This is a genomic window from Streptomyces sp. NBC_01288 (genome assembly GCF_035982055.1).
Lineage (GTDB): Bacteria > Actinomycetota > Actinomycetes > Streptomycetales > Streptomycetaceae > Streptomyces.
This window is the reverse complement of record NZ_CP108427.1, coordinates 3,617,448-3,732,790: the sequence shown is the minus strand read 5'-3', so window position 1 is coordinate 3,732,790 and position 115,343 is coordinate 3,617,448. Positions and strand designations below refer to the sequence as shown.

Sequence of the window (115,343 nt, the reverse complement as noted above, 5' to 3'; positions counted from 1 at the left end):
CGACCGCAGCCGTACCGTCGTCGTCTCCGGACCGATGGCGATGTCGTATGTACGACCGCGCCAGCGCAGCCCCGACAGGCGTACGCCGTCGCCGAGTTGGGGCGGCAGGGTCGGGTCGAGGTGGAGGGCGTCGGGGCGCAGCCGCAGGCCGGTGAGGCCGTGGGTGAGGACCTGGAGGAAGCCGCCCTTGCCGGTGAGGAAGTCCTGGGCGGGGGAGCCCGCGAGGGGGTCGGACGCGCCGGCCTTGTCGCCGCGCGACTCGGAGAAGAGGGCGAACGGGCCGCGCGCGAAGGGCTGGTAGGCCCGCCGCAGGAAGGTGTACGCGACACAGCCCGGTTCGCCGATCGCCGCCGCGTCGATCGCGTGGACGGCGTCGGTCATGGCGGGGCCGTCCGGGTCGGTGCGCTGGGCGTAGTAGTCGAGGGTGGCGGCCGCGGCACCGGCCGGCATGGGCCACTCCAGCGGGTAGATCAGCAGCACGGTGTCGGCCTGCTTGATCTGGGAGCCGCCGTAGCCGTCGTACTGGAGGAAGATCTTGCGCTTCGGGTCGTAGGGGATGCGCAGGCGGTTCGCGACGGTGAGCCAGTCGGCGGGGGCGGTCGTGCCGAGGACGTGGGCCACGTCGGTGGCGGCGCGGAGGGCGGTGGCGGCGACGGCGTTGGTGTAGACGCCGTCGTTGACGCCGTTGCTGTACTCGTCGGGTCCGGCGACCTCCTTGACGGAGTACGAGCCGTCGGAGTTCTTGGTCGCCCGCGAAGTCCAGTACTGGGCAAGGCCGTTGAGGAGGGGCCGGCCTCGGGTGCGGAGCCAGGTGCGGTCGCCGGTGGCGAGGTAGTACTGCCAGGCGGCGAGGGCGATGTCGCCCTGGAGGTGGTTCTGGGTGACGCAGTGGGGCGGCTGCCAGCTCTGGCACTCGTTCCACAGCCGGCCGTGACTCGCGCTCGTCCAGGGGAAGAACAGGCCCTTCACCGCGGTCTTCGCGGCGTTCTCGGCGGCGGCCGTGCGCGTGCGGTACCGGTATTCGAGGACCGGGCGGGCGAGGTCGGGGTGGGTCGCGAGCAGTGAGGGGAACATCCAGGTCTCGGCGTCCCAGAAGACCATGCCGGCGTAGTTGTCGCTGGTCAGCCCGGCGGGCGCGATGCTGTTCCGGGCACCGGGCCGCAGCGCGGACAGCAGCCCGTACTGGGCGGAACGGGCCCAGAGTTGGAGGTCCGAGTGGCCGGGAATCTCGATGTCGGACGCCCACAACGCCCGCCAGGCGGCACTGTGCGAGGCGAGCAGCGCGTCCCATCCCCGCCGCGCGGCCCGCCCTGCGGCGTCCTGGGCGGCGGAACGGGGGTCGTGGGAGGTGAGGGCGGTGTCGACGCCGACGTACTTGGTGGCGGTGTAGGTACGCCCGGAGCGGACGGGGAGAACGGTGCCCTGACTGGCACTCAACTCACCCTGCTTGCGGGGCTGTTGGGCACGCCGCCCGGACGCATCCAGCACAGACGCGACGGCCCCGTCGACACCGGTCCCCTCCGTGCGGAACGCCACACCGATGGTGTGTTCGCCGACGTGCCCGCCGTCGGTCTGCGTGACACGGCGGGCGCCACGGCCGTCGAGGCGGTCGGTGAGGGTGAGTCGGCCGTCCCAGTGCGGGGTCACGCGCAGGTGTACGGCGCCGGTGTGCGGGTCGTCGCGGGCGGCGAGGACGTCGTAGACGAGGTCGGTGCGGCGACCGTCCGTGGTGGTCCAGGTGAGGGATGTACGGACGTACCCACAACGGAGGTTGAGGATCTGACGGTAGCGGCTGACCCGGCCGCCGGCGCCCCCACCGCCGTACGTCTCGGCGCCCGCCGTGACATCGAGCCCGGTCCAGTTCGGGAGCGCGGCGAGAGCCTCACGGCCGGCCGTGTTCGCGGGCCCCCGTCCATAGAGACCGGAGACGAACGCGCCGTCGTAACGCGGCGTGTAGAGCGGCCAGCCGGTCTTCTCCCCGGACGCGGCGTACCCCGCACCGGCGGGCGGGACCCGGGTACCGAGGTAACCGTTGCCGACGTAGGGGTGGTACGTGTCGGCCGGGTCGATCCGGGTTGCCGAGGGCGCCCAGCCGCGCGCGTCGCAGTCGTCGCGGGGGTGAGCGTGGGGGAGGGGTTCGGCTGACGCCGAGGGAAGGGGGAGAGGGAGCAGCAGGGCGGCGGCGAGGAGCGGGAGCAGCAGACGGGTAGGTTTGGGCACCGTTCGACGATGGGGTGCGCTGCGGGGTGGGGGCGGGTGGCGCGCGGGGGGTTCCCACGGACGGGGGGTGGTTGAAGGGCGGGTGTTGTCCGCTGGTTGATGAGGGTGCGTCTTTGGGGCGGCGCGTGGGGTGCGGGGGTTCTCGCGGATGGGGTGGGCCGCGGGGCGGGTGCTTGTCACCGGGCACCGGCTGGTGGGGTGCGCGCTGTCGGGGCGGCGCGTGGGGTGCGGGGGTTCTCGCGGATGGGGTGGGCCGCGGGGCGGGTGCCTGCCACCGGGCACCGGCTGATGGGGCGCGCTGTCGGATCGGCGCGTGGGGTGCCGGGGCCTCGGACGGGGTGGTCGAAGGGCGAATGCCGCCCACCGGCCGATGGAGGTGCCGTCGGATCGGGACGTGGGGTACGAGGGGTTCCCACGGACGGGATCGGTCGCGAGGCGGGTGTCCGCCCCGGCCGACGGCCCCCGGTCGATGGGGACACCCGTCGCGTCAGTGCACGGGATTCGGCCCGTTCCCGTACGGCGTCGGGTCGGTGACCCAGCCCGCTGTCAGGATCAGGCGGGACTCCCGGTGTACGGCCAGGAAGCCGAACGGGCGGTCGAAGCGGGCGGTGACGACGGTGGTCGTGTGGCGGAGGTCGGGCCGGGCACCGCCGGGGGCTGGAGCGATCGCGGTCACCGCGGCGGCGCGGAAGCCGAGGGCGCCGAACTGGGCCACCGTGGACTGTTCGGCCTGGCCGATGGCCAGCGGGGTCGGGGTGATGCCGGGGAAGTGGCCGTCGCCGGTGTCCATCGCCGTCGTGAGCCCGAACAGGCCGTGCAGGTCCAGGAGATCGTGCCGGGCCCGCATGTCGTACGCCACGGTCGTGACGGACAGCTCCGGCGGTTGCGGTGTGGCACAGCGTTGTTGCTCGACGCGCAGGCCCGGTCCCACGTCGCCGTACGGGAGTTGGCCGCTCGGGACCACGGGAAGCCGGCGGGCCAGGACGTCAACTCCCGTGCCCAGCACCTGGCCTGGGGTCATGCGCTGTTCGCCGAGCAACAGGTGGACGTCGATCCCGTTGTCGCCGGGGACCTTCAGCTCGGTGACGTAGCCGTACGGGCCGCTCGCCACGCCGACCCGATCGAGACGGACGCCGGTGCGGTGCAGGCCGGCCAACTGCCGCCCCTGCCAAGGCCCGGAGTCGGGGCGGAGCATCAACTCGTCGAAGGGGCGCGGCCATTCGGTCCGGAGCGCGAGCGCACTCGCCAGGACCATCAGCACGTCCTCGTCCAAGGTGACCGGCATCCGCTCGACGAGCCCGCCCGTCCGCTCGGCCGCCCACACGTCCAACGCCCGCTGCGAGGCCGGGAGATCCTCGGTGAGCACACCGTGCGTGCCCGCCGACAGCCCGGCCCGCCACTCCTCCCGTACGGCCAGTTCGCGCCGGGTCCACAGCCCGAGCGCGGAGTTCAGCCCGGGCATCGACCCCATCCCGGCCAGCAACTCCCGCGCGGCGGCGGCCGCTTGGTCGGCGGGTACCCCCACCGCGTCCGCGAGCTCCGCCCGCGCGGCCCCCCACGCCCCGTCGGCGAGGAACGCCAGCAACGGCCACACCCCGGCCGCCGAGAACACCGAGCACCCGGTCACCGAGCCGGCCCAACGCGCCGTCAGCCGATTGACCGCGTCGACGGTCCCACCGACCGCCGAGCCCTCGATCTCCGCACGCCCAACCACCGCGCCCTGAACCGCTCCCAATTCCGCCCCCGTGAGTCCCGTAGCGCAAGATCGCCCGATCACAAGATCGCGCACGGGAAGGCTATCGTCGGCCGCTCCGCCCCCGATGATCAGCCCCGATGATCAGCTCCGGTCCTGCTCGGGGAACAGCTCCGGTTCCGTGACCCAGCCCGCCGCCAGTACCAGCCGTGAGTGGCGATGCAGGGCGAGGAACGCGAAGGGGCGGTCGAAGCGGGCGGTGATGGTGGTGGTCACGTAGCGGAGATCCGGTACTCCGGAGGCGCCGATGGCGTCGAAGGCCGTCACCGCCGCCGCGCGGAAGCCGCGTGCGCCGAACCTCGCCATCGTGGACTGTTCCGCCGACCCGATGGCCAGCGGGAACTGGCTGATCCCGGGGAAGTGACCCACCGTGGCGTCCCGCGCCGTCGTGAGGCCGAACAGGCGGTGCAGGCGCAGGAGATCATGGTGCGCACTCATGTCGTACGCCACCGTCGTCACGTCGAGCGAGGGTGGTTGTGGGCTCGTGCAGCGTTCCTTTGCCACGTTCAGGCCCGGGCCCGGGTCCCCGTAGGGGAGTCGGTCTCCGGGTACTACGGGATGACGGCCGTCCAGGATGCCCACGCCCGCCCTGAGCACCTGCCCGGACGTCATCCCCTCCTCCCCGAGCAGGAGATGGACGTCGATCGCCGTACTGCCCAGCACCTTCAGCCGGGTGACATGGCCGTCCGATGTGTCCGCGACGCCGATCCGGTCCAGGACGGCCGTGCTGCGGAACAGGCCGAGCGGGACCCGGTCGCTCCAGTACAGGCTCTCCATCGGCACCTCGTCGAACGGCCGCAGCCACTCCGTGCGCAGGGCCAGCGCGCTCGCCAGCACCAGTTCGGTGGCGTCGGTCAGTGCCACCGGCATCCGCTCGATCAATCCGCCGGTCCGTTTCGCCGCCCATGTGTCCAGGGCCGCGCGGTCGGCGCCGAGGTCACCCGTGAGTACCCCGTGTGCCTCGGCCGGCAGCCCCGCCGCCCACGCCTCCCGCAGCTCCAGCGTCCGCTTCGTCCACAACCCGAGCGCCGAGTCCACACCTCGCATCGCGGCCAGCCCGCCCAGCAACTCCCGCGCCGCGGCGGCGGATTGCCCCGCCGACACCCCCACCGCGTCCGCCAGCTCCGCCCGCGCCGCACCCCCGGCACCGTCCGCCAACAGCGCCAGCAACGGCCACACCCCCGCCGCCGAGAACACCGTGCCCCCGTCGACCGCCCCCGCCCACCGCGCCGTAAGCGCGTTCACCGCCCGTACGGTCTCCCGCCCAACCCGCATTCCGCCCCCGCTCACCTCACGCTTACCATGCGCCAAGTCGTACGTCAGTTCCGCATCTGAAGATCTCCAGCTCTCCCTCCGGAGATCCCCGCCCGAACCAGGAGCACGGTAACCGGTGTCCATACCCCCGCCCCCGGAGCCCCAAGGGCCGCCCACCCAGGGTCCCGAGAGCCCCCAGGACCAGCCCCCGGCCCAGGCTCCATCCCCGCAGGCATCCACCCCGTACAACCCGTACGCCCCGCCGTCAGCGGACCCGTACGCCCCGCCCGCGCAGGACCCGCACATCCCCTACGGCGCGCAGCCCCAACCCCCGTACGGGACACCGCCGCAGAACCCCTACGCCCCGTACCCCCAAGGCCCGCAGACCCCTCCGGGTCCCTACGGTCCGCAGCCTTACCAGACCTGGGCCCAGGGCTACACCCCGTACAACAACCCCGCGCCCCTCAACGGCATGTCCGTCGCCGCTCTCGTGCTCGGCATCCTGTGCTGCGTACCGGGGGTCGGAGTCCTCCTCGGGCTGATCTCGCTGAACCAGATCAAGAAGCGGGGCGAGCGCGGGCGGAGCATGGCGGCGGCCGGGATGGTGCTGTCGGCGTTCGGGCTGGTGGTGTGGGTGCTCGGGGCGACCGGCGCGGCGACCGGGTTCTGGGACGACGTCGAGGACAGCGCGCGGAACAACTCCAGCGCCTCCCCGGTGAAGGGCGAGTGCTTCGACGCGCCCAGCGGTTCGCTGGAGGGGATGACGTACGACTTCGACGTGGTGTCCTGCGACGGCGAGCACGACGGGGAGGTGTTCGCCGTCGTGCGGATGGGGAGCGGCTCGTACCCGGGGGACAAGAAGGTCACCGCCACCGCCGACGACAAGTGCTACGCCCTCCAGGACGCCTACGCCATGGACGGCTGGGCCGTGCCCGACGACGTGGACATCTACTACGTCACCCCGACCTCGCAGAGCTGGAGTCTGGGCGACCGCGAGATCACCTGCGTGTTCGGCAACACGGACGAGGAGGCGAGCCTGCCCGGCGGTTCGCTGCGCAACGACGCCACGACCCTCGACTCCGACCAGGTCGCGTATCTGAAGGCGGCCCACGTCCTCAACTCGGCGCTGGACTCGGCCCCCGACGCGCGGTACGTCGAGGACGACCTGCCGGGGCACAGGGCCTGGGCGGGCCGGGTCTCCACCGCGCTGACCCGGCAGGCCGATCTGCTGGAGAGTCATGAGTGGGCCGGTGGTTCCGACAAGCCGGTCGCGGCCCTGGTCAAGGATCTGCGGGCGGCGCAGAAGGAGTGGGCGAAGGCGGCCGAGGCCTCCGACGCCGACGAGTTCTACGGGTACTACGACAAGGGCGCCGACCTGATCGACCCTCAGAAGTCGGTCACCGCCCGCAAGGCTCTGGGGCTCGCCACGACCCCTCCGTCGTACGACCGGAACGACGGTGGCGGGGACGGCGGGGGAGGTGCCGGCGGCATGGAGGTGTGAGGGCTCCTATAGCGGGGAGAAAGTGCCTGGGTAAAGCCCACGCCGGGTATAAGTCATCACATCGAGTGATTCTCTGGCCTTTGCTTGCATGGCACAACCCACGGTTGCCAGGCTGTTGCTGTCTGTACAACCTGATGGGAGTGGCCAGTGACATTCGGTGAGCAGCCGGCGTATCTGCGCGTCGCGGGTGATCTCCGCAAGAAGATCGTCGACGGCCAGCTGCCCCCGCACACCCGGCTGCCCTCGCAGGCCAGGATCCGCGAGGAGTACGGGGTCTCCGACACGGTCGCGCTGGAGGCGCGCAAGGTGCTGATGGCCGAGGGGCTGGTCGAGGGCCGCTCCGGGTCGGGGACGTACGTGCGCGAGCGTCCCGTGCCGCGGCGCGTCTCCCGCTCCGGGTTCCGGCCGCCGGCCGGCGCGACCCCGTTCCGGCAGGAGCAGTCCGAGGGGGAGGCGCGCGGCACCTGGGAGTCCAGCAGTGAGCAGGCCGAGGCGAGCGCCACGATCGCCGAGCGGCTCGCCCTCCAGTCCGGTGACCGCGTGATGTGCACGAAGTACGTGTTCCGGGACGCCGGCGAGACGATGATGCTCTCCACGTCCTGGGAACCCCTCGCGGTGACCGGCCGTACGCCCGTGATGCTGCCCGAGGAGGGCCCCCTCGGCGGCATGGGGGTCGTCGAGCGGATGCGCGCGATCGACGTCGTCGTCGACAACGTCACCGAGGAGGTCGGCGCCCGGCCGGGCCTCGCCGAGGAGCTGCTCGCCCTGGGGGGAGTCCCCGGGCATGTGGTCCTCGTCATCCAGCGCACGTACTACGCCTCGGGTCGCCCGGTGGAGACGGCCGACGTCGTGGTCCCGGCCGACCGCTACCGGATCGCCTACCACCTGCCGGTCAAGTAGCGCACCGAGCGGAGCATCGAGCGGCGCACCGAGGAGTGCGCTCAGAGTGAAGTAGTCCACCCCTTACGGCATTTGTCGCCGGAACCAGTCAATCCGCCCTGTCTCGGGCGCCGTTGGATTCCGGTCTTTCTCGCAGGTGGTTCACGGCGCCTGTAGCGTGCCTCTCACCGGATGCATCGAGGTGCGCCAACGGCGCGTTCGTCATCGTGCGCCCCCTCCGTCCTGGCTGGTTGCGTACCTCTTTGTGAAAACCCGTATTCGCTGCGTGAAGGTTAGGCGTAGGCTCCGGCATATGCGTATTGCGGTTTCCTTATGGGGTGGGGCACGGCACGAACCGCGAGCGGGAGGCGGAGGGGCGCGATGGCGATGAACGACGGCACGATCACTCTTCCCTGGCTCGTGATACGGCAGGACGACAACGGCAATCGCTACCGCGTGGGGCGGTACGCGACCCGCGCCGAGGCCCAGAAGACCGCGGACAGCCTTGACGACCGCGGACACAAGCAGCTGTACTGGGTCGAGCGGATCGGGCAGAGCGAGGACGCCACCCGCAACTGACCGCGCCCCGGCACCCCGTAGGCTCCGGCGCATGACGACACGGATCGTGGTGGTCGGCGCCGCCCTGTTCGACGACGGCGGCCGACTGCTCGCCGCCCGCCGCAGCGCACCTCCCGAACTGGCCGGACGCTGGGAACTCCCCGGCGGCAAGGTCGAACCCGGAGAGCGCCCCGATGCCGCGCTGGTGCGCGAGTTGCGCGAGGAACTCGGCGTCGACGCCGAGACCGTGGAGCGCGTCCCGGGGGAGTGGCCGCTGAAGCCGCCGTACGTCCTCCAGGTCTGGACGGCCCGGTTGCTCCCGGGCTCCGCGGAGCCCGCGCCCCTCGAAGACCACGACGAACTGCGCTGGCTCACCCCCGCCGACATCTGGACCGTCGACTGGCTCGACCAGGACGTGCCCGCCGTACGGGAGACACTCGCGCTCCTCGACGCGGGGGCGCGCTGAAGTCGTCGTAGGCCGAGATGGCGGAGCGCGCCGAACCCGGCGTACGCCGTTCGTGCCACAGTGCGCCCTCGGGGACGGTACCGGGCCCTGAATATCGGGTATGTGCCCATTAACCCCATGAAATCGGACATGGGTGAGCTGGCTGGCCCGGGATGTGATCGGCTTGATCGACACCGAAGGCGACTGCGCCGAGTGGACCTTTCCCGCGGACCCCGGAGCCGTCCGCACCGCGCGCGTCGCCGTCCGCGGCCAGTTGCGGGACTGGGACCTCGACGCCCTCGCCGACATCGCGGCGCTGCTCGTCAGTGAGCTGGTGACCAACGCGCTGCGGCACGCCACCGGCCCCATCGGCGTCCGGCTGGTCCGGCCCGTCGGCCCGGCCGGTGTGCTGCTGGTCGAGGTCTCCGACCCGCTGCCCGATCCGCCCCGCGAACGCGTCGCCCGCCCCGAGGACGAGAGCGGCCGGGGTCTCCAACTGGTCGCCGGCGCCTGCGTCCGCTGGGGCACCCGGCCCGGCGGGACGGGCAAGACCGTGTGGTTCGAGCTGGCCGTACCCGGGTGAACCGGGGCCGAACACAGCTGTACGAACCGGACAGTCGTGTCCATCGAGTGGTCCAGGCCTGTGACGGTTGTCGATCGGCGTGGTTCGACTGCGTGTCCGCTGGTTAGAAGACTGGGAGTGTTGTCGCAGGCAGGTCCGAAATGCATCGGGATTGTCCTGTGATCGTGAACACCGTGTTGTGCGGCGCCGTAGTGCTGGATACTGCGGGCAGCCGCCCCCGGTGACCGGTACCGGACGCGGTGAGCTGGAGGGGACGGTTCGCGTGAGCGAGATACCAGCGAAGGCCACGGAGTCCGAGGACCCGTCGGACCGCGCGAGGGCTGAGGCCGCGAGTCGCATCGACGTGCCCGGAGACGACGGCGTGACCGTCGCCGACGTCATGGCGGGTGTGTCCGGCGGCGAGGCGATGACCGTCGGCGACGCCATGTGGCAGAGCAGCCCACCCGGTTCGATCTACGACTACATCAAGGTCGCCTCCTTCTCCATAGGCCCCGACGGGCTCGTCGACCAGTGGAGCCTGCGGGCCGAGCAGTTGTTCGGCATCCCCACGGAGCGCGCGGTGGGCATGGATCCCATCGAGGCGTTCGTCGACCCCGAACTGCACGAGCGCGGCCAGCGGAAGATGGCCGAGATCCTGGACGGCCGGGAGTGGACCGGAGTGGTCCCCTTCAAGGCGCCGGGGACCGCCGGGGGCGAGCCGGGCAAGGAGGGTCTCGCCGAGGTCTATGTGATGCCGACCCGGACCGAGGAGGGCGAGCGGGCCGCCGTCTGCATCGTCGTCGACGTCCGCATCCTGCGTCGTATCGAGACCGATCTCGCCGCCTCGCAGTCGATATTCGGTCAATCTCCGTTCGGGTTCCTGCTGATCGACCCCGACCTGCGGGTCCGGCGGGCCAACCAGCAGATCGCCAACACCTTCGGCGGCAGCCCCGACGACCACCGGGGCCGGGGCGTGCAGGACTATCTGCAGAGCCCCGAGGCCGAGCGGGTCACCGCCACCCTGCGCCGCGTCCTGGAGACCGGCAACTCCATCACGGACATGCATGTCACCGGCCTGGTACCCGGTTCCGAAGAGCGCCGGCACTGGTCCATCAACCTCTACCGCGTGCACAGCGGCAGCGGCCGCCCCATCGGCATCGCCTGGCTCGGCACCGACGTCACCGCCCGCCGCGCAGCCGCCCGCGAGGCCGCCTCCGCGCGGCGCAATCTCGCCCTTCTGAACGAGGCCGGCGCCCGGATCGGGAACTCCCTCGACCTGGAGACCACGGCCCGCGAACTCCTCGACGTCGTCGTCCCCGGCTTCTGCGACCTCGCGACCGTCGACCTCTACCAGGGCCTCCTGGCCGGCGACGAGACCCCGCCAGGGCGTGCCGACGGCAGCGCGGAACTCCGCCGGGTGGCCTTCGCCAGCGCGGTCTCCGACGCCCCCTTCGTGGGCGGCGGCGCACCTGTCGCGGTCGGCGCGGTCCACCACTACCCCTTCAACTCGCCCTGCGCGGACGCCCTGCGCACCGCCCGCCCGCAGTACGTCCCCGCCGAGGAGGGCGGCCCGGTCCAGTCCACGCTGGCCGTGCCGATGGTCGCCCACGACACCGTCGTAGGACTCGCGCAGTTCGCCCGGACGAAGGGCAGCGAGCCGTTCGGGGACCGGGACCGGGATCTCGCGGTGGAGCTGGCGGCGCGGGCCGCCGTCTGTATCGACAACGCGCGGCTGTACCGGCGTGAGCACGAACGGGCGTTGATACTGCAACGGTCCCTGCTCCCGCCCGGCGACCCGGAGGCCTCCGGCCTCGACATCGCCTGCCGCTACCTGCCCGGGAACGCGGCGACCGAGGTCGGCGGCGACTGGTTCGACGTCATCGAACTCCCCGGCCACCGCACCGCGTTGGTGGTCGGAGACGTGATGGGACGCGGTCTACGCGCGGCGGTGGCGATGGGCGAACTCCGCACGGCCGTCCGCACGTTGGCCCTCCTGGACCTCGAACCAGCCGAAGTCCTCTCGGCGTTGGACGAGATCGCCCGCGGCCTCGGCACACCCGGCGGAGTCCAGCAGGCCACCCGGGCGGCCCGCCGCCCCCGCGAGGCGGACTTGGCCGAGGTGTATCTGGCCACCTGCATCTACGCGGTCTACGACTCGGTGACCAGGCGCTGCACCTTCGCCAACGCGGGCCACCTCCCGCCGGTCCTGGTGGAACCGGGCGAGGCCGCGCTGATGCTCGACGTCCCACCGGGTATGCCCCTAGGGGTCGGCGGCGAGCCCTTCGAGGAGGTGGAGGTCGAACTCCCCGAAGGCGCACTGCTGGCGCTCTACACGGATGGACTGGTCGAGTCCCGCGACCACCCGCTGGACGAGGGCCTCCAGGCGTTCGTAGGCGCGTTGACGGACCCGGCGACCCGTGGTTCGTCCGACGGCAACCCGCCCACCGCGGCGGCACTGAACGCCGAGACCCACCGCGACCTGGAGGACGTCTGCGACCACGTCCTCAGCACCCTCGACACCCACCACGGCGAGGACGACATCGCGCTCCTCATGGCCCGCGTCCAGGGCCTGCCGGCCGACTCGGTCGGCGACTGGACCCTGCCGCGCGAACCACGCAGCGTGGGCCGCGCCCGCGAGTACGCCCGCGCCCGCCTCCAGTCCTGGGACCTCGAACCCCTCATCGACACCGCCGAGTTGCTGGTCAGCGAACTGGTGACGAACGCGCTGCGGTACGGCGAGGGCGAGATCCGGCTCCGTCTGCTGCTGGACCGCACCCTGGTGTGCGAGGTCTGGGACGCGGGCCTGGTCCAGCCGCGCCGCCGCCGCGCCCGCGACACGGACGAGGGCGGCCGGGGCCTGCAACTGGTCGGCCTCCTGTCGGCGGCGTGGGGCTCCCGCCGGACGCCACGCGGAAAGACGGTGTGGTTCGAACTGCCGTTGCCGGACGGGGAGAACGGGTTGGTGGACCCGGCGGAGGCGTTGCTGAGCCTGTTCTGAGGGCTAGGGCTAGGGCTAGGGGGCTCGGGCTACGGCTACGGCTACAGCTACGGCTCCGGTGATTCCGGCTGCTTTCGTTGTTCTGGGGGCGGCCGGCTGGTGGTCCGGCTTGCGGTCCGGCTTGTGTATGCGTCGGGTGCCTGTCGATGCCGACTGCGGTGTTCTACGTCGGCGGGAGCGCGCGGCGCTTTCGTGTGGCCGGTCCGCCGAAGGTGAGGGGTGGGCCGCCGTCCGGGTCCTCGCCGAGGAGGATTCCACCGAGTACCGCCCCGCCGACCCCGCTCGTGTGCTCGTCGGCGGCACCGGCGTACGGGTTCCCGTGCACACGGACGTCCTGCTCGGCCGACTCGCGGGCCTCCAGCGCGGGTACGTCGGCCGCGGCGGGGTCGGTGGTGAGCAGCAGCTCCGCCTCGGCCAGCCGGGTGCGGGCTTCTACGCCCACGGCACCCCGGTGCGTCGCGATGAAACCGTCCGCCGAGCCGACGTCGTTCCGCGCGACGAGCCACGCGGCGACGCTGAGGACTCCGTCCCGTGTCCCGCCCAGCGGCTGCATGGCCTGGACGATGCGGCGCAGGGCGTCGAGGGGGTCGTGGACGTGGGGGCGGTCGCGGGTGAGTTCTTCTCGGATGGCGGCGAGGGTGGTGTGGGCGTGGGCGAGGTGGGTGTGGAGGGGCCCCGCGGTTGTCCCGGTTGTTGCCCGTGCCCGTGCCCGTGCCGTTGCCGTTGCCCTTGCGATGTCGGCTTCGGCGCCGGTGAGCGTGGCGGGCACCAACTTCGCCGCGGCGGCGAGTGAGTTGGCGAGCCGGTCGACATCGCTCAGGAAGGTGTCGGCCTGACTGATGGCGCCCTCGGCGGCGCGGAGGGAGCGTATGGACTCGCCGGAGTGTCCCAAGTCGGCTGCCTGCCGGGCCTGGTTGAGGTGGGTGGTGGCGAACACGAGCCGGTCCTTGGCCTGTTCGACGTATCCGGTGACGGTGGTGATCGAGGCCGAGGGTGAGGGTGAGGGGTGGCGGGCGTGGAGGTCGGCGAGGGTGGCGTCGACGCCCCCTGTACGGCCGGCGAGTTCCCGGAACCGGACCTCCGCGACGCCGAGGGCGTCGTCCAACTCCTCCTCCAACGCCCGGAGTTGATCGAAGGCGGGCGCTTCGCTGTCCAACCGCCGCCCGGCCTCGGCACACCGTCCGACGATGCCGGCGAGGGCCTGCCGCCGGGCGGCTTCCTCTTTCGGTTCCGGGACGCCTCGGTCGTAGCGTTGGCGTATCGCGAAGGCGGCGGAGAGCTCGCGCTCGGCGTCCCGCAGGGCCCGTACGAACGGTTCGACGGCCGTGTCCCCGAACCGGTCCTGGACGAAGGCGAGTTCCTCACGGCTGGTGCGCAGGCAGTCGTCGGCCTGGACGAGGGCGGCACCGGCTTGGCGTTCGAGTACGGGGAGAGGGGTGACGGGGGGTTGGGGGGACACGACCCCGACACCGACACCGGGAGTAGTACGGGTACGGGCCCTACGGGTACGCCGTACATACCCGTACCCCGCGAGTACGCCTACGCCGCCGACGGCGACGAGGGGGAGAACCAGGTCGGCACCGGAGCCCCCTTCAGCCTCTTGCTGCCCCTGTCGGCCCGCACCGGCGACCGCCCCACCCCGGCTCACCGCAACCGGAACCTCCGCATTGATCGTCATCACCGGCAACACCAGCCACACGACCCCGACCGCCCCACCCAACACGGCATGCCCCACCCGCACGGATATGTGGGAGGTCCCGCGCCGCGGCCGGCCCCGTATCAAGGATGACGTCACATTTCGGAGCGTATGAGCAGGATTGCGGACGCGCGACCGGGAGGGGGCTGGGGTGGGACGGGGGAGTGGGAGGGGTTGGGTGAGGTGCGATGGGTGCGGCTATGGGGAGGGGTGGCTCGGGGATGGGGCGTGTAGGGGGTTCGGGTTCAGGGTCGTGGATGGGCTTGGGGCGAGTGGGTGTGGGGGTCGGGGACGGAGCCGAGCCAGAGGAACTGGAAACGAGGAAGCGCGGAGGGAGCGAAGCGACCGACGCGCCTGCGGCGACCGATCCACCCGAGGTCGCCGATGGTGCCGTACCCCCACAAGGGCCACCCGCAGCCGACGACGAAAGTAGTACGGGTGGGCGGGGTGGGAAATCGAAGTGGGTTCGGCGGAGCCTCGTCGCGATTGTGGTTGCCCTGTTGGTGCCTGCCCTCGGTGCCGAGATCGCCCTGCGCCTGAATTACACCGGTGAGGTCTCCGACGGTACGTACACCCGGGGCCAGGACGCGATCTGGCTGGGGCATGCCTGGGTGGACGGGCGTAAGACCGACGCCGACATCGCAGCGCTGGCCGGTCGGCTGAAAAGTACCGGTATCCGTGACCTGTACGTCCATTCAGGCCCCCTGGAACACGACGGCACCCTCCCGGAGTCGGACTATCCCAAGGCCGCGTGGTTGATCGAGTCGGTGCACAGGGAGCTGCCCGGGGTCCGCGTACAGGCCTGGCTGGGGGACAAGCTCGCCACCGAGAGCCCGGACGGCCTGCGCCTGCAGAACCCCGCGACCCGTACCGCCATCGTCGCCTCGACCCGCCAGATCCTCGCCGCCGGCTTCGAGGGCGCCCACTTCGACCTGGAACCCCTCCACTCCGGCGACGCGAACTACCTCGACCTCCTCGACAGACTCCACGAGGTCACCCGAGCCGACCACGCCCAACTCTCCGTCGCCGCCCACCAGATAGACCCGCTCCCCGCCTTCCACTCCTTCTGGGGCACCGTCACCAACCACCCCAAGTGGTGGTCCCAGGCGTACTTCGGACAGGTCGCCCGCCGAGTCGACCAGATCGCCGTCATGTCGTACGACACGATGCAACCCCTCCAGAGCCTCTACGGCGGCTACGTCGCCCAACAGACCTCCCTCGCCCTGGAGGTCACCCCGGCCGACACCGACCTCCTCATGGGCCTGCCCTTCTTTCACGAGAACCGGTTCGGCCACCACGGCGCCGCCGAGACCGTCCCCGCCGCCGTACGAGGCGTACGCCTCGGCCTGTCCCGCACGGACGCGGACCGTACGAACTTCGGTGTCGCCCTGTACGTCGACTTCGCGGCGACGGAGGCGGACTGGACGGCGTACCGGGAGGGCTGGGTGCGCTGAACGCGGCGCGCTCAAGTCCCGTGAAAACAGGGTGCCGTTCACAGCCCGGGGTGCGATGATCCGTCGAGCCTGAAGGGGGTGGGCGATGGTGTGGACGGCACTCGGTGCGCTGGCCTGTGTGCTGATGGCGGTACCCGGAGCGATCGCGCTGACGACCGGCTGGCTGCCGCCGAAGCTGCGGCGCGCTGTCGTACGGCCGCAGTTGTGGGGCTACGGCGGACTGATGTCGGCCGTGGGTCTGACGACGGAGATGTCTCTGAGCGAGCTGGCACCCGCACAGCAACTCCTCGACTTCTTCGGCCCGTTGGGCCTCGCCCTGCTGCTCCTCGGCTTCGTGCTCCAGTCCCGGGCCCGACGCCCCGCAGCCCTGTGAAGGCCACCCGCAAGACCCTCACCCCCACCGACCTGGCCCCCTTCGCCCGGGCCCTCGGCCACACCCTGAACGACGTGACCCGCCTCCGTGGCGGTTCGAAGAAGGGCGTCTACCATCTCGTCTTCCAGGACGGTTCGACCGCCGTGGCCTACGTCTGGTCCCCGGACGAGGACCTCTGGGACGCCGGCCCCGGCGACCCCCGCGACCCCTTCTCCCACGCCTCCGGCCTCACCCTCTTCACCGCCGCCGCGAACCGCCTCGCCGCAGCCGGCGTCCGCGCCCCGCGCCTCCTCCACGCCGACCCCACCCACACCCACCTCCCGGCGGACGTGGCGATCGTCGAGGACCTCCCGGGCGGCACCCTGGAGGACCTGCTGGACGACGACAAGGCCGCCGTACCGAAGGCGGAGGCGCTGGAGCGGATGGCGGCCCTCCTCGACACCCTGCACGCCTGCACGGGCCCGCGCTTCGGGAAGGTCGCGGTCGTGGACAACGACGGTTCCTCCTACGGCGGTTCGTGCGAGGCGGTCGTAGCCGAACGAGCCCTGGGCGACCTCGACGAACTACCGGCACGCGACCCAAGAGCGGCAGCCGCCCACCCCCAACTGACCGACGCCATAAGGACGTTGGCCACCCGGGTCCAGCCCCGCACCGAGCCCCTCACCCTCATCCACGGCGAACTAGGCCCCGACCACGTCCGCGTGACCCCCGACGGCGAACTCGCCCTCATCGACATCGAAGGCCTGATGTACTTCGACGCCGAGTGGGAACACGTCTTCCTCCGCCTGCGCTTCGGCCCCCACTACGACCCGCTGCGCACCGAGGGCCTGGACGAGGACCGGCTACGCCTCTACGGCCTGGCGATGCACCTCTCCCTCGTCGCCGGCCCCCTCCGCCTCCTGGACGTCGGGGACTTCCACGACCCGGAGTTCATACGCGGCATCGCGGAACACAACCTCCAGCAGGCGCTGTCCCTCGTGGAGCGGACATGAGCGACATCGAACTGACCCTTGCAGCGCTGCTGATCGCTGTCCTCGCCGGTGTCGGCCTCGGCGCGATCACGCGCGGCTGGACCCCGCTCGTCCGCCGGAACCGCATCGCGCGCCCCCGGTTGTGGGGCTACGGCATCCTGGTCAGTGGCGCCGGGCTGGCCGGGTTCATCTTCTTCGGCCCCTGTCTGAGCCCGCACGCGCACGGGGGCCTCGCGGTGGCCGGCACGTTCGTGACGATCGCCGGGATCGTCGTCCAGCAGGTCGCCGCGAGGCCGGCGAAGCCTACGAAGAACGCCTCCCGATCTTCGACCCCAGCCACACCAGCGGGTCGTACTTGCGGTCAACTGCCCGTTCCTTCAAGGGGATCAGCGCGTTGTCCGTGATGTGGATGCCCTCGGGGCAGACCTCGGTGCAGCACTTGGTGATGTTGCAGTAGCCGAGGCCGTGTTCGTCCTGGGCGGTCTTCTTGCGGTCGAGGCCGGTCTCGGCCGCCGCGTCCAGCGGGTGCATGTCCAACTCCGCTACCCGCATGAGGAATCGGGGACCGGCGAACGCCGTCTTGTTCTCCTCGTGGTCGCGGACGACATGGCAGGTGTCCTGGCACAGGAAGCACTCGATGCACTTGCGGAACTCCTGCGAGCGGTCGACGTCCTCCTGCATCATCCGGTACTCGCCGGCCGAGACCCCCTCCGGCGGCACGAACGACGGAATCTCCCTGGCCTTCTGGTAGTTGAAGCCGACGTCCGTCACCAGATCCCGTACGACGGGGAAGGCGCGGAGCGGGGTGACCGTGATCGTCTCCTCGCGGGTGAACACCGACATGCGGGTCATGCACATCAGCCGGGGGCGGCCGTTGACCTCCGCCGAGCACGAACCGCACTTGCCCGCCTTGCAGTTCCAGCGCACGGCGAGGTCGGAGGCCTGGGTGGCCTGGATGCGGTGGATGATGTCGAGGATCACCTCGCCGTCGTTGACCTCGACCTTGAAGTCCTCCAGGTCGCCGCCCTTGACGTCCCCCCGCCACACCTTGAAGCGGGCCTCGTAGCTGCTCACTCGTAGAGCTCCTCTTCGGCGAGGTACTTGACCAGCTCTTCCTTCTCGAAGAGGGCGAGCAGGTCGGCGCGGATGGGGTCGGTCGTCTCGCGGGTCAGGCTGATCTGGCCGGACACCGGGTCCGCGGCCGCCAACCCGCCGTTGGGGTGCGTCAGTTGGCAGATCAGGTTGATGCGGCGCCAGTCGCGGTTCATGCCGGGGTGGTCCTCACGGGTGTGTCCGCCGCGCGACTCGGTGCGCTCCAGCGCGGCCCGCGCCACGCACTCGCTGACCAGCAGCATGTTCCGCAGGTCCAGAGCGAGATGCCAGCCGGGGTTGAACTGCCGGTGGCCCTCGACTCCCGCCCGGCGGGCCCGTACCCGAAGATCGGCCAGCTTCTCCAGCGCCTGTTCCATCTCGCCCTCGCGGCGGATGATGCCGACGAGGTCGTTCATGGTCTGCTGGAGTTCCTGGTGGAGGGTGTACGGGTTCTCCGGCGGGCGGCCGTTCTCCTGCCCCGGTTCCGGGCCCTCCGCCGAGAAGGGGCGCAGCGCCTCCGCCGCCGCCAGGTCGACCTCCGTGTCGTCCACCAGCGGGCGGCTGTCCGCCAGGTCGGCCGCGTGGTCGGCCGCGTGCCAGCCCGCCCGGCGGCCGAACACCAGCAGGTCGGACAGGGAGTTGCCGCCGAGCCGGTTGGAGCCGTGCATGCCGCCGGCCACCTCACCGGCCGCGAACAGCCCCGGTACCCCGCGCGCCGCCGCCGTGTCCGACTCGACCGCGACGCCGCCCATCACGTAGTGACAGGTCGGCCCGACCTCCATCGCCTCGGCGGTGATGTCGACGTCGGCCAGTTCCTTGAACTGGTGGTACATGGACGGGAGTCGGCGCCGGATCACCTCCGCCGGCATCCGCGTCGACACGTCCAGGAAGACCCCGCCGTGCGGTGAGCCGCGGCCCGCCTTCACCTCGGAGTTGATGGCGCGGGCGACCTCGTCGCGGGGGAGCAGTTCGGGGGGACGCCGGTTGTTGTCGGGGTCCTCGTACCAGCGGTCGCCCTCGGCCTCCGACTCGGCGTACTTCTCCTTGAAGACGTCGGGGATGTAGTCGAACATGAACCGCTTGTCCTCGGAGTTGCGCAGCACCCCGCCGTCACCGCGCACCGACTCCGTGACCAGGATGCCCTTCACCGACGGCGGCCAGACCATGCCCGTCGGGTGGAACTGCACGAACTCCATGTTGAGGAGAGGCGCCCCGGCGAGCAGTGCCAGCGCGTGGCCGTCGCCCGTGTACTCCCACGAATTCGACGTCACCTTGAAGGACTTGCCGATCCCACCGGTCGCGATCACCACGGAGGGGGCTTCGAGAACCATGAAGCGGCCCGTCTCGCGCTCGTAGGCGAAGACGCCTGAAACCCGGCTTCCGTCTTTCAACACCCGTGTGACCGTGCACTCCTGATAGACCTTCAGACGGGACTCGTAGTCGCCGGTCTCCTTGTGGTCCTCCTGCTGGAGCGACACGATCTTCTGCTGGAGCGTGCGGATCAGTTCAAGTCCCGTACGGTCGCCGACGTGCGCGAGGCGCGGGTACTCGTGGCCGCCGAAGTTGCGCTGGGAGATCCGGCCGTCCTTCGTACGGTCGAAGAGGGCGCCCCAGGTCTCCAACTCCCAGACCCGGTCCGGGGCTTCCTTCGCGTGCAGCTCCGACATGCGCCACTGGTTGAGGAACTTGCCGCCGCGCAGGGTGTCGCGGAAGTGGACCTGCCAGCTGTCGTGGGAGTTGACGTTGCCCATCGCCGCCGCGATGCCGCCCTCGGCCATCACCGTATGGGCCTTGCCGAACAGCGACTTGCAGATCACCGCCGTACGGGCACCGCGCTCGCGCGCCTCGATGGCGGCCCGCAGACCGGCGCCACCGGCCCCGACCACGACGACGTCCCACTCCTGTCGCTCGACCACGGACATCAGAAAAACCTCGGATCGTTGAAAGCGCCGGAGGCGACCAGGTACACGTAGAAGTCGGCGGCCGCCACGCTGATCAACGACGCCCAGGCGAGCTGCATATGACGGTTGTTCAGCTTCCCGACGAGCTTCCACGCCTTGTAGCGCACGGGATGCTTGGAGAAGTGCTTGAGCTTGCCGCCGACGATGTGCCGGCAGGAGTGGCAGGACAGGGTGTACGCCCAGATCAGCACGATGTTGGCCACGAAGACGAGGGTGCCGAGGCCCATGTGGCCCCAGTGGTAGTGCTCGTCGCGGAAGGTCAGCACGGTGTCGTACGTGAGCGTGCCCGCCACCAGGAGCGCCGCGTAGAAGAAGTACCGGTGGACGTTCTGGAGGATCAGCGGGAAGCGGGTCTCACCGCTGTACTTCTTGTGCGGCTCGGCCACCGCGCAGGCCGGCGGGGACGCCCAGAAGCCGCGGTAGTAGGCCTTGCGGTAGTAGTAGCAGGTCAGGCGGAAGCCGAGCGGGAAGATCAGGATGATGATGGCGGGGGAGATGCCCCACCAGCTCCCGAAGAGGTCGGCGTTCGGGCCCGCGTGCATGGTTCTGCACCGGTCGGCCAGACAGGGTGAGTAGAACGGCGAGACGTAGGGCGCCGCGTAGTAGTTCGAGTCCGCGAAGGCCCGCCACGTCGAGTAGACGATGAAGGCCAGCAGCCCGGCGGCGGTGCCGGCCGGGGCCAGCCACCAGCGGTCGGTCCGCAGATGCGGGGCGTCGATCGCGGCGCGCGTACCGGTGTGTACGCCGCCGCTCTTCGGTTGGGGTTCCGTACCAGTGGCCAAGTCAGGACTCCGGTCGGTTCAGGGTGCGTGGCGGTCGTGGGCGCCGAGTCCTTCGTCGTCCGAGTCCGTCCACAGGGTGTTGTCGTAGGGGGTGTCGGGGATGGAGACGAGATCGGGGCGCCGGGGGCGCTCGATCCCTGGTGCGGCGTCGCGCAGCAGTGCGACGCTCTCGCGCAGCCGGTCGGCGTCGGCCTTGACCCTGCGCATTTCCAGGCCGCCGCTGCCGAATTGGTTCTCCAGCCGTCCCACCGACCTGAACAGGTCGTCGAGACAGCGCTGGACTGATGTCAGTTCGTCGTGCACGGACATGACGTGACCTCACTTCCGTGGGCGTCGACCATGGACGGCAACGTTCATGCGCCTGCGAGTGTTGCGCGCCACACCTGCCGGTGGGAAGCGGTGTGCACGGATTGGCCGGGGTGCGTTGGTGTGTACGGGGGCAGATTCGAACATTGCGCCGCACGGGTGGGCTTCCCGGCGCCCCTCGCCGTGTCGCCCTTCATGGCCGAACCGTTTCCTCTTCAGTGGCCGCAAAGATCTGATCAGCTCCATATACGCCCATAAGTGATCAGAAGCCCGCGGCTTACCGGAGGTAGCAGTGATGTCCCACGACGGCGTCAGACTGCGCGCGGTCATGCGCTCGGTCGCCTTCCTCACCGCGGGCGCGCTCGCGGTGCCCACCCTCGCGGCGTGCAGTTCGGACAACGAGTCCGGCAAGCCGCTCGCCGGACAGGACATCGCGCCGGTCGGCCGTGACCTGGTCGCCGACGGCGGCACCCTGAACTGGGCCGTCGACGACGTTCCGGAGACCCTCAACACGTTCCAGTCGGACGCCGACGACGCCACCACCCGCGTCGCCCAGGCCGTCCTGCCCGCCATGTTCCGGCTCGACGCGCAGGGCCGCCCGCAGCGCGACGCCGACTACCTGGAGTCCGCGAAGGTCGTCGACACCGAGCCCAAGCAGGTCGTCCTCTACAAGCTGGACCAGCAGGCGGTGTGGAGCGACGGCCGCGAGATCGGCGCCGCCGACTTCGCCGCCCAGTGGCGCGCCCTGTCCGGCAAGGACTCCGCGTACTGGACCGCGCGCAACGCCGGTTACGACCGCATCGAGAAGATCGAGCGCGGCGCCAACAACCTTGAGGTCAAGGTCACCTTCAGCAGGCCGTACGCCGACTGGAAGGCGCTGTTCTCGCCGCTGTACCCCAAGGACGTCATGGGCACCCCGGACGCCTTCAACGACGGCGCGCGCCGCAAGCTGAAGGTCACCGCCGGGGCCTTCGGGGTGCAGAAGATCGACCGCAAGGACAAGGAGATCGTCCTCGCCCGCAACCCGCACTGGTGGGGCCGGCCCGCGAAGCTCTCCGAGATCGTGCTGCACGCCGTACCGCTCGACAAGCGGGCCGCCGCGCTCGCCGACGGCACGGTCGACCTGGCCGGGATCGACCCCGCCGACGCGAGCCGTATCGCGCTCGCGGGCCGCGCCAAGGGGACGAGCACCCCGCTCCAGGGCGCGAGCCCCACGGGCAGGGACGAGAACAAGAACGAGAGCCGGCAGAAGAAGAAGCTCGGCAAGAAGGAGCGCAAGGCGCTCGCCAAGTACCTGCGCCAGCAGGACGAGTTGCGCGCCTTCACCGTCCGCCGTTCCTTCGAGCCCGCCTACACGCAGCTCGCCCTCAACGGCTCCGAGGGCCCCCTCGCCGACGAGCGCGTCCGGCGTGCGGTGGCCCACGCGCTCGACCGTACGGCACTGGCGAAGGTCGTCCTCACCCCGCTCGGCCTGCCCGCCGTGCCGGTCGGCAGCCACCTCGCGCTCTCCGGTCAGGCCGCGTACGCCGACAACAGCGGCGCGCTCGGCGGCCAGGACACCACGGAGGCGCAGGCGCTGCTCGCCGACGCCGGCTGGGTGCCCGGCGGACCGCTCAAGGACAAGGGCGAGAAGGCCGCCGGAGCCGAGAGCAAGAAGAGCAAGAAGTCCGACGACGAGGCCGACTCCGAGGGTGGCTCCGACGGGCAGTACATCGTCGGCGAGGACAACAAGGACCCGCAGGACCACACCAAGAAGCACGGGCACGGGGATGAGGGCTCCAAGCACCTCGCCGACGGCAAGCAGTACGACGGCCGCAAGGTGAAGCAGGGCGGCGCACCCGGCGCGTACGCCCCCAAGGGCACGGCCGCCCCGGCGGGCGCCAAGACCGGGCCGCTCGCCAAGGACGGCAAGCCGCTCACCCTCCGCTTCGTGCTCCCGTCCGGCATCGGGTCGGAGTCGCTGAGCGCGGTCGCCGACAGCATCTCCCGGATGCTGGAGAAGGTCGGCATCCGCACGGAGATCACCAAGGTCTCCGACGACAGCTACTTCAAGGACCACATCGCGTCCGGCCAGTACGACCTCGCCCTCTACTCCTGGCCCGCGTCCGCCTTCCCCGCCACCGACGCCCGCCCGATCTTCGCCAAGCCGGTCCCGGCCGCGGACGGCTCCCTGAACGTCGAGCAGAACTACACCCGCGTCGGCACCGACCAGGTCGACCAGCTCTTCGACCAGGCCGCCTCGACCCTCGACGAGGACGAGTCCGCCGCCCTGGTCCGCAAGGCCGACGCCCGCATCTGGGCGGCGGCCGGCTCGATCCCCCTCTACCAGCGCCCCCAGCTCACGGCCGCCCGCAGGACCGTCGTCAACGCCGGCTCCTTCGGCTTCCAGACCCCGGTCTACGAGGACATGGGCTTCCTGAAGAAGGGCGCGCACCCCTCGGCGAGCCCGACCAAGGACTGAGGGATTAGCATCACCCGCACATGACGAGCACGGCCGCCGTCCCGCAGCTACTTGCGGGGCGGCGGTCGTCGTACGGGGGTGGGGCATGCGGGGCTGGGGAGCGGCGGTGGCCGTGGTGGTGCTGGGTGCGGGAGCGGCGGGTTGTGGTGTCACGGCGGGAGACAGCCGGCTGTCCGCCGACGCGGCCACGATCTGCGCGCACGGGACGTACCGCTGGTCCGGTGTCCGGCAGTGGCAGGAGCTGACCGCGCTCGCGGACCCGGTCACCTTCCCCAAGGGGACCGAGCACACCGAGCATTACGAGTCGGCCCTCAAGCCCGTCGACGACGACACCGTCTACCGGGTCGTCGTCTCGCGTACGCCCAAGGGGGTCGGCGCCGCTCGCGTGATCAAGGCGCTGGGCGACCGGCTGAAGGAGGACAACCCCCTGGCCGGTCCGTCGGAGGTGATGCGGCCCGAGGAGGCGCAGTACTTCACCGACACCGGGGACCTGGAGGGCGCGTACTACGCCTGGGGATCGATAAGCCTGGTTGAGGCCGATTTCACTTACACCTGCGGGTCCACCGCACCGGTGCGGGGCCAGGTGCGGACCTGGGAGACGGTCGGCGTGGGGTTCCTGCCCTGCTCCGAGCCCTTGTACGACGTCGCCGCGGACGCCGCGCACGCCGCGGCCCTGCGCCTGTGCCCCGCCGGTTCCCCGGCGGCCGAGCCCGTCTGACCCGGTTCCGGCGTCGCCCGTAAGGCCCTGCGGAGGCTCCTTCCCCGTACGCCACGTACGATGGGGTAAGGCCGTGGCGTGTCCAGCCCGGCAGGGTCCGCGTAACACAGACGTACGCGCAGGCCTTCCTCACTCTCCGGGAGTTCGCCGCAATATGGCCACGCGCCACGACATCCGCAACGTCGCCATCGTCGCCCACGTCGACCACGGGAAGACGACCCTCGTCGACGCCATGCTGAAGCAGGCCGGTGCCTTCGCCGCGCACGCCGCCGAGTCGCTCGACGACCGAATGATGGACTCGAACGATCTGGAGCGTGAGAAGGGCATCACGATCCTGGCCAAGAACACGGCCGTGAAGTACCACCCGAAGGATGGCGGCGACGTCATCACCATCAACATCATCGACACCCCGGGCCACGCCGACTTCGGTGGCGAGGTCGAGCGCGGTCTGTCGATGGTGGACGCGGTGGTACTGCTCGTCGACGCGTCCGAGGGCCCGCTGCCCCAGACCCGCTTCGTGCTGCGCAAGGCGCTCCAGCAGCGCCTGCCCGTCATCCTGTGCATCAACAAGACGGACCGCCCCGACTCCCGGATCGACGAGGTCGTCAACGAGACGTACGACCTGTTCCTGGACCTGGACGCGGACGAGGAGCAGATCGAGTTCCCGATCGTCTACGCGTGTGCGCGTGACGGTGTGGCCTCGCTGACCAAGCCGGAGAACGGCACGGTCCCGCAGGACAGCGACAGCCTGGAGCCCTTCTTCACCACGATCCTGTCGCACGTCCCGGCCCCCGAGTTCGACGAGGCCGCCCCCCTCCAGGCGCACGTCACCAACCTGGACGCGGACAACTTCCTCGGCCGTATCGCGCTGCTCCGCGTCGAGCAGGGCGAGCTGCGCAAGGGCCAGACCGTCACGTGGATCAAGCGCGACGGCACGATGTCCAACGTGCGCATCACCGAGCTGCTGATGACCGAGGCGCTCACCCGCAAGCCGGCCGAGATGGCGGGCCCCGGTGACATCTGCGCCGTGGCCGGTATCCCGGACATCATGATCGGCGAGACCCTCGCCGACCTGGAGAACCCGATCGCGCTGCCGCTCATCACGGTCGACGAGCCGGCGATCTCCATGACCATCGGTACGAACACCTCGCCGCTGGTCGGCCGCGGCGGCACCGGCAAGGGCGCCTCCGCGAAGGCGGCCGTCAAGGACCGCAAGGTGACCGCCCGTCAGGTCAAGGACCGCCTGGACCGCGAGCTGATCGGTAACGTCTCGCTGCGCGTGCTCGACACCGAGCGTCCCGACGCCTGGGAGGTGCAGGGCCGCGGTGAGCTGGCGCTGGCCATCCTGGTCGAGCAGATGCGCCGCGAGGGCTTCGAGCTGACCATCGGCAAGCCGCAGGTCGTCACCCAGCAGGTCGAGGGCAAGACGTACGAGCCGGTCGAGCGCATGACGATCGACGTGCCCGAGGAGCACATGGGCGCGGTCACGCAGCTCATGGGTGTCCGCAAGGGCCGGATGGACAACATGTCCAACCACGGCTCCGGTTGGGTCCGCCTGGAGTTCGTCGTGCCGTCCCGCGGTCTCATCGGCTTCCGTACCGAGTTCCTGACCGGGACGCGCGGTACGGGCATCGCCCACTCCATCCACGAGGGCCACGAGCCGTGGTTCGGCGTGCTGACGACCCGTAACAACGGTTCGCTGGTCGCCGACCGCGCGGGCGCCGTCACCGCGTTTGCGATGACGAACCTCCAGGAGCGCGGTGTGCTGTTCACCGACCCCGGCACCGAGGTGTACGAGGGCATGATCGTCGGCGAGAACTCGCGCGCCGACGACATGGACGTGAACATCACCAAGGAGAAGAAGCTCACCAACATGCGCTCGGCCGCCGCCGACTCGTTCGAGGCGATCGTCCCGCCGCGCAAGCTCTCCCTGGAGCAGTCCCTGGAGTTCTGCCGCGACGACGAGTGCGTGGAGGTGACCCCGGAGTCCGTTCGCATCCGCAAGGTCGTCCTCGACCAGAAGGAGCGCGGCCGCTCCGCGAGCCGCGCCAAGCACGGCTGACGCATACGATCGCAGGCCGTTCGAGGAGCTGTTACCGGCCAACTGAGCCCGGGTGCCCCCATCTTGGGGGTGCCCGGGCTTTTTGCAACCGAATTTAGCCCCGCTTCCCGAGACGGTCTGTCCGTAATGCGGAGATCCTCGCCCGATAGCCATGTAACAAGTCCGTTTCGTGGCCTTCTCGCATCGAACAGTTTGTCCATGTTTTGGAAGATGTACGGGCGAGCTGTGACTGAATTGAGATTTAAAGACAGTGGTCGGCACCTGGCACATGGCAGATAGTTAGCCGCGTAACGCTCGGGTCAATGGGTCACCGCGCCGTGGGGACGGCGCCGACTCGCGAGCACCAGGGGGTGTCTGACCCTCCGCCAGGGGTGGCGGAGGAAAGACGAGAACCCCCTCCTGTTGGTGAACACGTGGAGTCATGAGGAGGAGCCCCATGCGTGGTGTCACGAACGCCAGGTGGGACACGCCGTCCGTCAGTAGCAACCTCGCCCGCCCCTACGGAGATTGGCTCTGAGGAGTCGGCCGGCGGTCTAGTGCCGCCGTTCAACTACGCGCGTCCGGCTGCGGGATCTCCCGCCGCACCGGGACGCACCGGACCTCTTTCCTAGCTCCGAACGGTGATCGCGCACACCCTGCGCCGGTCGCCCACTCGGCACACCCACACCTGTGAAATGGGCGAACAGTGACAAGTCCTATCGACATTGAGGGCGGCGGAACCTCGGTCGTCGTCGACGGCGAACCAGGGCCGCAGGCGGAACCCGAGGCCAAGAAGATGGAGGGCCGGTCGCCCGGCCAGCTGATGTGGATCCGCTTCAAGCGCGACCGCACCGGCGTGATCTCGGCCTACGTCGTGGCCTTCTTCTTCCTCGTCGGGCTCCTCGCACCACTGATCTCCAAGCTGTACGGCAAGGACCCGTACACCGTGTACGCGGACGAACGCCCCGAGCTCTTCGACAGCGCGGGCGTCCCGCTACAGCCCAACGGCGGGATCAGCAGCCAGTTCTGGTTCGGCCTCGAACCGGGCAACGGCTACGACGTGTTCACCAAGCTCCTCTATGGCATCCGCACCTCGCTGATGATCTCCGTCTGCGTGACGCTCGCGACCGTCCTCACCGGCATCCTGCTCGGCGTCGCGGCCGGCTTCCTCGGCGGCAAGTCCGACTACTTCATCAGCCGGGTCATCGACTTCCTGCTGGCCTTCCCCGCCCAGCTGTTCTTCATCGCCAGCATGCCGGTCGTCGTGTCGCTCTTCGTGAGCCCGACCGACGAGACGCCGACGTACGTCCGTGTCGTGGCGCTCATCGCGGTGCAGTGGTTCCTGGGCTGGATGAGCCTGGCCCGTATCCTGCGCGGCACCAGTCTGGCGCTGCGCGAACGGGAGTTCATCGAGGCGGCCCGGGTCAGCGGAGCCTCGTCCTGGCGGATCATCAGCCGGGAGATCCTGCCGAACGTGGTCACGCCGATCCTCGTGCAGTCCACGTACATGCTTCCCGGCTTCGTGACCGCCGAGGCCGGACTGTCCTACCTGGGTGTGGGCATCGTCGAACCGACGCCGGACTGGGGACAGATGTTCTCCAAGGCGTCCACCGAACTCGTGATGTCGAACGACATCACCTACATGTTCTTCCCGGGTGTCTCGATGATCATCTTCATCGTGGCCTTCAACCTGCTCGGGGACTCGGTCAGGGACGCCTTCGATCCCAAGACGGCACGCTGACCGTCCGTTGGTGGGCCTCCGCGCCCGGACACCGCACGGCAACACAGCACAGCAATCCAGCACGGCGATCCAGCACGGGAATTCCTTTGTGCACTGGTGACACACAGATGGGTGGAAACTGAGTGATGAGTAGGGGCGGACGCCACGTATACGCCGCGCTCTCCGTGCTCGCGGCCGGGGCTCTTGTGCTCACCGGTTGCAGCAAGGGCGGCAGCGACGCGAGCGACAACAACAAGCAGGACAAGGAGAACGCGTCCAGACAGCAGAAGTCGATCAAGTTCGGCGACACCGCGGACTCCACCGGACCGGCCGCGGCCGTACCGGGCGCCAAGCCGGGCGGTTCGATAGAGGTGCTCCAGCGTGACAGCTACGCCCACCTCGACCCGGCTCAGATCTACGTCTCGGACGAGGGCTCGCTCTCGACCCTGATCCACCGAGGTCTCACCGGCTACAAGACGACCACCAGCGACGGCAAGGGACACGAGGTCGTCGGCGACCTCGCCACCGACTCCGGTACCACCACGGACGGCGGCAAGACCTGGAAGTACACCCTCAAGGACGGCATCAAGTTCGCCGACGGGACGCCGATCACGTCCGCGGACTTCCGCCAGACCTTCGAGCGGCTCTTCGCGCCCTTCATCAACCAGGGCCCGTCCTACCTCCAGCAGTGGCTGGCCGACACCTCCGGCGCCGACTACCGCAAGCTGCTGCCGAACGGCCCGTACAAGGGCAAGCACCTGCCGAGCACCGTCCTGGAGACCCCGGACGCCAAGACCGTCATCTTCCACTTCAAGACGGCGCACTCCGACCTGCCGTACGCCCTGGCCATGGCGGGCTACGCGGTCGTCTCCGCCAAGGGTGACACCCAGGCGAAGTACGACAAGTCGCCGGTGACGAGCGGCCCGTACAAGATCCAGTCGTTCAAGTCCGGCAAGTCGATGGTGCTCGTGAAGAACACCAACTGGGACCCGAAGACGGACCCGATCCGCCACCAGTACGTGGACCAGTTCAACTTCACGTTCAACCAGCAGTTCGAGACGTCGACGAAGGCGCTCCTCGCGGACAGTGGCGCGGACCAGGCCGGCATCAGCTTCAACAACCAGGTCGACGCGGGCAACCTGTCCAGCGTCCTCAAGGACCCGAAGCTGAAGTCCCGCACGGTCTCCGGCTACCAGCCGTACGTGGGCCAGATGAACATCAACAACAGCCACCCGGCCATGAAGGACAAGACGGTGCGTGAGGCCATCGCCTACGCGCTGCCCATCACGCCGTTCCTCCGTGCCTTCGGCGGCACCGACGCGATGGAGGTCGCCGGCGGCACCATCAGCCCGACCGTCTCCGGCTACAACGCCGCGTTCGACCCGTTCGGCAAGAAGAAGAAGCCGGCCGGTGACCCCGAGAAGGCCAAGGCACTGCTGAAGAAGGCCGGCAAGCTCGGCATGAAGCTGACCTTCGGCTACACCAACACCCCCGAGGGCCAGCAGTACTCCACCGCCATGGCGGCGGGCCTGAAGAAGGCCGGCTTCAACGTCCAGCGCCAGGAGATCCCGGCCGAGACCTACTACGACCAGGTCAGCAAGCTGGACAACAACTACGACATCTTCCACACCGCGTGGGGCGCCGACTGGCCGTCCGCCTCGACCGTCGTCCCGCCGCTCTACGACGGACGCGGCATCGCCGACGGTGCGCAGAACTACTCGCAGGTCAACGACCCCAAGGTGAACGCCGACATCGACGCGGCGAACAAGATCACCGACCCGGTCAAGGCCGCGGCCGCCTGGGAGAAGATCGACGAGTACCTCGTGAAGGACCTCGTCTCCTTCGTCCCGACCGCGTACTACAAGCAGACCCAGATCGCCGGTTCCAAGGTCGGCGGCCTCGTCTACGACGACGTCATCGGCGGCGTCGACCCGCGTCGCCTGTTCGTCAAGTAACCGCCGTCCGTCCGGCACCCGTTGCGTCCGTCCCCCTCCGGGGCGACGCACCGGGTGCCGGGCGGCCCGCCGACGTCAGAGAGCTGCCCCTGTCATGCTGCGCTTCCTCGTCCGCCGGACCCTCGGCGCCGTCGTCATCCTGTTCCTGCTGAGCATCGTCACGTTCCTGCTGTTCTTCGGGATGCCACGCGACCCGGGGCTGCTGATGTGCGGCAAGACCTGCAACCCGACCAGCCTCGCGAACATCCACCACGTGCTCGGCCTCGACAAGCCGATCAGCACGCAGTACGGGATCTTCCTCAAGAACCTCGTCATGGGCAGCAACGGCTTCGCCCAAGGGCCCTGCCCCGCCCCGTGCTTCGGGTACTCGTACCACACCAACGACCAGGTCTGGGCCACGCTGATCGACCGGCTGCCCACCACCATCTCGCTCACCCTCGGCGGCGCCTTCTTCTTCCTGCTCATCGGCCTCGGCACCGGCCTGCTCGCCGCCTGGAAGCGCGGCACGATCATCGACAAGACGGCCACGGCCGGGGCGATGGTGCTCAGTTCGATGCAGATCTACTTCCTGGGACCACTGGCCCTGGCCCTGCTCGTCTACCAGACCCACATCTTCGAGAAGCCGGCCTACAACAACTTCACCGCGAACCCGGTCAGCTGGTTCTCGGGGCTGATCATCCCCTGGGTGGTGCTGTCCACGATCTTCGCCGCGCAGTACACCCGTATGGCGCGCTCGGCGATGATCGAACAGCTCCAGGAGGAACACGTCCGTACGGCCAAGGCGAAGGGCATGTCCCGCAGATACGTCTTCTTCCGCTACGCCTGGCGCGGTTCGCTGATCCCCATCGTCACCATCTTCGGCATCGACCTGGGCGCACTGCTCGGCGGCGCCATCATCACCGAGTACACCTTCAGCCTGCCGGGCCTCGGCAACCTCGCGGTCCAGGCGGTGTTCTTCAGCGACCTGCCGCTGCTGCTGGGCGTGATGATCTTCTCCGCCACCATGATCCTCCTCTTCAACATCATCGTCGACGCCTGCTACGCCTTCATCGACCCGCGCGTGCGGCTGGCCTAGGAGCACTCGTGACCACATTGACCAAGGAAGCCGGAGCTCCCTCGCCGGCCGACGCGGGTGCCTTTCTCTCGGTGCGGGACCTGCATGTCAGCTTCAAGACCGAGGACGGCGTCATCCGTGCCGTCGACGGTCTCTCCTTCGACGTCGAACGCGGCAAGACGCTGGGCATCGTGGGGGAGTCGGGCTCCGGCAAGTCGGTCACCAACCTGACGATCCTCGGCCTGCACAACCCGATGTTCACCACCGTCGAGGGCGAAATCCTCCTGGACGGCCAGGAGTTGACCACGGCCCGCGAGTCCGAGATGGAGAAGCTGCGCGGCAACAAGGTCGCCATGATCTTCCAGGACCCGCTGACCGCGCTCTCCCCGTACTACACGGTGGGCCGCCAGATCGCCGAGCCGTACATGAAGCACCTGGGCGCCTCGAAGAAGGTCGCCTGGGCACGCGCGGTGGAGATGCTCGGCAAGGTCGGCATCCCCAACCCGAAGGAACGGGCGAAGGACTACCCGCACCAGTTCTCCGGCGGTATGCGCCAGCGCGCGATGATCGCCATGGCCCTGGTCTGCGACCCGGACCTGCTGATCGCCGACGAGCCGACGACGGCCCTCGACGTGACAGTCCAGGCCCAGATCCTCGACCTCCTGAAGGACCTCCAGCAGGAGTTCGGCTCCGGGATCGTCTTCATCACGCACGACCTCGGCGTGATCGCCGACATGGCCGACGACATCATGGTGATGTACGCGGGCAACGCGGTGGAGCGCGGCTCGACGAACGAGGTCCTGCGCTCACCCCAACACCCCTACACCTGGGGCCTGTTGAACTCCATGCCCCGCCTGGACTCGGACCTCAGCGCGCCGCTGGACCCGATCCCCGGCGCCCCGCCGTCCCTCCTGAACCCGCCCTCGGGCTGCCGCTTCCACCCCCGCTGCACCTTCCAGGACCGGGTCGGCGGCACCCGCTGTGTCACCGAACGCCCGCTGCTCGCCCCCGACCGCGCCTCGGCCTGCCACCTCACGGCGGACCAGAAGCGCAGCATCTTCATCGAAGAGATCAAGCCCCGACTGGGCTAGGAGGAGACGTCATGACAGAGGACCTCGTCCTGCCCGCCCCGCGCGACGCGGTACCGGAAGCCTCCGGCGACCCGTTGCTGGTGGTGAAGGGCCTGACCAAACACTTCCCGGTGAAGGGCGGTTTCCCGATCCGCCGTACGGTCGGCGCCGTCCAGGCCGTCGACGGCATCGATCTGAGCGTGCACGTGGGGGAGAGCTTCGGCCTGGTGGGGGAGTCGGGCTGCGGCAAGTCCACGACGGGCCGGCTGATCACGCGCCTGCTGGAGCCGAGCGCGGGCAGCATCACCTACCGCGGCCAGGACATCACCCACGCCTCCCGCAGGCAACTGGCCCCGATCCGCTCCGAGATCCAGATGATCTTCCAGGACCCGTACTCGTCGCTGAACCCGCGGCAGACGGTCGGAAAGATCATCTCGGGGCCGATGGAGATCAACGACATCCAGCCGGAGGGCGGCCGCGAGAAACGGGTCCGCGAACTCCTGGAGATCGTCGGCCTCAACCCCGAGCACTACAACCGCTTCCCGCACGAGTTCTCCGGCGGCCAGCGCCAACGCATCGGTGTGGCAAGGGCGTTGGCCCTCGAACCCAAACTGATCATCGCGGACGAACCGGTGTCGGCCCTGGACGTCTCGATCCAGGCCCAGGTGGTGAACCTCCTCCAAGAGGTCCAGAAGGAACTCGGCATCGCGTTCCTGTTCATCGCCCACGACCTCGCGGTCGTACGACACTTCTCGCACCGCGTGGCGGTCATGTACCTCGGCAAGATCATCGAGGTGGGCGACCGCGACTCCATCTACACCCGCCCCCGGCACCCGTACACCCACGCCCTGCTGTCCGCGGTGCCCGAGGTGAACCTCGGCGACAACGAAACGGCCGGCCGTGAACGCATCCGCCTCGCGGGCGACGTACCCTCCCCGATCAACCCTCCCACCGGCTGCCGCTTCCGCACCCGCTGCTGGAAGGCCCAGGACAAGTGCGCGACCGAGGAACCACCCCTCATCCAGATCGAGGGCAACCGCCCCGCCCACCTGACGGCCTGCCACTTCCCGGAAGAACCGACGATCGAGAACCGGGGCGAGGACATCGTGCTGGACCCGGCGTTGGCCGCGCTGGAGGAGTCGCTGGAGGAGTAGGAAGTCGCTCTGGCCCCGAGCTACGAAGTGACCGTTGGGCCGCCCGCTTCTTGGTCAGTGTCGGGATTGCGGGAGCCGAGTAAAGGGCGCTCCCTGCGGTCGCGTCGGCTGCGCCGATTCCGCTCCGCTCCACCCTTGACTCGTCTCCCTCAATCCCGTTTGAGAAGCGAGCGGGCGGCCCCGAGGGATGGGTGGCCAGGCAAGAATCCCCGTGCCTGTACCGCGTTCCGGCCCGGCGTGTGGGGACGCGCTCGCGTCTCGCCAGCACGCCGGGCCGGCTCAGCGGCCAACGGTGGGTGGGCGGATGAGTGGATGGGCGGACGAGTGGATGGGTGGTTGCGGGAAGCCGGGGGTAAATCTAACCACCGTGGCGGGCTGTGACCGGTTAGAGATAGACACAGCTTCCAGAGAGACCAGGGCGGGGCGGAGCCGGGGCGAGTGCGACGCGTTGACGTCTCGCCCGCACGCCGGGTCGGCTCAGCGGCCAACGGTGAGTGGTGAGTGGTGGGTGGTGAGTGGGGAGTGTGGTTGGGGACTGGTACCCGTCCCGCCCGTCCTTCCCTGCTGGGCTTCCCTCTCCACTCTCCGCAGCCTCTGTCCCTTTCTAACCGGTAAAGGGTGGTGACGGTGGTTAGATTTACCCCCGGCTTCCAGCACCTACCCACCCGGGGTGGGCCGCTCAAGCCGAGGCCGCGTGCGGGCCGGACCGCAGCACGCCCCCCTGCACTCCCCACCACCACGCTTCCCATCCCACCGGCGGGTAGCCGCTGAGCCAGCCCGGCGTGCAGGCGAGACGCGAGCGCGTCCCTTCGCACCGGCCGGCAACACGGTTCAGGCAAGGGGGTCCCTACCTGGCCACCCGTTCCTCCGGGCCGCTCGCTCGCTTCTGAAACGGGCTGGAGCGGACCGAGTCAAGGGTGGAGCGGAGCGGAATCGGCGTAGCCGACGCGACCGCAGGGAGCGCCCTTTACTCGGGCCGTGGAAGCACGACACTGGCCAAGAAGCGAGTGGCCCAACGTCCACTGGGAAACGCCCTAGGTGTAGCTGCCCTGATTGCCCACAGCTTCAGCCACGGTGATGATTTCAGGGCTGGCAGGGGTCAACACCCCTCGTCCCCAGTCGCCATACCGCTCGACCACGACGAACCCGGCCTCGCCGAGGAAGTCGTCCAGCGCCCCGGTGTCGAGGAATCGCAGGGTGGTCCGGTCGACCTGCGGCCGTTCCCACAGGGTCCCGTCAAAGGTCTCGGTGAACGTGACCCGATCGCCGGCAGGTGACACGGACTCGACCTCGTGCCATACGCGTACGACCCCGCCACGCCCGTCGGGAATCTCCCGTACTCGGTCCGGCGTCCACGTCTCCCACGCCCGGGCCCCCGGATTCCGCGTCTCGAACACGAACCGCCCGCCGGACACGAGAGCGGCACGTACGGCACGTAGAGCGAGGCGCAACTCCTCGTCGCCGAGCAGCACTTGGAAGGCGTGGCCGGTCATGACGGCGAGGTCGAACTCGCCGTGCCACTCGCGTGCCTGTAGATCTCCGAGCACCCACTCGACGCCGGGTTCATGAGCCCGCGCCTGCACCAGCATCGCGGCGGCGGGATCGAGCCCCATGAGCCGCCCCCGGTGCCCCTCCCTCCGGGCCCGTCCGAGCAACCGCCCGGTACCGCACCCGACATCGAGCACGGAGCCGGCGGACCTGACCAGCCCGAGGCAGAAGTCGTCGCCGGGTCCCCACGGGTTGAGGGTGTCGTACAGCGCTGCGAGCGAGGGATCCGCGAACGAACGATCAACCATCGCGGCAGTGTGTCACGGGAGGAGGGTCCACCCGCCCGCTCGTGGCGAAGGCCCGCGCCTGGGTGGGCGCGGGCCTTCGTCCCCTGGATCGGACATTCATGGGCTCGGGTCAATGGGCCGGTGAAAGTCCGTTCCTGAAGGGGGCGGCTGACTAAAGGGGTGTGTCAGGCCGCCGCCTCGGGGTCCTTGGAGAGACGGGGTGCCGGAACGGTGTCCGCCGTCTCGGGGTAGTGGCATGCGGTCAGGTGGCCGGGCTTGTTGCCCTCGACCTGTACCAGCGGCGGAGCCTCCGTCGCGCACTTCTCCGTCGCCTTCCAGCAACGGGTACGGAAACGGCAGCCCGTGGGCGGGTTGATCGGCGACGGCACGTCACCGACCAGCCGGATACGCTCCCGGGCGGGCGTCTCGTCCACCGTGGCCTCGGGCACGGCGGACAACAGGGCCCGCGTATAGGGGTGACGCGGGTTGCCGTACAGGTCGTCGCGGTCGGCGATCTCCACGATCTTGCCGAGGTACATTACCGCGACTCGCTGTGAGAAGTGCCGGACGATCGCCAGGTCGTGGGCGATGAACACGAACGCGATGCCGAGTTCCTTCTGGACCTTCTGGAGCAGGTTCACGACCTGCGCCTGGATCGAGACGTCCAGGGCCGACACCGGTTCGTCCGCGACGATCAGCTTCGGTTCGAGGGCCAACGCGCGGGCGACACCGATGCGTTGGCGCTGGCCGCCGGAGAACTCGTGCGGGAATCGGTTGTAGTGCTCGGGGTTGAGACCGACGATCTCCAGCAGCTCACGGACGCGGGCCTCGCGGCCGCCGGCCGGGTTGATGTTGTTGATCTCCATCGGGCCGGCCACGATCTTGCCGACCGTCTGCCGCGGGTTCAGCGAGGCGTACGGGTCCTGGAAGATCATCTGGATCTCGGACCGGATGGGCGCCAGCTGCTTGCGGCCCGCGTGGGTGATGTCCTGGCCGCGGTAGGAGACCTTGCCGCCGGTCGGCTCCAGCAGGCGCGTGATCAGCCGGCCCGTCGTGGACTTGCCGCAGCCCGACTCGCCGACCAGGCCCAGGCTCTCGCCCTCACCGACCTGGAAGTCCAGCCCGTCGACCGCCTGCACGGCACCGACCGTACGCCGGATCGGGAAACCGCCCTTGATCGGGAAGTGTTTGGTCAGCCCGCTGACGTCCAGGAGGGGGTTCGCGTTGCTCATGATGGGAAGTCCCGTTTCTAGTACGTCAGTTGTGCTGGGCTACGGCGAGAAGGTCGGCGAAGAGTTCCTGGCGCTGTGCGGTGGTGAGGTGGCAGGCGGAGCCCCGGCCGTCGACCACCTCCAGCACGGGCCGCTCGCTGGAGCACAGTCCGCCCTCGACCTTCTCGGCGAAGGTGCAGCGCGGGTGGAAGCGGCAGCCGGACGGCGGATTGAGCAGCGAGGGCGGCGAGCCCGGGATCGGCATCAGCGGTACGTCGACCGGTCCTTCGAGGCTCGGCATGGAGCTGAGCAGACCGAGCGTGTAGGGGTGCTGCGGGTCCGTCAGCACCTCCTTCTTGGTGCCGCGCTCCACGCACCGGCCGCCGTACATCACGAGGACGTCGTCGGCGATGTCGGCGATCACGCCGAGGTCGTGCGTGATGAACACGATGGCCGTGCCGAACTCCTGCTGGAGGTCCTTCAGCAGGTCCATGATCTGGGCCTGGACCGTCACGTCGAGGGCGGTGGTCGGCTCGTCGGCGATCAGCAGTTCCGGGTCGCAGACCAGGGCCATGGCGATCATCGCGCGCTGGCGCATACCGCCCGAGAACAGGTGCGGGTAGTCGTCCACCCGGACCTCGGGCTGGGGGATCCCGACCCGCTTCAGCATCTCGATCGCCCGCTCGCGGGACTCCTTCTTGGAGGCGCCGGTGTGCTTGCGGTACACCTCGCTGATCTGCTTGCCGACCGTGTGGTACGGCGACAGCGAGGCCAGCGCGTCCTGGAAGATCATGGACATCTTGTTGCCGCGCAGCCGCTCCAGTTCCCGCTCGGTCGCGGTGAGCAACTCCTTGTCGTCGAGCAGGATCTCGCCCTCGATCGCCGTAAGGTCGCGGTCGTGCAGACCCAGGATCGTCAGGTTGGTGACGGACTTGCCGGAGCCCGACTCACCGACGATGCCGAGCGTCTTGCCCTTGGCGAGGTCGAAGGAGAGCCCGTCGACGGCCTTGACGATGCCGTCCTCGGTGGAGAAGTGGACTTTGAGATCCCTGACGGAGAGGAAGGGCTGCTGATCGGTGCTCGTCACGGAGACGCTCCTGGGGGCGATGCGGGGGGTAGGGGGTACGGGCGGAGGGTCAGGCGAGCCGGATCCGCGGGTCGATGAAGGCGTAGGCGGCGTCGACGATGATGTTGAAGAACACGATCGCGGCGGCCGCCAGCACGGTGACGCCGAGCAGCATCGGGAGGTCGCTCTGGATGACGGAGATCACCGCGAGCCGGCCGATGCCCTGGAGGCTGAAGACCTGCTCGGTGATGATCGCGCCGCCGATCAGCGTGCCCAGGTCGATGCCGAACACCGTGACGATCGGGCCCATGGCACCGCGCCAGGCGAAGCGCAGGAAGACGTTCGCACGCGAGAGGCCCTTGGCGCGGGCGGTCCGGACGTAGTCCTCGCTGAGCTGCTCGACCAGTTGGGAGCGGGCCATGCGGGTGTAGTTGGCGGTGAAGATGATCGACAGCACCAGCCACGGCAGCAGCAGGCCGGAGAACCACGAGACGGGGTTCTCGGTCAGCGGCGTGTACGAGGGCTGGTCGAGGATGCCCGTCTTGAAGACCAGGAAGTACAGCGCGATGTAGCCGACGAAGTAGATCTGGAGCGAGGAGCCCAGCAGCGACGCCGAGGTCGCGAACTTGTCCAGGAACTTGCCCTGCTTCAACGCCGCGATCATGCCCGTGCCGACACCGAAGATCAGGAAGATGACGGCCGAACCGAAGGCGAGCGAGAGGGTCAGCGGCAGGCGGTCCATGATCGTGCCGAAGACGGGCTCGTTGTTGGCGAAGGAGTAGCCGAGGCACGGAGCGTTGCACATTCCGAAGCCGCTGTAGTCCCGCCCGACGAAGATCCCCTTCAGCCAGTACCAGTACTGCACCGGGATCGGATGGTCGATGCCCAGGTTGTGCCGGATCTGCGCGAGCGAGGCCGGCGTGCAGTTCTTGCCGCAGGACATCATGGCCGGGTCACGCGGGACGGCGTAGAAGAGCCAGAAGGTGATGGCGCTGATGATCAGCAGAATGACCAGCGCGCCGATCGTACGGCGGACAAGGAAGCGGAACATGGGGTCAGGACTCTCCGGGCGAGGCGCCGTTGCCGGGGCGTGAGGGGTGAGGGGCCGGTGGGGGGCGGCCCGGTGAGGCCGCCCCCTGGTGGCGTGTGGCGCCTACGCCTTGGCGTAGAGCCTCGTGAGCGCGAGGCCGGTGTTTCCGGCGTCGTAGACGAAGCCGCCGAGCTTCGAGCCGTGCATCCAGTTGCGGATGGCGTGGTAGTCCGGGACGCAGGCCGCGAGCTCCATGACCTGCTTGTCGATGGCGCCCCAGGCCTTGTTGGCCGCGTCCGCGTCGGTGATCAGGGACGCGGCCGCGATCGCCTTGTCGACGCCGGTGTCCTTCAGCTGGGCGTAGTTGCTGCGGCCGTCGCCGATGTTGGCGCCGTCCCAGCAGGGGTAGAAGACCGAGTAGCCGCCCGGCCAGTCGGGGCTCCAGCCGGCCGCGAACAGGTCGTACGTGTTGTCGATCTTGCCGATCTGGGTGTAGAAGGTCGACTTGTCGATCTGCTTGTTGACGACCGTGAAGCCGGCCGCCTCCAGCGCGTTCTTGATCGCCACGGCCTGCTTCACCGCGTTGTCCGACGTCTGGTAGGCGATGACCAGCTTCTGACCGACCTTGCCGGCCTCCTTGAGGAGGGCCTTGGCCTTGACCGGGTCGCCGCCGGGCTTCGTGGTCTTGCCGTAGAGGTCGAACTCCACGTAACCGGGCGTCACCGGGGAGAAGATGGTGGTCGCGATCTCGCTGGTGGACGCGCCACCGCGGATGGTCTGCAACTGCTGGTTCGGCCAGGCGTAGTTGATGGCCTGGCGGACCTTGACGTCCGTGATCCGGGTGGTGTTGATCGGCCAGTAGTAGGTGACCGTGTCGACCGCGGTGAGCACCCGCTGCTTGAGCTTCGCGTTGGTGAGGACCGTGGCGATCCGCTCGGGGGCGATCTCGTTGAAGATCGACATCGTGTACTGGTCGTTGCCCTTGTCCGCTATGTAGCGGTCGGTCGAGGCCAGCAGTTCGAAGCCGAACTGGAAGAGGTACTTGTCCGGGTAGGCGTTGCGGATCGGGTCCGTCGCCGCGTCCCAGTGCTCGTTGCGGGTGTACGTCAGCGACTTGCCGACGTCACGGGCGGAGATCTTGTACGGGCCGCAGGAGAACGGCTGCTTGTCGTACTTCTCCTTGGTGTCCTTCGACTTCTTCACGAAGGAGTACGCCCGCTCGGCCAGCGTGAAGTTGAAGTCACCACGGGCCTCGCTGAGGCGGAAGGTGATGGTCTTGCCGTCGACCTCGATGGAGTCGAGGCTCTTGCCGTCGTAGGGGCCCTTGTACTTGTCGCCGCCCACCAGGAACTGCTGGACGTAGCGCGGACCCTCGGTGACGAAGGAGGCGAAGAGGCGCTCGAAGGTGTGCCGGACGTCGTCCATGGAGAGGTCGGAGCCGTCCTCCCACTTGATGCCGTCCTTGATGGTGAACGACCAGGTCTTGCCGCCGTCCTTGGCCGTGCCCGCGTCCGTGGCGACGTCGCCGACCAGGGTGGCGCCGCCCTTGGAGTCGAGCTTGTAGCCGGTCAGGCCGCGCATGATCGGCGTGGTGATGAGGATCTCGGTGGAGACGTAGATCTGCGCCGGGTCGAGGTGGTCCATGTCGAACTGGTCGAGCCCGTAGATCGTCCCGCCCTTGACCGCGCCGGCGACCTCGGGCGCGGGGCCCGTCGAGTCGGCCTTGGTGCCGACCTCGATCTTGCTCTGCTTGGCCTTGCTGACCGAGGGGACCTTGCTGTTCGAGGTCGAGTTGCCGCCGCCACAGGCGGTCAGCACCGAGCTCGACGCGGCCACCACGCCGGTGGCGATCATGAAGTTTCTACGGGAAAAAGACACAGTAACCCTGCCTTACGGGTGGGACGGGACCAGCCGGACGACATTGACCGGGCCGGAGATGAGAGATGGTCAGCGCTTGGACTTCGGGTCGAGCGCGTCGCGCGCCGAGTCGCCGAGCAGGTTGAACGCCAGGACGAAGATCACCATGGCCAGGCCCGGGAAGAGCATGAAGGTGAAGTCCTGGGTGTAGAACTGGGCGCCCCGCTGGATCATGACGCCCCAGTCGGGGGTCGGGTCGATCATGCCGACACCGAGAAAGGCGAAGCCCGCCTCAGCGGTCACGTAGGCCGGGAGCATGAGCGTGGACTGGATCAGGATCGGGGTCCACAGGTTGGGCAGCAGTTCCTTGAACACGATGCGCGCCGGCGACGCCCCGGTCACCTTGGCGGCCTCGACGAACTCGCGCTCGCGCAGACCGAGTACCTGGCCGCGCAGCAGGCGGGCGATCGACGCCCAGCCGAAGAAGGACATCATGATGATGAGCGCGGTGGCCCGCAGCCAGGTCGGGATGTTGTCGTCGGCGGCGACGAAGAGCCCGAACACCACCGGCATGAAGGCGATGATGAACAGCGTCGAGGGGATCGACAGCACGATGTCGATGATCCGGCCGACGAAGTAGTCCGTCTTGCCGCCCAGGTAGCCCGCGGTCACGCCGACCACGACGCCGACGACGGTGGTGATCAGGGTGGCGGCCAGGGCGATGCCCAGCGAGGTCCGGATGCCGTAGATCAGGAAGGTGAAGACGTCGCGGCCCAGCTGCGGCTCGATGCCGAACCAGAACTGCGAGCTCATGCCGCCGTTGGGACCCGCCGGGTACGAGAAGGCGTCGAGCAGACCCGGGTCCTGGCTCGCGTACGTCGTGTACGGATCTTTGCCGTAGAGCTTGGATATCAGCGGTGCGGCGAGCGCGATCGCGAAGAAGAAGATCACGATGATCGCCGATATGACGCCCGTACGGTCCCGTTTGAAACGGCGCCACGCGAGCTGACCCGGGGACCGGCTCTCGTTGGCCTTCGAGGCGGGAGAAGTGATCGACTTCTCAAGGCTCTCGTCGGTTACTTCGAGCGGGACCGCGGATGAGGTTGGGGGGATCATGCTGCTCCTGGCCCAAGGGGGTCTGATGAGACTCCGCAGGGCACTCCCCTACGGGCTACGCCGGACTTTTTCAACGCAATTCATGCAAGGTCAATAAAATCTGGACCGACTTGGGTTTCTCTTTACCTTCTTTACTCCCTCTTGGTCAGTCCGTAGCTACGCGGGTAGCATGCCGTGATCGATCCGTGCTTTATATCGGGCCAACTGCGCTAAACGGGCAATGAGTTCGTTATGCGGACGCCTCTGTATCGGAATGCGTACACCGGGGCGTCACAATCCAACGGTTCCGCATCGCTTCGCGGTGATCCATTGTGCGCTACACCGAAGATCCTCTGAACGGACGTCAGGGTCCCTCGAAAGGGTGGGCCCGCAGGCGATGTGCACCTTTTCAGTCGATATTGACCGGTAACGGATCGGCATGGATCGGCTTTCCTGAGGAGGCACTCGATGCGTGGAGCCACGCACGCCAAATGGGCCGCTTGCGCGGCGGCGGTAGCCCTCGCGGCGACCGCCTGTGGGGGCGGCGACAGCAGTAGCGGCGGCGGCGGTGGTGACGGCAGCGCGGTGCTCAGCGCCTCCTGGGGTGACCCGCAGAACCCGTTGGAGCCGGCCAACACCAACGAGGTGCAGGGCGGCAAGGTCCTCGACATGGTCTTCCGCGGGCTGAAGCGGTACGACCCGAAGTCCGGCAAGGCCGAGGACATGCTCGCCGACAAGATCGAGACCACGGACTCGCAGAACTTCACGGTCACCGTCAAGAGCGGCTGGAAGTTCAGCAACGGCGAGGCCGTCACCGCGAAGTCGTTCGTGGACGCGTGGAACTACGGGGCGAGCCTGAAGAACAACCAGAAGAACGCGTACTTCTTCGGGTACATCGACGGCTACGACAAGGTCCACCCCGACAGCGGCTCGCAGAGCGCCACCACCCTCACCGGGCTCAAGGTGACCGGCACGGACACCTTCACCATCAAGCTCACCCAGAAGTTCTCGACCTTCCCGGACACCCTCGGCTACGCGGCCTACTCGCCGCTGCCGTCGACGTTCTTCTCGGACCACGCGGCCTGGCTGAAGAAGCCGGTCGGGAACGGGCCGTACACCATCTCGTCGTACACCAAGGGCTCGCAGATGCAGCTCAAGAAGTGGGACGGGTACACCGGGACGGACAAGGCGCAGAACGGTGGCGTGACCCTCAAGGTCTACACCGACAACAACACCGCCTACACCGACCTGATGGCCGGCAACCTCGACCTCGTCGACGACATCCCCGCCTCGCAGCTCAAGAACGTCAAGAGCGACCTCGGCGGCCGGTACATCAACACGCCCGCAGGCATCATCCAGACCCTCGCGTTCCCGTACTACGACAAGAACTGGAACAAGAGCGGCTCCGAGAAGGTCCGCACGGGCCTGTCCATGGCGATCAACCGGGACCAGATCACCAACACGATCTTCCAGAAGACCCGCACCCCGGCCACCGACTGGACCTCACCGGTGCTCGGCACCGAGGGCGGCTTCCAGGACGGGCTGTGCGGGGACGCCTGCAAGTACAACCCCACCGAGGCGAAGAAGCTCGTCCAGGAGGGCGGCGGCATCCCCGGCGGCCAGGTCAAGATCACGTACAACGCGGACACGGGCTCGCACAAGGAGTGGGTGGACGCGGTGTGCAACTCCATCAACAACGCGCTCGGCAACGACAAGGCGTGCGTCGGCAACCCGGTCGGCACCTTCGCCGACTTCAGGAACCAGATCGGCCAGCACAAGATGACCGGGCCGTTCCGCGCCGGGTGGCAGATGGACTACCCGCTCATCCAGAACTTCCTTCAGCCGCTGTACTACACCAAGGCCTCCTCCAACGACGGCCTGTGGTCCAACAAGGACTTCGACAAGCTCGTGAACCAGGCCAACGCGGAGACGGACACGAGCAAGGCGATCAAGCTCTTCCAGCAGGCCGAGGGCGTCGTCCGGGACAACATGGCCGCCATCCCGCTCTGGTACCAGAACGGCAGCGCGGGCTACTCCGACCGGCTCTCCAACGTGGCTCTGAACCCGTTCAGCGTCCCCGTCTACAACGAGATCAAGGTCAGCTGAGCCGCACCGGGGGCGGGTTCACGAGCGCCCGCCCCCACGATCCCCGGAGCCCCCATGGGACGGTACGTAATCCGGCGTCTGCTACAGATGATCCCGGTCTTCATCGGCGCCACACTGTTGATCTTCCTGATGGTGAACGTGATGGGCGACCCCATCGCGGGCCTGTGCGGCGACCGGCAGTGCGACCCGGCGACGGCCGCCCAGCTGAAGCGGGAGTTCGGCCTCGACAAGCCCGTGTGGCAGCAGTACCTGACCTACATGGGGAACGTCTTCACCGGTGACTTCGGGACGGCGTTCAACGGCCAGAAGGTCACCGAGCTGATGGCGACCGCGTTCCCGGTCACCATCCGGCTGACCCTGGTGGCGATCGTCATCGAGGTCGTCGTCGGCATCGCGCTCGGCGTGATCACCGGCCTCAAGCGCGGCCGGCCGATCGACACCGGCGTGCTGCTGCTCACCCTCGTCGTCATCTCCATCCCGACCTTCGTCACCGGCTTGCTGCTGCAACTGCTCCTCGGCGTCGAATGGGGCTGGATCAAACCGTCCGTCTCACCGGAGGCGACCTTCAGCGAACTGATCGTCCCCGGGCTGGTGTTGGCCTCGGTCTCCCTCGCGTACGTGACCCGGCTGACCCGGACGTCCATCGCGGAGAACCGGCGCTCCGACTACGTCCGTACGGCCGTCGCGAAGGGCCTGCCGAGACGCCGGGTGATCGTCCGCCACCTTCTCCGCAACTCCCTCATCCCCGTGGTCACCTTCATCGGCACCGACATCGGGGCCCTGATGGGCGGTGCGATCGTCACCGAGCGGATCTTCAACATCCACGGCGTCGGCTTCCAGCTCTACCAGGGGATCGTGCGCCAGAACACGCAGACCGTGGTCGGCTTCGTGACCGTCCTCGTCCTGGTCTTCCTGGTCGCGAATCTTCTCGTCGACCTCCTCTACGCCGTACTCGACCCGAGGATCCGCTATGCCTGAGCAGCCGTTCGAACCGGAGCGCGCCATCGCCGGCACCGGCATGGGCGGCCCGATGGACCTCGCGACGAGCGAGGCGGAAACCCTGGAGAAGACACCCGGAGGGCCAGAAGGAACAGGCCCCGCCGGCAAACCCCGTTCCCTCTGGTCCGACGCCTGGCGCGACCTGCGCCGCAACCCCGTCTTCATCATCTCCGCGCTCGTCATCCTCTTCCTGGTGGTCATCTCCCTCTGGCCCTCCCTGATCGCCTCGGGCAACCCCCTCAAGTGCGACCTCGCCAAGGCCCAGGAGGGCTCCCAGCCGGGCCACCCCTTCGGCTACGACGGCCAGGGCTGCGACGTCTACACGCGCACGGTCTACGGGACCCGTACGTCGGTGACGGTGGGCGTGCTCGCCACGCTGGGGGTGGCGTTCTTCGGATCGGTGTTGGGCGGCCTGGCCGGCTTCTTCGGCGGGGTCTGGGACTCGATCCTGTCCCGGGTCACGGACATCTTCTTCGCGATCCCGGTGGTCCTGGGCGGCCTTGTGCTCCTGTCCGTGGTGACGAGCAACACGGTCTGGCCGGTCATCGGCTTCATGGTCCTGCTCGGCTGGCCGCAGATCTCCCGCATCGCCCGGGGCTCGGTCATCACCGCCAAACAGAACGACTACGTCCAGGCCGCGCGGGCCCTCGGCGCCTCCAACTCCCGCCTCCTGCTACGCCACATCACCCCGAACGCGGTCGCCCCGGTGATCGTCGTCGCCACGATCGCCCTGGGCACCTACATCTCGCTGGAGGCGACCCTGTCGTACCTCGGGGTGGGCCTGAAGCCCCCCACGGTCAGCTGGGGCATCGACATCTCGGCCGCGTCCCAGTACATCCGCAACGCCCCCCACATGCTCCTCTGGCCCGCCGGCGCCCTGGCGATCACCGTCCTCGCGTTCATCATGCTCGGCGACGCGGTACGCGACGCCCTCGACCCGAAGCTGAGGTGACGGCACGGTGGCGCTTCAAGTGCGGTGTGCGCGACGGGAGTTGCGGGGTGGGACGGCCGCCCTGCGCGTCCGACACCGGCCGCGCGGCGGGCGGGCGGTCACGGCACCGCCGTCCCTCGTACGCGGCGGGCTCGGGGTCGCGGAGAGGCCGCTGCGCAGCCCCGGCGACCTGGCCGACGGGCGAGCGACCGGCGACCGGGACACCCTTCCTGCTCGGCGGCGCGGAGCCGGGGTGAGGGCGTGACGGTGCTGGAGCTGAGCGGTCCGGTTCGGGGGCCCCGGGCCCCTGCCGGGGTGCGGGCGGTGGAAGCGGGTGCGCCGTCTGCCTGGTACGCCTCGGCTGCGTCGACGGGCCGTCGTGTCCGCGTTCTTCCTGCTCGGCGATCCGGTGTACGGCGCCCTCGATCCGGAGTCGAAGGTGACGGCGTGATGGTGTCGAAGCCGTGTGGGCCAGGGTGCTGGGCCCTTGCCGGGAGGCGGGTACGAGCCGTCGACGCGGGCGCGCCGTCCGTCCCGTCCGCCCGGTGTCTCGCGGGAGCGCCCGTGACCCCTACGCCCGTGTCCAGCACGCTCGGCGACGCGACCCGCGGCGCCCTCGATCCGAAGGTGAGGTGACCGGCGTCATGCTGCTCGAAGTGCGGGATCTGCATGTGGAGTTCAGGACCAGGGACGGGGTCGCCAAGGCCGTCAACGGGGTCAACTACAGCGTGGACGAGGGGGAGACCCTGGCCGTGCTGGGGGAGTCGGGGTCCGGGAAGTCCGTGACCGCGCAGGCCGTGATGGGGATCCTCGATGCGCCGCCGGGGAAGATCACCGGCGGGGAGATTCTCTTCCGCGGAAAGGATCTGCTGAAGTTCAAGGAAGAAGAGCGGCGCAAGGTCCGCGGTGCCGAGATGGCGATGATCTTCCAGGACGCGCTCTCCTCGCTCAACCCCGTGCTCTCCGTGGGCGATCAGCTCGGCGAGATGTTCATCGTGCACCGGGGAATGTCCCGAAAGGACGCGCGGACCAAGGCCGTTGAGCTGATGGACCGGGTGCGGATCCCGGGTGCGGCTCAGCGCGTGCGCGACTACCCGCACCAGTTCTCCGGCGGTATGCGCCAGCGCATCATGATCGCCATGGCGCTAGCTCTGGAGCCCGCGCTCATCATCGCCGACGAACCCACCACCGCCCTCGACGTCACCGTCCAGGCCCAAGTCATGGACCTGCTCGCCGAGTTGCAGCGCGAACTGCACATGGGGCTCATCCTCATCACCCACGACCTCGGAGTCGTCGCCGACGTCGCCGACAAGATCGCCGTGATGTACGCGGGCCGGATCGTCGAGTCGGCCCCCGTTCACGACATCTACAAGTCCCCGGCCCACCCGTACACGCGCGGCCTGTTGGACTCCATCCCGCGCCTGGACCAGAAGGGCCAGGAGCTCTACGCCATCAAGGGCCTGCCGCCGAACCTCATGCACATCCCGCCCGGCTGCGCCTTCAACCCCCGTTGTCCGATGGCCCAGGACGTGTGCCGGACCGACGAACCCGAGCTGTACGAGGTGGATCAACACCGGGGCAGCGCCTGCCACTTCTGGAGGGAGTGCCTCAATGGTTGAGTCGACAGCCGTAACAGGATCAACAGTTGAGCCGATCCTTGAAGTGACCGGACTCGTCAAGCACTACCCCCTGACCCAGGGCATCCTCTTCAAGAAGCAGGTCGGTGCCGTCAAGGCCGTCGACGGTGTGGACTTCACGCTCAACAGGGGAGAGACCCTCGGCATCGTCGGGGAGTCCGGCTGCGGCAAGTCGACCGTCGCCAAGATGCTGGTCAACCTTGAGCGGCCGACCGAAGGGTCGATCAAGTTCAAGGGCGAGGACATCAGCAAGATGTCCGGCCGCGCCCTGAAGGCCGCCCGGCGCAACATCCAGATGGTGTTCCAGGACCCGTACACCTCCCTCAACCCCCGTATGACGGTGGGCGACATCATCGGGGAGCCGTACGAGATCCACCCCGAGGTGGCACCGAAGGGCGACCGGCGCAAGCGGGTTCAGGATCTGCTGGACGTGGTCGGGCTCAACCCCGAGTACATCAACCGGTATCCGCACCAGTTCTCCGGCGGCCAGCGCCAACGCATCGGCATCGCAAGGGGGTTGGCGCTGCGCCCCGAGGTGATCGTCGCCGACGAACCCGTCTCCGCGCTCGACGTCTCCGTACAGGCCCAGGTCATCAACCTCCTCGACCGGCTCCAGGACGAGTTCGACCTGTCGTACATCTTCATCGCGCACGACCTGTCGATCGTCCGGCACATCTCGGACCGGGTCGGGGTCATGTACCTCGGCCGGATCGTGGAGATCGGCAAGGACGAGGAGATCTACGACCACCCGACGCACCCGTACACCCAGGCGCTGCTCTCCGCCGTACCCGTGCCCGACCCGGACGCGCGGGACCACCGGGAGCGGATCATCCTCGCGGGTGACGTGCCGTCGCCGACGAACATCCCCTCCGGGTGCCGCTTCCGCACCCGCTGCTGGAAGGCACAGGAGCGCTGCTCACTGGAGGTGCCGCTGCTCGCCGTACCCGCGGAGTTCCGGCTCGCGAGCGGGCCCGCCGCACACGACTCGGCCTGTCACTTCGCCGAGGAGAAGACGGTCGTACCGCAGGACGCGACCCCCGCGGAACCGGCGGACGATCTTGATCAGGGGGCGGAATAACCGGACAAACAGGCACCAACCGCGTTAACACACAGGCAACTCCGCCGACCCGATCTCGATATACGGACACGTCAACCTGAGTGACGTACGGCCGTGCGGGTGCCGTAAACGGACCGGGGCGCGCCATGTCGCCCCGGTCCGTTGCCGTACCTAGGCCAGCCCCAACGCCCGCTTCAGGAAGTCCACTTGGAGCAGCAGGAGATTCTCCGCGACCTGCTCCTGCGGCGTCATGTGCGTGACGCCCGACAGTGGCAGTACCTCGTGCGGGTGGCCGGCGGCCAGCAGCGCGGAGGACAGCCGCAGGGTGTGCGCGACCACCACGTTGTCGTCGGCGAGGCCGTGCACGACCATCAGTGGGCGGTGCGGGTCGGCGGGGGAGGACAGTCCGTCGTCCGTCACCAGACTTGTCTTCGCGTACGACTCCGGGTCCTTCGCCGGGTCGCCGAGGTACCGCTCCGTGTAGTGCGTGTCGTAGAGCCGCCAGTCGGTGACCGGGGCGCCCGCGATGCCCGCGTGGAAGACGTCCGGGCGGCGGAGTACAGCGAGTCCCGCGAGCCAACCCCCGTACGACCAGCCGCGAATGGCCACTCGGGAGAGGTCCAGGGGATGGCTCTTCGCGAGGTCCTGGAGGGCGTCGATCTGGTCGTCGAGGGAGAGGGTGAAGTCGCGGTGGACCGCCTTCTCCCAGGCCGGTGAACGGCCCGGGGTGCCGCGGCCGTCGGCGACGAGCACCGCGAAACCCTGGTCGGCGAACCACTGTGACGTGAGGTGCGCGTTGTGCGCTGCGACCACGCGCGGGCCGTGCGGACCGCCGTAGGGGTCCATCAGAACCGGAAGGGGACTGGTCCCGTTGTAGTCCCGTGGCATAAGCAGGGCGCACGGGACGCGCCGTGCGCCCCCCTCGGTGAACGTGATGCGCGGGGACAGACCGGGATCTTCGGCGTGCGATGCGATCGGCACCGTCTTCTTGTTCCCGCGCAGCACCCGGACCTGGGTGCCCGGCCGGTCCGGTACCGCCGAGATCAGCACGGTCACGCCCCCGGCGCGTACCGCCGAGTGCACGCCGGGTTCCAGTGAGAGGCGCTCCAGGCCGAGTTCGTTGACGCGATAGACGTGCACCTCGCCGGTCTCCGGGGTCGGCGCGTCCTCGCCCGCCGACGCGGAGATCAGCACGTTGTCGTCGGAGACGTCCAGCACCGCGCGAACGTGCAACTGCGGCCCTGTGAGCAGGCGTTCACCCACCGCGAGCACTCGCGCTCCGCCCTCGTCGGCGATCCGCACGAGCCGTCCCGAAGGGCTCCAGCACGGCACGCCAGGGAAAAGATCAAGCCAAATTGGATCTTCGTCGGCATGCACCATCCGGGTCGCCCCCGAGTCGGGCTCCACGGCGAGGAACAGCTGGCTGCGCTGGTCCCGGGCCTGCACGAGCAGCAGCGGCGCACCCGCCGCTGACCAGTGCACTCGCGCCAGATACGGGTACCGCGCCCGGTCCCAGACGACCTCCGTGCGCGTCCCGTCGAGCCCGATCACGTACAGCCGTACGTCCGCGTTGGCCGTGCCCGCCGCCGGGTACGCGACCCGCTGCGGCTCGCGCTCCGGGTGGGCCGGGTCGGCGATCCACCAGCGCTGCACGGGCGTGTCGTCCGCGCGCGCGACCAGCAGCCGGTCCGAGTCCGGCGACCACCAGAAGCCGCGCGTACGACTCATCTCCTCGGCCGCGATGAACTCGGCGAGTCCGTAGGTGACTTGCTCCGACTCCGGCTCGGCGAGCGCCCGGTCACCGTCGCCGTCGGCTCCCACGACGCGCAGGGCGCCGCCGGTGACGTAGGCGATGTGCCGTCCGTCGGGGGCCGGGCGGGGGTCGATCACCGGTCCCGGTACCGGGAGTTCGCGCGCGGTGCCGTCCCGCAGCCCGGCCGTGAAAAGCCGCCCTGACAAGGCGAAAGACGCCAACTCGGCCTCGCTGTCGGTGGCGTAGCCGACGATCCCCGCACCGCCCTCGCGGGTGCGCTCGCGGCGGGCCCGCTCGGCGGGCGAGAGGTGCTCCGAGGCGCCGCCGAGGAGGGCGCGCGGGTCGGCCGCGACGCGCTCGGTGCCGGCCGCCGGATCGAGGACCCACAGCGCGTTCGCCCGGTCCGTGCCGGACGGGGAGCGCAGGAACACGACCCGCGAACCGTCAGGTGACACGGTGAACGCGCGCGGCGCGCCGAGCGTGAACCGCTGGGTACGGGCGTGCCGTCGGGGGAAGGAGTCAGCCTCGGTCGTCATGCCCCGACCATATTGGCCATGCGCCCCCTTGTGCGGCTGTGCGCCGAGCGATGCGCGAGCGCGGATAGTTATGATCACTAGCGCTGCGTGGGTATGAACCCGCTGGCTCCTGTATGGATTTGCTCTACCGATGTGCGCTGCGGATCCACCCCATGGATCCATTGCCCCCATAGTCCGACCCCCCCCTAGTCCCTGGGATCATTGGAGGTGAGCCGCCGTGGCACTCTCGATTTCGGCGGTGGTGCTGCTGGCGATCGTCGTCTTCCTTCTGGTCAGGAAATCAGGGCTGAAGGGCGGACACGCGGTCGTCTGTGTCCTCCTCGGGTTCTATCTGGCCTCCTCGACCATCGCGCCCACGATCAGCGATCTCACGACGAACATCGCGAGCATGATCGGCAGCATCAAGTTCTGACGGCTCGCCTTTAGGGTGGGTCCATGACGGAACTGCCCTCCCCCACCCTGCGGGCGGGGGGACCCCCATCTCGCTGCGCTCGTCGTCTGCTGCTGGTGCACGCGCACCCGGACGACGAGTCGATCAACAACGGCGCGACGATGGCCAAGTACGCGGCCGAGGGTGCCCACGTGACGCTGATCACGTGCACCCTCGGAGAGCGCGGCGAGGTCATCCCGCCCGCGCTGCGGCATCTGTCGGGCGCCGGACTGGCCGAGGAGCGGGAGCGCGAGCTCACCGCCGCCATGAAGGCGCTCGGGGTCACGGACCACGGCTTCCTGGGCGGCCCCGGCAGATACCGGGACTCCGGGATGATGGGCACCTCGGACAACGACGATCCCTCCTGCTTCTGGCGGGCCGACGTCGACGAGGCCGCCGGACATCTCGTCGAGATCATTAGTGAGGTGCGTCCGCAGGTTCTCGTCACCTACGACCCCGACGGCGGCTACGGCCACCCGGACCACATCCAGGCCCACCGCGTGGCCATGCGCGCGGCCGAACTCGCCGCGGACGCAGGGCAGTCGATCGCCAAGGTCTACTGGAACCGCGTCCCCCGGACCGTCGTGGAGGAAGGCTTCGCGCGGCTGGGTGACGCGCTGCCGGAGCTGCCCTTCGCCGCATCGGCCGCCGTGGACGACGTGCCGGGAGTCGTGGACGACGGGCGGATCACCGCCGCGGTCGACGGCACCGCGTACGCCGCCGCCAAGACCGCCGCGCTGCGCGCGCACGCCACGCAGATCGAAGTGGCCCCGGAACAGCCGTATTTCGTGCTCTCCAACCATCTCGCGCAGCCTGTATTCACCACCGAGTACTACGAGTTGGTGCACGGGGTACCCGGTGGGGCGCCCGAGACCGACCTCTTCGAAGGGCTGGGCCTGTGATGAGCGCCACCAACGGCGGGAGTCTGCTCGCGCAGCCGCTGCAACGGCCGTCCGCGTTGCGGGTGTCGGCCTACCTCGGACTCTTCGTGCTCGGCGCTGTCGTCGGGGCGGCGGGGGCGCTGGTGCAGGCCGCGTGGTTCCCGGGCGGCCTGCTGCTCGCGCTCGCGGGAGCGGCCGGGGCGTTCGTCGGCGGGGCGAGAGCGACCCAGGGCCGGGGCGGTGCCGTGGCGCCCGCCGCCGGCTGGATGGTCGCCGTCATCCTGCTCACCGCCAGCCGCCCGGAAGGAGACTTCCTCTTCGGCGCGGGAGTCGGTTCCTATCTGTTCCTGCTCGGCGGGATGGCCGTAGCTGTGATCTGTGCCACGTTGGGTTTGGGGCGGCAACCAACCAGCCCTGACGTCCGACTTGGCAAGTGACGTACCACTTCGCGGTGACGCGCGCGTGCGAGTCCGGTGTGGGTTTCCCCAGCGGCCGTGGGATACCGCCAAGAAGTGGCCAGTATGGTGGTGCGCGCCGCCGAGTCGCCCGTGGGTGTCGGGCGGCGGAGCCAACCGGGAGAACCTGCCTTGAGTCGTGAAACTGACACTCCGTCCTCCGGGCCCGACGGGCGCGGCGGAGCCGCTTACCCCTCGGGGACCCCGCCGTACGGGACGCCGGCGGCTTCCGACGACCGTACGGATACGGGGCGTTCGGCCGCGCAGCCGGAGGAACGCAAGACCGAGACGACGCTGACGACCCGGATCCGGATCAACATCCCCGGTTCGCGGCCCATTCCGCCTGTCGTCGTGCGCACGCCCGTCGCGGACACCGGGTCCGGCGACGGATCCACCACCGCCGAGGTACAGCTGCCGAGTTCCGCGCTGCCCACGGGCGGCGTCGCCGAGCCGTCCACCGAACTCGCGCTGCCCGGCGCCGAGGAGAAGACGAGCGACTGGTTCGCACCCCGCAAGTCCGGCCCCGCGAAGGGCGGTCAGGGCGGTGGCGGCACCAACGGCGCCGGGATTCCCGGTGGTTCGGCCGCTGGCACCCCGAGTGCGCCCGCTGCCGGAGCGCCCGGTGCCCCCGGTGCGGGCCGGCCGGGTGCCGGTCGTCCCGGCGGTGTGGTCGGCGGCATGAACGTGACGAGCGCCGCCCGTCAGGCCGGCGCGAACGGCGGCGGTACGAACGGCGCCGGAATCGGCGGCGCCACCGGCGCCGGACCCGTCGCCCCCGGGCACGGTGGCGGCACGGGTTCCTTCGACGTGACGGAAGCACTGGCGGCCGGCAACGGGCCGCGCCCGAACGGCGGCGGCCCCAACGGCGGCCCCGGCGAACCCCGCCGCGACGACCTGCCGTACTTCTCGGACAACGGACAGCAGGGCGGTTACCCCGGGCCCAACGCCCAGGGCGGCCAGGGTGGTTACCCCGAGCCCAACGGCCAGGGCGAGCTGGGCGGCTTCCCCGGGGGCAACGGCCCCGGCGGGCGAGCCGAACAGTTCCCCGGGCCGAACGGCCAGGGCATGGGCCCCGGAGGCCCGGGCGGTCCCGGTGGTCCGGGCGGCCCCAACGGTTTCAACGGCCCGAACGGGCGCGGCGGTCCGGGTGGTCCCGAGGGCCCCGCGGGCCCGACCGGTGGTCCGGTCACCGGCAACGGCCTGATGCTCCCGCCCGGCTCCATGGGCGGCGGAGCACCGGGCGCGCCCAGCGCGCTGAGCGGTTACGCCGACGGACCTGGACCGGGCGGCACGAACGGCGCCGGTGGGCCTGGCGGTCCCGGTGGATTCGCCGGACCGGGTGGTCCTGGTGGTCCCGGCGCCCCGGGTGCGTCCTCCGGCCGGCACGGCGGCGGTCGCGGCAGGGGCCCTGCCGGTCCTGGCGCAGGCCCCGGCGGTCCCGGCGCGGGTCCTGGCGGACCGGGCACTGTCCCTGGCGGTCCCGGCATGGGACCCGGTGGCCAGGGCATGGGCCCCGGCGGCGCGAGCCTCCCTGGCATGATCCCCGGCGGCGGTCTCAGCGACGACACCGCGATCCTCACCCCGCAGAAGCCGGCCCCCGAACCCGGTGGCCCCGGCTACGGTGCCCCCGCCGACCAGGTCTCCGGACACACCGTCACCAGCGGTATGCCGGTCATCCCGGGTGCGGGGAACTCGCCGTTCGGCCCGGGCACCCACCCGGACGGACCGCTCCCGCACACGCCCCCGAAGCAGCCCGAGCCCGGTGCGGCGCAGAGCGCGCCCGCCGCGGCCAAGAACACCGGCAAGAGCGCGAAGAAAAAGAAGAAGGGCCGCAGCAAACTGGTCCTGCTCTGCGTCGGTGTGATCGTCATCGGCGGCGGCGCCTACTGCGCGGGCCTGTTGATGAACCACACCGACGTGCCCAAGGGCACCACCGTGCTCGGCCTCGACATCGGCGGCGGCACCCGTGACGACGCCGTCAAGAAGCTCGACGACGCGTTCGGCGACCGCGTGAACAAGCCGCTGAAGCTGTCGGTCGGCGGCAAGACGGTCTCGCTCAAGCCGGACCAGGCGGGGCTCCAGTTCGACACCACGGCCACCGTCAGCTCGGCCGCCACCAGCGACTACAACCCGGTCTCCGTGATCGGCTCGCTCTTCGGCCAGCACCGGGTCGTCGCCCCGGTCATGCCGGTCGACGAGGAGAAGCTGCACGCGGCCCTCTCCGACCTCGGCGGCGGCTCCGGCTCCGGCGCGGTCACCGAGGGCACGATCCAGTTCACCTCCGGCAAGGCGGTCGCCGTCTACGGCAAGGCGGGCAAGGCGATCGACGCGGCCGCGTCCACCGACGCCGTCGAGGAGGCGTACCGGACCGAGGTGGAGACCGGGACGGCCACCGCGGTGACGGTCCCGACGACCACCAAGCAGCCGACGGTCTCGAACGCCGAGGTCGACCGCGAGATGAAGGCCTTCGCGAAGCCCGCGATGTCCGCCCTCGTCACGGTCAAGACGGACACCGGCGTCACCCTGCCGCTGAGCCCGAACAAATCCCTGTGGAAGTTCCTCAGGGTGAAGGCCGTCAACGGCAAGCTCACCGACAGCCCCGACCTGGCCGCCCTCAAGACGCTCTACGGCAGCACCTTCGACGGCGTGACGATCACCCGGGCCACCGGCCAGAAGACGGCCGTCACCCCGCAGGACGTCTACGGCGCCCTGCGGCAGGCCCTGATCAGCAAGACCGACCGGGTCGGGACCATCGTCACGAACCCCAGCTAGCGCACGACGACCGAACGAGGGGCACCCGGCACCGCGCCGAGTGCCCCTTCGTCGTAGGACATCCGCCCCGCCCTATGACATCTGTCATGCGGCACACCGGACCGCCGACACTGCCGGGCACCGGCCCCCGGCGGCCACGATGGGTGGCATGACGACAACAGCGGGGACCGCGACCACGGCGGTGGTCGGGTTCGATCAGGTGAGCAAGAGCTACGGCGAGGTCCGGGCCGTCGACGGGCTGTCGCTCGTGCTGCACCCGGGGGAGACGGTGGCCCTGCTGGGGCCGAACGGGGCCGGGAAGTCGACCACCCTGGATCTGCTGCTCGGGCTCAAGCAGGCCGACCGCGGCACGGTCAGCGTCTTCGGGACCAGCCCGCGGGAGGCCATCGTCGCCGGGCGGGTGGGCGCGATGCTGCAGAGCGGCGGGCTGATGGACGAGGTCACCGTCGGTGAACTGGTCCGGCTGGCCTGCGACTTGCACCCCAAGCCGTACAAGGTCGCGGACGTCATCGCCCGTGCGGGAATCGCGCAGATCGCCGACCGCAAGGTCAACAAGCTCTCCGGCGGCCAGGCCCAGCGGGTCCGCTTCGCCCTCGCGACCGCGGGCGACAGCGACCTGATCGTCCTCGACGAGCCGACCACCGGCATGGACGTCACCGCCCGTCAGGCCTTCTGGGCCACCATGCGCGAACAGGCCGACCAGGGCCGTACGGTCCTCTTCGCCACCCACTACCTCGAAGAGGCCGACGCCATCGCGGACCGCGTGCTGGTCCTGCACCGCGGCCGGCTGCTCGCGGACGGCACCGCCGCCGAGATCAAGGCGAAGGCCGGAGCGCGCAAGGTCGCCTTCGACCTGGAGGGCGAGATCGACGAGACCCCGCTGCGGTCCCTGCCGTTCCTCACCAGCATCGACATCTCCGGCTCCACGATCCGCATCCAGTCCACCGACGCCGACGCGACCGTCCACGCGCTCTACGGCCTCGGCGTCTACCCCCGCAACCTCGAAGTCGCCGGGCTCGGCCTGGAGCAGGCCTTCGTCGCCATCACCGCCGCCGAGGAGGCCAAGCAGTCATGAACAGCCTGATCAAACTGGAACTCACCCGCGCCCTGCGCAACCGCAAGTTCCTGTTCTTCTCGGTGATCTACCCGTCGGCCCTGTTCCTGCTGATCGCGGGCAGCGCCGGCGGCACGGACAAGATCGACGGCACGGGCCTGACGGTCGCCACCTACATGATGGTCTCGATGGCCTCCTTCGGCGCCCTGACCGCCGTCCTGATGGGCAACAGCGAGCGCATCGCGAAGGAGCGGGAGAGCGGCTGGGTACGGCAGTTGAGGCTCACCACGCTGCCGGGCCGCGGCTATGTCATCGCGAAGACGGCCAGCGCCGCGGTGGTCAGCCTGCCCTCCATCATCGTCGTCTTCATCGTCGCCGCGACCGTGAAGGACGTACGGCTGGACGCCTGGCAGTGGCTCGCGCTGACCGGCGCGATCTGGGCCGGGAGCCTGGTCTTCGCGGCGCTCGGGGTGGCCATCGGGTACATGGCGAGCGGGGACGCGGTCCGGCCGATCACGATGATCACGTACTTCGGACTGTCGATGCTGGGCGGCCTGTGGATGCCCGCGACGACGTTCCCGACCTGGTTGCAGGACATCGCGAAGTGGCTGCCCACCCACGCGTACGCTGCCCTCGGTCAGGCGATCGAGCAGAGTCAGTCGCCTCATGCCAAGGACGTCACCCTCCTCGTCGTCTACTTCGCCCTGTTCGCGGGCGGGGCGGCGTGGCTGTACCGGAAGGACACGCTGAAGGCGTGAGCGCGATGACCGAGGACCCGCTGCCGGAGAAGGCCAGGGTGGAGCGGCTGATCCGGATCGGACAGCCGCCCCGCGACCGGGGCGAGGTGCTGCGCAAACTGGTGTGGATCCTGCCCTGGCTGGTCTTCCTCGGCGCACCCGTGCAGGACCTGCTGGCCGACCACCACACCACCGCGGCCACGACGGCCGGCTGGGCGGGCCTGGTGGCCTTCACCGGGATCTACCTGGCGGTCGTCTTCCGCACCATGGGCCGCCCCTACTCCGGCTGGCTCGTCGGCGCCATGGTCGCCGTGCTGTGGGTACTGGCCGTCACGCTGGCCCTCAGCCTCGGCGACTCCTGGCTCGGCCTCTTCGTGTACGTCTCCGTCACCTGCGGGGTCACCCTCCCCCTGACCGCCGCGTACTGGACGATCCCGCTGACCACCGCCGCGATGATGCTGGCGGGCTGGTTCGTCGACGACCTGGACGACGCCTGGGGCCTGTTCCTGATCGTGCTGCTGGTGGGCTATTCGATGACAGGTGTACGGCAACTCGTGCGCACGACGGTCGAGTTGCGCAAGGCCCGCGCCACGGTCGCCCAACTGGCCGCGAACGAGGAGCGGTTGAGGCTCGCCCGCGACCTGCACGACCTGCTGGGCCACTCCTTGTCTTTGATCACCCTGAAGAGCGAACTGGCCGGCCGGATGCTCCCCGACCACCCCGACAAGGCGGCCCAGCAGGTCGCCGACATCGAACAGGTCAGCCGCCAGGCCCTGGTGGACGTCCGCGAGGCCGTCACCGGCTACCGCCGCCCCCGCCTGGCCGGCGAACTCGCGGGCGCGCAGGTCGCGTTGACTGCGGCGGGCGTCATCGCGGACCTCCCCGCGGAACCGGACCTGACCGCCGTGTCCAAGGAGAGCGAGTCGGCCCTGGCCTGGGCCCTGCGCGAGGCGATCACGAACGTCGTACGGCACAGCGGCGCCCAGCGCTGCGTGGTGGAACTGGTCCGGCGCCAGACCCTGGACGGCCCGATGCTCGAACTCTCCGTCGAGGACAACGGCTCGGGCGGCTCCGGCAAGGGCCCCGGCAACGGTCTGACCGGCCTCACCGAGCGCCTGGAGAAGGCCGGCGGTTCCCTGGAGGCGACCCGCCTCAAACACGGCTTCCGGCTGGTGGCGCGGGTGCCCGCCGACGCCCCGGCCACCTCGACGGACGTAGGATCGCCCGCATGAGCCGTACGATCAAGGTCCTCCTCGCCGAGGACCAGTCGATGGTCCGCGAGGCACTGGCCGCACTGCTCGGCCTGGAGGACGACATCGAGGTCGTCGCCCAAGTGGCCCGCGGCGACGAGGTGTTGGCGACGGCACGACAGCACACCGTGGACGTGGCCCTCCTCGACATCGAGATGCCGGGCTGCACGGGCATCGAGGCGGCGGCCCAACTCCACAAGGCGCTCCCCGAGGTGAAGCTGGTCGTCCTCACGACCTTCGGCCGCCCCGGCTACCTCCGCAGCGCGATGGAAGCGGGAGCGGACGCCTTCCTGGTGAAGGACGCCCCCGCGGCCCAACTCGCCGAAGCGGTACGGAAGGTCCTCGCGGGGGAGCGGGTCATCGACCCCACGTTGGCGGCAGCGGCCCTGGCGGAGGGGGCCAACCCGCTGACCGACCGCGAGCGCGAGGTGCTGCGGGCGGCGGCGGACGGTTCGACGAACGCGGAACTGGCCAAGGCCCTTCATCTGTCCCAGGGCACGGTCCGCAACTACCTGTCGACAGCGATCCAGAAACTGGCGGTGAGGAACAGGGCGGAAGCGGTACGGATCGCGAGAGAGAAGGGCTGGCTGTAAAACGCAGGCCAGCGCAGTTCCGCCAAGGGGCGCGGGACTGTGTCGATGTGCGGCTCCGCCGCGTGGGCGCGACCAGCCACGGCGCGCCTGCACTCGCAAGACGACCGAAGCTCAACGGCGCATAGGCGAACGTCAGTTCAACATGGCCCGAGCAGATTGCGCCTGCCCCCGCACCCGATCCGCAGCAGATTCATCCACGGCCGCCACCACCCCGGCGTAAGCCTCCAACTCAGCCGCGCCGGTCAAGAAATCCCCGCGCTGCACGAGCAGTTGAGCCCGCTCATACCGCAACCGAGCCGCATGAGACGGCGACACCAACGCCAACTCCACGGCCCACAGGGCGACATCCGACCGCTCAGGCCGAGCCGCAGCCCACGCCCGGATGTTGTTGAGCACCCGCACGACCACATCGAGGGGATCGGCGGGCGTCAGCATGGAAGGTTCCAGCGAACCCCCCGTCGCCCCCGCAACCAACACCTCCGCATCACCCCCGGACAACACCCGCCCCCCATCAAAGGGATCAACCAACACCTGCTCCTCGGCCGCCCCGAACCCCACCACGAAATGCCCCGGCAAGGCGACCCCGTACACCGGCGCCCCCGCCCGCCGAGCAACCTCCATCCACACCACGGACAACAGGATCGGCAACCCCCGCCGCCGCCGAAGCACCGCGTGCAGCAGCGAGGACTCCAACCGCTGATAGTCACCGGGCGAGCCCCGGAACTCGAAACGCTCGCCCAGGAGTTGACGCAACGCGCCCGCCCAGGCGGCCGGCCCGCCGGGGCGATACGGCACCTGCCCGGCCAGCCGATCCAGCTCCACCTGGACCGAGTCGATCCCGGCGTCGTCCAACCCCCCGTCCGCCGCGGCCCCCACCAGCAGACACAACGCCGCAAGATCGGGCCGCTCGGCCCGAGCCTCCTCGGCGAACAACTGCCGTACCGCAGCGGCCCGTTCAGCCGCCGGAGGCCGGGGTGCGGGCATGGCGAACTCGAACCCGAACCCGCTCACGACGAACCTTCGCGGTAGTGGTGGTAGGCGTGATGCGCGGAGAACCCCATCCCGGAGTACAGCGCCCGTGCCCCCACGTTCTCCGCCTCGACCTGCAACCACGCGGCCGAAGCCCCCTCCTCCAACGCCCGCGAGGCCAACGCGGCCATGACGACCGACCCGAGCCCCCGCCGCCGTAGCGCCGGATCGACCTCGACCGCGGCGAACCCGGCCCACCGCCCGTCGACGACACACCGCCCGATCGCGGCGGGAGCGGCATCCGTACCCTCGCCGGGCACGGTCGCGAACCACACCGAGGGTCCGCTCCCCAGCACCTTCAGGGCCACCTCGCTCACCCCCTTGCGCTGATAGCGGGCCAGCCATGCCTCGTCGGCCGACCGGGACAGCACGACTCCGGAGGCGTCGGCGCGGTCGGCGACAGGGGCCAGGCCCCCGACCCACAGTTCAGCCGTCACCTCACGGGTCCAGCCGCGCTCTTCCAGCTCGGCGCAGAGCAGCTCCTGCGTGCCCTCGGCGCCGGTCGCGGTCTGGACGTACGCGGGCAGACCCCGGTCGCCGTACCACCGTCGTACGACGGTCAGGGCCTCGTCGAGGGGCAGGCCGGGTTCGCCGAGGGGCAGCACGGAGTTGGCGCGGCGGGTGAATCCGGCGGCGGCGCGCAGCTCCCACGCGCCGAGCCGCTCGCTCTCCACCGGCCGCCACGCGCGCGAGGAGACGTGAGCCAACTCCGGGTAGCCGGCGGACGGTCCCCGACGGCGGGCCGGAGCGGGTGGGACGACCTTGCCCGCCACCAGCGAGGATTCCGAAATACGGACGGACTCGCCACCCTTCCGTGTGATCGTCAGCACACCGCTGTCCCATGATGTGAGAACACCCACCGTGTCGGTGAACTTCTCCGTCGTGTCTTCAGCACCTGTCAAGCGCCTGACGGACACCCGTTTGCCCACGTCAGCAGCGGTTATGCGGACCTCAAGACGTCCGGCCGCAGAGATTTCCACAGGTCAGTTCACCCCTCCTGTATGGATCACGCCCCGGAACGGAGATACTAGGTGCGGGCATGGACGACGCCGCGCTCCCGCGCGCCGGGCGGCGGAGCCTACGGAGGCCCGCCAGCGCCCTATCGAGGAGGAACGACAGCGTGACCTACGTCATCGCGCAGCCTTGTGTAGACGTCAAGGACAAGGCGTGCATCGAGGAGTGCCCGGTCGACTGCATTTACGAGGGCTCACGGTCCTTGTACATCCACCCGGACGAATGCGTCGACTGCGGAGCCTGTGAGCCGGTGTGCCCGGTCGAGGCGATCTTCTACGAGGACGACACTCCTGAGGAGTGGAAGGACTACTACAAGGCCAACGTCGAGTTCTTCGACGAGCTCGGCTCCCCCGGCGGCGCCAGCAAGCTGGGCCTGATCGAGCGCGACCACCCCTTCGTCGCCGCGCTGCCGCCGCAGAACCAGTAAGAGCGGCCCGCACAGACGCGCCGCCTCGGTCCCGTACGGCCTGATCACGCCCGATCAGCGCCCTACGGGGCCGAGGCGTTTGCCGTACGACGGTCTGACGACGGCTGTACGGGGCGCGCGTACGGGGCGCACGCACCAGAAAGTGAGTCAGTCATCGTGTCCGCAGTCACCGACCGCCTGCCCACCTTCCCCTGGGACAAGCTGGAGCCGTACAAGAAGACGGCCGCGGCGCACCCGGACGGCATCGTCGACCTGTCCGTCGGCACCCCGGTCGACCCGGTTCCCGACCTGATCCAGAAAGCGCTGATCGCCGCGGCCGACTCGCCCGGCTATCCGACGGTCTGGGGCACACCGGCACTGCGCGACGCGATCACCGGCTGGGTGGAGCGCCGCCTGGGCGCCCGCGACGTGACCCACCGCCACGTCCTGCCCATCGTCGGCTCCAAGGAACTCGTCGCCTGGCTCCCGACCCACCTGGGCCTGGGCCCCGGCGACCGCGTGGCCTACCCGCGCCTGGCGTACCCGACGTACGAGGTGGGCGCCCGCCTGGCCCGAGCCGAGTACGAGACCTACGACGACCCGACACAGCTGAACCCCGAGGGCCTGAAGCTCCTCTGGCTCAACTCCCCGTCGAACCCGACCGGCAGGGTCCTCCCGAAGGACGAGCTGACCCGGATCGTCGCCTGGGCCCGCGAGCACGGCATCCTGATCTTCTCCGACGAGTGCTACCTCGAACTCGGCTGGGAGGCCGACCCGGTCTCGGTCCTCCACCCGGACGTCAACGGCGGTTCCTACGACGGCATCGTCGCGGTCCACTCCCTCTCCAAGCGCTCGAACCTCGCCGGTTACCGCGCCGCCTTCCTCGCCGGCGACCCCGCGGTCCTCGCCCCGCTCCTGGAGATCCGCAAGCACGGCGGCATGATGACCTCGGCGCCCACTCAGGCAGCGGTGGTGGCGGCCCTGGGGGATGACACCCACGTCCAGGAACAGCGCGAGCGCTACCTGACCCGGCGCACGCTCCTGCGCGAAGCGCTCGTCTCGCACGGCTTCCGCATCGAACACAGCGAGGCGAGCCTCTACCTCTGGGCGACCAGGGGCGAGTCCTGCTGGGCCACGGTCGCCCACCTGGCCGACCTGGGCATCCTGGTGGCGCCGGGCGACTTCTACGGAGAAGCGGGCGAGAACTTCGTACGAGTGGCTCTGACAGCTACGGATGAACGAGTAAGGGCAGCTGTAAACAGGCTGAGCTGAAGGGTCTTTTGTCTTTAGGGGCGCGGGGCTGTGACATCAGCGGCTCCGCCGCGGGGCGCGACAAGCCCCCACCGGCCGGCAGTCGACGAACAACCGAAAAAAGGGGTCCAGGGAAACTCCCTGGACCCCTTCGACGCAGGGCGCTTAGCCGAGCGGCAGCCCCTTCAACGGCAGCTCCTGCGCGGTGGGCAGCCCACCCTTGGTCACCGCGTCCGTCGGCAACCCGCCACCCGCAGTCGCAGTCTTGGCCGTCTCACCGAGCAGACCCCCGGCCTGACCCGCCGTGTCCCCGGCAACATGCTGCGCGGCCGGAGCCACCGTCTTGGCAACCTTCCCGCCGGTCTTGCCTGCGGCCGGCACCGCCTTCTCCAGCGTCTGGCCACCGGACTTGCCGGCGACCCCCGTGACGTTCTGGCTCGCGCCGTCGACCGTGTTGCCGACGCTCGCCCCGTCCAGGGCGGTCAGCGCGCCCAGGTTCGGGGTGGCCGGCAGGGAGGGGGCCGCACTGGCGGAGCCGGCCGCACCGACCCCGGCTGCCGCTCCCGCTGCGACGAGCAGCGCGACACGGGCGATCCGGCGGGTCAGGGGGAGGGACATGATGCTCCTTGTGTTGATCTCCGGGCTCGGACGCAGTGACTACCGCTCGAAGCGCGCGAAGGTTGCGGAGCGGCAACGTAAAGAGTTCGCAATGCGTCGCATAATCAGCTACGGATAAAAACGGACAAAGAGCGCCTGGTCTGAAAGTCAGTCAAATACGTACAGCCCTTTGTTCTCAAGGGTTCCGGCGCAAGTGAGGGTGACGGCCCGACGACCGGAACGCACCCGGACCCGGAACGACCACCCGTAACCCCTACGGGTGACGACCCGTACGACTGCCCGCCTACTGCCTCGCGGCTACTTCTCCACACCCTGCTGCGAGGTCACTATCCGCACCCCGCCGGAGGCCTTCGCGGCGGTCGAGTGCCACGGGTCGTCCGCACTCCCGGCGGCCCACTCCCGGCCGGCGTACGACACGCGCTCGATGTGCAGCTCCGAGGAGTTGGCCACCGCCCAGTGCGCGAGCTGCCAACCGGTCTTCGTACTGCCGGACCGCACCGGCAGGGTCACCGTGCTGCTCCCGCCGGTCGCACTCGCGCTGGGGGAGGGCGTGGACTTGGCCTTCGCCTTGGACGTGCCCTTCGACCCCGAGCCGCTCCCGGTCACCTCCGCACCCGTCTCCTTCAGCACCGTGCGCCCGAAGTCCCGTACCAGCGCGGCCCGTACGGCGTCCGGGCCGACGGCCGTCTGCGTGGTGTCCGGGAGGCCCTGACAGGTGAGCGTGGCGGCGGCCTGCCCGGTGAGGGCGGCGGACAGCAGCGTCGCCTCGGGCTCGTGCTTGGCGTACGCCTCCGGGTAGCCGCTGCGCTGCACGCGCTGGGCGGCGACGGTGAGGGGGAGCTGCTGGTAGTCGTCCACCTTGGAGAGGTGCTCGTAGAAGACGCCCGCCGCGTACGTCGGGTCCAGGATCTCCTTCTTGGTGCCCCAGCCCTGCGAGGGCCGCTGCTGGAACAGGCCGAGCGAATCCAGGTCGCCGTGCTGGATGTTGACGAGCTGCGACTCCTGGAGGGCGGTCGCGAGCGCGATCGTCACGGCCCGCTCGGGCATCCCGCGCCCGGTGCCGACGGCGGCGATCGTCGCCGCGTTCATCGTCTGCTCCTGCGAGAACTCGTACGCCTGGCCGTCGTCCTTGCCGGAGACCACCTTGCAACCGGGCCCGCCCCGGCCGCCGGTGACGTACTGCACGACGAGATAACCCGCGACCGCGAGCAGCACCACGAGCGCCGAGGAGAACCGGAAGAGGCGGCCGCGTCGACGCTTCTTGGGGGTGGGGGACTGGAGCATCCCCACAAGGTAGCGGAGGCTCCTGTTACCGCTGCGCCGGGTGTGGACAAACGGTGGAGAGGCCCTTCGGGTTAGGGTCGACGCCATGGCCGACACCGCACTTGACCTCACGCTGGACGCCGCACGGCTCACCGCGCAGCTCGTCGACTTCCCCTCGGAGAGCGGCAGCGAGAAGCCCCTCGCGGACGCGATCGAGACCGCGCTGCGCACCCTGCCGCACCTGACGGTCGACCGGTACGGCAACAACGTCGTCGCCCGCACGAACCTCGGCCGTACGGAACGTGTCGTCCTGGCCGGCCACATCGACACAGTCCCGATCGCCGACAACGTTCCCTCGCGCCTCGACGAGAACGGCGTCCTGTGGGGCTGCGGCACCTGCGACATGAAGTCCGGGGTGGCGGTCCAACTCCGCATCGCGGCAACGGTGTTGGCCCCGAATCGCGACCTGACGTTCGTCTTCTACGACAACGAGGAGGTCGCCGCCCACCTCAACGGCCTCAAGCACGTCTCGGAGGCCCGTCCGGACTGGCTGGAGGGTGACTTCGCGGTCCTCCTGGAGCCGACGGACGGTCAGGTCGAGGGCGGCTGCCAGGGCACGCTCCGGGTGTTCCTGAAGTTCAAGGGTGAACGAGCGCACTCCGCGCGCGCGTGGATGGGCTCCAACGCGATCCACGCGGCCTCCAGGGCGCTGGCCAAGCTCGCCGCGTACGAGCCCCGCACGCCGGTCGTGGACGGCCTTCAGTTCCACGAGGGTCTCAACGCGGTACGTGTCGAAGGGGGAGTGGCCACCAACGTCATCCCCGACGCGTGCACCCTGGTTGTCAACTTCCGCTATGCGCCCGACCGCAGCGAGGAGGAGGCGGAGGCCTTCGTACGCGACTACTTCGCGGACTGCGGGGTCGACGAGTTCGTCGTCGACGACCACACCGGAGGGGCCCGCCCCGGCCTGACCCACCCGGCCGCCGCGGCCTTCATGGCGGCCGTCGGCGGCGAGGCCCGCCCCAAGTTCGGCTGGACCGACGTGGCCCGCTTCAGCGCGCTGGGCGTCCCCGCGGTGAACTACGGCCCGGGTGCCCAACTCCTCGCCCACAAGGTCGACGAGCGGGTCGAGGCGGCCCTGATCCCCGAGGCGGAGCGGCGGCTGCGGGACTGGCTCACCGCCTGACATCCGTATGTCCCCCCTCCGTAACCCGCGTAGACCTACGCTGAAGTACGAAACACCTGCAAGTGGAGGGAGCGCACATGGCTACAGGCAACCCCGAGGGCAAGCAGCGGCCACCGGAGGAGCAGCGCCTGGGACCGGTCCTCCGGCGGCGCGATCAGGTGACCGCGAGCACGACCGACCAGCGCCTCCTGGACGCGGGCGGCCCCTCGGACTGGGTCCACACCGACCCGTGGCGCGTCCTGCGGATCCAGTCGGAGTTCATCGAGGGCTTCGGCACCCTGGCCGAACTGCCGCCCGCGATCAGCGTGTTCGGCTCGGCCCGCACCAAGCCGGACTCACCGGAGTACGAGGCGGGCGTACGGCTCGGACACGCCCTCGTGGAGGCCGGGTGGGCCGTGATCACCGGCGGCGGCCCCGGGGCCATGGAGGCGGCCAACAAGGGCGCCCTGGAGGCCAAGGGCATCTCCGTCGGCCTCGGCATCGAGCTGCCCTTCGAGCAAGGGCTCAACGCCTACGTCGACATCGGGCTGAACTTCCGTTACTTCTTCGTCCGCAAGATGATGTTCGTCAAGTACGCCCAGGGCTTCGTGGTTCTTCCCGGCGGCCTCGGCACCCTCGACGAACTCTTCGAGGCCCTCACCCTGGTCCAGACCCAGAAGGTCACCCGCTTCCCGATCGTCCTCTTCGGAAGCGAGTACTGGGGCGGCCTCGTCGACTGGCTGAAGAACACGCTCATCGCCCAGGGCAAGGCATCGGAGAAGGACCTCCTCCTGTTCCACGTGACGGACGACGTGGACGAGGCGGTCGCGCTGGTATCGAAGGAAGCGGGCCGGTAGCTCCGGCCACTGTCGGTCTGTGGACTTTTGAGCGCAGGTCGGCACCATCCAGCCCGTCCGGCGTTTGAGGACGAGGCCGTCCAGACCGAAGCGGGGGTCTGGGGGCGGCAGCCCCCAGGGATGGGACGGGTAGGGGCGGCGGGGGCGAAAAAACTTACGCCAGCCCCCGCCTCCCCACCGCCGGAGGCCGATGCCCCGCGATCGACGCCACCATGTCCAACACCTGCCGAGTCTCAGCGACTTCGTGCACCCGATACACCTGCGCCCCCAGCCACGCTGACACGGTAGTGGTCGCGAGCGTCCCGACCACCCGCTCCTTGACCGGCTTGTCGAGCGTCTCGCCCACGAAGTCCTTGTTGGACAACGACACCAGCACGGGCCACCCCGTCCCGACCATCTCGCCGAGCCGCCGCGTCGCCTCCAGACTGTGCCGCGTGTTCTTCCCGAAGTCATGCCCGGGATCGATCAACACCGACTCCCGGGGCACGCCCAGCTCTACGGCCCGCTCGGCGAGCCCCAGGGTCACGCGCAGGATGTCGGCCATGACGTCGTCGTAGGTCACCCGGTGCGGCCGGGTACGCGGCTCCGCGCCACCCGCGTGCGTGCACACCAACCCCACCCCGTACCGCGCGGCGACCTCCGCGAGCCGGGGATCGACACCGCCCCACGCGTCGTTCAGGAGATCCGCGCCGACCTCGCAGACGGCCTCGCCGACCTCGTGCCGCCAGGTGTCGACGCTGATGATGACGTCCGGGAAGCGCCGCCGCACCTCGGCCACGAAGCCGACCGTGCGCCGCGCCTCCTCGTCGGCGGTCACTTCCTCGCCGGGGCCGGCCTTGACGCCGCCGATGTCGATGATGGCGGCGCCTTCGGCCACCGCCTGCTCCACGCGCGCGAGGGCGGGCTCGTCGCGGAACGTGGCCCCCTGGTCGTAGAAGGAGTCCGGGGTCCGGTTCACGATCGCCATGATCACCGGCTCGTGCGTGTCGAATTCACGCCTGCCCAGCCTGAGCATCCCCTGTGACCTCTCCTAGTACGTACCGGTCTTCAGCCGCCTGTGACCCTAACTGTCAGCGTCGCATGGCACGATCGGACCCTGACACATTCGGCTTCGGCACGTCCGACATCGACGCCCGTGGAGACCCCAGAGATGTTCATGTTCCTGTTCCTGGTCGTCGCGCTCGCCGTCGTGGTCGGCGCCGTGACCCTCTCGGTGATCGGCGGCGGCGACAGCGCCCCGCTGCCGGACGCCACGCCCGAGCGTCTCGACGACCCGCTGCCCCCCGACCGGCCGGTGAACCACGCCGACATCGAGACCCTCCGCTTCCCGCTCGCCGCGCGGGGCTACCGCATGGCCGAGGTGGACGACGCGCTGGGCCGTATCGCCGCCGAACTCGCCGAGCGCGACGCCCGGATCGCCGACCTGGAGTCCGCGCTCGCCGGCGCGCAGGCCAGCGCCCACGTCTCCATGCAGAAGCCGGTCGAAGGCGACCAGCAGTGAGCGAGGGCGGGGCCGTCGCCGGTCCGGACGGCGCCCTGCGCTGCCCCTGGGCGCTGTCCACGGAGGACTACGTCGCGTACCACGACGAGGAGTGGGGCCGCCCGGTCCACGGCGACGACGCCCTCTACGAGCGGCTCAGCCTGGAGGCCTTCCAGTCCGGCCTCTCCTGGATCACGATCCTGCGCCGCCGCGAGGGCTTCCGGGCCGCGTTCGACGGCTTCCGGATCTCCAAGGTCGCCGCCTTCACGGACACCGACCGCGAACGCCTCCTCGCCGACGTCGGCATCATCCGCAACCGCCTCAAGGTCGACGCGACGATCGCCAACGCGCGCGTGCTGGCGGACTGGGCCCCGGGCGAGCTCGACGACTTCATCTGGTCCCACGCCCCGAAGCCGGGCCCGGCCCCGAAGGCACTCGGGGACGTCCCGGCGGTCACGACCGAGTCGACGGCCTTGTCGAAGGCGCTGAAGAAGCGGGGCCTGAAGTTCGTCGGGCCGACGACGGCGTACGCGCTGATGCAGGCGTGCGGGTTGGTGAACGACCACCTGAAGACATGCGTCGCCAGAAACGCCTCCTAGCAGGCGCCTACCGACCCAAGTACTTCGGCTTCTCCTTGTTGACGAAGGCCTGCACAGCGATCGCGTGGTCCTCCGACGCGCCCGCCCGAGACTGAAGTTCGTCTTCTTTCTCCAGCGTCTCCTCAAAGGTGTGCGTCAGGCCGTAGGCGACCGCCTCCTTGAGCGCCGCGTAAGCCACCGTCGGCCCGTCCGCCAGCTGCCGGGCCACCTTCTCGGCCTCGGCGTGCAGCTCGCCGACGGGCACGAGACGGTTGGCGATCCCCAGGTCGTACGCGTCCTGCGCGGTGATCGTCCGCGGAAACAGCAGCAGGTCGGACGCGCGACCGGGGCCGACCACCCGGGGCAACGTCCAGGAGATGCCGGAGTCCGCCGTCAGGGCGACACCGGCGAAGGACGTGTTGAAGCCGGCCGTGTCCGCCACGACCCGGTAGTCCGCGGCCAGCGCGAGCCCGAAACCGGCGCCCGCGGCGACCCCGTTGACCCCGGCGACCACGGGCTTCGCCATGCCGGCGATCGCCCGCACGATGGGGTTGTAGTGCTCCTTCACCGTGGTCATCGTGGCCCCGGTCCCGGCCTCCCGGTCGGAGGCCAGCAGTGTGATGTGCTCCTTGAGGTCCTGGCCCACGCAGAACGCCCGCTCGCCGGCCGCGGTCAGCAGCACGGCCCGTACCGCGTCGTCGTCCGCCGCGGCCCGTACCGCGTCCCGGAGGGCGACTTTGGTCGCGATGTTCAGCGCGTTCATCGCCTCGGGGCGGTTCAGCGTGATCGTCGCGAGTCCGTCGCTCACCTCGTAGAGCACGGTGTCGGCCATGGCGTATCCCCTCGGGTGTCGCGGCTCCGGCGTACCGGTCGGTACGCCGTACGTCCGTAGGACAGCATGGCGGAGATCACCGTCCGCGCACCGGACCGGACGTGTGACCTGCGTCAAAGAATTTCGCTCCGGATTCGGTCGACCGAGGTCCGCGCGGCGGCGGAGTATCGCAGTCACATCGGCGAATTGAGTGGTTTTGCTCGCGCGCGTTGCCCAAGCGATGCCGACTGATGTTGGTCATCGGGTCCTGAGATGCGGGATAATGGCTTGGAAGCAATGTGTTCGATGCCGGTGACGCGTGTCTCATTAGGGGCCGCGCGTGCCCTCCATGGGGCCGTCGGCGACGATGAGCTGGTTTCAGGAAGGGGAACGAGCATGGCGGCCATGAAGCCGCGGACGGGCGATGGCCCGCTCGAGGTGACCAAGGAGGGGCGGGGCATCGTCATGCGCGTTCCGCTCGAAGGCGGCGGGCGGCTCGTCGTCGAGCTGACCCCTGACGAGGCCGACGCGCTGGGCGACGCCCTCAAGAAGGTCGTCGGCTGACGCGGCGGAACGCGACCATACCCCTTCAGCTGCCCCGGCACCCGAGACGGTGCCGGGGCAGCTGTCTGCCCGGAGTCCTGAGTTCGGATTTCTACGGCAGGTCCGGCGTTGGGCGCCTGTCTACCGCTTGACGGCGCACAGCAGGCCGTCGCCCACCGGGAGCAGTGACGGCACCAGCTCGGGGCTCTCGCGCACGGCGCGGAGCAACTCGCGCAGCCGTAGGACTTCGGTGGGCTGGGGGCTCGAGTCGACGGTGCGGCCGTTGGCGAAGACGCCCTCGAAGACCACCAGGCCACCCGGACGCAGCAGGCGCAACGATTCAGCGAGATAGTCCAGGAACTCCAGCCGGTCACCGTCGCAGAACACGAGGTCGTAGCCCGCGTCCGCGAGCCGGGGCAGCACGTCCAGGGCGCGGCCCGGGATGAAGCGGGCCCGGTTGCTGGCGAAGCCGCACGCGCGGAAGGCCTGACGGGCGAACTGCTGGTGGTCCGGCTCCGGGTCGACGGTGGTCAGTACCCCGTCCGGCCGCATGCCGTACAGAAGATGCATTCCGGAGACGCCGGTCCCGGTTCCGATCTCTGCCACCGCTTTCGCGTCCACGGTGGCGGCGAGCATCCGCAGCGCGGCGCCCGTGCCGGGCGACACCGAGCGCAGCCCTGCCTCGCGGGCCCGGTCACGGGCCCAGCGCAGTGCTTCGTCCTCGGCGACATAGGCGTCGGCGAACGCCCAGCTCGTCTGCCGGTTGCCGGTAATGACCCTCTCCTGTCCCCGTGGTTGCCTGGGCGTGACTGTATCCGTTGGTGCCGGGAACCTGCTGATGGGACCGGGCGTTTAGAGGGGGGAGGAAAGCACTGCGGGACGCGACCGGAGAGAAGGGCGGGGGATGACGATGGATCAGGTTGTCGAGCACGACGTCGAGCGGGACGCCGGGCAGGGCCACGGGTATCGGCTCACACCACCGCCAGGTCGGTATGAGCGTGTATCAAATTCTCGTAAAACCGCTTATCCGGAGCTAACGGGCGAGGTGGCTATGGTAGGGGCTCCACTGGACACCACCAGAGCCGACAGGGGAGGTGCGGCTGTACCTGTGGATCGGGGAGGAGTGCTCCGGCGCTTTCTCGGATCGGCGGGCAGGCCGAAATCCGTGAACGACACCGCTGCTGACCACAGCCACGCCGCTGACCATGCCCAGACCGCGACCTTCTCCACCGACGCGGACGGGCAGGCGTGGACTCCGCCCACCTGGGAGGAGATCGTCAGCACCCACAGTGGCCGCGTGTACCGGCTCGCGTACCGCCTGACGGGGAACCAGCACGACGCCGAGGACCTGACGCAAGAGGTCTTCGTCCGGGTGTTCCGTTCGCTGTCGACGTACACGCCCGGCACCTTCGAGGGCTGGCTGCACCGCATCACCACCAACCTCTTCCTGGACATGGTCCGCCGCAAGCAGCGCATCCGTTTCGACGCGCTGGGGGAGGACGCGGCCGAGCGACTGCCCAGCCGTGAGCCGTCACCCCAGCAGGTCTTCAACGACGCGCACTTCGACGCGGACGTCCAGCAGGCCCTGGACACCCTCGCCCCGGAGTTCCGGGCAGCGGTCGTCCTGTGCGACATCGAGGGTCTCTCGTACGAGGAGATCGCCGCGACCCTGGGCGTCAAGCTCGGTACGGTCCGTTCCCGGATCCACCGTGGCCGCTCCCAGCTCCGCAAGGCCCTCGCGCACCGCTCGCCGGAAGCACGGGCCGAGCGCCGTTCCTTCGTGGCGCGTGTGCCCGCGCTGGGGGGAGGGGGCGCGACCGCGTGAGTGGATCACGTCCTACGCCTGCGGAGCAGCATCTGGGAGACCGACTTTCCGCCCTGGTGGACGGGGAGCTCGGTCATGAGTCGCGCGAGCGTGTACTGGCGCATCTGGCCACCTGTACGAAGTGCAAGGTCGAGGCCGACGCGCAGCGCCGACTGAAGAACGTGTTCGCGGAAATGGCCCCACCGCCCCCTTCCGAGAGCTTCCTGGCCCGTCTCCAGGGGCTTCCCGGGGGAGGTGGCGACACGGACGGCGAGGAGCCGCCCGGCGGGGGACTGTTCGCCGCCGGGATCGGTGTCTTCGGCGTCAGAAGAGACGGCCCGCTCGACGCGTTCGAGTTCGGCTACGTCCCCGCGGGCCCGCACGCGGCCACGGCCCTGACCCCGTCCGCTCCCTCCCGGTCCGCCCGCGAGGGCTTCCGTATCCATGACGTCAGCCGGCACGACGCCGACCGCTCCGCCTCGCGCGGGATGCGGTTCGCGTTCGTCGCCGCCGGGGCGGTCTCGCTGGCCGCGATCGCGCTGGGCGGGGTGGCCACGGTCGCGCCGGGCGACACGGCCGCGGAAGCGCGGGGCGGTACGGGTGTGACACCGGCGCGTACCCAGGGCACGGGCGCGGCGGCGACCGCCGACTCCGGGCGCCGTCGTGGGGTCGGCCCCCTGCTCGCCCAGGGCACGAGCCAGCGCTCGATGCTCGGCGACACCGCGGTCCCGCCGACCTCGGTCTCCGCACCGCTCCTGCCCGGAGTGCCGTCACCCGCGGGCGTCCAGGGCGACGAGGCCATGCACACGCTCACCGCGCCGGTGATGGCCGGAGCGGCGGTCATGTCCCCCCTGATACGCCCGCTCAACGCGACCCCGCCGGTCGCCCTCACGTCGTGGTCCACGGCCCCCGAGGTCATGACCCCGGGCCTGCTCCGCACCCCGGAGCCCGACACCACCTCGTCCCCCTCCTCCACCCCCACGCCCCCCTCCCACCCCCTCCACTGACCGGCCTCTGACCAGCCCCTGCGCCACGGCCCGCGAACCTGGTTGAATCCGGGGAGTACGGGGTGGCGCGGGCTGTTGTGGGGGGACGAGGACCATGGACGAGGGGACGCCGGGACAGGGGCCTGCGAAGACGAAGTGGTGGGCTCGGAGTCGGGGTCCCGCGGTGCCTGGGGCGACGGGTGATCCGGTACCGGGTACGGCTGAGGCGAAGGGTGCTGCGCCGGGGCCTTCGGGCGATGCCGGGGTCCGTGCCCGTGAGCTCGCCATCGACGGGGATGCCGCTGCGGAAACCGAGGGCGTCGGGGATACCGACGGGGATTTCGCGTTGCGGCCGCCGGGTGCGTCGCGGGGTGAAGTGTCGCGGGGGGCTGACGCCGGGGACTTCGAGTTGCGGGCACCCGTTGAGGGGCTGAGCGGTGAAGTGGCTTCCGGTGGGGGTGACTTCGAGGTTGGGCGTCCTGTGGTGGGGGGCTTGGCCGGGGACGTGTCTGAGGAGACCGGTGGTGACGCCGAGTCGGGTCGGCCTGTGGGTGGGGCTCCAACTGGCGGTGTGGCCCCGGGTGTTGACGGTGACGTCGACTCGGGGCGTTGTGTTCCGGGATCCCCGGTCGGCGGTGCGGTTGCGGGCGTTGGCGATGACTTCGAGTTGGGGTGTCCTGTGTCGGCGTCCTCGCTCGGTGGTGTGGGCGGAGGCGGTGGCGGTGGCTCAGAGCTGGATCGGCCAGTGGCCGAGTCTGCAACTGGCCGTGCCAAAGAGGACGTTGGCGTCCCGCTGGGCCACCCGGTCTCGGGGTCCCAGTCCGGCGGCGCGGTCGTAGACGCCGGTGGTGACTTCGAGCTGAGCCGCCCCGAGTCGGGTTCCCCGGCCGGTGGCGTGGCCGTAGACGCCAGCGGTGTTTCCGAGCTGGACCACCCCGGGTCGGCCACTCCGGCCGGGGCCGCGTCCGTAGGCGCCGGTGCTGACTTCGAACCGGAACCACCTTCCGTGCCCGAACCCCCGACGACCCCCGGCGCGGTCCTCCCGCCCACCGACCGGCCCAAGCCCCTGCACGACCCCGACCCCTACAGCACCCCGCCGTACGGCGAGCCGGGGCCCTGGGCGCTCGCGCCGCCCGTTCGGCACCCGGCGGTCACCTCTGCGCCCGGCGCGGCTCCACAGGCCCGCACAGCAGCTCCTGGCACTCCCGTTCCGTACACCGCACCCGTGCCTTCTGGCACTGCTGCACCGCTCTTCGTCGACGCCGCGCCTCCCGGCATCCCCGCAGCGCACACCGCCGACGCCTCCGCTCCCAGCGTCTCCGCGCCCTCCGTCACAACCCCGGCGTCCTTTGCCGCCCCCGTACCGCCTTTCACCGATACCGCGGCTCCCGGCACCTCTGCGCCCGCGCTTGGCGCCGACGCCTCTGCTCCCGGTGCTTCCGCGCACCCCGTCACAACCCCGGCGGCTTTTGCTGCCCCTGCACCGTCCTTCACCGATGCCGCGGCTCCCGGCACCTCTGCGCCCGCGCTTGGCGCCGACGCCTCAGCCCCCGGTACCTCCACACCCCCGGCGCCTCTCGCTCCCCCCGCACCGCCCCTCGCCGAAACCTCAGCCACCGCCCCCCTCGCCTCGCCAGACCTCGCCCGAACCCCTGTTGTCCCGAACCAGGCCCCCGCCCCCGTCCTGGACCCTTCACCCACGCCCACCCCGGAACCCGCCCCCACTCCACCCAGCAACCCCTGGCACCGCTACGACCCCTGGGCCACCCCCGCCCCCCTCCAGCAAACAGGCGCCCCGACCCTGACCCCCGACCAGCGCCGCACCCGCACCCGGAAACTCCTCGCCGCCTCGGCGCTCGCCCTGGCTCTCCTCTCCGGCGGTGTCGGTGGCGTCGTAGGGGCGCGTCTGGAGCGGGACGGGATCGGTGGGGATGTCGTGTTGCCGCAGGCCGGTAAGGAAGACGCTCAGCCTGCGCCCGGCAGCGTTGCCGGGATTGCCGCCCGGGCTCTGCCCAGTGTCGTGACCCTGCATGTGACCGGGGACGAGGAGTCGGGGACCGGGACCGGGATCGTGTTGGACAGGCGGGGGCACATTCTCACCAACAACCATGTTGTCCAGCCCGCTGGTGGTGACGGGGCGATATCCGTCAGCTTCAGTGGGGGGCAGGTCGTCAAGGGCACGGTCGTCGGGCGGGACACCGGGTACGACCTTGCTGTCGTGCAGGTGAGCGGGGTGCGGGGGCTGACGCCCATGCCGCTCGGGAATTCCGACAACGTGCGGGTGGGGGACCCTGTCGTTGCGATCGGTGCGCCCTTCGATCTCGACAACACCGTGACCTCCGGGATCATCAGCGCCAAGGAGCGGCCGATCACCGCCGGGGGCGAGGCGTCGGACGGGAGTGATGTGTCGTATGTCGACGCGTTGCAGACCGACGCGCCCATCAATCCCGGGAACTCAGGGGGGCCGTTGCTCGACGCTCAGGGACGGCTGGTCGGGGTCAACTCGGCTATTCGGTCCGCCGATTACGGGGATGGGGATGGGGGCGGGGACGGGGCCGAGAGTGGGCAGGGCGGGTCCATCGGGCTCGGGTTCGCCATTCCCGTCAATCAGGCCAAGCTTGTTGCCGAGGAATTGATCAACAGCGGGAAGGCGACTCATCCCGTCATCGGTGTCACCCTCGACCTGGACTACACCGGGGACGGGGCGCGGGTCGCCACGAAGGGCGGCGGCGACGGGCCCGCCGTCACCCCGGGAGGGGCCGGTGCCAAGGCGGGGCTCAAGGCGGGCGACGTCATCACCGAGGTCGACGGGGTGCGGGTTCACTCCGGTGACGAGCTCATCGTCAGGACGCGTGCTCATCGGCCCGGCGACCAGCTGCGGCTGACTCTGCGGCGGGGCGGCAAAGACATGACCTTGTCGCTCGTCCTGGGCTCGTCGACCGGGGATTGACAGAAACGTCACAGGTGAGAGCCCCGCGCCCCGTCCCACTAGGCAAACAACCCGGAAAACCGGTGGTGTACACCCACTCGTAGCCCCCGGGACAGTACCGGTCGGGTGGGATCGCCGGGTACCGTGGACCCGGCCCGGACCACGGAAGACCCGCACAGACCACCGAGGGCCGAGGACCGAGGACATCGCAAGGAGCTTCAGGTGTTCAATGACATAGGCCCGCTAGAGCTGGTGACGATCATTGTCCTCGCCGTGCTCGTCTTCGGTCCGGACAAGCTCCCGAAGGTCATCCAGGACGTCATGCGGACGATCCGGAAGATCCGAGAGTTCTCGGAGAGCGCCAAGGCGGACATCCGCGAGGAGCTGGGCCCGGAGTTCAAGGACTTCGACTTCGAGGACCTCAACCCCAAGACGTTCCTGCGCAAGCAGCTGGACAACGACGAACTGGGGCTCAAGGAGATCCGCAACGGCTTCGACCTGAAGAAGGAGATGGCCGAGGTCACGGAGGCGGTCCAGAGCGCGGACACCCCGAGTTCCTCGCCCTCTTCGAGCGGTCGTCTCGACATGACCAAGAAGCCCGAGGACCCGGAGAAGGACGACCGCCCGCCCTTCGACGCGGACGCCACCTGAGACGTACGGAGGCCCCCTGAGCCGTACGGGGACAGTCGTCCCGCTTGCCTCCTACGTGACGCGTTTCATACCTCTCCAGCCCCTTCCACGCCTCCGTACGGCCTGAACAAGGCCCCTGTGCGCCTCGCGCGCCGGGCGCTTTCCGGGCTGCCTCGCACGAGGTGGCTATGCTGCCGAGTTGTTGTGCGGACCGGGCGAGCCGCCCGAAGGGGGGCGGGCCGCCCCGGTCCGACGAGAACGAGGAGGCGTCCGGAGCATGGAGACGACGAGTCGGGTAGGCGCGCAGGCGCCGGCCGCGGAGGGTGGACAACCACTCCCCTCCGCCCGGCGCACGGTCGACGGCTACCTGCTGGCGCCCTTCCCGTGGTACGGCCTCGACGAGGCCTTCACGGGACCGCGCTGGCTGATGCAGGTGGGCATGGCGGCGGACGGAGCCGTCGAGCACGGTTCGATCGGGCACGGCGACGAGCCCTCCGTACGCAACGAAGGCACCGAGGACAAGGAGAAGTTCGCGGTCGTCGTCACCGTCGCGGGCAACCCCGCCCGGCGCACCGCCGACGGCACGGGCCTCCTGGAGGCCACCTCGGTGTCCTCCGCGGCCTGGCTCGCCGGTGTGGGGCTGCTGTCCTTCACCTGGCCCGGCCAGATGGACCACACCCTGCGCGACGACTGGCTGGAGCAGCAGACCGAGACGGCCTGGGTCCTGGCCGACGACCTCGCCGGCGACGACTGGTCGACCCTGTCCCTCCCCGTGGACGGCGTGCCGACGCCCTTCCACTACCGCGAGTCCGAGTTCGGCTGGGTCCTCGCGGGCTCGACCCAGGAGGGCGTGCACGTGGGGGCCTACGGCAGAGGCATGAGCGCGTATGGGCTCGGCTTCGCCATGATCAAGGACATCACGACCTACGCCGCCCAGTAGCGGTGACGACGATGGGGGCGCCGTCCGGTGAGACGGCGCCCCCATCGTCGTAAGAAGATCCCTAGAACTAGAACTTGTTCCTCGGGGTGATCCCCAGCGACATGCCCGAGAGGCCTCGCTGCCGGCCGCCGAGCTTCCCCGCGATCGCGCGCAGTGCCGCCCCCGCCGGGGAGTCCGGGTCCGTCAGGACGACCGGTTTGCCCTCGTCGCCGCCCTCGCGGAGGCGGACGTCGATCGGGATGCTGCCCAACACCGGGACGCTGGCGCCCGTCGTGCGGGTCAGGCCGTCCGCCACCGACTGGCCGCCGCCCGTGCCGAAGACGTCGACCATCTCGCCGCAGTGCGGGCAGGGCAGGCCCGCCATGTTCTCGACGACGCCGACGATCTTCTGGTGGGTCTGTACGGCGATGGAGCCGGCCCGCTCGGCGACCTCGGCCGCCGCCTGCTGAGGGGTCGTCACGACCAGGATCTCGGCGTTCGGGACGAGTTGGGCGACGGAGATCGCGATGTCGCCGGTGCCCGGCGGGAGGTCGAGGAGCAGGATGTCGAGGTCGCCCCAGTACACGTCCGCCAGGAACTGCTGGAGCGCCCTGTGCAGCATCGGGCCGCGCCACACCACCGGTGCGTTGCCCGGGGTGAACATGCCGATGGAGATGACCTTCACGCCGTGTGCCGACGGCGGCATGATCATGTTCTCGACCTGGGTGGGAAGGCCGTCCGCGCCGAGCATGCGCGGCACGCTGTGGCCGTAGATGTCGGCGTCGACGACACCGACCTTCAGGCCGTCGGCGGCCATCGCGGCCGCGAGGTTCACCGTGACCGAGGACTTGCCGACGCCGCCCTTGCCGGAGGCGACCGCGTACACGCGGGTGAGGGAACCGGGCTGGGCGAAGGGGACCTCGCGCTCGGCCTTGCCACCGCGCAGGGCGGTCGCGAGTTCCTTGCGCTGCTCGTCGCTCATCACGTCCAGGGTCACGTCGACACCGGTGACGCCCTCGACACCCAGGACCGCCTCCGTCACGCGCTGCGTGATCGTCTCGCGCATGGGACAGCCGGAGACCGTCAGGTACACGGTGACCGCGACCGCTCCGTCCGCACCGATCTCCACCGACTTGACCATCCCCAGTTCGGTGATGGGTCGGTTGATCTCGGGGTCGTTCACCGTCGACAGCGCTTCACGCACCGCGTCTTCCGTAGCCATAGGGTCGATGGTACGGCGCCGCGCGGGGCCCCCGGTAAGCCCGTCACCGGTCGTCTACGTCACGTCCGTGCGACCGTTCCGCCGGGAATACGACGTGTTTGTGGTGGCCGTTCCCGCGTCCCTCCCCGCGTTCCTCCAGCTCTTTCACCAGATCCTGGAGTTCGGAGCGGATCCAGTCCCGGGTCGCCACCTCGCCGAGGCCGATGCGCAGGGCGGCGATCTCACGGGTGAGGTACTCGGTGTCGGCGATCGACCGCTCGTTCTGCTTGCGGTCCTGTTCGAGGTTGACCTTGTCGCGGTCGTCCTGCCGGTTCTGCGCGAGCAGGATCAGCGGGGCCGCGTAGGAAGCCTGGAGCGACAGCATCAACGTCAGGAAGATGAACGGGTAGTTGTCGAACCGCACGTCCCGCGGCGCGAAGATGTTCCACAGCACCCAGGCGATGATGACGACCGTCATCCAGACGATGAACCGCCCGGTGCCCAGGAACCGCGCGATCCGCTCCGAGAGCCGACCGAAGGCCTCCGGGTCGTACTCGGGCAGGAACCGGCGCCGGGGCGATCGCGGCTGGTCGAGCCGGGCCCGGGTCCGGGTGGTGGCGGTCGCGCCCGCCGGTGTCCGCTCGCGCGTGGACTCGCGCTCAGGAGTCATGAGCCGCCACCTCCTCCGCCTCTGCCGATGCCTCTGTCGAAGCGTCTGCCGATGTCTCTTCCGATGCCTGTGCCTGCGCCTCTGCCTCGTTCCCGCGGTCGCCCTCGCCCGCGTTCTCGCCCTCGTCGAGATGGAACTCGGTCTCCCGCCAGTCCTCCGGCAGCATGTGGTCCAGCACGTCGTCCACGGTCACCGCGCCGAGCAGCGACCCGGTCTCGTCGACGACGGGCGCCGCGACCATGTCGTACGTCGCGAAGAACCCGGCGATGAGCTGAAGCGTCGCGTCCGGGTCGAGCGGCTGTAGGTCGTCGTCGATGATCGCGCTGACCAGGGTGTACGGCGGGTCGCGCAGCAGCCGTTGGAAGTGGACCGTGCCGAGGTACTTGCCGGTCGGGGTGTCGTCCGGCGGGCGGCAGACGTACACCTGGGCGGCGAGCGCGGGGGAGAGGTCGGCGCTGCGGACCCGGGCGAGCGCGTCGGCGACGGTCGCGTCGGGCCGTAGGACGATCGGCTCGGTCGTCATCAAGCCGCCCGCGGTGTGCTCCTCGTACGACATCAGGCGGCGTACGTCGGCCGCTTCGGAGGGCTGCATCAGGTTCAGCAGGCGCTCCTTGTCGTCCTCGGGGAGTTCGGAGAGGAGGTCGGCCGCGTCGTCCGGGTCCATGGCCTCCAGGACGTCGGCCGCGCGCTCCTCCTTCAGCTTGCCGAGGATCTCGATCTGGTCGTCCTCGGGGAGCTCTTCGAGGACGTCGGCGAGGCGGTCGTCGTCGAGGGCGGCGGCGACCTCGGCCCGGCGCTTGGGGGAGAGATGGTGCAGGACATTGGCGAGGTCGGCGGGGCGCAGCTGCTCGAAGGTGGCCAGGAGGCTCTCCGCGCCCTGTCCCTGCTCCTCAAGGGAGAAACCGGTGACGCTGGACCAGTCCACGGTCAGCGTCTCGCCCTTGGCCCTTCTGAAGGCTCCGCCGGTGCGGCCCTTCCGTACGAAGACGCGGTCGATCTCCCAGTCCCGGCGGGCGGGGAGGTGCTGCACCGACAGGTCGAGGACGCTGACCTCCTCGCCGGTCTCGACGAGGGTGACGCGCCGGTCCAGGAGTTCGCCGAACACCAGCCGCTCGGTGGGCCGTTGCTCGAAGCGGCGGACGTTCAGCACGCCGGTGGTGATGACCTGCCCGGACTCGATGCCGGTGACGCGGGTCATCGGCAGGAAGATGCGGCGCCGGGTGGAGAGTTCGACGACGAGGCCGAGGAGCCGAGGGGGTCGCCGGCCGACGCGGAGCATGGCGACGAGGTCGCGGACGCGGCCCACCTGGTCGCCGTTCGGGTCGAAGACGGCGACGCCGGAGAGGTGCGACACGAAGACTCGGGGAGCGCCGGCTGCCATGGCCGCACCTCCTTCTTTCTTTTCTGGTCCGCCGATGGATTCTGTGGTTTCCGGATCTTCCGAAATGCCTGCTCGGACGGGCTTCAGGCTAGCCCGTCCCTATGTGATCCGCGCTGGTGGGCGGTCCGGACGGACTGGCTCCGTCGGCGCCTCGCGGCCCCGGTACGCTGCCGTACGCCATCGCCCCCCGCACGGAAGGCAACCCACCTGTGACTGCGATTCCCCAGGTCCGAAACCGTCGTGCGGCGCTGCTCGGCGCGGTCTGCGTGCTGGCCCTGACGGGGTGCGGCGGCGGGGACCCGGACGCGGGGACCAACGGGGTCGGCAAGCTGGCCGCCGACAAGATCCAGTCCAAGTCGGTGACGGCCGCGGGCGCCGCCGCCGCGGTACGGCTGTCGGGGACCGTCGTCACCAGCGGGCGGACGTACACGCTCGACATGCGGCTGAAGTCCGACGGCGGCAGCGGGTCGGTCACCTCGAAGGGGTCGACCTTCGGGCTGCTGCGGATCGGCGAGGAGCTGTACCTGAAGGCCGACGCGGACTTCTGGAACAGCAACGGGGACTCGGGCGCCGGCGACTCGCTGCACGGCAAGTACGTGAAGGTGCCGCAGGGCGACCCCTCGTACAAGAAGTTCAGTGGTTTCACGGACAAGGACGTCCTCCTCTCCAGCTTGCTGACCCTGCACGGCTCACTCGCGACGGACGGACACCACGCGCAGAACGGCGTCCGCACGATCCGCATCACCGGCGACGACGGCTCCGGCGGCACCCTCGACGTCTCCCTGGAGGGCAAGCCGTATCCGCTTCGGCTGGTCCGCGCGGGCGGCGCGGGCACCCTGACCTTCTCGGACTGGGGCAAGGGCTTCGCGGTGAAGGAACCGGCGGACGACGACACTGTCGACTACGGGAAGCAACTGCCGTCTTCTTAGCGGTAGTTGACGGCAGTTACCGGCGTTTGCGTTTCTTCAGGAGCAGGCGAGGCAGGCTCGCCGGGATCGGCTGACGGGTCGTCGCCGGGGTCGGCAGCGGGGGCTCCGCCAGCGAACCCTCCGGCAGGTCGGCCGTAGTTCCCGTCGGTTCCAGGCGCAGCACCCGGCACTCGCGGGACCAGCGGGCCGTCATCGCCTCACCGTCAGGGGCGTTGAGGCGCTTGCCCTTCAGCTCGGCGACGGTCGCCGTCCAGGCCTCGGAGTCCGGGGCCAGTTCCACGACCTTCGCCGTCCAGGTGACCAGCCGGCCGCCCTTGTCCTTGCTGCGGACGGTGACCTCGGCGGGGCCGCCGTCGGTCAGTCCCGGCAGCGGCTGTTCGCCCGGTCCGTTGCCGATCAGGCAGGCCGCGCCCTCGTGCCAGACGTGCCACAGGGCGCGGGCCGGGACGCCCGGACCGTTGACCCAGACGAGGCCGGACTTCTTCGTGGCCTCCTCGACGAGGGCCTGGTCGAGCAGCTCGCTGCTAGTCATGGCGCTCAGCCTATCCAGGCCGCTCACAGCCAGCCGTTGCGCTTCAGCGTGCGGTGGATCGCCAGACAGACCGTCACGGTGAAGGCGAGCACCGCCGGATACCCGTACCGCGCGTGCAGTTCGGGCATGTGCTCGAAGTTCATGCCGTACACGCCCGTCACCATCGTCGGTACGGCGATGATCGCGGCCCACGCGGTGATCTTCCGCATGTCCTCGTTCTGCGCGACGGACGCCTGCGCGAGGTTGGCCTGGAGGATCGAGTTGAGCAGCTCGTCGAAGCCGATGACCTGCTCGTGGACCCGGGCGAGGTGGTCGGCGACATCGCGGAAGTACTTCTGGATGTCCGGGTCGATCAGCCGCATCGGCCGCTCGCTCAGCAGCTGCATGGGACGCAGCAGCGGCGACACCGCGCGCTTGAACTCCAGTACCTCGCGCTTGAGTTGGTAGATCCGCGCCGAGTCGACACCGCGCGAGACCCCGCCCTTGCGGCCCGGGGTGAACACCTCGGTCTCGACCTCGTCGATGTCGTCCTGCACCGCGTCGGCGACCGCGACATAGCCGTCGACGACGTGGTCGGCGATCGAGTGCAGCACCGCCGAGGGACCGCGCGCGAGCAGCTCGGGGTCGTCCTGAAGCCGGTGCCGCAGCGCCCGCAGCGAACCCTGGCCGCCGTGCCGGACGGTGATGAAGAAGTCCCGCCCGGTGAAGCACATGACCTCGCCGGTCTCAACCACCTCGCTGTTGGCGGTGAGTTGGTCGTGCTCGACGTAGTGGATGGTCTTGAAGACGGTGAAGAGGGAGTCGTCGTAGCGCTCCAGCTTGGGTCGCTGGTGGGCCTGTACGGCGTCCTCGACGGCGAGCGGGTGGAGTCCGAACTCCCGGGCGATGACGGCGAATTCGGCCTCGGTCGGCTCGTGCAGGCCGATCCACACGAAACCGCCGTCCCGGCGCACCAGACGCATCGCCTCGTGCGGGGTGAGCGGCTTGCCGATGTCGACGCGGGCGCCGTCGCGGTACACGGCGCAGTCGACGACGGCCGAGGGGGTGCCGGGGTCGCGGGTCGTGTCGTACGCGCCGCCGTCCTTGCGCAGGGCGGGACGGGACGGGCGGACCACGGCACGCAGGTCGCGGATCATCGACATGGCGGGCTCCTTCGCGTCGAGCAACGAAAGGCGCCGGCGGACGGTTGGAACTGCCCGGAATGGGGACGTCCTGGGTACGGATGTTTGGCACGTCCACAAAGCGGGGAGCACCGCACCGTCGCGGTGGCGAACTTCGCTACTGATACAGGCACTGACTTCGGAACAGACAGATCGGTCGGATCGAACACACCGGACAGATCAGGCAGATCAGGAAAAAGAAACGAAGTGCTCTTCCGCGACAGTGAAGAAGTGCGAGAGGCGGCGGCAGCCGGCTGGAGGCTAGAAGCAGAGCCAGAGCGACGACATCAGCGGCCGGAAGAGCGGGTGGTACTGCCAGGCCGACTTCGGTCCATTGCAGCCCCACCTCCTCCGGCCGGTCCCCCGTGGGGGAGTGTCGACGGCGTCGGGACTTGATGCGCGACGCTTCTGCGTGCTGCCCCGAACGACCGGCCAAGACTATCAGCCGACCGATGTGTCAAGGCGCTGCTTTGCCCGGTACTGACGAGTTCTATGCTCGCCGCATGGTTGATGTTCTTGCTCTGGTCGAGGCACGGTTGCGTACCGCGCTGGGCGATCCGGACGCCCGCGCCGCGGTCACCTTCCTCGGCACGGACCGCGTCGAGGTCCTGCGTTTCCCGGGCGACAACCAGGACGGGACCGTCGTCCGCTACGCCACCCTCGGCATGTCCGCGCAGCCGATGAGCGACCCCACGGCGATGCTCGCCGACCCGGTCGCGGGCCCGCGCGCCGAGCTGGTCCTCTCCGTCCGCGGCGGCCTCGCCGACACCGACAAGGTGCTCCGGCCCCTCGCCGTGCTCGCCGCGTCCCCGCAGGTCGAGGGCGTGGTCGTGGCCCCCGGCGCCTCCCTCGACGTGGGCGAACCGCTGTGGCCCGGCGCTCCGTTCACCTCGGTACTGGTCGCCGAGCCGGGCGGCCTGGTCGAGGACCTCGAACTCGACGAGCCCCTCGACCCGGTGCGCTTCCTGCCGTTGCTCCCCATGACCCCGAACGAGGCCGCCTGGAAACGCGTCCACGGCGCGCAGGCCCTCCAGGAACGCTGGTTGACGAACGGGACGGACCTACGGGATCCCTCCCGCAGGTCCGTCCCGCTCGACTGACATCCGAGTGAGCAAGCTCACCAACGTCGGCCGGTAATCGGCTAGTTGGCGAACACCGCGACACTGTCCTCCACCGCGTGCCTCGGCTCCAGCTCCTCGGCCTCGTGCGTGAGCGCGTTCCGTCGTACGAGGACCACCAGCGCGCCCAGCGCCGCGGTGACCGCCGCGACCACGAACGGGATGTGGATGTTGCTCCACCCCTCGATCTTCGGCGCGAAGAACGGCGCGGCGGCCGCGGCGAACCAGCGGACGAAGTTGTAGCCCGCGCTCGCCACCGGGCGCGGCGCGTCCGACACACCCAGGGCCAGCTCGGTGTAGACGGTGTTGTTCACGCCGATGAAGGCGCCGGACAGGATCGTGCAGACGATGGCGGTGGTGTGGCTGCCGTAGCCGAGGACGAGCACGTCGACGGCGAGCAGCACGAGGGAACCGCCGAGCACCTTCAGGGAGCCGAACCGGGCCTGGAGTCGCGGGGCGACGAAGACCGAGAAGACGGCGAGCAGCACGCCCCAGGCGAAGAACACGGCACCCGACTTGTACGGGGTCATGTTCAGCACGAACGGGGTGAAGGCCAGCACGGTGAAGAACGTGTAGTTGTAGAAGAAGGACGAGACGGCCGCGGAGGCGAGTCCGCCGTGGCCGAGCGCCTTGAGCGGGTCGAGCAGGGACGTCTTCTGCGCGGGCTTCGGCTGTTCCTTCAGGAACACCGTGATGCACAGGAAGCCGATCGCCATCAGGAACGCGGTACCGAAGAAGGGGTAGCGCCAGCTCTGGTTGCCGAGCAGGGCGCCGAGCAGTGGGCCGCAGGCCATGCCCAGGCCGAGGGCGGACTCGTAGAGCAGGATCGCCGCGGCGCTGCCGCCGGCCGCCGCGCCGACGATGACGGCGAGGGCGGTCGATACGAAGAGCGCGTTGCCGAGGCCCCAGCCGGCCCGGAAGCCGACGAGTTCGCCGACCGAGCCCGAGGTGCCGGCGAGACCGGCGAAGACCACGACGAGGGCGAGGCCGAGCAGCAGGGTCTTCTTGCCGCCGATGCGGCTGGAGACGAAGCCGGTCACCAGCATCGCGATCGCCGTGATCAGGAAGTACGAGGTGAAGAGCAGGGAGACCTGGCTCGCCGTGGCGTCGAGGCCCTTGGCGATCGACGGCAGGATCGGGTCGACGAGTCCGATGCCCATGAAGGCGACGACCGAGGCGCCGGCGGTGGCCCAGACCGCCTTGGGCTGCCGAAGGATGCTGCCCGAGCCGGTGTCGGCTCCCTTGTCGAAGGGGTCGTCCATGCTTCCTCCCAAGTAGTTGGTATATGCACATAGTAAGTTAGGCAAGGTAATGAATGCAAGTTACATCTAGTTTCGCTCGGTGTGTGGTCCTGGTTTCGCTCCGTGAGTGGTCCCGGCCGGACGGGTGATCGTCCTTGACGTGCGCGGGTGAGGGTAGGACCGTGGGGCCCTATGAGGGGCGAACCCAGTTGCCCGAAGTGTGGTGGCCGGGTCAGGGCTCCCGGACTCTTCGCCGATTCCTGGCAGTGCGATCTCCACGGGACGGTGCATCCGCTGCAGCCCGTGATCCCGCCCAGCGTCGAGGCGCTCAGTGTCGTGGTGCACCGGACGAAGGTGCCGGTGTGGATGCCGTGGCCGTTGCCGGTCGGATGGCTGTTCACGGGCGTGGCCTGTGCGGGGGACGACCGTAGTGGGGGGCGGGCTACGGCCGTTGCGTGTTCCGGGCCGGGGCCCCTTGGGGGGATCGGGGAGTTGATCCTTGTCGCCGAGGAGCTGGGGGTCGGGCTCGGGGCGCGGTATGCGGGGATCGACGGGCCGGACCCTGGGCCCTATATGAACGTCGAGAAGCCTCCTCAGGCGAAGTTGCTCGCTGCGGGGCGGCCTACGCCGTTGTGGCATGTCTCCACGGCGCCGGATGATCGGGCGGTGTTTGCGGGGGAGGCGTTGGGGTTGTGGCTGTGGGCCGTTGTGTGGCCTGAGCAGTCGGGGTTGTTGATGTATGACGAGCTGGTGCTTACGGATTTGCGGGATGCGGGGGCCGAGGTTGATCTCGTGCCGTGTGGGGCGTTGTCGCCGCGCTTGCTTAAGCCGTAGCGCCTAGGGGGGTGCCTGGTTCTGTTGTGGGGCGGGTGCGGGTCCGTTGTGGCTGGTCGCGCCGTTCCCCGCGCCCCTTGGTTGGCTGCCCTACGCGGTGTTCATGAGGCCCCCGGGGATGCCGTTACCCTTGAGGGGTCCCTTTTTCGTACTGTCACCGGTTGGAGCTTGCGCGTGCGTATCGATCTGCACACCCACTCCATGGCCTCCGACGGTACGGACACGCCCGCTGAGCTGGTGCGGAATGCCGGGGCTGCTGGGCTGGACGTTGTCGCGCTGACCGATCACGACACCAGTCGTGGGTATGCGGAGGCGATCGAGGCGTTGCCCTCGGGGCTCACCCTTGTCACCGGGGCCGAGATGTCCTGTCGGATCGACGGGGTGTCCATGCATCTGCTGGCCTACCTCTTCGACCCGGAGGAACCTGCTCTGCTCGCCGAGCGGGAGCTGGTTCGGGACGATCGGGTGCCTCGGGCTCGGGCCATGGTGGGGCGGCTTCAGGAACTGGGTGTGCCGGTTACCTGGGAGCAGGTTGCCCGGATCGCCGGGGAAGGGTCGGTCGGGCGGCCTCATGTCGCCACCGCGTTGGTTGAGTTGGGTGTTGTGCCCACGGTGAACGACGCGTTCACGGGGGAGTGGCTCGCCGACGGTGGGCGCGCTCATGTGGCCAAGCACGAGACCGATCCGTTTGAGGCGATTCGGCTGGTGAAGGCCGCGGGGGGCGTGACCGTGTTCGCGCACCCGGGTGCCAGTAAGCGCGGGCACACCGTGCCCGAGGCCGCCATTGCCGAGATGGCTGCCGCCGGGCTCGACGGTATCGAGGTCGAGCACATGGACCATGACGCCGAGACTCGGGTGCGGTTGCGGGGGCTCGCCAAGGAGCTCGGACTGCTGGCCACCGGGTCCAGTGACTACCACGGGAGCCGGAAGAGCGTGCAGCTCGGGGAGTACACGACCGATCCCGAGGTGTACGGCGAGATCACGCGGCGCGCCACCGGGGCGTTCCCGGTGCCGGGGGCCGGCGGAGTCTGACGCCCGCCTCCGTCCGTTCGTCTCCGCTCACTCTCACCTGCAAGGCTCGTGGCTCACCCATGTTCGACGTCGCCGTCTTCGGCTCCCTCTTCCTGACCCTTTTTGTCATCATGGATCCCCCTGGGATCACCCCGATCTTCCTCGCGCTGACCTCCGGACGACCGTCCAAGGTGCAGAAGCGGATGGCCTTCCAGGCCGTGTGTGTCGCCGGTGGTGTCATCACCGTCTTCGGGCTGCTCGGGCATCAGATCCTCGACTATCTGCACGTCTCCGTGCCCGCGCTGATGATCGCGGGCGGGCTGCTGCTCCTGCTCATCGCGCTCGACCTGCTCACCGGCAAGACCGACGAGCCCAAGCAGACCAAGGACGTCAACGTCGCCCTCGTACCGCTGGGCATGCCGCTGCTCGCCGGGCCCGGTGCGATCGTGTCCGTCATCCTCGCCGTGCAGAAGGCCGACAGCGTGGCCACGCAGGTGTCGGTGTGGACCGCGATCCTCGCCATCCATGTCGTGCTGTGGGTGGTGATGCGGTACTCACTGCTGATCATCCGGGTCATCAAGGACGGCGGGGTGGTGCTGGTGACACGGCTCGCCGGGATGATGCTGTCCGCCATCGCCGTGCAGCAGATCATCAACGGGATCACCCAGGTGATCCGCGCGAGCTGAGCCCCCCGGCGCCTGGCGCAACGCAGAACCCCCGCACGGCGTCGGTGCCGTACGGGGGTTCTGAAGTGTGGTCGCGATCCGTATGAGAGTCGCGGGCTCTGTCGTAGGTATTACGTCGTCAGTGTTACGTCGTCGGTCTTGCGGTTGCGTCGTAGGTGTTGCGCGGCCTCGGTGTTACGAGGCCTTGGTCTCGGCGGGGCGGATCCACAGGCGCTGTCCTATGGCGGCAGCCTGTTGCACGATCCGATTGACGGAGGCGGCGTCCACGACGGTGCTGTCCACGGTGGTGCCGTCGACCTCGTCGAGACGCATGATTTCGAAGCGCATGGGCTTCTCCCTTCGTCTGGTCATCCTCCTGAGGAGAACTACTCGGTTACGTATGTAGTCAACGGGATGCGTGTTACAAACATTCCCTACGCTAAGGAAATTTTTCGAACGCCTAATTACTGACTGGTAAGAGATCGCCGCGAGACTGACCGGGACCGGTTGTGTTCGCAGCGTGACCGCCGGGACAATGGAGGCGATGAACGACGACCTCGCGGCCCTCAGCGCCCGCCTCGACCGCACGAACGAGCTGTTGCAGCGCATGCTCGCCGAAGTGGCGAAGACGCCCTCGACGCATGCGATCTTCGTCGACGCCGGGTATTTGTATGCAGCCGCGGGCCGGCTCGTCTCCGGGACCGAGGACCGACGCACCTTCGACCTCGACGCCGAGGGCCTCATCGAGGCGCTCATCGACAAGGCCCGCACGATCTTCGCGGACAGCCGACTGCTGCGGGTGTACTGGTACGACGGTGCCCGGCGGCGCATCCACACCTCGGAGCAGCAGACCATCGCCGAACTCCCGGACGTGAAGGTGCGGTTGGGCAACCTCAACGCCAACAACCAGCAGAAGGGCGTCGATTCACTCATCCGCTCCGACCTGGAGTCCCTCGCCCGGCACCGCGCCATCAGCGACGCGGCCCTCATCGGCGGCGACGAGGACCTCGTCTCGGCGGTCGAGGCGGCCCAAGGGTACGGCGCCCGCGTCCACTTGTGGGGCATCGAGGCGCCGGAAGGCCGTAACCAGGCGGAGCCGCTCCTCTGGGAGGTCGACAGTCAGCGCACCTTCGACCTCGACTTCTTCAAGCCGTACGTCTCCCGGCGCGCGTCCGCCGTCTACGAGGCCACCGCCACCCGGCCCACCCGCGACGACGTCCGCTTCGTCGGCGCGCAGATCGCGGCGAAGTGGCTCGCGGCGCGGGGGAGGGAAGCGCTGGTGGAGCTGCTGCCCGGGCATCCGTATCTGCCGGGGTCCGTCGACCAGGACCTGTTGGTCGAGGCGGAGGGGCTGTTGCAGTACTCCCTGCGCGGGCAGGCCGATCTGCGGCGGGCGCTGCGGGACGGGTTCTGGGAGCACTTGCAGACGCAGTACTGACCGCTGTCTAGCGGGAGTTGCCGTCCCAGAAGTCGGCGATCGCCTTGGCCGTCGCGGTCGGCTGGTCCGTGTTCGGTGAGTGCTCGGCCCGTGCGATGACCGTCCGCCGCGCCTTCAGCCGTACGGCCATGTCGTCCAGGAGCGGCACCGGCCAGGTGTCGTCGCGCGCGCCCGACAGGACGTGGACGGGGAGGGGGACGGCGGCCAGTTCGGCGACCCGGTCCGGCTCTCCGCACAACTGCCGTCCGGCGGCCAGGAGTTGAGCCGGCTTGGTGCCCAGCCAGCGGCGGCGCAGGTCGGCCCGGTCGTCGAGACCCTCGTCCAGCGCACCGCCGGTCTCGGTCTCCTGCGGCGTCTCCATCGCCTGGATCGCGTCCCACACCTCGGCCATCGACATCACGGCGAGCGCGTCCCGCAACAGCTTCGCGCGCTGCTGCTGGGAGGCCGAGATCTCCGCCGGCCCCGACGACATCAGCGTCAGCGACACGAACGGCATGGGGTCGAGGAGTACGGCCGCCCGCGCGATGTGCCCGCCGAAGGAGTGCCCGAGGAGATGCACCGGCGCGCCCACGGTCTCGGCCAGCGCGAGCACGTCCCGCGCCAACTCGTCCTGGGCGTAAGGGGATTCGTCGTCCGCGGGGCCGTCCGTCTCGTACTGGCCCCGCCCGTCCACGGCCACGGTCCGGTACCCGCGCGCCCCGAACGCCTCGTGCAACGGGTTGAAGTCCTCCTTGCTCCCGGTGAACCCCGGCAGCAGCAGCGCGACCCCCTTCGGCTCGACACCGTCGCCCACGGGCGAGTCCACGACGGCGAACTCACCGCGAGCGGTCCGCAGGGGGTACGCGCGAGCGCCGGGGGGCGGGGTGAAGGAAGGGGGCCTACTCATGGGTAGAGGTTAACCGGCGAGCCTGAGCGCGAGGGGGACGGGAGGGTGTGACCGGGGTTGACGGGCTGGTGGAACGCCGATGGCCCGACCCACGTGAAGTGGACCGGGCCATCGGCGTCACTGAGCTGGTCAGCCCTCGGTGGCCTCGACTGCGGCCGTCGCCGCGGTCTTGCGCGGGCGGCGCACCCTCGGCTTGGCCTCGGGCGCCTCCGCCGTCTCCGTCACGACCGGGGCCTCGGCGGCCTTGCGGGTCGTACGGCGACGCGGCTTGACCTCCGCCTCCTCGGCAACCTGCGCCGGGATCTCGGCGGTGGCCGCCGTCTTGAGGGCCCGACGGGGCTTGGCCTCGACAGCCTCGGCCGTGTCGACAGCGGCAACCGCCGCCTTACGGGTCCGACGCGGCTTGGCCTCGGCGACGACCTCCGCAGGTGCCTCTATGGCAACGGCAGCGGCCGTCTTACGGGTCCGGCGCGGCTTGCTCTCGACGGCCTCGACCGTGTCCACGGCGGCCTCGGCGGCAACCGCGGTCTTGCGAGTGCGACGCGGCTTGACCTCGGCGACCTCCACCGGAGCCTCTACGGCAACAGCGGCGGCCGTCTTGCGAGTGCGGCGCGGCTTCGTCTCGACGGCCTCGGCGGTGTCCACGGCGACGACCTCGGCCGGAGCCGCGGTCTTCCGGGTCCGCCGCGGCTTGGTCTCCGCCACGACCGGCGTCTCCACGGCCTCCACCACCGGCTCCGCGACCTTGCGGGTACGGCGCCGGGGCGCGGCCGCTACGGCGTCGCCCTGCTCCTCGACCACCTGCGCGGGGATGTCGGCGACGGCCTTGCGGGTCGCGGTACGGCGACGCGGCTTGGTCTCCTCGACGGCCTCGACCGTGTCGACGACCTCGGCCGCTTCGACCGGAGCCGCGGTCTTGCGCGCCCGGGTCCGACGCGGCTTGGCCTCGACGGCCTCGGCCGTGTCGACCGCGGCCACGGCGGCGGGTTCGGCGACAGCGGGGGTCGCGACCTCGACGACCGGCTCCGCGGCCTGTGCGGCCTTACGGGTCCGGCGGCGCGGCTTGGTCTCCTCGACCGGAGCCTCGGCCACGGGGGCCTCGACCACCGGGGTCACTGCCGCGGTCTCGACCGCGGGCTCCGCCGACTTCCGCGTACGCCGACGGCGCGACGTCGTCGGGGCGTCCAGGGTCGAACCCTCAGCCGTGGCTACGGCGCTCTCCGCGACCTCGGACACGGGCGTGACGGGTGTGGAGGTGACTGTCGTGGCCGGCAGTTGCTCTCCCGTCGCTCCGTTGCGGTTGCGGCGACGGCGGCGCGGAGTGCGGGTCGCGGTGTCCTCGGAGGCGGCCACCGCGGTCTCCTCCGGAGAGGACGACGTCACGGCCGTAGCCGCCGAAGTCCCTTCCATCGGGGCGCCGTTGCGGGTACGACGGCGGCGGCGCGGGGTGCGTGCCGCGCGCTCGGTGTCGGCGGAACGGGACTCGTCGCGGGTGTCGCGGCTGTTGTCACGGCCGCTGTCGCGACCGCCCCTGCCGGCGTCACGACCGCTGTCACGGCCGCCACGACCGCCATCGCGACCGCCCCGGCCACGCGGGCCGCCGCGACCGCCGGTCTCGCCGAGGTCCTCGACCTCCTCCGCGGCCAGCCCGGCGCGCGTGCGCTCCGAGCGGGGCAGGACACCCTTGGTGCCCGCGGCGATGTTCATTTCCTCGAAGAAGTGCGGGGACGTGGAGTACGTCTCCGGCGGGTTCGGGAAACCGAGGTCCAGCGCCTTGTTGATGAGCTGCCAGCGCGGGATGTCGTCCCAGTCGACGAGGGTGACCGCGATGCCCTTGGCGCCCGCGCGGCCGGTGCGGCCGATGCGGTGCAGGTAGGTCTTCTCGTCCTCGGGGGACTGGTAGTTGATGACGTGCGTTACGCCCTCGACGTCGATACCGCGGGCGGCGACGTCGGTGCAGACGAGCACGTCCACCTTGCCGTTGCGGAACGCGCGCAGTGCCTGCTCGCGGGCGCCCTGGCCGAGGTCGCCGTGGACCGCGCCGGAGGCGAAGCCGCGCTGCTGGAGCTGGTCGGCGAGGTCGGCCGCCGTGCGCTTCGTACGGCAGAAGACCATGACCGGGCCCCGGCCCTCGGCCTGGAGGATGCGGGCGACGAGCTCGGGCTTGTCCATGTTGTGCGCGCGGTAGATGAACTGCTTGGTGTTCGCGACCGTCGCGCCCTCGTCGTCCGGCGAGGTGGCGCGGATGTGCGTGGGCTGCGTCATGTAGCGGCGCGCGAGACCGATGACGGCGCCCGGCATGGTCGCCGAGAACAGCATCGTCTGACGGCGGGCCGGCAGGAAGTTGATGATCTTCTCGACGTCGGGCAGGAAGCCCAGGTCGAGCATCTCGTCGGCCTCGTCCAGGACGAGCGACCGGATGTGCTTGAGGTCGAGCTTCTTCTGGCCCGCGAGGTCCAGCAGTCGGCCCGGGGTGCCGACGATGACGTCGACGCCCTTGCGGAGCGCCTCGACCTGCGGCTCGTAGGCCCGGCCGCCGTAGATGGCGAGGACGCGTACGTTGCGCACCTTGCCCGCGGTCAGCAGGTCGTTCGTGACCTGCGTGCACAGCTCGCGCGTGGGGACCACGACGAGTGCCTGCGGGGCGTCGGTCAGCTGCTCGGGCTTGGCCCGGCCGGCCTCGACGTCCGCGGGGACGGTCACGCGCTCCAGGAGCGGGAGGCCGAAGCCCAGCGTCTTGCCGGTGCCGGTCTTGGCCTGGCCGATGACGTCCGTGCCGGAAAGGGCTACGGGGAGCGTCATCTCCTGGATCGGGAAGGGGGAGACGATACCGACGGCCTCAAGGGCCTCAGCGGTCTCGGGAAGGATTCCGAGCTCTCGGAAAGTAGTCAGGGTGCTGCCTCTTCTGTGTGCGCGGTGCGAGGCGAGCGCGGGGGTCGTGTCAGGACCGTGCCGGGGACGTCGGCTGCTTTACGGACAACCCGCGAGGGCAAGCCGTACTGCACGGGACCACTGCCGACGCTCTAGCGCTCGAACCGCTGAGGGTCCCCCTCCGAACGACGTACGCACTGTCACGTACGGGCGAGGAGGGCTGTCGGGTCGGAGCCGATCGGGCCACCGACCGGGCATCCTCATTCGTGCGGCCCGGCGAATACTCGGCGGGCGCATTACCACCATACCCCGGAATCACGCACATGCGTTGGCCGATTTGGTCACGTTGTCGTCGTCACACTGATTGACCAGGGACTTCCGCCGTGCTGTGAGCGGGCTATTGTGCGCTTCATGACGACCGCTGACAACGCCTCCGACGCACCCGCCGAACCCACCGGAGTCGCCGCCCAGGACTGGGCCACGGCCTCCGTCGACCCGCAGTACCGCAACGCGGTCGTGGACCTGCTCGGCGCGCTCGCGTACGGCGAGCTGGCGGCGTTCGAGCGGCTCGCGGAGGACGCCAAGCTGGCGCCGACGCTCGCGGACAAGGCGGAGCTGGCGAAGATGGCGTCGGCCGAGTTCCACCACTTCGAGCAGCTCAGGGACCGGCTCACCGAGATCGGTGCCGAGCCGACCGACGCGATGCAGCCGTTCGTCGCCGCACTCGACGGCTTCCACAAGCAGACGGCGCCCTCGGACTGGCTGGAGGGCCTCGTCAAGGCGTACGTCGGCGACTCGATCGCCAGTGACTTCTACCGCGAGGTCGCCGCCCGCCTCGACAAGGACTCCCGCCTGCTGGTGCTCGGCGTCCTCGACGACACCGGGCACGCGAGCTTCGCCGTGGAGAAGGTGCGCGCGGCGATCGACGCGGAACCGCGTGTGGGGGGCCGACTCGCCCTGTGGGCACGGCGGTTGATGGGTGAGGCGCTGTCCCAGTCCCAGCGGGTTGTCGCCGATCGGGACGCGCTGTCGACGATGCTCGTGGGTGGCGTGGCGGACGGCTTCGACCTCGCGGAGGTGGGCCGGATGTTCTCGCGGATCACCGAGGCGCACACCAAGCGGATGGCGGCGCTGGGGCTCGCCGCGTAGACACGGCTACGGCTACGGCTTCGGGGGAGTGCGACCGGTGCGGCTAGGCGGGGGCGGATCGTCCCCGGAGCCGTCGCGAGGGTCGAAGGAGCAGCGAGAGCGAGGCCGCCGAGACGACCGCCGCGCCGAGCAGGCTCGCCAGGCCGCTGCCGGGGCCCAGCGCGCTGTGGGTGACGAAGTCACCGAAAAGGGCTCCGGCGACACCCGTGGAGAACACCAGGGGGCGGGTCGGCAGACGGTGTGCGAGCCGGTGCGTGGCGGCCCACGCGAGCAGCACACCCAGCACAGCGGAGCCGAGCGCTTCCAGGATCATCACGGGGGTCCCTCCCACGGCCGTCGTCGTTGTGCGGTCGTAGCCGGTCATACCCGTGACCTGCGGAATGCAATCCTCCCCTGTGGGTGACTTGTGCTCCATCTGTGGTGGAAACGCGAGGGGGCCCGGTGACCTCCGCGGTCACCGGGCCCCCTCGAGCGTTCGCGACTACAGCGCGCCGAAGCCCACCTTGCGCGGGGCCGCCTCGCCGAGCTCGACATACGCGAGCCGGTCGGCGGGGACGAGGACCTTGCGGCCGTGCTCGTCCACGAGGCTCAGCAGCGGAGCCTTCCCGGTCAGCGCCTCGGCCACGGCCTGCTCGACCTCCTCGGCGCTCTGACCGGTCTCCAGAACGATCTCGCGAGGCGTGTGCAGCACGCCGATCTTGACCTCCACGGCTATGTCCCTCCGACGGTCAGCAAAGTGCGCGATCTTCCGCGCTGTACGCAGCACACATTAGCCCGGCGAGGGGACGTAGATGTTCCGCGCCGGAACGCCAAGAGCGAACAGCCGACGGGAACAAACGACCGTCAGTGGTGTTCGCTGCCGTGCAGCGGGAAACCGGCGATGCCGCGCCACGCCAGCGAGGCCAGCAGCTGGACCGCCTGGTCGCGCGGGACGCTGCGGTCGCTGTGCAGCCAGGAGCGGGCGACGACCTGGGCGAGACCGCCCAGACCCGAGGCCAGCAGCATCGACTCGTCCCGGGAGAGGCCGGTGTCCTCGGCGATGACCTCGCAGATCGCCTCGGCGCACTCGTTCGTCACCTTGTCGACGCGCTCGCGCACGGCGGGCTCGTTCGTCAGGTCCGATTCGAAGACCAGCCGGAAGGCGCCGCCGTCGTCCTCGACGTAGGCGAAGTACGCGTCCATGGTCGCCCGGACGCGCTGCTTGTTGTCCGACGTCGACGCGAGCGCGGTCCGTACCGACTGGATCAGCGACTCGCAGTGCTGGTCGAGGAGGGCGAGGTAGAGGTCGAGCTTGCCCGGGAAGTGCTGGTAGAGCACCGGCTTGCTGACGCCCGCGCGCTCGGCGATGTCGTCCATCGCGGCCGCGTGGTAGCCCTGTGCGACGAAGACCTCCTGGGCGGCGCCCAGCAGTTGGTTCCGTCGGGCACGGCGCGGCAGGCGGGTGCCCCGCGGGCGCGCCGCCTCTGTCTGCTCGATGGCTGTCACGCCGCCTCCCAAATGTCGTCCTCATGCGGTGAGCGCCGCGCCGCCATCGTACTTTTCGGTAACCGTGGTGTGCGCGGTGCGAGCGCAGAATTTCACGTACCGGACGATGGTGAAAGCGGCGCGAATGCCCCTAGAAGGGGATGTAGAGGTCGCGGGCGGTCGGAGGTAAGTGGCTTCTTCTTACTGAAGGGGCTCGGTCCGCCTGCTGATCCGCCTACTGGTCTGCCTACTGAAGGGGCCGGTCGATGTCACCGGTAGTCGTCTTCGTCGAGGGCGACGACGCGGGCCTGTTCGGCGACGTCGGCCTCGTTGGCCTTGCCCGGGTCGACGTCGGCCGGTTGTTCGTCGGTGGTGTCGTCCTCGGGGGCTTCCACGTCGAACGGGGTGTCGCTCTCGTCCTCGAACGTCTCCGGATCGCTGGGGTCGACGGTCATGGCGGGCTCCCTTCCTGGTGCGTCGTGCGCTTGTCGATACGGGTGCCCTGTCTACGAGCCTAGGAGACACCGGGCAGGGGTGCCATGGCGGACGTCTTAGGGCTGTCGTAGGGCCGGCGCAGGGGACTGTCGTGGGGCCGGGGCAGGGCTTGTGACGGCGAACACACGAGCTACTGCGTGATCGTCTCGTAACATTGCCGCATGTCTTCGACAGAGCTGCCTTCCGTGTCGGCCGCCACCAGCGTGCTCCCCAAGGTGGCGCCCGTCCGGGTCGGCGAGGGGGAGCGGCTCAGGTCGGTCGGCCTGCCGGGGATCACCCTGACGGTGCGGTCGAGAGCGGCGGTGCGCGAAGGACTGCCGCCCGCGCTGTACGTCCACGGGCTCGGCGGTTCCTCGCAGAACTGGTCGCAGCTCATGGCCGAGCTCGACGGCCTGGTCGACAGCGAGGCCCTGGACCTGCCGGGCTTCGGCGACTCCCCGCCACCGGACGACGGCGACTACTCCGTCACCGGGCACGCGCGCGCGGTCATCCGTTACCTCGACGCGGCCGGGCGCGGCCCGGTGCACCTCTTCGGCAACTCGCTGGGCGGCGCGATCACCACGCGCGTGGCCGCGGTCCGCCCGGACCTCGTCCGCACGCTCACCCTGATCTCCCCGGCCCTGCCGGAGATCCGCGTCCAGCGCTCGGCGGTACCGACCGCGCTGCTGGGCCTCCCGGGGGTCGCGTCCCTGTTCACCCGCATCAGCAGGGAGTGGACGGCCGAACAGCGCGTCCGCGGCGTCCTGGGCCTCTGCTACGGCGATCCCGGCACGGTGACCCCGGAGGCGTTCCGGTACGCGGTCGAGGAGTTGGAGCGGCGCCTCCAACTCCCGTACTTCTGGGACGCGATGGCCCGTTCCTCCCGGGGCATCGTCAACGCGTACACCCTGGGCGGCCAACACGGCCTCTGGCGCCAGGCCGAACGCGTCCTGGCCCCCACCCTCCTCGTCTACGGCGGCCGCGACCAACTGGTCGGCTACCGCATGGCCCAGCGCGCGGCCCGCACCTTCCGGGACTCGCGCCTGCTGTCCCTGCCGGACGCGGGGCACGTCGCGATGATGGAGTACCCGGAGTCGGTGGCGGCGGCGTTCCGTGAACTTCTCGCGGATGTGGGGGAGTCGGGAGTGTTCGGCGAGGTGGGGGAGTCGGCGGGAGTCGGTCCCGTGCGGGGACGTCGTGCAGTTGAAGCGGATGGTTTCGGCCGAGGTGGCGGGAGCGGTGCGCGGGGGTCCCGGGGCGGCGGTTCGGTGAGTACGGTGAGTGATGCCGGCGGCGCGGGAGCGGGAGCGGGGTCCGGTGCCGGTGCCGGGGGCGAAGGCAACGACGATACGAACGCGGGGAGTTGAGGGGGCGACGTGGGACGCCATAGTCGCCGTAGGTCCCCTGCGAAGGGTGACTCCGCGGATGTAGGAAGCGTTGGGGCGGGGAAGGACGGGACGGGCGCGGGCGCTCAGGACGCTTCTCGGGATGCTCAGGGGGCTCGGGGGTCGCAGAGGGAGCAGGGAGGCCGGGCTGGTTCTCCTGGTCCTGGGTCCGGATCTGGGTCGATATCTGGCCGACAGCAACCTTCTGGGAGCGGGAATCCGGAGTACGGGGCGTCGAGCCTCCCGGACGGGACGCCGGCTCGCGGGGTACCGGGGCCGGGCATGGCCGAGGGCACGCCCGCGCGCGGGGTTCCGCGGGCCCAGGGGGCGGCGCCTGCTCAAGCTGGTCAACGGGGGCCGCGTCCTCAGGGCGGGACGCCCGCTCAGGGGGTGCCGGGTTTCGCGGGTGGGACTCCTGCTCATGGGGTGCCGCGTTTCCAGGGCCAGCCGCCTGCTCAGGGTGGGCTGCGTCCCTCGGAGGAGACACCTGCTCACGGAGTACCGCGCTACCAGGGCCAGCCGCCTGCTCAGGGTGGGCCGCGTCCCCCGGAAGGGACACCCGCTCGCGGAGTACCGCGCTACCAGGGGTCGCCGTCCGAGCAGGATGCGCCGCGTTTCCAGGGTCAGCCGCCTGCTCAGGGTGGGCTGCGTCCCTCGGAGGAGACACCTGCTCACGGAGTACCGCGCTACCAGGGCCAGCCGCCCGCTCAAGGTGGACCCCGCCTTCCTGATGGGACCCCGGCTCACGGGTCGCCGCGTTTCTTCGGGGGTGGTTCTGCGGCTGGTGGGCCGCGTCTCCCCGATGGCACTCCCGCGCGCGGGGTTCCGCGTCTGCCGGATGGCTGGTCCGCGCAGGGGGCGCCGGGTTCCGCTGACGGCGCTCCTGGGCGGGGCGTTCCCCGGCTTGCGGACGGGACGCCGGCCCATGGGTTTCCCCGGTTGGCCGATGGCACTCCGGCTCATGGGTTTCCGAGGCTTCCGGATGGCACACCGGCTCGCGGTGTTCCGCGTGCGCCGGACGGCACCTCTGTGCAGGGCACCGCCCGGTTGGCCGATGGCACTCCGGCCCATGGGTTTCCGAGGCTGCCCGATGGCACTCCCGCGCGCGGTGTCCCTCGCTCGCCGGACGGCACCTCACGCGCGCGTGCCGGTCATCCCGAGCAGCCTGAATCCGGGGGCGCCTGGGGTGAGTTGAGAGGGCGGAGCGGTGTGGGACCCGGCGGGTCGCGTGGGACGCTCGGCGCTTCTCAAGACTCGTCCGGCGCGCCCGGTACTCCCGGCATGCCCCAAACTCCCGTCGCCGGTACGCCCTCAGCCTCGGGCCCGGGGCTCCCCATCCCCCGGCAGCGCCAGGCCCCTCAAGCCGGTCCCCGGCGAGGCGGGCACGCCGCCGGTCGTAGTCCCCGGCAGGACTACGTCGACGCCTTCGAGGCGGACGCGGGCGTCGACGACGACGTCTTCGCGCCCCGGACCGGCGTCGCGACGCACCCCTCCGACCCGTACGGCTCCGTCACCACCTGGACCCCTGAGAGCGACGCCGACGACGCGCCCCCTGCCGACCTCGACTCCTCGTCCGCGCGGGGCACAGGCCGTAAGGGACGGACGTACACCGGTATCGCGGCCGCCGCCGTCACCACCGTGCTGGCCGTCGTCGTGGCCGGGCAGGTCGCCAAGGACGGTGACAGTGACGGGGCGCGGTCGCAGGCGGCCGCCGATCGGGCCCGGGATGCCCGAGAGGCGGCCTCGCCGCAGGCAAGCCCGTCCGGTACGCCGCGCCTGGTGGCGCTGACGTACGCCCAGAAGATGGCCAAGAAGTACCCGCTCAGCGCGAAGCTCAAGGGGCCGGACAAGTTCGACGCGGTGCCCGGTGTCGACAAGGCGCCCGGCAAGGGGCGCAAGTACACGTATCGCGTCGACGTGGAGAAGGGGCTCGGGCTGGATGGGACGCTCTTCGCGCAGGCCGTGCAGAAGACGCTGAACGACAAGCGGAGTTGGGCCCACAACGGTGCCCGTACCTTCGAGCGGATCTACACGGGCAAACCGGACTTCGTGATCACCCTCGCCAGTCCTGGTACCACCGCCACGTGGTGTGCCAAGTCCGGTCTCGACACCACCGAGGACAACGTGTCGTGCGACTCGGCGGCCACCGAACGTGTGTTGATCAATGCGTATCGATGGGCGCAGGGGTCATCAACATATGGGGACAAGATGTACGCGTATCGACAGATGTTGATCAATCATGAGGTCGGTCATCGTCTCGGCTACGGGCACGTCACCTGCGACAAGGACGGCGAGTTGGCGCCCGTCATGCAGCAGCAGACCAAGTTCCTCGATCACGACGGGATCCACTGCCTGCCGAACCCCTGGCCGTACCCGGGCAGTTGACCGGCGACGCTTATGTCACATTGACACGAGCCGCAACTTCCATCATATTTTTGCGCATGTGGTCTAGTCATGTCCCGAACCGCGCCGGCATCGAGCTGGCGCTCATCGGCGTGACCCCGATCTGCGTGGCCGACATCCTCTGTCGCTGAACACCGCCCCTGGCGTCTGTGTCGCGACCCGCATCACCACGCCCTTGCCCGTGTGATCTCGGCAGGGCTTTTTCGACGACCTGACGCCTGGGCAGACGGCTGTTCACTTCCGTCTCACTCCTCGTCCATCAGTCTCACTATTCGAGAAACCTCCTGGAAACCCCAGCGGGATCCTCGAAAGTCACCCGAGAGGTCGTCATTCCGATGCGTCAACCGTCCGTCATAGCCCGGCGCGTGGCCGTGGCATCCGTCAGCCTGGCCGTGGCAGCGGGCGCCGCCGCCTGCGGGCCGAAGGACAACGATGCCAAGGCCTCCGGTGGCGACTCCACGCCCCACAAGGGCGGCACGCTCACGGTCCTGAACGCGCAGCCCCAGGAGGACTTCGACCCGGCCCGCCTGTACACCTCCGGCGGCGGCAACGTCCCCTCCCTCGTCTTCCGCACCCTTACCACGCGCAACCGCGAGAACGGCGCGGCCGGCGCCAAGGTCGTCCCGGACCTCGCCACCGACACCGGGCGCCCCAACAAGGACGCGACCGTGTGGACGTACACCCTGAAGAAGGGCCTCAAGTACGAGGACGGCACCGCGATCACCTCGGCCGACATCAAGTACGGCATCGAGCGCTCCTTCGCCCCCGAACTCTCCGGCGGTGCGCCCTACTTGAGGGACTGGCTGGTCGGCGCGGCCGACTACCAGGGGCCGTACAAGGACAAGAAGGGGCTCAGCGCGATTGAGACTCCTGACAGCCGGACCATCGTCTTCCATCTGAACAAGCCCGAGGGCGAGTTCCCGTATCTCGCCACGCAGACGCAGTTCACGCCCGTCCCGAAGGCGAAGGACACGGGGACGAAGTACGAGCAGCACCCGATCTCGTCGGGGCCGTACAAGGTCGTCAGCAACCAGAACGACGGTGAGACGATCGTCCTGGAGCGCAACAAGTACTGGTCCACCGCGACGGACGCCGAGCGCAAGGCCTACCCGGACAAGATCGACGTGAAGTCGGGGCTCGACTCGTCCGTGATCAACCAGCGGTTGTCCGCGTCCCAGGGGACGGACGCCGCGGCCGTCACGACGGACACCAACCTCGGCCCCGCCGAACTCGCCAAGGTGACCGGCGACAAGGAACTCGCCGCGCGCGTCGGCACCGGGCACTTCGGTTACACGAACTACATCGCGTTCAACCCCAAGGTCGCGCCGTTCAACAACGTCAAGGTGCGCCAGGCGATCTCGTACGCCATCGACCGTTCGTCGGTGGTGAACGCGGCGGGCGGTTCGTCGCTGGCCGAGGCCGCGACCACCTTCCTGCCGAACCAGAAGTCCTTCGGGTACGACCCCTACGACCTCTTCCCGGCGGGTGCGTCCGGCAACGCGGCGAAGGCCAAGGAGCTGCTCAAGGAGGCCGGTTACCCGAAGGGGATCACCGTCACGCTGACGCACTCCAACGACAAGGACTTCGAGACCAGCCCCGAGATCGCGACCGCGATCCAGGACGCGCTCAAGAAGGCCGGCATCACCGTCAAGCTCCAGGGCCTGGAGATCAACGACTACAAGGACAAGATCCACAGCGTCAAGACCGAGCCGGGCTTCTTCCTCGCCCACTGGGGTGCCGACTGGCCCTCCGGCGGTCCCTTCCTCGCCCCGATCTTCGACGGCCGCCAGATCGTCGAGGACGGCGCGAACTTCAACACCGGCCTGCTCAATGACAAGTCGGTCAATGCCGAGATTGATTCGATCAACAAGTTGACGAATCTTGACGAGGCCGCCAAGCGATGGGGCGCGCTGGACAAGAAGATCGGCGAGCAGGCCCTGACCGTGCCGCTGTTCCACCCCGTCTACAAGCGACTGGTCGGCAAGGACATCAGGAACGTCGTGATCAGCGACTGGACCGGCGTCCTGGACATCTCCCAGGTCGCGGTCAAGTAACCCCATGAGCGAGGCACTTGTCGCCTCCCAGGCCGCCGGGACGGACCTCTCCGTCCCGGCGGGCTCGGGGGCCCGTCAGTTCTGGCGGCGGCTGCGAGCGCAGCGCGCCGCCCTCGTCGCGGCGGCCGTCGTCGCCCTGCTCGTCCTGGTCGCGCTCGCCGCGCCGCTGCTCACCGCGATCGAGGGCCAGGACCCCTTCACCTACCACCCCTCGCTCATCGACTCCGCGCGCGGGGGCGTGCCGACCGGCTCCTTCGGGGGCATCACCGGCGACCACTGGCTCGGCGTCGAACCACAGACAGGCCGCGACCTGTTCGCCCGGCTCGCCTACGGTGCCCGGGTCTCGCTCGGCGTCGCCCTGGGGGCGACCGTCGTGCAGGTCACCATCGGGGTCGTGATCGGTGTCGCCGCCGCGCTCGGCAGCCGATGGGTTGATCAACTGTTGAGCCGGATCACCGACATCATCGTGGCGATGCCGTTGATGATCATGTCGTTGGCACTGCTCGCGATCGTGCCCAGCAGCTTCCCGCGGCCCCTGCTCGTCGCGCTCGTCATCGGGCTCATCGCCTGGGGCAACATCGCGAAGATCGTGCGCGCCCAGACGCTCACCCTGAAGGAGCTCGACTACGTCTCCGCCGCCCGGCTCAGCGGCTGGGGCACCTGGCGCATCGCCCGCCGCGAACTGCTGCCCGGGCTGGCCGCGCCCGTCATCACCTACGCGGCACTCCTCGTACCGATCAACATCACTACCGAAGCCGCGCTGTCCTTCCTCGGCGTCGGCGTGAAGCCCCCGACGCCCTCCTGGGGGCAGATGCTCACCGCCGCCGACGTCTGGTACCAGGCCGCCCCGCAGTACCTGCTGCTGCCCGCCAGCGCCCTCTTCGTCACCGTCCTGGCGCTGACCGTCCTCGGCGACGGCATCCGCACGGCCCTCGACCCTCGCGCGGCCTCCCGCCTGCGCATCGGCACGGGCCGCAAGCGCGAGGCGAAGGCGGACGCGAGCGCCAAGAAGGCGACGGCGGGTGGGAACTCCGGCCAGTCAAGAGTTGACCCGAGTGTCAATGCGGTCAATGCGAGCGGCGAGAAGGAGGACCCGGCATGAGCGGCTTCGGAGGCTTCGTCCTGCGCCGAGGCATCGGCACCGTGATCACCTTGTTCGCGATCTCGGTGATCGTCTACGTGGTCTTCTTCGTCACCCCCGGGAACGTCGCCCAGATCACCTGCGGCCCGCGCTGCTCCCCGGAGCAAGTGCACCAGGTGGCGCAGCAGTTGAGGCTCGACGACCCGTTGTACCTCCGCTACTGGCACTTCCTCCAGGGCATCCTCGTCGGCCAGGACTACTCCACGGGCACCTCCGTGGAGCACTGCTCGGCGCCCTGCCTCGGGCAGTCGTACCAGGGCGACCAGCAGGTCACCCAGCTGATCCTGTCGAAGCTGCCGGTCAGCCTGTCGCTCGTGTTCGGCGCGATGGTGCTGTGGCTGATCCTCGGCGTCGGCACAGGCATTCTGTCGGCGTGGCGGCGCGGCCGGTTCACCGAGCGCCTGCTGACCGGCATCACCCTCGCGGGTGTCGCCACCCCGGTGTTCGTGATCGGCCTGGTGCTGATGATCGTCGTCTGCGGGCAGCTGCAACTGCTGCCCTTCCCGCAGTACGTCGGCCTCACCGACGACCCCGAACAGTGGGCCTGGAACCTGCTGTTGCCCTGGCTCTCGCTCGCCCTCATCGAGGCCGCCGCGTTCGCCCGGCTCACCAGGGCGTCGATGCTGGAGACGCTCGCCGAGGACCACATCCGCACCTTCCGCGCGTACGGCGTGGGGGAGCGGTCGATCATCGGGCGGCACGCGCTGCGCGGGGCGTTCGCGCCGATCATCGCGCTCAACGCGAACAACGTCGGCTCGGCGGTCGGCGGCGCGGTGCTCACCGAGACGCTGTTCGGGCTGCCCGGCATCGGACAGGAACTCGTCCACGCCGTCAATGTCGTCGACCTGCCGGTGGTCGTCGGCATGGTCCTGGTCATCGGCTTCTTCGTGGTCATCGCCAACGCCGTCGCGGACGTGCTGTACGCGGTGGCCGACCGACGGGTGGTGCTCGCATGAGTTCGGGTACTGGCATGAGTTCTGCGAACGTGTTGGTGGAGGTCACCGACCTGACGGTCGGGTTCGGATCGCTGCGCGCCGTGGACGGTCTCTCCTTCCGGCTGGAGAAGGGCGCCGCGCTGGGCCTGGTCGGCGAGTCCGGTTCGGGCAAGTCCACGGTCGCCTCGGCCCTGTTGGGGCTGCACCGCGGCACCGGGGCCGACGTCGGCGGCTCGGTCCGCGTGGCCGGCATCGACGTACAGGAGGCGTCCGACGCGGACCTGCACCGGCTGCGCGGCGGGAAGGCCGCGATGGTCTTCCAGGACCCGCTGTCGTCCCTGGACCCGTACTACGCGATCGGCGACCAGATAGCCGAGGTCTACCGCGTGCACACGCGCGTGTCCCGTCGGGCCGCACGCGCGCGTGCCGTCGAGGTGCTGGACCGGGTCGGAATTCCGGACGCGGTACGGCGGTCCCGTTCGCGCCCGCACGAGTTCAGCGGCGGCATGCGGCAACGCGCCCTCATCGCGATGGCGCTCGCTTGCGAACCGGACCTGTTGATCGCCGACGAGCCCACGACGGCACTTGATGTGACCGTCCAGGCCCAGATCCTGGACCTGCTGCACACGCTGCGCGAGGAGACCGGCCTGGGGCTGCTGCTCGTCACGCACGACGTGGGTGTCGCCGCCGAGAGCGTCGACGAGATCCTGGTCATGCGGCACGGGCGGGCCGTCGAACACGGGCCGGTGGAGTCCGTTCTCGGGGCGCCCACCGAGCCGTACACCCGGGACCTGCTCGGCGCGGTCCCGCGCGTGGACGTGCCGCGCGCGCCCTCTGAGGCGTCCTCGGCGGCCCAGGAGGTCGTCCTGGAAGCCACAGGCCTGCGTCGCGAATTCGGGCGTGGGAAGCGGGCGTTCGCGGCCGTGGACGACGTGTCGCTGACGATCCACCGGGGCGAGACCCTCGGCATCGTGGGCGAGAGCGGCAGCGGCAAGACGACGCTGGGCCGGATGCTGGTCGGGCTCCTGAAGCCCACGGCCGGCGAGATCAAGCCCGGCGGCGGGGTCCGTCCCGACGTCCAGATGGTGTTCCAGGACCCCGTCTCCTCCCTCAACCCCCGCCGCAGCGTGGGCGAGTCGATCGCCGACCCGCTCCGCGCGCGTGGCGAACGTGACGAGGAGAGCATCCGGGGGCGCGTACGCGAACTCCTGGAGCGTGTGGGGCTCGAAGGGGCGCACTACGACCGCTACCCGCACGAGTTCAGCGGTGGCCAGCGCCAGCGCGTGGGCATCGCTCGGGCGCTCGCGGCCGACCCGCGCGTGATCGTGTGCGACGAGCCGGTCTCCGCGCTCGACGTCACCACACAGGCCCAGGTCGTCGCCCTGCTCGGCGAACTCCAGCGCGAACTCGGCCTCGCGCTCGTGTTCGTCGCCCACGACCTCGCCGTCGTCCGCCAGGTCAGCGACCGGGTCGCGGTGATGCGACGCGGGAGGATCGTTGAACAAGGCCCCGCCGACGAGGTCTACGACGCCCCGCAGGACCCGTACACGAAGCAGCTCCTGGCCGCCGTACCGGCCCTCGATCCCCAGGTCGCGGCCCAACGGAGGTCGGCCCGACGGGAGTTGGCGACGACGTGACGGTGCCGTCGCGACGACGAGACGGTGCCGTCCTCACGACGGGACGGTGCCGTCCTCGCGACGTGACGGCCTCGTCGCTACGGCACCGTAGCGACGGCACGACAGCGGTCTGACGTTCCGTGCGCGATTGATCTCTTAGCGCGACGGAACGCGATCCGCACGGGAAAGTTACGCCCGTTCACCCCTTTTGGTGGCGCGATGGACAACCGTCCGTCGCGCCACCGCCTTGTCCGCGTACGTTCGTCCCGCTGCGAGCCGCCGGGTCAACGGCGGCTCCCCATATGGGAGATCGGGGGTGTACCCGTGCGCATAGGACTGCTTACGGAGGGTGGCTATCCGTATGTGAGCGGTGACGCCAGACTCTGGTGCGACCGGCTCGTACGCGGGCTCGGGCAGCATGAGTTCGACATCTACGCGCTCAGCCGCAGCGAGCGCCAGGAGGACGAGGGCTGGCTCGAACTGCCGCCCCAGGTCGGCCGGGTGCGGACCGCGCCGCTGTGGACCGCCGAGGACGACGGGGTGACCCTCGGGCGGCGTGCGCGCCGGCGGTTCGCCGAGTGCTACGAGGAGCTGGCGGCCGTTCTGTGTGAGGGGGACGGCCAGGCCCCGGAGGCAGCGGAAGGGGTGCTCGGCGAACCGGGGGAGCCCTCCGCCGATGTGGCGGACCGTTTCGCCAATGCCCTGTACGGGCTCGCGGAACTCGCTCGCGACGAGGGCGGACTCGTAGGCGCGCTGCGCTCCGAAAGCGCCGTGCGTGCGCTGGAACGCGCCTGTCGTGCGCCCGGCGCCCTCCGCACGGCACGCGAGGCGCGCGTACCCGAACTCCTCACCGTCGCCGCGCAGTTGGAACGCGCCCTGCGCCCCCTCTCGCTCGACTGGTACGAGGACGACGCCCTCGGCTCCGTGGACCTCTGCCACGCGACGGCCGGCGGCACCGCGGCCCTGCCCGGGCTGCTCGCCCGGCACTTCGCCGGCGTACCGCTGCTCGTGACCGAGTACGGCGTACAACTGCGCACGCACTACCTGGCCTCCGCCGACGCGCCGCCCGCCGTACGGGCCCTGCTCGCCGCCTTCCACGGCAGGCTGGCCGCCGAGATCTACCGGCGGGCCACGCTGATCACCCCCGGCAACAGCCACACCCGCCGCTGGCAGGAACGCTGCGGCGCCGACCGGACGAAGCTTCGCACGGTCCATCCCGGCATGGAGGCGACCCGCTTCGCGGAGGTGGGCGAGGCGCCCGACGGCGCGGACCCGGACACGCTGGTGTGGGTCGGCCGGGTCGAACCGGCGAAGGACCTGATCTCGCTGCTCCACGCCTTCGCGGAGATCCGCAAGGACGAGCCCAAGGCGCGCCTGAGGATCGTCGGCGCGCCCTCCGGCGCCGAGGGCGAGGCCTACCTGGGCCACTGCCGGGCGCTGGCCGCGCAACTCTTCCCCGACGAGGCCGAGGGTGTGCACGCGGTCGGCGACAACCCGGTGTCCTTCGAGGAGATCGGTGGCCCGGACGCCCCCACGCTCGCCGAGGCGTACGCGGCCGGCACGGTGATCGTCCTCTCCAGCGTCGTCGAGGGCTTCCCGCTCAGCCTGGTCGAGGCCATGTTCTGCGGCCGGGCGACCGTGTCCACGGACGTCGGCGCGGTGGTCGAGGTCATCGGCGGTACCGGGCTCGTCGTACCCCCGCGCAATCCGCGGGCGCTCGCGGAGGCCTGCGTGAGCCTGTTGCGCGACCCCGAGCGTCGCGAGCGCCTGGGCGCCGCCGCACGCGCCCGGGCACTCGAACTGTTCACCGTCGAGCAGAACATCGCGGCATTTCACGGCATTTACCTGGAGATCGTCTCGCACTCCCCGGTACGCCGGGTGGTCCTCAACGAGTCGGGTGACCCCCTCCCCTTCGCCGCCCCCGCCGAGTCGCACGTCCCCGGCCGCTGGACCGGCCCGATGGCCCGCGTCGTGGCCCGAGGCGGCCCCACCTGGGCGACCGGAACGCCGGTACGCGCCACACCTCCCTTGCCGGCCACGGAGGCAGCCCGATGAGCGGCCTCGGCGAACTCGACCGCCCCGGGACACCCGGCAGCGCGGGGGCGTGGGACGCGCGGTCGGAGGAGTGGCTCGGGGGGAGTGGGGAGTCGAGGGCGGAGGGAGAAGCGCCGGGGTCGGAGGGAGAGGCGCCGGGCGAGCTGTCGGCTGTCGGCCAGGGCGCCGGTGACGTCCGGGGCGCCGTAGACGGTGGGGAAGCGGTATCGGTCGCCGGCCGGGACGCCGGTGATGCCCGTGTCGCCGTAGAGGGTGACGAAGCCGTGCCGGTCGCCGACCCAGGCACTTACGACACCGCCCCGATCATCACCGCTCCTGCTCCACGCGCCGCCCGCCCCGCAGTTGACGCGCAGCAGCCGCACCCCCGGACGGCGCCCGCACCACCCCCCCGCGCGACCGACCGCAAGCCCGCCCCCACCCGTCGAGGCGCCGCCGACCCGGTCAAGGCGTTGATGCACCGGCACCGCGAACTGTGCGAACGGGCCGTCGACCCGCTGGAGATCGCCGCAGGGCTGGAGGCGCACGGCGTCACCGATCGCACCGCGGCCCGCTTCCGGCACCGGGACGTGTTCTCGCTCGCCGAGGAGATGTACGCACGCGTGCCCCGCGACGACGCGGCGGCCCCGCCCTCCGACGCCGTGACCGAACAAGCGCCCCGCGCCGGCTGGGCCGTACTCGCCCTCCTGCCCGGAGTCCTCTGCGCCGCGGCCGTGACCGGTGTGCGGCTCACGGACGGTCGGCTGCGGCTGGCGGTGGCCGTCGGCGGTGTGCTCGCCGTGGCCCTCGGAGTGCGCGTGGCCCTCGGCCGCGGCCCGCTGAGCAACCCGCCCGGCACGCACGCATGGCGCACGCCCCCCGGCACCCGCCTGTGGACGTACTGGCTGCTCGCCTACGCCCTTCTCGGCGACGGGCTGCTCCGTGCCGCGGACGACGGCGGGCCCGACGGCCTGCCGACCGGCCTCGCGGGCGGGGCCTGGTCCACGGCCACCGCACCGGTCCTGGCCCTCACCCTGGCCTGCGCCCCCGCGGCCTGGTGCGCCCACCACTTCGCCGTACGTGCCCGGCGCAAGCTCGCGACCAGTCGCGGACTTGAGGACTTCGCCGACTCCGTACGACCGCTGCTGCTCGGCACGTTCGCCCTGTTCCTGTGCGCCCTGACCGCCCTCCTCGCCCTCTGCGGCGCGGCCCTGGGCGAGCCCGCCGCGTACGCCCAGGCCGTCACCCTGGGCGCCCTGCTGCTGCTCGCCCGCCTCCTCATCGTCCATGGCTTCACCCGCGCCCCGACCCTCGCGCTCGGCGCGGCGGCCGCGACGGAGGCGACGGCCCTGGCCCTGGACCTCATCGGCCGGCTTCCCGGCTGCGGCTTCCTGGCCACCCCCGTCGAAACCGTCCTGGGCTCCTGGGGCCCGGGCGGCATCCCGGCCCTGGCCTGCGGAGCAGCCGCCCTGGCCCTCCTGTTCCACACCACCCGCACGCTGACCAGAGCCTCCGCGCACGCGCCGGCGAACGAGCCGCGGTGACACCGCCGATGACCCGCACCAACCAGAGGCGTCACCCGGCCGCAGGCGCCCGGCCCCACCGCCGGAGGCAACCGCATCACCCTGTGAAGGAGAACACCAGATGATCACCTCCCGATCCGGAGAGTCGGCCCCGGGAGCCGTCCGATGAGGGTCCTGCTGATCGGAGCCAACGGCTACCTCGGCCGCTTCGTCGCCGACCGCCTGCTCGCCGACCCGGCCGTCCAGCTCACCGCGCTCGGCCGCGGCGACGACGCCGACGTCCGCTTCGACCTCGCGACCGGCAGCCCCGGAGCGCTCACCCGCTTCCTCGACGCCGTCCACCCCGGAGTCGTCATCAACTGCGCCGGTGCCACCAGAGGCGGCGCCCGCGAACTCACCCGGCACAACACCGTCGCCGTCGCCACCGTCTGCGAGGCCCTGCGCCGCAGCGGCTGCGGAGCCCGACTCGTGCAGATCGGCTGCGGCGCGGAGTACGGCCCCAGCCAGCCCGGTTCCTCCACGGCCGAGGACGCCGTACCCCGCCCCGGCGGCCCGTACGGCGTCAGCAAACTCGCCGCCACCGAACTGGTCCTGGGCTCCGGCCTCGACGCTGTGGTGCTGCGCGTCTTCTCACCCGCCGGACCCGGCACCCCCGCCGGTTCCCCGCTCGGCCGGCTCGCCGAGGCCATGCGCCGGGCCATGCAGTCCGGCGACGGCGAACTCAAACTCGGCGGCCTGGGCGCACAACGCGACTTCGTCGACGTACGGGACGTGGCCCGCGCCGTCCACGCGGCCTCGCTCTCCGCCGCGCAGGGCGTCATCAACATCGGCTCGGGCCGCGCGGTCCGGCTGCGCGACGCCGCCGCCGTTCTCGCCCGCGTGGCCGGATACGGCGGCGCGCTGCACGAACTCGACGGCCCGCCCGGCCCGTTGAGGGCGGCCATCGGGCACCCCCGCACCGACCCCGACCACGCGGCCCCGGTCGCGTACCCGTACCCGGACGGCTGCGGGAGCTGGCAGCAGGCCGATGTGCGCACCGCGCGCGACCGGCTCGGCTGGCGGCCCCGGATCAACCTCGAAGAGTCCCTCGCCGACATCTGGATGGAGGCGGCATGCCGCATCTGACCAGCACGACCCCGGGCACCGCGACCACCGGCGTCCGCACCGGCTTCGGCATCCCCGGCTACGCGCACCCCCTGGTCGCGCCGGCCGAATGGGGCGAACTCACCCGCCCCGGCACCCCCTTGGACTGGGTCGTCCTCAACGTCTCCTCCGGCCCGGGGGCCCGCCCCGACCCGCACTGCCTGGAGGCGGCCGGGCGGCTCCGCAACACCGGCGTCCGCGTCCTCGGCCACCTGGACGCCGCCCACGGCGCCCGCACCTTCGGTGACCTGATCTCCGAGGCGCACCGCTACCGCGACTGGTACCAGGTCGACGGCTTCCTCCTGGACCGCTGTCCCACCGACCGGGCCGCGCTCCCCGAGGCCCGCCGCACGGTCGGCACGCTCCGCGAGATCCGTGACGGCGCCCACATCGTCCTGGGGCACGGCACCCACCCGTACCCCGGATACGCCGAGTGCGCCGACCAGTTGGTGACCTTCTCCGGCCCGTGGAGCGACTACCGCTGGTCGCAGGTCGCCGAGTGGACCGCCGACCACCCGCCCGAGCGCTTCTGCCACTTCGTGCACGGCGTCCCGCGCGGCCATCTCGACGAGGCGCTGCGCATCGCCCGCTGGCAGGGCGCCTCGACGATCTACTTCACCGACCGCACCGATCACGGCGGCCGCACCGACCCCTGGGAGACCATGCCCGACTACTGGGACGAGATCGTCTCGCGGATCGGAACGGGTGTCTCGGAATGAAGAAGGGCATGGCAGTGTTACGGGGAGAACAACTGTAGTGATTGACCGACCAACGGAGTCCCCGTGTCGCTGCCACCCCTGGTCGAGCCGGCTGCCGAGCTCACCGTAGACGAGGTCCGCAGGTACTCCCGCCACCTGATCATCCCCGATGTGGGCATGGACGGGCAGAAGCGGCTGAAGAACGCCAAGGTGCTCTGTGTGGGCGCCGGCGGTCTGGGCTCGCCGGCGCTGATGTACCTGGCCGCGGCGGGCGTGGGCACGCTCGGCATCGTGGAGTTCGACGAGGTCGACGAGTCGAACCTGCAGCGCCAGATCATCCACAGCCAGGCCGACATCGGCCGCTCCAAGGCCGAGTCGGCGCGCGACTCCGTGCTGGGCATCAACCCGTACGTGAACGTGATCCTCCACGAAGAGCGGCTTGAGGCCGAGAACGTGATGGACATCTTCAGCCAGTACGACCTGATCGTCGACGGCACGGACAACTTCGCGACCCGCTACCTGGTCAACGACGCCGCCGTGCTGCTGAACAAGCCGTACGTGTGGGGTTCGATCTACCGCTTCGACGGCCAGGCCTCCGTCTTCTGGTCCGAGCACGGCCCCTGCTACCGCTGCCTCTACCCGGAGCCCCCGCCCCCCGGCATGGTCCCCTCCTGCGCCGAGGGCGGCGTCCTGGGCGTGCTGTGCGCGTCCATCGGCTCCATCCAGGTCACCGAGGCGATCAAGCTCCTCACCGGCATCGGCGACCCGCTCGTCGGCCGCCTGATGATCTACGACGCCCTGGAGATGCAGTACCGCCAGGTCAAGGTCCGCAAGGACCCCAACTGCGCGGTCTGCGGCCCGAACGCGACCGTCACCGAGCTCATCGACTACGAGGCCTTCTGCGGCGTCGTCTCCGAGGAGGCCCAGCAGGCGGCCGCCGGCTCGACGATCACTCCCAAGCAGCTCAAGGAGTGGATCGACGACGGTGAGAACATCGAGATCATCGACGTCCGTGAGATCAACGAGTACGAGATCGTCTCGATCCCCGGCGCCAAGCTGATCCCCAAGAACGAGTTCCTCATGGGCACCGCCCTGGAGACGCTCCCGCAGGACAAGAAGATCGTCCTGCACTGCAAGACGGGTGTCCGCAGTGCGGAGGTCCTCGCCGTCCTCAAGTCGGCCGGCTTCGCGGACGCGGTCCACGTCGGCGGCGGCGTGATCGGCTGGGTCAACCAGATCGAGCCCGACAAGCCCGTCTACTAGACCCACGCTTTCCCGGGAGGGGCTCGGCACCACAAGTGCCGGGCCCCTTTCGGCTGCCCCCGTTGTCCCTGACGCCCCGACCGCCCCGACCGCTCCGGCTACGAGGCGCAGACCTTCCCGTCCTTGGGCACCGTCCCCTTCAGCAGGTACGCGTCCACCGTCGAGTCGACACAGTCGCTCCCGCTCCCGTACGCCCCGTGTCCCTCGCCCTTCCAGGTGAGCTCCACACCGACGCCCTTGCCCAGCTCGTCGACCATCTTGCGGGCACCCTCGTACGGCGTCGCCGGGTCCCCGGTGTTGCCGACCACCAGGATCGGCGCCGCACCGGGCGCGCTGACCTCCGGGGTGTCGTACTGCCCGGCCACCGGCCAGTCGTGACACCACCCGGCCGTGTCCCAGCCCAGGAAGTCGCCGAACACGGGCGAGATCTTCTCGAACTCGGGCAGCAGCTTCTGCGTCTGCTCGGGCGTCGGCCGCTGCTTGTCGTCCAAGCACGATATGACCCGTTGGGAGTGGGTCGTCGTGCCGTAGTGCCCCGCGCTGTCACGGTCGTTGTAGCCGTCGGCGAGGGCCAGCAGCTCCGAACCGTCGCCCTCCTCCGCCGAGTTCAGGGCGCTGGTCAGCGTGGGCCAGCTCTCCTTGCTGTACAGCGGGAGGACGATGCCGGTCAGCGCGAGCGTCTCGGTCAGCTCCCGCCCGGTCGAGGTGGCCAGCGGCTTGGCGTCCATCCGCTTCAGCAGGGCCGCGATCTTCTTCGAGCCCTGAGCCGGGTCCTGGTCCGTCGACTTGAGGTAGTCGTCCAGCGCGCGCTGGAAACCCCGGGTCTGGTTCAGCGCGTGGCCCACTGAGTCGGCGCTCGGGTCGACGACCGCGTCCAGGATCAGCCGCCCCACGTTCTTCGGGAACAAGTGGGCGTAGACACCGCCGAGTTCGGTGCCGTACGAGATGCCGAAGTAGTGCATCTTCCTGTCGCCCAGCACCTGGCGCATCAGGTCCATGTCGCGGGCCGTGTCGGTCGTCGACACATGCGCCATCAGCTTCCCGGCGGCCTTCTCGCAGCCCTTGCCGAAGGCGGTGGCGTCCTGGAAGTACGCCTTCTCCTCGGCCGACGTGTCCGGCGTGGCGTCGATGTCCTCGGAGGCCTGGATCGCCTTGTCGCCGCGGCAGCGGACGCCCTCGCTGGCGCCGACCCCGCGCGGGTCCCAGCTCACCAGGTCGTAGCGCTCGTGCAGTGCGGGCACCGTGGTGGCGTACGCCGGCATGTAGTCGACGCCCGAGCCGCCGGGGCCGCCGAAGTTGAACAGCAGCGAGCCGATGCGGTCGCCGCCGGTCGACTTGGAGCGGATCAGCGCGAGCCCGATCGTGGAGCCGCTCGGCTTGGCCCAGTCCAGCGGCACCTTGAGCGTCGCGCACTGCCAGTCGCTGCTCGGCGCGGCCGAGTTCGCGGTGGCTTTGCAGCGTCCCCAGTCGAGTTTCTGCGCGGTCAGCGACGCGGGCAGCGCGGCCGTAGTGGAAGAGGACGAGTCGGCGGCGGACGGCTTGGCGTCCCCCGCGCCCGCGCCGTCCTTGCCGTCGTCGGACGAGCCGCTGCTACAGCCGGCCGTCAGCAGTGCGGCGGCGGCCATCAGGGCCGTCCACCGTACGAATCGCGCCATGTACATTTCCCCCCTCGCAGGCCGTCCGCGTCACGCAGCGGATGGCGGTCAGGCCATAGTAGGCGGCGCGAGCCGAGCCCGTGACGGCCTGTGGATAACCTTTTGACCTGCGCTTTTGCCCGGATTTCGGGAGGTGGGTTCAGGAGCAGACGGTACCGGCCGCCGGGACTTTCCCGTTCAGCAGATAGCCGTTCACCGCGCTCTGCACGCACTTGTTCTTGCTGTCGTACGCGCCGTGCCCCTGGCCCTTGTACGTCAGCTCGACCGCGACGCCCTTGCCCAGCGCGTCCACCATCTTCTTCGCGCCCTCGTACGGCGTGGCCGGGTCACCGGTGTTGCCCACGACGAGGATCGGCGCAGACCCGGCCGCGCTCACGTCGGGATGGTCGGCGGCGCCCGGCACGGCCCAGTCGGTGCAGCTGACCATGCCCCAGGCGAGGAAGTCGCCGAAGAGGGGAGAGGCGGCCCGGAACTCGGGCAGCTTCCCCTCCACGTAGTCGGCGGTGTATCTCGGCTTGTCGTCGGCGCAGTTGATGGCGATGTTCGCCGCGGTGATGTTGCTGTACTCGCCGTTCTCGCTGCGCCCGTTCATCGAGTCGGACAACGCCATGAGGACCTTGCCGTCACCGCTGTAGGCCTGTTCGAGGCCCTCGGTGAGGTACTCCCAGAAGTCCTTCGAGTACAGCGCCTGCGCGATGCCGTTCGTCGCGGCCGTCTGGGTCAACTGGCGGGGGAAGATGCCCGGGATCGGCTTGCTGTCGAGGCTCTTGAGCAGCTTGGCGATGCGGTCCTTGACGTCCTGCGCGGTGTCGCCGACCGGGCAGTCCGTGGTCTTCGACGTGCAGTCGTCGGCGAAGTTGTCGAGCGCGAGCTGGAAGCCCTTGGCCTGTCCCAGGGAGCCCTGTTCGGAGTTCTGCGTGGGGTCGACGACCGCGTCGAAGACGGCACGCCCCACGTGTTTGGGGAACAAGTGGGCGTAGACGCCGCCGAGTTCGGTGCCGTAGGAGATGCCGAAGTAGTGCAGCTTGTCGTCACCGAGGACCTGGCGCATCAGGTCCATGTCGCGGGCCGCGTCGGTGGTGCGCACCTGGGGGAGCATCTTCTTGGAGTTCTTCTCGCAGGCCGCGTTGAACTGCTTGGTGTTGGCCAGGAGCTTGGTGCGCTCGGCCGTGGTGTCCGGGGTCGCGTCCTGCTGGAAGTACTGGTCGAGCTGGGAGTCGCTCTCGCACTCGACGCCGGCGCTGCGGCCCACTCCGCGCGGGTCGAAGCTCACCAGGTCGTAGCGGGTGCGCAGGGTCGCGTAGTCCTCGCCGAACGCGGGCAGTGTGGTGACGCCCGAGCCGCCGGGGCCGCCGAAGTTGAAGACGAGCGAGCCGATCCGCTTGCTCGCGGCGCCGCTGGCCTTCGCCCGCACCAGGGCGAGTCCGATCGTGTCGCCCTTGGGCTTGCTCCAGTCGAGCGGCGCCTTCATGGTGGCGCACTGCCACTTGGTGCCGTTCGGCAACGGTGACGGTGCGGCGCCGCCGCCCTCGGCCTCGGACGGGGCCGGGCAGTCCTTCCAGCTCAGCTTCTGGGCCGTCGGATCCTCGTCCTTGGAGTCGCCGCCGCAGCCCGCCAGCGTGGCGGACAGCAGGACGACGGTGGCGGTCAGGGCAGCGGCACGCAGCCGGGAGGGGTTCGGCATGATCCCATCCTGGGGTCGCGTACGGCGGTGCGCTCGGGGCGCGGGCCGTACGAGGTACGCACGCGTGCGTGCCCTGCATGGCCGGGTCGTGAGGCACGCGTGCGTGCACCACGTGCGTACGTGACCGTGTTCTACAGGGAGCCCTTGCGGGACAGGTGGTTGAAGAACAGCCAGCCCGGCAGCACCGGGATCCACAGCGTCAGCAGCCGGTACAGCAGCACCGCCGGAGCGGCGACCTCCTTGGGGAGGCCCACGGCGATCAGGCCGAGGGTCAGGCTAGCCTCGACCGCGCCCACACCGCC

At 69.9% G+C, this 115,343-nt stretch carries 100 protein-coding genes (2 of these 100 cut by a window edge); 62 read left to right on the top strand and 38 right to left on the bottom strand.

The window, feature by feature from the left end; genetic code table 11:
• The 3 genes from OG194_RS16095 to OG194_RS16085 form a co-directional block, all read right to left on the bottom strand.
• Positions 1–2,220, bottom strand: the 5' portion of a protein-coding gene (locus OG194_RS16095) for a discoidin domain-containing protein (RefSeq protein WP_327401531.1). 417 nt of this gene lie to the left of the window's left edge; only the first 2,220 of its 2,637 coding nucleotides appear in the window; the start codon lies at positions 2,218–2,220; the stop codon falls past the left edge of the window.
• A gap of 487 nt (positions 2,221–2,707) precedes the next feature.
• The gene (locus OG194_RS16090; protein ID WP_327407095.1) at positions 2,708–3,916 is read right to left on the bottom strand and encodes a serpin family protein; all 1,209 of its coding nucleotides are present in this window, start codon (positions 3,914–3,916) and stop codon (positions 2,708–2,710) included.
• A gap of 141 nt (positions 3,917–4,057) precedes the next feature.
• Complete coding sequence (locus OG194_RS16085; RefSeq protein WP_327401530.1) at positions 4,058–5,248, bottom strand: serpin family protein; 1,191 nt, start codon at positions 5,246–5,248, stop codon at positions 4,058–4,060.
• A 115-nt stretch (positions 5,249–5,363) separates the two neighbouring features.
• Between OG194_RS16085 and OG194_RS16080 the strand changes: the two genes are divergently transcribed.
• From OG194_RS16080 to OG194_RS16055, 6 genes are all read left to right on the top strand, one after another.
• On the top strand, positions 5,364–6,728 hold the full coding sequence (locus OG194_RS16080; RefSeq protein WP_327401529.1) for a DUF4190 domain-containing protein: 1,365 nt from the start codon (positions 5,364–5,366) through the stop codon (positions 6,726–6,728).
• 147 nt (positions 6,729–6,875) lie between these two features.
• Positions 6,876–7,628 (top strand): GntR family transcriptional regulator, encoded by a 753-nt coding sequence (locus OG194_RS16075; RefSeq protein ID WP_327401528.1) that lies wholly within the window; start codon positions 6,876–6,878, stop codon positions 7,626–7,628.
• Positions 7,629–7,994: 366 nt separating this feature from the next.
• Positions 7,995–8,186: an SPOR domain-containing protein gene (locus tag OG194_RS16070; protein WP_327407094.1), complete on the top strand. Its 192-nt coding sequence runs from the start codon at positions 7,995–7,997 to the stop codon at positions 8,184–8,186.
• A 31-nt stretch (positions 8,187–8,217) separates the two neighbouring features.
• Positions 8,218–8,631 carry a (deoxy)nucleoside triphosphate pyrophosphohydrolase gene (locus OG194_RS16065; RefSeq protein WP_327401527.1) on the top strand — a complete coding sequence of 138 codons (414 nt, stop codon included), beginning with the start codon at positions 8,218–8,220 and terminating at the stop codon, positions 8,629–8,631.
• 154 nt (positions 8,632–8,785) lie between these two features.
• The gene (locus OG194_RS16060; RefSeq protein WP_442811793.1) at positions 8,786–9,193 is read left to right on the top strand and encodes an ATP-binding protein; all 408 of its coding nucleotides are present in this window, start codon (positions 8,786–8,788) and stop codon (positions 9,191–9,193) included.
• A gap of 262 nt (positions 9,194–9,455) precedes the next feature.
• Entirely contained in the window at positions 9,456–12,170 is a 2,715-nt protein-coding gene (locus OG194_RS16055; RefSeq protein WP_327401525.1) for a SpoIIE family protein phosphatase, read from the top strand.
• Between the two features lie 163 nt (positions 12,171–12,333).
• Here OG194_RS16055 and OG194_RS16050 read toward each other — a convergent pair whose 3' ends face one another.
• Positions 12,334–13,848, bottom strand: a complete 1,515-nt coding sequence (locus OG194_RS16050; protein ID WP_442811792.1) for a hypothetical protein — start codon at positions 13,846–13,848, stop codon at positions 12,334–12,336.
• A 275-nt stretch (positions 13,849–14,123) separates the two neighbouring features.
• On the opposite strand from OG194_RS16050, the gene OG194_RS16045 reads away from it, so the two are divergent.
• From OG194_RS16045 to OG194_RS16035, 3 genes are all read left to right on the top strand, one after another.
• Positions 14,124–15,320 carry a hypothetical protein gene (locus OG194_RS16045; RefSeq protein ID WP_442811568.1) on the top strand — a complete coding sequence of 399 codons (1,197 nt, stop codon included), beginning with the start codon at positions 14,124–14,126 and terminating at the stop codon, positions 15,318–15,320.
• Between the two features lie 85 nt (positions 15,321–15,405).
• Complete coding sequence (locus OG194_RS16040) at positions 15,406–15,693, top strand: hypothetical protein (protein WP_327401523.1); 288 nt, start codon at positions 15,406–15,408, stop codon at positions 15,691–15,693.
• Complete coding sequence (locus tag OG194_RS16035; RefSeq protein ID WP_327401522.1) at positions 15,690–16,685, top strand: phosphotransferase family protein; 996 nt, start codon at positions 15,690–15,692, stop codon at positions 16,683–16,685. Before OG194_RS16040 ends, OG194_RS16035 begins: the two co-directional genes overlap by 4 nt.
• A gap of 282 nt (positions 16,686–16,967) precedes the next feature.
• Here OG194_RS16035 and OG194_RS16030 read toward each other — a convergent pair whose 3' ends face one another.
• From OG194_RS16030 to OG194_RS16015, 4 genes are read right to left on the bottom strand one after another with little or no spacing between them, the layout of a single operon-like run.
• Positions 16,968–17,738 (bottom strand): succinate dehydrogenase/fumarate reductase iron-sulfur subunit, encoded by a 771-nt coding sequence (locus tag OG194_RS16030; protein WP_327401521.1) that lies wholly within the window; start codon positions 17,736–17,738, stop codon positions 16,968–16,970.
• A complete protein-coding gene (locus tag OG194_RS16025; protein ID WP_327401520.1) occupies positions 17,735–19,678 on the bottom strand; it encodes a fumarate reductase/succinate dehydrogenase flavoprotein subunit in 1,944 nt (647 codons plus the stop codon). Before OG194_RS16025 ends, OG194_RS16030 begins: the two co-directional genes overlap by 4 nt.
• On the bottom strand, positions 19,678–20,499 hold the full coding sequence (locus OG194_RS16020; protein ID WP_327401519.1) for a hypothetical protein: 822 nt from the start codon (positions 20,497–20,499) through the stop codon (positions 19,678–19,680). The genes OG194_RS16025 and OG194_RS16020 overlap by 1 nt, the downstream gene beginning before the upstream one ends.
• 18 nt (positions 20,500–20,517) lie before the next feature.
• Entirely contained in the window at positions 20,518–20,808 is a 291-nt protein-coding gene (locus OG194_RS16015; protein ID WP_019058435.1) for a hypothetical protein, read from the bottom strand.
• A 292-nt stretch (positions 20,809–21,100) separates the two neighbouring features.
• Here OG194_RS16015 and OG194_RS16010 point away from each other — a divergent pair, with 292 nt between their 5' ends.
• From OG194_RS16010 to OG194_RS15975, 8 genes are all read left to right on the top strand, one after another.
• Complete coding sequence (locus OG194_RS16010) at positions 21,101–23,266, top strand: ABC transporter family substrate-binding protein (protein WP_327401518.1); 2,166 nt, start codon at positions 21,101–21,103, stop codon at positions 23,264–23,266.
• Positions 23,267–23,351: 85 nt separating this feature from the next.
• Entirely contained in the window at positions 23,352–23,984 is a 633-nt protein-coding gene (locus tag OG194_RS16005) for a hypothetical protein (RefSeq protein WP_327401517.1), read from the top strand.
• A gap of 154 nt (positions 23,985–24,138) precedes the next feature.
• Positions 24,139–26,046 carry a translational GTPase TypA gene (gene typA, locus OG194_RS16000; protein ID WP_327401516.1) on the top strand — a complete coding sequence of 636 codons (1,908 nt, stop codon included), beginning with the start codon at positions 24,139–24,141 and terminating at the stop codon, positions 26,044–26,046.
• A 685-nt stretch (positions 26,047–26,731) separates the two neighbouring features.
• Positions 26,732–27,766 (top strand): ABC transporter permease, encoded by a 1,035-nt coding sequence (locus OG194_RS15995; RefSeq protein ID WP_327401515.1) that lies wholly within the window; start codon positions 26,732–26,734, stop codon positions 27,764–27,766.
• Positions 27,767–27,891: 125 nt separating this feature from the next.
• Entirely contained in the window at positions 27,892–29,700 is a 1,809-nt protein-coding gene (locus OG194_RS15990) for an ABC transporter substrate-binding protein (protein WP_327401514.1), read from the top strand.
• Positions 29,701–29,794: 94 nt separating this feature from the next.
• On the top strand, positions 29,795–30,775 hold the full coding sequence (locus tag OG194_RS15985) for an ABC transporter permease (protein WP_327401513.1): 981 nt from the start codon (positions 29,795–29,797) through the stop codon (positions 30,773–30,775).
• A gap of 8 nt (positions 30,776–30,783) precedes the next feature.
• Positions 30,784–31,845, top strand: coding sequence for an ABC transporter ATP-binding protein (locus OG194_RS15980; protein WP_327401512.1), 1,062 nt, complete (start codon positions 30,784–30,786; stop codon positions 31,843–31,845).
• A gap of 11 nt (positions 31,846–31,856) precedes the next feature.
• Positions 31,857–32,978, top strand: coding sequence for an ABC transporter ATP-binding protein (locus tag OG194_RS15975; RefSeq protein ID WP_327401511.1), 1,122 nt, complete (start codon positions 31,857–31,859; stop codon positions 32,976–32,978).
• A gap of 1,034 nt (positions 32,979–34,012) precedes the next feature.
• Here OG194_RS15975 and OG194_RS15970 read toward each other — a convergent pair.
• The 6 genes from OG194_RS15970 to OG194_RS15945 form a co-directional block, all read right to left on the bottom strand.
• Positions 34,013–34,774 (bottom strand): class I SAM-dependent methyltransferase, encoded by a 762-nt coding sequence (locus tag OG194_RS15970; RefSeq protein WP_327401510.1) that lies wholly within the window; start codon positions 34,772–34,774, stop codon positions 34,013–34,015.
• Between the two features lie 164 nt (positions 34,775–34,938).
• On the bottom strand, positions 34,939–35,985 hold the full coding sequence (locus OG194_RS15965; protein ID WP_327401509.1) for an ABC transporter ATP-binding protein: 1,047 nt from the start codon (positions 35,983–35,985) through the stop codon (positions 34,939–34,941).
• Between the two features lie 25 nt (positions 35,986–36,010).
• Positions 36,011–37,051, bottom strand: coding sequence for an ABC transporter ATP-binding protein (locus tag OG194_RS15960; RefSeq protein WP_327401508.1), 1,041 nt, complete (start codon positions 37,049–37,051; stop codon positions 36,011–36,013).
• Positions 37,052–37,100: 49 nt separating this feature from the next.
• Positions 37,101–38,081 carry an ABC transporter permease gene (locus tag OG194_RS15955; protein ID WP_327401507.1) on the bottom strand — a complete coding sequence of 327 codons (981 nt, stop codon included), beginning with the start codon at positions 38,079–38,081 and terminating at the stop codon, positions 37,101–37,103.
• 102 nt (positions 38,082–38,183) lie between these two features.
• Positions 38,184–39,914, bottom strand: a complete 1,731-nt coding sequence (locus tag OG194_RS15950; protein WP_327401506.1) for an ABC transporter substrate-binding protein — start codon at positions 39,912–39,914, stop codon at positions 38,184–38,186.
• Between the two features lie 93 nt (positions 39,915–40,007).
• Entirely contained in the window at positions 40,008–41,033 is a 1,026-nt protein-coding gene (locus tag OG194_RS15945) for an ABC transporter permease (protein WP_327401505.1), read from the bottom strand.
• A 447-nt stretch (positions 41,034–41,480) separates the two neighbouring features.
• Between OG194_RS15945 and OG194_RS15940 the strand changes: the two genes are divergently transcribed.
• From OG194_RS15940 to OG194_RS15915, 6 genes are all read left to right on the top strand, one after another.
• Positions 41,481–43,118 carry a peptide ABC transporter substrate-binding protein gene (locus tag OG194_RS15940; RefSeq protein ID WP_327401504.1) on the top strand — a complete coding sequence of 546 codons (1,638 nt, stop codon included), beginning with the start codon at positions 41,481–41,483 and terminating at the stop codon, positions 43,116–43,118.
• 54 nt (positions 43,119–43,172) lie between these two features.
• Positions 43,173–44,096: an ABC transporter permease gene (locus OG194_RS15935; RefSeq protein ID WP_327401503.1), complete on the top strand. Its 924-nt coding sequence runs from the start codon at positions 43,173–43,175 to the stop codon at positions 44,094–44,096.
• Positions 44,089–45,069, top strand: coding sequence for an ABC transporter permease (locus OG194_RS15930; protein ID WP_327401502.1), 981 nt, complete (start codon positions 44,089–44,091; stop codon positions 45,067–45,069). Before OG194_RS15935 ends, OG194_RS15930 begins: the two co-directional genes overlap by 8 nt.
• 7 nt (positions 45,070–45,076) lie before the next feature.
• Positions 45,077–45,313, top strand: coding sequence for a hypothetical protein (locus OG194_RS15925; protein WP_327401501.1), 237 nt, complete (start codon positions 45,077–45,079; stop codon positions 45,311–45,313).
• A 379-nt stretch (positions 45,314–45,692) separates the two neighbouring features.
• Positions 45,693–46,667 carry an ABC transporter ATP-binding protein gene (locus OG194_RS15920; protein WP_327401500.1) on the top strand — a complete coding sequence of 325 codons (975 nt, stop codon included), beginning with the start codon at positions 45,693–45,695 and terminating at the stop codon, positions 46,665–46,667.
• Positions 46,660–47,763, top strand: coding sequence for an ABC transporter ATP-binding protein (locus OG194_RS15915; RefSeq protein WP_327401499.1), 1,104 nt, complete (start codon positions 46,660–46,662; stop codon positions 47,761–47,763). The genes OG194_RS15920 and OG194_RS15915 overlap by 8 nt, the downstream gene beginning before the upstream one ends.
• A 150-nt stretch (positions 47,764–47,913) precedes the next feature.
• Here OG194_RS15915 and OG194_RS15910 read toward each other — a convergent pair whose 3' ends face one another.
• A complete protein-coding gene (locus OG194_RS15910; RefSeq protein ID WP_327401498.1) occupies positions 47,914–50,031 on the bottom strand; it encodes a S9 family peptidase in 2,118 nt (705 codons plus the stop codon).
• 217 nt (positions 50,032–50,248) lie between these two features.
• Between OG194_RS15910 and OG194_RS15905 the strand changes: the two genes are divergently transcribed.
• From OG194_RS15905 to OG194_RS15870, 8 genes are all read left to right on the top strand, one after another.
• Entirely contained in the window at positions 50,249–50,443 is a 195-nt protein-coding gene (locus OG194_RS15905; protein ID WP_327401497.1) for a hypothetical protein, read from the top strand.
• A gap of 23 nt (positions 50,444–50,466) precedes the next feature.
• Positions 50,467–51,363: an N-acetyl-1-D-myo-inositol-2-amino-2-deoxy-alpha-D-glucopyranoside deacetylase gene (mshB, locus tag OG194_RS15900; RefSeq protein ID WP_327401496.1), complete on the top strand. Its 897-nt coding sequence runs from the start codon at positions 50,467–50,469 to the stop codon at positions 51,361–51,363.
• Complete coding sequence (locus tag OG194_RS15895) at positions 51,363–51,779, top strand: DUF6113 family protein (RefSeq protein WP_327401495.1); 417 nt, start codon at positions 51,363–51,365, stop codon at positions 51,777–51,779. The genes mshB and OG194_RS15895 overlap by 1 nt, the downstream gene beginning before the upstream one ends.
• 150 nt (positions 51,780–51,929) lie before the next feature.
• The gene (locus OG194_RS15890) at positions 51,930–54,569 is read left to right on the top strand and encodes a hypothetical protein (protein WP_327401494.1); all 2,640 of its coding nucleotides are present in this window, start codon (positions 51,930–51,932) and stop codon (positions 54,567–54,569) included.
• A gap of 148 nt (positions 54,570–54,717) precedes the next feature.
• Positions 54,718–55,644 carry an ABC transporter ATP-binding protein gene (locus OG194_RS15885; protein ID WP_327401493.1) on the top strand — a complete coding sequence of 309 codons (927 nt, stop codon included), beginning with the start codon at positions 54,718–54,720 and terminating at the stop codon, positions 55,642–55,644.
• Positions 55,641–56,381 carry an ABC transporter permease gene (locus OG194_RS15880; protein ID WP_327401492.1) on the top strand — a complete coding sequence of 247 codons (741 nt, stop codon included), beginning with the start codon at positions 55,641–55,643 and terminating at the stop codon, positions 56,379–56,381. The genes OG194_RS15885 and OG194_RS15880 overlap by 4 nt, the downstream gene beginning before the upstream one ends.
• The gene (locus tag OG194_RS15875; protein ID WP_442811566.1) at positions 56,378–57,592 is read left to right on the top strand and encodes a sensor histidine kinase; all 1,215 of its coding nucleotides are present in this window, start codon (positions 56,378–56,380) and stop codon (positions 57,590–57,592) included. Before OG194_RS15880 ends, OG194_RS15875 begins: the two co-directional genes overlap by 4 nt.
• Positions 57,589–58,203 (top strand): response regulator transcription factor, encoded by a 615-nt coding sequence (locus tag OG194_RS15870; protein WP_327401491.1) that lies wholly within the window; start codon positions 57,589–57,591, stop codon positions 58,201–58,203. The genes OG194_RS15875 and OG194_RS15870 overlap by 4 nt, the downstream gene beginning before the upstream one ends.
• A gap of 132 nt (positions 58,204–58,335) precedes the next feature.
• Here the strand turns inward: OG194_RS15870 and OG194_RS15865 are convergent, their stop codons facing one another.
• Both OG194_RS15865 and OG194_RS15860 read right to left on the bottom strand, forming a co-directional pair.
• A complete protein-coding gene (locus OG194_RS15865) occupies positions 58,336–59,187 on the bottom strand; it encodes a transglutaminase-like domain-containing protein (protein WP_327407091.1) in 852 nt (283 codons plus the stop codon).
• 23 nt (positions 59,188–59,210) lie between these two features.
• A complete protein-coding gene (locus tag OG194_RS15860) occupies positions 59,211–60,212 on the bottom strand; it encodes a GNAT family N-acetyltransferase (protein ID WP_327401490.1) in 1,002 nt (333 codons plus the stop codon).
• A gap of 140 nt (positions 60,213–60,352) precedes the next feature.
• On the opposite strand from OG194_RS15860, the gene fdxA reads away from it, so the two are divergent.
• Positions 60,353–60,673 carry a ferredoxin gene (gene fdxA / locus OG194_RS15855; protein ID WP_019058397.1) on the top strand — a complete coding sequence of 107 codons (321 nt, stop codon included), beginning with the start codon at positions 60,353–60,355 and terminating at the stop codon, positions 60,671–60,673.
• Between the two features lie 156 nt (positions 60,674–60,829).
• Positions 60,830–61,924, top strand: a complete 1,095-nt coding sequence (locus OG194_RS15850; RefSeq protein WP_327401489.1) for a bifunctional succinyldiaminopimelate transaminase/glutamate-prephenate aminotransferase — start codon at positions 60,830–60,832, stop codon at positions 61,922–61,924.
• Positions 61,925–62,068: 144 nt separating this feature from the next.
• On the opposite strand, the gene OG194_RS15845 is transcribed toward OG194_RS15850, so the two are convergent.
• Both OG194_RS15845 and OG194_RS15840 read right to left on the bottom strand, forming a co-directional pair.
• Positions 62,069–62,521: an ATP-binding protein gene (locus tag OG194_RS15845; protein ID WP_327401488.1), complete on the bottom strand. Its 453-nt coding sequence runs from the start codon at positions 62,519–62,521 to the stop codon at positions 62,069–62,071.
• A 297-nt stretch (positions 62,522–62,818) separates the two neighbouring features.
• Positions 62,819–63,805 (bottom strand): heavy metal transporter, encoded by a 987-nt coding sequence (locus tag OG194_RS15840; RefSeq protein WP_327401487.1) that lies wholly within the window; start codon positions 63,803–63,805, stop codon positions 62,819–62,821.
• Positions 63,806–63,890: 85 nt separating this feature from the next.
• On the opposite strand from OG194_RS15840, the gene dapE reads away from it, so the two are divergent.
• Complete coding sequence (dapE, locus tag OG194_RS15835) at positions 63,891–64,970, top strand: succinyl-diaminopimelate desuccinylase (RefSeq protein WP_327401486.1); 1,080 nt, start codon at positions 63,891–63,893, stop codon at positions 64,968–64,970.
• 77 nt (positions 64,971–65,047) lie between these two features.
• Complete coding sequence (locus OG194_RS15830; RefSeq protein ID WP_327401485.1) at positions 65,048–65,806, top strand: TIGR00730 family Rossman fold protein; 759 nt, start codon at positions 65,048–65,050, stop codon at positions 65,804–65,806.
• 154 nt (positions 65,807–65,960) lie between these two features.
• On the opposite strand, the gene folP is transcribed toward OG194_RS15830, so the two are convergent.
• Positions 65,961–66,821: a dihydropteroate synthase gene (gene folP, locus OG194_RS15825; RefSeq protein ID WP_327401484.1), complete on the bottom strand. Its 861-nt coding sequence runs from the start codon at positions 66,819–66,821 to the stop codon at positions 65,961–65,963.
• A 135-nt stretch (positions 66,822–66,956) separates the two neighbouring features.
• On the opposite strand from folP, the gene OG194_RS15820 reads away from it, so the two are divergent.
• Positions 66,957–67,307 carry a DivIVA domain-containing protein gene (locus OG194_RS15820; RefSeq protein WP_327407090.1) on the top strand — a complete coding sequence of 117 codons (351 nt, stop codon included), beginning with the start codon at positions 66,957–66,959 and terminating at the stop codon, positions 67,305–67,307.
• On the top strand, positions 67,304–67,885 hold the full coding sequence (locus OG194_RS15815; RefSeq protein ID WP_327401483.1) for a DNA-3-methyladenine glycosylase I: 582 nt from the start codon (positions 67,304–67,306) through the stop codon (positions 67,883–67,885). Before OG194_RS15820 ends, OG194_RS15815 begins: the two co-directional genes overlap by 4 nt.
• A gap of 7 nt (positions 67,886–67,892) precedes the next feature.
• Here the strand turns inward: OG194_RS15815 and OG194_RS15810 are convergent, their stop codons facing one another.
• Positions 67,893–68,696, bottom strand: coding sequence for an enoyl-CoA hydratase/isomerase family protein (locus tag OG194_RS15810; RefSeq protein WP_327401482.1), 804 nt, complete (start codon positions 68,694–68,696; stop codon positions 67,893–67,895).
• A gap of 375 nt (positions 68,697–69,071) precedes the next feature.
• Here OG194_RS15810 and OG194_RS15805 point away from each other — a divergent pair, with 375 nt between their 5' ends.
• Positions 69,072–69,239 carry a DUF3117 domain-containing protein gene (locus OG194_RS15805; RefSeq protein WP_003966491.1) on the top strand — a complete coding sequence of 56 codons (168 nt, stop codon included), beginning with the start codon at positions 69,072–69,074 and terminating at the stop codon, positions 69,237–69,239.
• Positions 69,240–69,359: 120 nt separating this feature from the next.
• Here OG194_RS15805 and OG194_RS15800 read toward each other — a convergent pair whose 3' ends face one another.
• Positions 69,360–70,058, bottom strand: a complete 699-nt coding sequence (locus OG194_RS15800) for an O-methyltransferase (protein ID WP_078622928.1) — start codon at positions 70,056–70,058, stop codon at positions 69,360–69,362.
• Positions 70,059–70,341: 283 nt separating this feature from the next.
• On the opposite strand from OG194_RS15800, the gene sigE reads away from it, so the two are divergent.
• The 5 genes from sigE to OG194_RS15775 all read left to right on the top strand — a co-directional run bounded on the left by sigE (position 70,342) and on the right by OG194_RS15775 (position 76,507).
• Positions 70,342–71,043, top strand: coding sequence for an RNA polymerase sigma factor SigE (sigE, locus tag OG194_RS15795; protein ID WP_019072074.1), 702 nt, complete (start codon positions 70,342–70,344; stop codon positions 71,041–71,043).
• Entirely contained in the window at positions 71,040–72,029 is a 990-nt protein-coding gene (locus tag OG194_RS15790; RefSeq protein ID WP_327401481.1) for an anti-sigma factor family protein, read from the top strand. The genes sigE and OG194_RS15790 overlap by 4 nt, the downstream gene beginning before the upstream one ends.
• Positions 72,030–72,753: 724 nt before the next feature.
• A complete protein-coding gene (locus OG194_RS15785) occupies positions 72,754–74,958 on the top strand; it encodes a trypsin-like peptidase domain-containing protein (protein WP_442811565.1) in 2,205 nt (734 codons plus the stop codon).
• Between the two features lie 201 nt (positions 74,959–75,159).
• Positions 75,160–75,588, top strand: coding sequence for a sec-independent translocase (locus tag OG194_RS15780; RefSeq protein ID WP_327401480.1), 429 nt, complete (start codon positions 75,160–75,162; stop codon positions 75,586–75,588).
• Positions 75,589–75,844: 256 nt separating this feature from the next.
• Positions 75,845–76,507, top strand: coding sequence for a hypothetical protein (locus tag OG194_RS15775; RefSeq protein ID WP_327401479.1), 663 nt, complete (start codon positions 75,845–75,847; stop codon positions 76,505–76,507).
• A gap of 67 nt (positions 76,508–76,574) precedes the next feature.
• Here the strand turns inward: OG194_RS15775 and OG194_RS15770 are convergent, their stop codons facing one another.
• The 3 genes from OG194_RS15770 to OG194_RS15760 are packed head-to-tail and all read right to left on the bottom strand — an operon-like array spanning position 76,575 to position 79,738.
• A complete protein-coding gene (locus OG194_RS15770; protein ID WP_327401478.1) occupies positions 76,575–77,708 on the bottom strand; it encodes an Mrp/NBP35 family ATP-binding protein in 1,134 nt (377 codons plus the stop codon).
• Positions 77,709–77,751: 43 nt separating this feature from the next.
• A complete protein-coding gene (locus OG194_RS15765; RefSeq protein ID WP_327401477.1) occupies positions 77,752–78,357 on the bottom strand; it encodes a DUF1003 domain-containing protein in 606 nt (201 codons plus the stop codon).
• Positions 78,347–79,738 carry a magnesium transporter MgtE N-terminal domain-containing protein gene (locus tag OG194_RS15760; RefSeq protein WP_327401476.1) on the bottom strand — a complete coding sequence of 464 codons (1,392 nt, stop codon included), beginning with the start codon at positions 79,736–79,738 and terminating at the stop codon, positions 78,347–78,349. Before OG194_RS15760 ends, OG194_RS15765 begins: the two co-directional genes overlap by 11 nt.
• A 209-nt stretch (positions 79,739–79,947) precedes the next feature.
• On the opposite strand from OG194_RS15760, the gene OG194_RS15755 reads away from it, so the two are divergent.
• Entirely contained in the window at positions 79,948–80,667 is a 720-nt protein-coding gene (locus OG194_RS15755; RefSeq protein ID WP_327401475.1) for a hypothetical protein, read from the top strand.
• Between the two features lie 16 nt (positions 80,668–80,683).
• On the opposite strand, the gene OG194_RS15750 is transcribed toward OG194_RS15755, so the two are convergent.
• Entirely contained in the window at positions 80,684–81,199 is a 516-nt protein-coding gene (locus OG194_RS15750) for a hypothetical protein (protein WP_327401474.1), read from the bottom strand.
• Between the two features lie 23 nt (positions 81,200–81,222).
• The gene (locus OG194_RS15745; RefSeq protein WP_327401473.1) at positions 81,223–82,341 is read right to left on the bottom strand and encodes a magnesium and cobalt transport protein CorA; all 1,119 of its coding nucleotides are present in this window, start codon (positions 82,339–82,341) and stop codon (positions 81,223–81,225) included.
• A gap of 521 nt (positions 82,342–82,862) precedes the next feature.
• Here OG194_RS15745 and OG194_RS15740 point away from each other — a divergent pair.
• Positions 82,863–83,459, top strand: a complete 597-nt coding sequence (locus OG194_RS15740) for a suppressor of fused domain protein (protein ID WP_327401472.1) — start codon at positions 82,863–82,865, stop codon at positions 83,457–83,459.
• 41 nt (positions 83,460–83,500) lie between these two features.
• Here OG194_RS15740 and OG194_RS15735 read toward each other — a convergent pair whose 3' ends face one another.
• Positions 83,501–84,739, bottom strand: coding sequence for an MFS transporter (locus tag OG194_RS15735; protein WP_327401471.1), 1,239 nt, complete (start codon positions 84,737–84,739; stop codon positions 83,501–83,503).
• Between the two features lie 171 nt (positions 84,740–84,910).
• Between OG194_RS15735 and OG194_RS15730 the strand changes: the two genes are divergently transcribed.
• The 3 genes from OG194_RS15730 to OG194_RS15720 all read left to right on the top strand — a co-directional run bounded on the left by OG194_RS15730 (position 84,911) and on the right by OG194_RS15720 (position 87,249).
• Entirely contained in the window at positions 84,911–85,552 is a 642-nt protein-coding gene (locus OG194_RS15730; RefSeq protein ID WP_327401470.1) for a DUF6758 family protein, read from the top strand.
• A 174-nt stretch (positions 85,553–85,726) separates the two neighbouring features.
• Positions 85,727–86,584, top strand: a complete 858-nt coding sequence (locus tag OG194_RS15725) for a PHP domain-containing protein (protein ID WP_327401469.1) — start codon at positions 85,727–85,729, stop codon at positions 86,582–86,584.
• Between the two features lie 59 nt (positions 86,585–86,643).
• Positions 86,644–87,249: a MarC family protein gene (locus OG194_RS15720; RefSeq protein WP_043674666.1), complete on the top strand. Its 606-nt coding sequence runs from the start codon at positions 86,644–86,646 to the stop codon at positions 87,247–87,249.
• Between the two features lie 174 nt (positions 87,250–87,423).
• Here the strand turns inward: OG194_RS15720 and OG194_RS15715 are convergent, their stop codons facing one another.
• Positions 87,424–87,576 (bottom strand): hypothetical protein, encoded by a 153-nt coding sequence (locus OG194_RS15715; RefSeq protein ID WP_019058373.1) that lies wholly within the window; start codon positions 87,574–87,576, stop codon positions 87,424–87,426.
• Between the two features lie 196 nt (positions 87,577–87,772).
• On the opposite strand from OG194_RS15715, the gene OG194_RS15710 reads away from it, so the two are divergent.
• Positions 87,773–88,666 (top strand): NYN domain-containing protein, encoded by an 894-nt coding sequence (locus OG194_RS15710; RefSeq protein WP_327401468.1) that lies wholly within the window; start codon positions 87,773–87,775, stop codon positions 88,664–88,666.
• Between the two features lie 7 nt (positions 88,667–88,673).
• Here OG194_RS15710 and OG194_RS15705 read toward each other — a convergent pair whose 3' ends face one another.
• Both OG194_RS15705 and OG194_RS15700 read right to left on the bottom strand, forming a co-directional pair.
• Positions 88,674–89,552, bottom strand: a complete 879-nt coding sequence (locus tag OG194_RS15705) for an alpha/beta fold hydrolase (RefSeq protein WP_327401467.1) — start codon at positions 89,550–89,552, stop codon at positions 88,674–88,676.
• A gap of 129 nt (positions 89,553–89,681) precedes the next feature.
• Entirely contained in the window at positions 89,682–92,354 is a 2,673-nt protein-coding gene (locus OG194_RS15700; protein ID WP_327401466.1) for a DEAD/DEAH box helicase, read from the bottom strand.
• A 480-nt stretch (positions 92,355–92,834) separates the two neighbouring features.
• On the opposite strand from OG194_RS15700, the gene OG194_RS15695 reads away from it, so the two are divergent.
• Complete coding sequence (locus tag OG194_RS15695; protein ID WP_327401465.1) at positions 92,835–93,572, top strand: ferritin-like fold-containing protein; 738 nt, start codon at positions 92,835–92,837, stop codon at positions 93,570–93,572.
• A gap of 43 nt (positions 93,573–93,615) precedes the next feature.
• On the opposite strand, the gene OG194_RS15690 is transcribed toward OG194_RS15695, so the two are convergent.
• From OG194_RS15690 to OG194_RS15675, 4 genes are all read right to left on the bottom strand, one after another.
• Positions 93,616–93,885, bottom strand: a complete 270-nt coding sequence (locus OG194_RS15690; RefSeq protein WP_327407088.1) for a hypothetical protein — start codon at positions 93,883–93,885, stop codon at positions 93,616–93,618.
• A gap of 168 nt (positions 93,886–94,053) precedes the next feature.
• Positions 94,054–94,281, bottom strand: a complete 228-nt coding sequence (locus tag OG194_RS15685; RefSeq protein ID WP_019072095.1) for a DUF3107 domain-containing protein — start codon at positions 94,279–94,281, stop codon at positions 94,054–94,056.
• Positions 94,282–94,415: 134 nt separating this feature from the next.
• Entirely contained in the window at positions 94,416–95,057 is a 642-nt protein-coding gene (locus tag OG194_RS15680; protein ID WP_327401464.1) for a TetR/AcrR family transcriptional regulator, read from the bottom strand.
• A gap of 248 nt (positions 95,058–95,305) precedes the next feature.
• Positions 95,306–95,491 (bottom strand): hypothetical protein, encoded by a 186-nt coding sequence (locus OG194_RS15675; RefSeq protein ID WP_327401463.1) that lies wholly within the window; start codon positions 95,489–95,491, stop codon positions 95,306–95,308.
• A 201-nt stretch (positions 95,492–95,692) separates the two neighbouring features.
• Between OG194_RS15675 and OG194_RS15670 the strand changes: the two genes are divergently transcribed.
• The 12 genes from OG194_RS15670 to moeZ all read left to right on the top strand — a co-directional run bounded on the left by OG194_RS15670 (position 95,693) and on the right by moeZ (position 111,702).
• The gene (locus tag OG194_RS15670; protein WP_327401462.1) at positions 95,693–96,877 is read left to right on the top strand and encodes an alpha/beta fold hydrolase; all 1,185 of its coding nucleotides are present in this window, start codon (positions 95,693–95,695) and stop codon (positions 96,875–96,877) included.
• Positions 96,878–97,726: 849 nt separating this feature from the next.
• Positions 97,727–99,280 (top strand): DUF3152 domain-containing protein, encoded by a 1,554-nt coding sequence (locus tag OG194_RS15665; RefSeq protein WP_327407087.1) that lies wholly within the window; start codon positions 97,727–97,729, stop codon positions 99,278–99,280.
• Between the two features lie 56 nt (positions 99,281–99,336).
• Positions 99,337–99,429 carry an Ms4533A family Cys-rich leader peptide gene (locus tag OG194_RS15660; RefSeq protein ID WP_327401461.1) on the top strand — a complete coding sequence of 31 codons (93 nt, stop codon included), beginning with the start codon at positions 99,337–99,339 and terminating at the stop codon, positions 99,427–99,429.
• A 204-nt stretch (positions 99,430–99,633) separates the two neighbouring features.
• Positions 99,634–101,352 carry an ABC transporter substrate-binding protein gene (locus OG194_RS15655; RefSeq protein ID WP_327401460.1) on the top strand — a complete coding sequence of 573 codons (1,719 nt, stop codon included), beginning with the start codon at positions 99,634–99,636 and terminating at the stop codon, positions 101,350–101,352.
• Between the two features lie 4 nt (positions 101,353–101,356).
• On the top strand, positions 101,357–102,454 hold the full coding sequence (locus tag OG194_RS15650; RefSeq protein WP_327401459.1) for an ABC transporter permease: 1,098 nt from the start codon (positions 101,357–101,359) through the stop codon (positions 102,452–102,454).
• Positions 102,451–103,449 (top strand): ABC transporter permease, encoded by a 999-nt coding sequence (locus OG194_RS15645; protein WP_327401458.1) that lies wholly within the window; start codon positions 102,451–102,453, stop codon positions 103,447–103,449. Before OG194_RS15650 ends, OG194_RS15645 begins: the two co-directional genes overlap by 4 nt.
• Before the next feature lie 14 nt (positions 103,450–103,463).
• The gene (locus OG194_RS15640) at positions 103,464–105,065 is read left to right on the top strand and encodes a dipeptide ABC transporter ATP-binding protein (RefSeq protein WP_442811564.1); all 1,602 of its coding nucleotides are present in this window, start codon (positions 103,464–103,466) and stop codon (positions 105,063–105,065) included.
• A 303-nt stretch (positions 105,066–105,368) separates the two neighbouring features.
• A complete protein-coding gene (locus OG194_RS15635; RefSeq protein ID WP_327401456.1) occupies positions 105,369–107,099 on the top strand; it encodes a DUF3492 domain-containing protein in 1,731 nt (576 codons plus the stop codon).
• Positions 107,096–108,619: a hypothetical protein gene (locus OG194_RS15630; protein WP_327401455.1), complete on the top strand. Its 1,524-nt coding sequence runs from the start codon at positions 107,096–107,098 to the stop codon at positions 108,617–108,619. The genes OG194_RS15635 and OG194_RS15630 overlap by 4 nt, the downstream gene beginning before the upstream one ends.
• A 144-nt stretch (positions 108,620–108,763) precedes the next feature.
• The gene (locus OG194_RS15625; RefSeq protein WP_033282020.1) at positions 108,764–109,723 is read left to right on the top strand and encodes an NAD-dependent epimerase/dehydratase family protein; all 960 of its coding nucleotides are present in this window, start codon (positions 108,764–108,766) and stop codon (positions 109,721–109,723) included.
• The gene (locus tag OG194_RS15620) at positions 109,711–110,460 is read left to right on the top strand and encodes a spherulation-specific family 4 protein (protein WP_327401454.1); all 750 of its coding nucleotides are present in this window, start codon (positions 109,711–109,713) and stop codon (positions 110,458–110,460) included. Before OG194_RS15625 ends, OG194_RS15620 begins: the two co-directional genes overlap by 13 nt.
• Before the next feature lie 63 nt (positions 110,461–110,523).
• Positions 110,524–111,702: an adenylyltransferase/sulfurtransferase MoeZ gene (gene moeZ, locus OG194_RS15615; RefSeq protein ID WP_327401453.1), complete on the top strand. Its 1,179-nt coding sequence runs from the start codon at positions 110,524–110,526 to the stop codon at positions 111,700–111,702.
• Between the two features lie 98 nt (positions 111,703–111,800).
• Here moeZ and OG194_RS15610 read toward each other — a convergent pair whose 3' ends face one another.
• The 3 genes from OG194_RS15610 to OG194_RS15600 form a co-directional block, all read right to left on the bottom strand.
• Positions 111,801–113,357, bottom strand: a complete 1,557-nt coding sequence (locus OG194_RS15610) for an alpha/beta hydrolase (RefSeq protein WP_327401452.1) — start codon at positions 113,355–113,357, stop codon at positions 111,801–111,803.
• A 139-nt stretch (positions 113,358–113,496) separates the two neighbouring features.
• Positions 113,497–115,041 carry an alpha/beta hydrolase gene (locus OG194_RS15605; protein ID WP_327401451.1) on the bottom strand — a complete coding sequence of 515 codons (1,545 nt, stop codon included), beginning with the start codon at positions 115,039–115,041 and terminating at the stop codon, positions 113,497–113,499.
• 131 nt (positions 115,042–115,172) lie between these two features.
• Positions 115,173–115,343, bottom strand: partial view of a lysylphosphatidylglycerol synthase transmembrane domain-containing protein gene (locus OG194_RS15600; protein ID WP_327401450.1) — the 3' end only. It continues 2,592 nt past the right edge of the window; 171 of the gene's 2,763 nt are visible here — the last part of the coding sequence; its start codon lies off the right edge, out of view; its stop codon occupies positions 115,173–115,175.

What these genes read in the sequence shown, in the direction of transcription:
- OG194_RS16085 (WP_327401530.1), bottom strand. Translation starts at nt 5,248, where the DNA reads ATGCGGGTTGGGCGGGAGACCGTACGGGCGGTGAACGCGCTTACGGCG.
- OG194_RS16070 (WP_327407094.1), top strand. Translation starts at nt 7,995, where the DNA reads ATGAACGACGGCACGATCACTCTTCCCTGGCTCGTGATACGGCAGGAC.
- OG194_RS16065 (WP_327401527.1), top strand. Translation starts at nt 8,218, where the DNA reads ATGACGACACGGATCGTGGTGGTCGGCGCCGCCCTGTTCGACGACGGC.
- OG194_RS16050 (WP_442811792.1), bottom strand. Translation starts at nt 13,848, where the DNA reads ATGACGATCAATGCGGAGGTTCCGGTTGCGGTGAGCCGGGGTGGGGCG.
- OG194_RS16045 (WP_442811568.1), top strand. Translation starts at nt 14,124, where the DNA reads ATGGGCTTGGGGCGAGTGGGTGTGGGGGTCGGGGACGGAGCCGAGCCA.
- OG194_RS16040 (WP_327401523.1), top strand. Translation starts at nt 15,406, where the DNA reads ATGGTGTGGACGGCACTCGGTGCGCTGGCCTGTGTGCTGATGGCGGTA.
- OG194_RS16025 (WP_327401520.1), bottom strand. Translation starts at nt 19,678, where the DNA reads ATGTCCGTGGTCGAGCGACAGGAGTGGGACGTCGTCGTGGTCGGGGCC.
- OG194_RS16015 (WP_019058435.1), bottom strand. Translation starts at nt 20,808, where the DNA reads ATGTCCGTGCACGACGAACTGACATCAGTCCAGCGCTGTCTCGACGAC.
- OG194_RS16010 (WP_327401518.1), top strand. Translation starts at nt 21,101, where the DNA reads ATGTCCCACGACGGCGTCAGACTGCGCGCGGTCATGCGCTCGGTCGCC.
- OG194_RS16005 (WP_327401517.1), top strand. Translation starts at nt 23,352, where the DNA reads ATGCGGGGCTGGGGAGCGGCGGTGGCCGTGGTGGTGCTGGGTGCGGGA.
- typA (WP_327401516.1), top strand. Translation starts at nt 24,139, where the DNA reads ATGGCCACGCGCCACGACATCCGCAACGTCGCCATCGTCGCCCACGTC.
- OG194_RS15990 (WP_327401514.1), top strand. Translation starts at nt 27,892, where the DNA reads ATGAGTAGGGGCGGACGCCACGTATACGCCGCGCTCTCCGTGCTCGCG.
- OG194_RS15985 (WP_327401513.1), top strand. Translation starts at nt 29,795, where the DNA reads ATGCTGCGCTTCCTCGTCCGCCGGACCCTCGGCGCCGTCGTCATCCTG.
- OG194_RS15975 (WP_327401511.1), top strand. Translation starts at nt 31,857, where the DNA reads ATGACAGAGGACCTCGTCCTGCCCGCCCCGCGCGACGCGGTACCGGAA.
- OG194_RS15970 (WP_327401510.1), bottom strand. Translation starts at nt 34,774, where the DNA reads ATGGTTGATCGTTCGTTCGCGGATCCCTCGCTCGCAGCGCTGTACGAC.
- OG194_RS15965 (WP_327401509.1), bottom strand. Translation starts at nt 35,985, where the DNA reads ATGAGCAACGCGAACCCCCTCCTGGACGTCAGCGGGCTGACCAAACAC.
- OG194_RS15955 (WP_327401507.1), bottom strand. Translation starts at nt 38,081, where the DNA reads ATGTTCCGCTTCCTTGTCCGCCGTACGATCGGCGCGCTGGTCATTCTG.
- OG194_RS15950 (WP_327401506.1), bottom strand. Translation starts at nt 39,914, where the DNA reads ATGATCGCCACCGGCGTGGTGGCCGCGTCGAGCTCGGTGCTGACCGCC.
- OG194_RS15945 (WP_327401505.1), bottom strand. Translation starts at nt 41,033, where the DNA reads ATGATCCCCCCAACCTCATCCGCGGTCCCGCTCGAAGTAACCGACGAG.
- OG194_RS15940 (WP_327401504.1), top strand. Translation starts at nt 41,481, where the DNA reads ATGCGTGGAGCCACGCACGCCAAATGGGCCGCTTGCGCGGCGGCGGTA.
- OG194_RS15935 (WP_327401503.1), top strand. Translation starts at nt 43,173, where the DNA reads ATGGGACGGTACGTAATCCGGCGTCTGCTACAGATGATCCCGGTCTTC.
- OG194_RS15930 (WP_327401502.1), top strand. Translation starts at nt 44,089, where the DNA reads ATGCCTGAGCAGCCGTTCGAACCGGAGCGCGCCATCGCCGGCACCGGC.
- OG194_RS15920 (WP_327401500.1), top strand. Translation starts at nt 45,693, where the DNA reads ATGCTGCTCGAAGTGCGGGATCTGCATGTGGAGTTCAGGACCAGGGAC.
- OG194_RS15915 (WP_327401499.1), top strand. Translation starts at nt 46,660, where the DNA reads ATGGTTGAGTCGACAGCCGTAACAGGATCAACAGTTGAGCCGATCCTT.
- OG194_RS15910 (WP_327401498.1), bottom strand. Translation starts at nt 50,031, where the DNA reads ATGACGACCGAGGCTGACTCCTTCCCCCGACGGCACGCCCGTACCCAG.
- mshB (WP_327401496.1), top strand. Translation starts at nt 50,467, where the DNA reads ATGACGGAACTGCCCTCCCCCACCCTGCGGGCGGGGGGACCCCCATCT.
- OG194_RS15895 (WP_327401495.1), top strand. Translation starts at nt 51,363, where the DNA reads ATGAGCGCCACCAACGGCGGGAGTCTGCTCGCGCAGCCGCTGCAACGG.
- OG194_RS15885 (WP_327401493.1), top strand. Translation starts at nt 54,718, where the DNA reads ATGACGACAACAGCGGGGACCGCGACCACGGCGGTGGTCGGGTTCGAT.
- OG194_RS15880 (WP_327401492.1), top strand. Translation starts at nt 55,641, where the DNA reads ATGAACAGCCTGATCAAACTGGAACTCACCCGCGCCCTGCGCAACCGC.
- OG194_RS15870 (WP_327401491.1), top strand. Translation starts at nt 57,589, where the DNA reads ATGAGCCGTACGATCAAGGTCCTCCTCGCCGAGGACCAGTCGATGGTC.
- OG194_RS15865 (WP_327407091.1), bottom strand. Translation starts at nt 59,187, where the DNA reads ATGCCCGCACCCCGGCCTCCGGCGGCTGAACGGGCCGCTGCGGTACGG.
- OG194_RS15845 (WP_327401488.1), bottom strand. Translation starts at nt 62,521, where the DNA reads ATGTCCCTCCCCCTGACCCGCCGGATCGCCCGTGTCGCGCTGCTCGTC.
- OG194_RS15840 (WP_327401487.1), bottom strand. Translation starts at nt 63,805, where the DNA reads ATGCTCCAGTCCCCCACCCCCAAGAAGCGTCGACGCGGCCGCCTCTTC.
- dapE (WP_327401486.1), top strand. Translation starts at nt 63,891, where the DNA reads ATGGCCGACACCGCACTTGACCTCACGCTGGACGCCGCACGGCTCACC.
- OG194_RS15830 (WP_327401485.1), top strand. Translation starts at nt 65,048, where the DNA reads ATGGCTACAGGCAACCCCGAGGGCAAGCAGCGGCCACCGGAGGAGCAG.
- folP (WP_327401484.1), bottom strand. Translation starts at nt 66,821, where the DNA reads ATGCTCAGGCTGGGCAGGCGTGAATTCGACACGCACGAGCCGGTGATC.
- OG194_RS15820 (WP_327407090.1), top strand. Translation starts at nt 66,957, where the DNA reads ATGTTCATGTTCCTGTTCCTGGTCGTCGCGCTCGCCGTCGTGGTCGGC.
- OG194_RS15810 (WP_327401482.1), bottom strand. Translation starts at nt 68,696, where the DNA reads ATGGCCGACACCGTGCTCTACGAGGTGAGCGACGGACTCGCGACGATC.
- OG194_RS15805 (WP_003966491.1), top strand. Translation starts at nt 69,072, where the DNA reads ATGGCGGCCATGAAGCCGCGGACGGGCGATGGCCCGCTCGAGGTGACC.
- OG194_RS15775 (WP_327401479.1), top strand. Translation starts at nt 75,845, where the DNA reads ATGGAGACGACGAGTCGGGTAGGCGCGCAGGCGCCGGCCGCGGAGGGT.
- OG194_RS15770 (WP_327401478.1), bottom strand. Translation starts at nt 77,708, where the DNA reads ATGGCTACGGAAGACGCGGTGCGTGAAGCGCTGTCGACGGTGAACGAC.
- OG194_RS15765 (WP_327401477.1), bottom strand. Translation starts at nt 78,357, where the DNA reads ATGACTCCTGAGCGCGAGTCCACGCGCGAGCGGACACCGGCGGGCGCG.
- OG194_RS15760 (WP_327401476.1), bottom strand. Translation starts at nt 79,738, where the DNA reads ATGGCAGCCGGCGCTCCCCGAGTCTTCGTGTCGCACCTCTCCGGCGTC.
- OG194_RS15750 (WP_327401474.1), bottom strand. Translation starts at nt 81,199, where the DNA reads ATGACTAGCAGCGAGCTGCTCGACCAGGCCCTCGTCGAGGAGGCCACG.
- OG194_RS15745 (WP_327401473.1), bottom strand. Translation starts at nt 82,341, where the DNA reads ATGTCGATGATCCGCGACCTGCGTGCCGTGGTCCGCCCGTCCCGTCCC.
- OG194_RS15740 (WP_327401472.1), top strand. Translation starts at nt 82,863, where the DNA reads ATGGTTGATGTTCTTGCTCTGGTCGAGGCACGGTTGCGTACCGCGCTG.
- OG194_RS15735 (WP_327401471.1), bottom strand. Translation starts at nt 84,739, where the DNA reads ATGGACGACCCCTTCGACAAGGGAGCCGACACCGGCTCGGGCAGCATC.
- OG194_RS15730 (WP_327401470.1), top strand. Translation starts at nt 84,911, where the DNA reads ATGAGGGGCGAACCCAGTTGCCCGAAGTGTGGTGGCCGGGTCAGGGCT.
- OG194_RS15720 (WP_043674666.1), top strand. Translation starts at nt 86,644, where the DNA reads ATGTTCGACGTCGCCGTCTTCGGCTCCCTCTTCCTGACCCTTTTTGTC.
- OG194_RS15715 (WP_019058373.1), bottom strand. Translation starts at nt 87,576, where the DNA reads ATGCGCTTCGAAATCATGCGTCTCGACGAGGTCGACGGCACCACCGTG.
- OG194_RS15710 (WP_327401468.1), top strand. Translation starts at nt 87,773, where the DNA reads ATGAACGACGACCTCGCGGCCCTCAGCGCCCGCCTCGACCGCACGAAC.
- OG194_RS15705 (WP_327401467.1), bottom strand. Translation starts at nt 89,552, where the DNA reads ATGAGTAGGCCCCCTTCCTTCACCCCGCCCCCCGGCGCTCGCGCGTAC.
- OG194_RS15700 (WP_327401466.1), bottom strand. Translation starts at nt 92,354, where the DNA reads ATGACGCTCCCCGTAGCCCTTTCCGGCACGGACGTCATCGGCCAGGCC.
- OG194_RS15695 (WP_327401465.1), top strand. Translation starts at nt 92,835, where the DNA reads ATGACGACCGCTGACAACGCCTCCGACGCACCCGCCGAACCCACCGGA.
- OG194_RS15690 (WP_327407088.1), bottom strand. Translation starts at nt 93,885, where the DNA reads ATGATCCTGGAAGCGCTCGGCTCCGCTGTGCTGGGTGTGCTGCTCGCG.
- OG194_RS15675 (WP_327401463.1), bottom strand. Translation starts at nt 95,491, where the DNA reads ATGACCGTCGACCCCAGCGATCCGGAGACGTTCGAGGACGAGAGCGAC.
- OG194_RS15670 (WP_327401462.1), top strand. Translation starts at nt 95,693, where the DNA reads ATGTCTTCGACAGAGCTGCCTTCCGTGTCGGCCGCCACCAGCGTGCTC.
- OG194_RS15660 (WP_327401461.1), top strand. Translation starts at nt 99,337, where the DNA reads ATGTGGTCTAGTCATGTCCCGAACCGCGCCGGCATCGAGCTGGCGCTC.
- OG194_RS15655 (WP_327401460.1), top strand. Translation starts at nt 99,634, where the DNA reads ATGCGTCAACCGTCCGTCATAGCCCGGCGCGTGGCCGTGGCATCCGTC.
- OG194_RS15650 (WP_327401459.1), top strand. Translation starts at nt 101,357, where the DNA reads ATGAGCGAGGCACTTGTCGCCTCCCAGGCCGCCGGGACGGACCTCTCC.
- OG194_RS15645 (WP_327401458.1), top strand. Translation starts at nt 102,451, where the DNA reads ATGAGCGGCTTCGGAGGCTTCGTCCTGCGCCGAGGCATCGGCACCGTG.
- OG194_RS15640 (WP_442811564.1), top strand. Translation starts at nt 103,464, where the DNA reads ATGAGTTCTGCGAACGTGTTGGTGGAGGTCACCGACCTGACGGTCGGG.
- OG194_RS15630 (WP_327401455.1), top strand. Translation starts at nt 107,096, where the DNA reads ATGAGCGGCCTCGGCGAACTCGACCGCCCCGGGACACCCGGCAGCGCG.
- OG194_RS15625 (WP_033282020.1), top strand. Translation starts at nt 108,764, where the DNA reads ATGAGGGTCCTGCTGATCGGAGCCAACGGCTACCTCGGCCGCTTCGTC.
- OG194_RS15620 (WP_327401454.1), top strand. Translation starts at nt 109,711, where the DNA reads ATGCCGCATCTGACCAGCACGACCCCGGGCACCGCGACCACCGGCGTC.
- OG194_RS15610 (WP_327401452.1), bottom strand. Translation starts at nt 113,357, where the DNA reads ATGGCGCGATTCGTACGGTGGACGGCCCTGATGGCCGCCGCCGCACTG.
- OG194_RS15605 (WP_327401451.1), bottom strand. Translation starts at nt 115,041, where the DNA reads ATGCCGAACCCCTCCCGGCTGCGTGCCGCTGCCCTGACCGCCACCGTC.